Annotated in this window: 97 protein-coding genes and 5 pseudogenes; 57 read left to right on the forward strand and 45 right to left on the reverse strand. The window is 71.2% G+C overall.

Features of this window, described 5'->3' with window-relative positions:
* Nucleotides 1-178 precede the first annotated feature (178 nt).
* Together ACFYRX_RS19220 and ACFYRX_RS19225 are read left to right on the forward strand one after the other, a co-directional pair.
* A complete protein-coding gene (locus tag ACFYRX_RS19220) occupies nt 179-2839 on the forward strand; it encodes a helix-turn-helix transcriptional regulator (protein ID WP_389101047.1) in 2661 nt (886 codons plus the stop codon).
* Nucleotides 2840-2951: 112 nt separating this feature from the next.
* Nucleotides 2952-4367, forward strand: a complete 1416-nt coding sequence (locus ACFYRX_RS19225; protein ID WP_389101049.1) for an FAD-binding oxidoreductase — start codon at nt 2952-2954, stop codon at nt 4365-4367.
* 44 nt (nt 4368-4411) lie between these two features.
* Here ACFYRX_RS19225 and ACFYRX_RS19230 read toward each other — a convergent pair whose 3' ends face one another.
* On the reverse strand, nt 4412-4888 hold the full coding sequence (locus tag ACFYRX_RS19230; RefSeq protein WP_389101051.1) for an Lrp/AsnC family transcriptional regulator: 477 nt from the start codon (nt 4886-4888) through the stop codon (nt 4412-4414).
* A 208-nt stretch (nt 4889-5096) separates the two neighbouring features.
* On the opposite strand from ACFYRX_RS19230, the gene ACFYRX_RS19235 reads away from it, so the two are divergent.
* Together ACFYRX_RS19235 and ACFYRX_RS19240 are read left to right on the forward strand one after the other, a co-directional pair.
* The gene (locus tag ACFYRX_RS19235; RefSeq protein ID WP_389101053.1) at nt 5097-6584 is read left to right on the forward strand and encodes an FUSC family protein; all 1488 of its coding nucleotides are present in this window, start codon (nt 5097-5099) and stop codon (nt 6582-6584) included.
* Nucleotides 6585-6692: 108 nt separating this feature from the next.
* A complete protein-coding gene (locus ACFYRX_RS19240; RefSeq protein ID WP_389101054.1) occupies nt 6693-7724 on the forward strand; it encodes a lactonase family protein in 1032 nt (343 codons plus the stop codon).
* Between the two features lie 82 nt (nt 7725-7806).
* On the opposite strand, the gene ACFYRX_RS19245 is transcribed toward ACFYRX_RS19240, so the two are convergent.
* Nucleotides 7807-8730 (reverse strand): sirohydrochlorin chelatase, encoded by a 924-nt coding sequence (locus tag ACFYRX_RS19245; protein ID WP_389101055.1) that lies wholly within the window; start codon nt 8728-8730, stop codon nt 7807-7809.
* 95 nt (nt 8731-8825) lie between these two features.
* Complete coding sequence (locus ACFYRX_RS19250; protein WP_389101057.1) at nt 8826-9848, reverse strand: N-acetylglucosamine kinase; 1023 nt, start codon at nt 9846-9848, stop codon at nt 8826-8828.
* 128 nt (nt 9849-9976) lie between these two features.
* Between ACFYRX_RS19250 and ACFYRX_RS19255 the strand changes: the two genes are divergently transcribed.
* Entirely contained in the window at nt 9977-10654 is a 678-nt protein-coding gene (locus ACFYRX_RS19255) for a uracil-DNA glycosylase (protein WP_389101059.1), read from the forward strand.
* A 19-nt stretch (nt 10655-10673) separates the two neighbouring features.
* Here the strand turns inward: ACFYRX_RS19255 and ACFYRX_RS19260 are convergent, their stop codons facing one another.
* The 7 genes from ACFYRX_RS19260 to ACFYRX_RS19290 form a co-directional block, all read right to left on the reverse strand.
* A complete protein-coding gene (locus ACFYRX_RS19260; RefSeq protein WP_389101061.1) occupies nt 10674-11858 on the reverse strand; it encodes an ROK family protein in 1185 nt (394 codons plus the stop codon).
* Between the two features lie 69 nt (nt 11859-11927).
* Nucleotides 11928-14513: a beta-galactosidase gene (locus ACFYRX_RS19265; RefSeq protein WP_389101063.1), complete on the reverse strand. Its 2586-nt coding sequence runs from the start codon at nt 14511-14513 to the stop codon at nt 11928-11930.
* On the reverse strand, nt 14510-15442 hold the full coding sequence (locus ACFYRX_RS19270) for a carbohydrate ABC transporter permease (RefSeq protein ID WP_389101065.1): 933 nt from the start codon (nt 15440-15442) through the stop codon (nt 14510-14512). Before ACFYRX_RS19270 ends, ACFYRX_RS19265 begins: the two co-directional genes overlap by 4 nt.
* Nucleotides 15442-16347, reverse strand: a complete 906-nt coding sequence (locus tag ACFYRX_RS19275) for a carbohydrate ABC transporter permease (protein ID WP_389101067.1) — start codon at nt 16345-16347, stop codon at nt 15442-15444. Before ACFYRX_RS19275 ends, ACFYRX_RS19270 begins: the two co-directional genes overlap by 1 nt.
* Before the next feature lie 6 nt (nt 16348-16353).
* Nucleotides 16354-17640: an ABC transporter substrate-binding protein gene (locus ACFYRX_RS19280; protein WP_389101069.1), complete on the reverse strand. Its 1287-nt coding sequence runs from the start codon at nt 17638-17640 to the stop codon at nt 16354-16356.
* Nucleotides 17641-17967: 327 nt separating this feature from the next.
* On the reverse strand, nt 17968-20586 hold the full coding sequence (locus ACFYRX_RS19285) for a LamG-like jellyroll fold domain-containing protein (RefSeq protein ID WP_389101071.1): 2619 nt from the start codon (nt 20584-20586) through the stop codon (nt 17968-17970).
* Between the two features lie 107 nt (nt 20587-20693).
* Complete coding sequence (locus tag ACFYRX_RS19290; protein WP_389101073.1) at nt 20694-22190, reverse strand: arabinofuranosidase catalytic domain-containing protein; 1497 nt, start codon at nt 22188-22190, stop codon at nt 20694-20696.
* A gap of 558 nt (nt 22191-22748) precedes the next feature.
* Here ACFYRX_RS19290 and ACFYRX_RS19295 point away from each other — a divergent pair.
* The 4 genes from ACFYRX_RS19295 (at nt 22749) to ACFYRX_RS19310 (ending at nt 27895) form a co-directional block, all read left to right on the forward strand.
* The gene (locus ACFYRX_RS19295) at nt 22749-23849 is read left to right on the forward strand and encodes a substrate-binding domain-containing protein (protein ID WP_389101075.1); all 1101 of its coding nucleotides are present in this window, start codon (nt 22749-22751) and stop codon (nt 23847-23849) included.
* Between the two features lie 313 nt (nt 23850-24162).
* Nucleotides 24163-25311: a substrate-binding domain-containing protein gene (locus ACFYRX_RS19300; protein WP_389101077.1), complete on the forward strand. Its 1149-nt coding sequence runs from the start codon at nt 24163-24165 to the stop codon at nt 25309-25311.
* A 2-nt stretch (nt 25312-25313) separates the two neighbouring features.
* Entirely contained in the window at nt 25314-26879 is a 1566-nt protein-coding gene (locus ACFYRX_RS19305) for a sugar ABC transporter ATP-binding protein (RefSeq protein WP_389101079.1), read from the forward strand.
* A complete protein-coding gene (locus ACFYRX_RS19310) occupies nt 26876-27895 on the forward strand; it encodes an ABC transporter permease (protein WP_389101081.1) in 1020 nt (339 codons plus the stop codon). The genes ACFYRX_RS19305 and ACFYRX_RS19310 overlap by 4 nt, the downstream gene beginning before the upstream one ends.
* A gap of 149 nt (nt 27896-28044) precedes the next feature.
* On the opposite strand, the gene ACFYRX_RS19315 is transcribed toward ACFYRX_RS19310, so the two are convergent.
* Nucleotides 28045-29130: a WD40/YVTN/BNR-like repeat-containing protein gene (locus ACFYRX_RS19315; RefSeq protein ID WP_389101083.1), complete on the reverse strand. Its 1086-nt coding sequence runs from the start codon at nt 29128-29130 to the stop codon at nt 28045-28047.
* Nucleotides 29131-29414: 284 nt separating this feature from the next.
* On the opposite strand from ACFYRX_RS19315, the gene ACFYRX_RS19320 reads away from it, so the two are divergent.
* The gene (locus ACFYRX_RS19320) at nt 29415-30002 is read left to right on the forward strand and encodes a hypothetical protein (protein WP_389101085.1); all 588 of its coding nucleotides are present in this window, start codon (nt 29415-29417) and stop codon (nt 30000-30002) included.
* A gap of 87 nt (nt 30003-30089) precedes the next feature.
* Here ACFYRX_RS19320 and ACFYRX_RS19325 read toward each other — a convergent pair whose 3' ends face one another.
* Nucleotides 30090-32111, reverse strand: a complete 2022-nt coding sequence (locus ACFYRX_RS19325) for a HEAT repeat domain-containing protein (protein ID WP_389101087.1) — start codon at nt 32109-32111, stop codon at nt 30090-30092.
* A gap of 80 nt (nt 32112-32191) precedes the next feature.
* On the opposite strand from ACFYRX_RS19325, the gene ACFYRX_RS19330 reads away from it, so the two are divergent.
* Nucleotides 32192-32380, forward strand: coding sequence for a hypothetical protein (locus ACFYRX_RS19330; protein ID WP_389101088.1), 189 nt, complete (start codon nt 32192-32194; stop codon nt 32378-32380).
* Nucleotides 32381-32443: 63 nt separating this feature from the next.
* On the opposite strand, the gene ACFYRX_RS19335 is transcribed toward ACFYRX_RS19330, so the two are convergent.
* Nucleotides 32444-33247 (reverse strand): pectate lyase, encoded by an 804-nt coding sequence (locus ACFYRX_RS19335; RefSeq protein WP_389101090.1) that lies wholly within the window; start codon nt 33245-33247, stop codon nt 32444-32446.
* Nucleotides 33248-33294: 47 nt separating this feature from the next.
* Nucleotides 33295-34272: a polysaccharide lyase family 1 protein gene (locus ACFYRX_RS19340; RefSeq protein ID WP_389101092.1), complete on the reverse strand. Its 978-nt coding sequence runs from the start codon at nt 34270-34272 to the stop codon at nt 33295-33297.
* 708 nt (nt 34273-34980) lie between these two features.
* Between ACFYRX_RS19340 and ACFYRX_RS19345 the strand changes: the two genes are divergently transcribed.
* Complete coding sequence (locus tag ACFYRX_RS19345) at nt 34981-36285, forward strand: PHB depolymerase family esterase (protein WP_389101093.1); 1305 nt, start codon at nt 34981-34983, stop codon at nt 36283-36285.
* Nucleotides 36286-36354: 69 nt separating this feature from the next.
* Here ACFYRX_RS19345 and ACFYRX_RS19350 read toward each other — a convergent pair whose 3' ends face one another.
* Nucleotides 36355-37434: an NADH:flavin oxidoreductase/NADH oxidase gene (locus ACFYRX_RS19350; protein ID WP_389101095.1), complete on the reverse strand. Its 1080-nt coding sequence runs from the start codon at nt 37432-37434 to the stop codon at nt 36355-36357.
* A 119-nt stretch (nt 37435-37553) separates the two neighbouring features.
* Here ACFYRX_RS19350 and ACFYRX_RS19355 point away from each other — a divergent pair, with 119 nt between their 5' ends.
* Entirely contained in the window at nt 37554-37907 is a 354-nt protein-coding gene (locus ACFYRX_RS19355) for an ArsR/SmtB family transcription factor (RefSeq protein WP_389101097.1), read from the forward strand.
* Here the strand turns inward: ACFYRX_RS19355 and ACFYRX_RS19360 are convergent.
* Together ACFYRX_RS19360 and ACFYRX_RS19365 are read right to left on the reverse strand one after the other, a co-directional pair.
* Nucleotides 37827-39215: a nucleobase:cation symporter-2 family protein gene (locus ACFYRX_RS19360; protein ID WP_389101099.1), complete on the reverse strand. Its 1389-nt coding sequence runs from the start codon at nt 39213-39215 to the stop codon at nt 37827-37829. The two genes, ACFYRX_RS19355 and ACFYRX_RS19360, sit on opposite strands and share 81 nt — an antisense overlap.
* 105 nt (nt 39216-39320) lie before the next feature.
* Nucleotides 39321-40658 (reverse strand): FAD-dependent oxidoreductase, encoded by a 1338-nt coding sequence (locus tag ACFYRX_RS19365; RefSeq protein ID WP_389101101.1) that lies wholly within the window; start codon nt 40656-40658, stop codon nt 39321-39323.
* Nucleotides 40659-40847: 189 nt separating this feature from the next.
* Here ACFYRX_RS19365 and ACFYRX_RS19370 point away from each other — a divergent pair, with 189 nt between their 5' ends.
* Nucleotides 40848-41309, forward strand: coding sequence for a DUF6214 family protein (locus ACFYRX_RS19370; RefSeq protein ID WP_389101103.1), 462 nt, complete (start codon nt 40848-40850; stop codon nt 41307-41309).
* A gap of 79 nt (nt 41310-41388) precedes the next feature.
* On the opposite strand, the gene ACFYRX_RS19375 is transcribed toward ACFYRX_RS19370, so the two are convergent.
* Nucleotides 41389-42042, reverse strand: a complete 654-nt coding sequence (locus ACFYRX_RS19375; RefSeq protein ID WP_389101105.1) for a DUF305 domain-containing protein — start codon at nt 42040-42042, stop codon at nt 41389-41391.
* Between the two features lie 110 nt (nt 42043-42152).
* Here ACFYRX_RS19375 and ACFYRX_RS19380 point away from each other — a divergent pair, with 110 nt between their 5' ends.
* Nucleotides 42153-43655 carry an LVIVD repeat-containing protein gene (locus ACFYRX_RS19380; RefSeq protein ID WP_389101107.1) on the forward strand — a complete coding sequence of 501 codons (1503 nt, stop codon included), beginning with the start codon at nt 42153-42155 and terminating at the stop codon, nt 43653-43655.
* Here ACFYRX_RS19380 and ACFYRX_RS19385 read toward each other — a convergent pair.
* The 5 genes and pseudogenes from ACFYRX_RS19385 to ACFYRX_RS19405 all read right to left on the reverse strand — a co-directional run bounded on the left by ACFYRX_RS19385 (nt 43643) and on the right by ACFYRX_RS19405 (nt 46998).
* Entirely contained in the window at nt 43643-44317 is a 675-nt protein-coding gene (locus ACFYRX_RS19385) for a TetR/AcrR family transcriptional regulator (RefSeq protein WP_389101109.1), read from the reverse strand. The two genes, ACFYRX_RS19380 and ACFYRX_RS19385, sit on opposite strands and share 13 nt — an antisense overlap.
* A gap of 213 nt (nt 44318-44530) precedes the next feature.
* On the reverse strand, nt 44531-45223 hold the full coding sequence (locus ACFYRX_RS19390; RefSeq protein ID WP_389101111.1) for an HAD family hydrolase: 693 nt from the start codon (nt 45221-45223) through the stop codon (nt 44531-44533).
* A 9-nt stretch (nt 45224-45232) separates the two neighbouring features.
* Nucleotides 45233-45752, reverse strand: a pseudogene (locus ACFYRX_RS19395) (hypothetical protein).
* Nucleotides 45749-46420, reverse strand: a complete 672-nt coding sequence (locus ACFYRX_RS19400) for a phosphatase PAP2 family protein (RefSeq protein WP_389101113.1) — start codon at nt 46418-46420, stop codon at nt 45749-45751. Before ACFYRX_RS19400 ends, ACFYRX_RS19395 begins: the two are co-directional and overlap by 4 nt.
* A 47-nt stretch (nt 46421-46467) precedes the next feature.
* On the reverse strand, nt 46468-46998 hold the full coding sequence (locus tag ACFYRX_RS19405; protein WP_389101114.1) for a DUF5134 domain-containing protein: 531 nt from the start codon (nt 46996-46998) through the stop codon (nt 46468-46470).
* A gap of 158 nt (nt 46999-47156) precedes the next feature.
* Here ACFYRX_RS19405 and ACFYRX_RS19410 point away from each other — a divergent pair, with 158 nt between their 5' ends.
* The 4 genes and pseudogenes from ACFYRX_RS19410 to ACFYRX_RS19425 all read left to right on the forward strand — a co-directional run bounded on the left by ACFYRX_RS19410 (nt 47157) and on the right by ACFYRX_RS19425 (nt 52215).
* Nucleotides 47157-47366 (forward strand): hypothetical protein, encoded by a 210-nt coding sequence (locus ACFYRX_RS19410; protein ID WP_389101116.1) that lies wholly within the window; start codon nt 47157-47159, stop codon nt 47364-47366.
* Nucleotides 47363-47903: pseudogene (locus ACFYRX_RS19415) on the forward strand (MarR family winged helix-turn-helix transcriptional regulator). The gene ACFYRX_RS19410 and the pseudogene ACFYRX_RS19415 overlap by 4 nt, the downstream one beginning before the upstream one ends.
* Before the next feature lie 126 nt (nt 47904-48029).
* Nucleotides 48030-50621 carry a cellulosome protein gene (locus ACFYRX_RS19420; protein ID WP_389101118.1) on the forward strand — a complete coding sequence of 864 codons (2592 nt, stop codon included), beginning with the start codon at nt 48030-48032 and terminating at the stop codon, nt 50619-50621.
* Nucleotides 50622-50697: 76 nt separating this feature from the next.
* Nucleotides 50698-52215, forward strand: coding sequence for a glycoside hydrolase family 43 protein (locus ACFYRX_RS19425; RefSeq protein WP_389101119.1), 1518 nt, complete (start codon nt 50698-50700; stop codon nt 52213-52215).
* An 88-nt stretch (nt 52216-52303) separates the two neighbouring features.
* Here the strand turns inward: ACFYRX_RS19425 and ACFYRX_RS19430 are convergent, their stop codons facing one another.
* Entirely contained in the window at nt 52304-52696 is a 393-nt protein-coding gene (locus ACFYRX_RS19430) for a VOC family protein (RefSeq protein WP_389101121.1), read from the reverse strand.
* A 71-nt stretch (nt 52697-52767) separates the two neighbouring features.
* Between ACFYRX_RS19430 and ACFYRX_RS19435 the strand changes: the two genes are divergently transcribed.
* Nucleotides 52768-53304 (forward strand): GNAT family N-acetyltransferase, encoded by a 537-nt coding sequence (locus ACFYRX_RS19435; RefSeq protein WP_389101650.1) that lies wholly within the window; start codon nt 52768-52770, stop codon nt 53302-53304.
* 15 nt (nt 53305-53319) lie between these two features.
* Here the strand turns inward: ACFYRX_RS19435 and ACFYRX_RS19440 are convergent, their stop codons facing one another.
* A complete protein-coding gene (locus tag ACFYRX_RS19440) occupies nt 53320-54003 on the reverse strand; it encodes a glycerophosphodiester phosphodiesterase (protein WP_389101123.1) in 684 nt (227 codons plus the stop codon).
* Nucleotides 54004-54274: 271 nt separating this feature from the next.
* Here ACFYRX_RS19440 and ACFYRX_RS19445 point away from each other — a divergent pair, with 271 nt between their 5' ends.
* From ACFYRX_RS19445 to ACFYRX_RS19465, 5 genes are all read left to right on the forward strand, one after another.
* Entirely contained in the window at nt 54275-55672 is a 1398-nt protein-coding gene (locus tag ACFYRX_RS19445; RefSeq protein WP_389101124.1) for a DUF6421 family protein, read from the forward strand.
* A 53-nt stretch (nt 55673-55725) separates the two neighbouring features.
* Nucleotides 55726-56475, forward strand: coding sequence for an SDR family NAD(P)-dependent oxidoreductase (locus ACFYRX_RS19450; protein WP_389101126.1), 750 nt, complete (start codon nt 55726-55728; stop codon nt 56473-56475).
* Nucleotides 56472-57542 (forward strand): threonine aldolase family protein, encoded by a 1071-nt coding sequence (locus tag ACFYRX_RS19455; protein WP_389101127.1) that lies wholly within the window; start codon nt 56472-56474, stop codon nt 57540-57542. Before ACFYRX_RS19450 ends, ACFYRX_RS19455 begins: the two co-directional genes overlap by 4 nt.
* Nucleotides 57543-57577: 35 nt before the next feature.
* Nucleotides 57578-58090, forward strand: coding sequence for a GNAT family N-acetyltransferase (locus tag ACFYRX_RS19460; protein WP_389101129.1), 513 nt, complete (start codon nt 57578-57580; stop codon nt 58088-58090).
* A gap of 61 nt (nt 58091-58151) precedes the next feature.
* The gene (locus tag ACFYRX_RS19465; RefSeq protein ID WP_389101131.1) at nt 58152-58724 is read left to right on the forward strand and encodes a transglutaminase domain-containing protein; all 573 of its coding nucleotides are present in this window, start codon (nt 58152-58154) and stop codon (nt 58722-58724) included.
* Between the two features lie 71 nt (nt 58725-58795).
* Here ACFYRX_RS19465 and ACFYRX_RS19470 read toward each other — a convergent pair whose 3' ends face one another.
* Together ACFYRX_RS19470 and ACFYRX_RS19475 are read right to left on the reverse strand one after the other, a co-directional pair.
* Nucleotides 58796-59524 carry a lysophospholipid acyltransferase family protein gene (locus tag ACFYRX_RS19470; protein WP_389101133.1) on the reverse strand — a complete coding sequence of 243 codons (729 nt, stop codon included), beginning with the start codon at nt 59522-59524 and terminating at the stop codon, nt 58796-58798.
* A gap of 187 nt (nt 59525-59711) precedes the next feature.
* Nucleotides 59712-60128 carry a DUF4395 domain-containing protein gene (locus tag ACFYRX_RS19475; RefSeq protein ID WP_389101134.1) on the reverse strand — a complete coding sequence of 139 codons (417 nt, stop codon included), beginning with the start codon at nt 60126-60128 and terminating at the stop codon, nt 59712-59714.
* 75 nt (nt 60129-60203) lie between these two features.
* Between ACFYRX_RS19475 and ACFYRX_RS19480 the strand changes: the two genes are divergently transcribed.
* The 4 genes from ACFYRX_RS19480 to ACFYRX_RS19495 all read left to right on the forward strand — a co-directional run bounded on the left by ACFYRX_RS19480 (nt 60204) and on the right by ACFYRX_RS19495 (nt 63385).
* Entirely contained in the window at nt 60204-60617 is a 414-nt protein-coding gene (locus ACFYRX_RS19480) for a TlpA family protein disulfide reductase (RefSeq protein WP_389101652.1), read from the forward strand.
* A gap of 208 nt (nt 60618-60825) precedes the next feature.
* Nucleotides 60826-61335 (forward strand): flavin reductase family protein, encoded by a 510-nt coding sequence (locus ACFYRX_RS19485; RefSeq protein WP_389101136.1) that lies wholly within the window; start codon nt 60826-60828, stop codon nt 61333-61335.
* 226 nt (nt 61336-61561) lie between these two features.
* Nucleotides 61562-62350, forward strand: coding sequence for an electron transfer flavoprotein subunit beta/FixA family protein (locus ACFYRX_RS19490; RefSeq protein WP_389101138.1), 789 nt, complete (start codon nt 61562-61564; stop codon nt 62348-62350).
* Between the two features lie 72 nt (nt 62351-62422).
* The gene (locus ACFYRX_RS19495) at nt 62423-63385 is read left to right on the forward strand and encodes an electron transfer flavoprotein subunit alpha/FixB family protein (protein WP_389101139.1); all 963 of its coding nucleotides are present in this window, start codon (nt 62423-62425) and stop codon (nt 63383-63385) included.
* Nucleotides 63386-63443: 58 nt separating this feature from the next.
* On the opposite strand, the gene ACFYRX_RS19500 is transcribed toward ACFYRX_RS19495, so the two are convergent.
* Nucleotides 63444-64337: an endonuclease/exonuclease/phosphatase family protein gene (locus ACFYRX_RS19500; RefSeq protein ID WP_389101141.1), complete on the reverse strand. Its 894-nt coding sequence runs from the start codon at nt 64335-64337 to the stop codon at nt 63444-63446.
* A gap of 190 nt (nt 64338-64527) precedes the next feature.
* Here ACFYRX_RS19500 and ACFYRX_RS19505 point away from each other — a divergent pair, with 190 nt between their 5' ends.
* Nucleotides 64528-65844 (forward strand): DUF6986 family protein, encoded by a 1317-nt coding sequence (locus ACFYRX_RS19505; RefSeq protein ID WP_389101143.1) that lies wholly within the window; start codon nt 64528-64530, stop codon nt 65842-65844.
* 96 nt (nt 65845-65940) lie between these two features.
* The gene (locus ACFYRX_RS19510) at nt 65941-67854 is read left to right on the forward strand and encodes a protein kinase (protein ID WP_389101145.1); all 1914 of its coding nucleotides are present in this window, start codon (nt 65941-65943) and stop codon (nt 67852-67854) included.
* On the opposite strand, the gene ACFYRX_RS19515 is transcribed toward ACFYRX_RS19510, so the two are convergent.
* Nucleotides 67800-68594, reverse strand: coding sequence for a hypothetical protein (locus tag ACFYRX_RS19515; protein WP_389101147.1), 795 nt, complete (start codon nt 68592-68594; stop codon nt 67800-67802). The genes ACFYRX_RS19510 and ACFYRX_RS19515 overlap by 55 nt on opposite strands.
* Before the next feature lie 7 nt (nt 68595-68601).
* Entirely contained in the window at nt 68602-69651 is a 1050-nt protein-coding gene (locus ACFYRX_RS19520; protein ID WP_389101654.1) for a LacI family DNA-binding transcriptional regulator, read from the reverse strand.
* Nucleotides 69652-69845: 194 nt separating this feature from the next.
* Here ACFYRX_RS19520 and ACFYRX_RS19525 point away from each other — a divergent pair, with 194 nt between their 5' ends.
* The 4 genes and pseudogenes from ACFYRX_RS19525 to ACFYRX_RS19540 form a co-directional block, all read left to right on the forward strand.
* Entirely contained in the window at nt 69846-70796 is a 951-nt protein-coding gene (locus tag ACFYRX_RS19525) for an ROK family protein (protein WP_389101149.1), read from the forward strand.
* A 319-nt stretch (nt 70797-71115) separates the two neighbouring features.
* Nucleotides 71116-71316, forward strand: coding sequence for a hypothetical protein (locus tag ACFYRX_RS19530; RefSeq protein ID WP_389101151.1), 201 nt, complete (start codon nt 71116-71118; stop codon nt 71314-71316).
* Nucleotides 71317-71461: 145 nt separating this feature from the next.
* Entirely contained in the window at nt 71462-72502 is a 1041-nt protein-coding gene (locus ACFYRX_RS19535) for an NUDIX domain-containing protein (RefSeq protein WP_389101153.1), read from the forward strand.
* Between the two features lie 72 nt (nt 72503-72574).
* Nucleotides 72575-72786: pseudogene (locus ACFYRX_RS19540) on the forward strand (dipeptide/oligopeptide/nickel ABC transporter ATP-binding protein); the annotation flags it as partial.
* Here ACFYRX_RS19540 and ACFYRX_RS19545 read toward each other — a convergent pair.
* The 3 genes and pseudogenes from ACFYRX_RS19545 to ACFYRX_RS19555 all read right to left on the reverse strand — a co-directional run bounded on the left by ACFYRX_RS19545 (nt 72687) and on the right by ACFYRX_RS19555 (nt 75854).
* The gene (locus ACFYRX_RS19545) at nt 72687-73790 is read right to left on the reverse strand and encodes a protein kinase family protein (RefSeq protein WP_389101154.1); all 1104 of its coding nucleotides are present in this window, start codon (nt 73788-73790) and stop codon (nt 72687-72689) included. The pseudogene ACFYRX_RS19540 and the gene ACFYRX_RS19545 overlap by 100 nt on opposite strands.
* Nucleotides 73730-74433: pseudogene (locus ACFYRX_RS19550) on the reverse strand (MBL fold metallo-hydrolase). Before ACFYRX_RS19550 ends, ACFYRX_RS19545 begins: the two are co-directional and overlap by 61 nt.
* 65 nt (nt 74434-74498) lie before the next feature.
* Nucleotides 74499-75854: a dipeptidase gene (locus tag ACFYRX_RS19555; protein WP_389101156.1), complete on the reverse strand. Its 1356-nt coding sequence runs from the start codon at nt 75852-75854 to the stop codon at nt 74499-74501.
* A gap of 133 nt (nt 75855-75987) precedes the next feature.
* On the opposite strand from ACFYRX_RS19555, the gene ACFYRX_RS19560 reads away from it, so the two are divergent.
* Nucleotides 75988-77256, forward strand: coding sequence for a geranylgeranyl reductase family protein (locus ACFYRX_RS19560; RefSeq protein ID WP_389101158.1), 1269 nt, complete (start codon nt 75988-75990; stop codon nt 77254-77256).
* Here ACFYRX_RS19560 and ACFYRX_RS19565 read toward each other — a convergent pair.
* Nucleotides 77246-77695, reverse strand: coding sequence for a nitroreductase family deazaflavin-dependent oxidoreductase (locus tag ACFYRX_RS19565; RefSeq protein WP_389101160.1), 450 nt, complete (start codon nt 77693-77695; stop codon nt 77246-77248). The genes ACFYRX_RS19560 and ACFYRX_RS19565 overlap by 11 nt on opposite strands.
* A 145-nt stretch (nt 77696-77840) precedes the next feature.
* Between ACFYRX_RS19565 and ACFYRX_RS19570 the strand changes: the two genes are divergently transcribed.
* The 3 genes from ACFYRX_RS19570 (at nt 77841) to ACFYRX_RS19580 (ending at nt 80516) form a co-directional block, all read left to right on the forward strand.
* Nucleotides 77841-78536: a TetR/AcrR family transcriptional regulator gene (locus ACFYRX_RS19570; RefSeq protein WP_389101162.1), complete on the forward strand. Its 696-nt coding sequence runs from the start codon at nt 77841-77843 to the stop codon at nt 78534-78536.
* A gap of 82 nt (nt 78537-78618) precedes the next feature.
* Nucleotides 78619-79854 carry a sensor histidine kinase gene (locus tag ACFYRX_RS19575; protein WP_389101164.1) on the forward strand — a complete coding sequence of 412 codons (1236 nt, stop codon included), beginning with the start codon at nt 78619-78621 and terminating at the stop codon, nt 79852-79854.
* Nucleotides 79851-80516, forward strand: coding sequence for a response regulator (locus tag ACFYRX_RS19580; protein WP_389101166.1), 666 nt, complete (start codon nt 79851-79853; stop codon nt 80514-80516). The genes ACFYRX_RS19575 and ACFYRX_RS19580 overlap by 4 nt, the downstream gene beginning before the upstream one ends.
* Here ACFYRX_RS19580 and ACFYRX_RS19585 read toward each other — a convergent pair.
* Both ACFYRX_RS19585 and ACFYRX_RS19590 read right to left on the reverse strand, forming a co-directional pair.
* The gene (locus tag ACFYRX_RS19585; protein ID WP_389101168.1) at nt 80477-80764 is read right to left on the reverse strand and encodes a DUF6332 family protein; all 288 of its coding nucleotides are present in this window, start codon (nt 80762-80764) and stop codon (nt 80477-80479) included. The two genes, ACFYRX_RS19580 and ACFYRX_RS19585, sit on opposite strands and share 40 nt — an antisense overlap.
* A 238-nt stretch (nt 80765-81002) precedes the next feature.
* Nucleotides 81003-82490 carry an MFS transporter gene (locus ACFYRX_RS19590; protein WP_389101170.1) on the reverse strand — a complete coding sequence of 496 codons (1488 nt, stop codon included), beginning with the start codon at nt 82488-82490 and terminating at the stop codon, nt 81003-81005.
* 87 nt (nt 82491-82577) lie between these two features.
* Here ACFYRX_RS19590 and ACFYRX_RS19595 point away from each other — a divergent pair, with 87 nt between their 5' ends.
* The gene (locus ACFYRX_RS19595) at nt 82578-82958 is read left to right on the forward strand and encodes a MarR family winged helix-turn-helix transcriptional regulator (protein WP_389101172.1); all 381 of its coding nucleotides are present in this window, start codon (nt 82578-82580) and stop codon (nt 82956-82958) included.
* Between the two features lie 43 nt (nt 82959-83001).
* On the opposite strand, the gene ACFYRX_RS19600 is transcribed toward ACFYRX_RS19595, so the two are convergent.
* Nucleotides 83002-83736, reverse strand: coding sequence for a maleylpyruvate isomerase family mycothiol-dependent enzyme (locus tag ACFYRX_RS19600; protein WP_389101174.1), 735 nt, complete (start codon nt 83734-83736; stop codon nt 83002-83004).
* Nucleotides 83737-83954: 218 nt separating this feature from the next.
* On the opposite strand from ACFYRX_RS19600, the gene ACFYRX_RS19605 reads away from it, so the two are divergent.
* Together ACFYRX_RS19605 and ACFYRX_RS19610 are read left to right on the forward strand one after the other, a co-directional pair.
* Nucleotides 83955-84650: a type 1 glutamine amidotransferase domain-containing protein gene (locus ACFYRX_RS19605; RefSeq protein WP_389101176.1), complete on the forward strand. Its 696-nt coding sequence runs from the start codon at nt 83955-83957 to the stop codon at nt 84648-84650.
* 149 nt (nt 84651-84799) lie between these two features.
* Nucleotides 84800-85135 carry a hypothetical protein gene (locus tag ACFYRX_RS19610; protein ID WP_389101177.1) on the forward strand — a complete coding sequence of 112 codons (336 nt, stop codon included), beginning with the start codon at nt 84800-84802 and terminating at the stop codon, nt 85133-85135.
* A 52-nt stretch (nt 85136-85187) separates the two neighbouring features.
* Here the strand turns inward: ACFYRX_RS19610 and ACFYRX_RS19615 are convergent, their stop codons facing one another.
* The 4 genes from ACFYRX_RS19615 to ACFYRX_RS19630 form a co-directional block, all read right to left on the reverse strand.
* Nucleotides 85188-85448 (reverse strand): hypothetical protein, encoded by a 261-nt coding sequence (locus tag ACFYRX_RS19615; protein WP_389101179.1) that lies wholly within the window; start codon nt 85446-85448, stop codon nt 85188-85190.
* Entirely contained in the window at nt 85445-85669 is a 225-nt protein-coding gene (locus ACFYRX_RS19620) for a LexA family protein (RefSeq protein WP_389101181.1), read from the reverse strand. The genes ACFYRX_RS19615 and ACFYRX_RS19620 overlap by 4 nt, the downstream gene beginning before the upstream one ends.
* 93 nt (nt 85670-85762) lie before the next feature.
* Nucleotides 85763-86908 carry an MFS transporter gene (locus tag ACFYRX_RS19625; RefSeq protein WP_389101656.1) on the reverse strand — a complete coding sequence of 382 codons (1146 nt, stop codon included), beginning with the start codon at nt 86906-86908 and terminating at the stop codon, nt 85763-85765.
* A gap of 220 nt (nt 86909-87128) precedes the next feature.
* Nucleotides 87129-88760: an FAD-dependent oxidoreductase gene (locus ACFYRX_RS19630; protein ID WP_389101657.1), complete on the reverse strand. Its 1632-nt coding sequence runs from the start codon at nt 88758-88760 to the stop codon at nt 87129-87131.
* A 134-nt stretch (nt 88761-88894) separates the two neighbouring features.
* On the opposite strand from ACFYRX_RS19630, the gene ACFYRX_RS19635 reads away from it, so the two are divergent.
* From ACFYRX_RS19635 to ACFYRX_RS19680, 10 genes are all read left to right on the forward strand, one after another.
* A complete protein-coding gene (locus tag ACFYRX_RS19635; RefSeq protein ID WP_389101183.1) occupies nt 88895-89626 on the forward strand; it encodes a TetR/AcrR family transcriptional regulator in 732 nt (243 codons plus the stop codon).
* Nucleotides 89627-90046: 420 nt separating this feature from the next.
* A complete protein-coding gene (locus tag ACFYRX_RS19640; protein WP_389101185.1) occupies nt 90047-90685 on the forward strand; it encodes a hypothetical protein in 639 nt (212 codons plus the stop codon).
* Between the two features lie 126 nt (nt 90686-90811).
* Nucleotides 90812-94000 (forward strand): amidohydrolase family protein, encoded by a 3189-nt coding sequence (locus tag ACFYRX_RS19645; protein ID WP_389101187.1) that lies wholly within the window; start codon nt 90812-90814, stop codon nt 93998-94000.
* A 124-nt stretch (nt 94001-94124) separates the two neighbouring features.
* Nucleotides 94125-96602: a SpoIIE family protein phosphatase gene (locus ACFYRX_RS19650; RefSeq protein ID WP_389101189.1), complete on the forward strand. Its 2478-nt coding sequence runs from the start codon at nt 94125-94127 to the stop codon at nt 96600-96602.
* Nucleotides 96603-96604: 2 nt separating this feature from the next.
* On the forward strand, nt 96605-97549 hold the full coding sequence (locus ACFYRX_RS19655) for a LacI family DNA-binding transcriptional regulator (protein WP_389101191.1): 945 nt from the start codon (nt 96605-96607) through the stop codon (nt 97547-97549).
* Between the two features lie 46 nt (nt 97550-97595).
* Nucleotides 97596-98840, forward strand: coding sequence for an ABC transporter substrate-binding protein (locus ACFYRX_RS19660; RefSeq protein WP_389101193.1), 1245 nt, complete (start codon nt 97596-97598; stop codon nt 98838-98840).
* Entirely contained in the window at nt 98837-99739 is a 903-nt protein-coding gene (locus ACFYRX_RS19665; protein ID WP_389101195.1) for a carbohydrate ABC transporter permease, read from the forward strand. Before ACFYRX_RS19660 ends, ACFYRX_RS19665 begins: the two co-directional genes overlap by 4 nt.
* Nucleotides 99736-100563, forward strand: coding sequence for a carbohydrate ABC transporter permease (locus ACFYRX_RS19670; RefSeq protein WP_389101197.1), 828 nt, complete (start codon nt 99736-99738; stop codon nt 100561-100563). The genes ACFYRX_RS19665 and ACFYRX_RS19670 overlap by 4 nt, the downstream gene beginning before the upstream one ends.
* Before the next feature lie 5 nt (nt 100564-100568).
* Nucleotides 100569-102584 carry an alpha-xylosidase gene (locus tag ACFYRX_RS19675; RefSeq protein ID WP_389101199.1) on the forward strand — a complete coding sequence of 672 codons (2016 nt, stop codon included), beginning with the start codon at nt 100569-100571 and terminating at the stop codon, nt 102582-102584.
* 110 nt (nt 102585-102694) lie between these two features.
* Nucleotides 102695-104173, forward strand: coding sequence for a glutamate--cysteine ligase (locus tag ACFYRX_RS19680; RefSeq protein WP_389101201.1), 1479 nt, complete (start codon nt 102695-102697; stop codon nt 104171-104173).
* Here ACFYRX_RS19680 and ACFYRX_RS19685 read toward each other — a convergent pair whose 3' ends face one another.
* Together ACFYRX_RS19685 and ACFYRX_RS19690 are read right to left on the reverse strand one after the other, a co-directional pair.
* Complete coding sequence (locus ACFYRX_RS19685) at nt 104174-105271, reverse strand: Gfo/Idh/MocA family protein (protein ID WP_389101203.1); 1098 nt, start codon at nt 105269-105271, stop codon at nt 104174-104176.
* Nucleotides 105250-105951 (reverse strand): ThuA domain-containing protein, encoded by a 702-nt coding sequence (locus tag ACFYRX_RS19690; protein WP_389101205.1) that lies wholly within the window; start codon nt 105949-105951, stop codon nt 105250-105252. Before ACFYRX_RS19690 ends, ACFYRX_RS19685 begins: the two co-directional genes overlap by 22 nt.
* 208 nt (nt 105952-106159) lie before the next feature.
* On the opposite strand from ACFYRX_RS19690, the gene ACFYRX_RS19695 reads away from it, so the two are divergent.
* Nucleotides 106160-107302, forward strand: a complete 1143-nt coding sequence (locus ACFYRX_RS19695; protein WP_389101207.1) for a S1 family peptidase — start codon at nt 106160-106162, stop codon at nt 107300-107302.
* Nucleotides 107303-107413: 111 nt separating this feature from the next.
* Here ACFYRX_RS19695 and ACFYRX_RS19700 read toward each other — a convergent pair.
* Nucleotides 107414-107611 (reverse strand): annotated as a pseudogene (locus tag ACFYRX_RS19700) (hypothetical protein); the annotation flags it as partial.
* A gap of 106 nt (nt 107612-107717) precedes the next feature.
* Here ACFYRX_RS19700 and ACFYRX_RS19705 point away from each other — a divergent pair.
* The 4 genes from ACFYRX_RS19705 to ACFYRX_RS19720 all read left to right on the forward strand — a co-directional run bounded on the left by ACFYRX_RS19705 (nt 107718) and on the right by ACFYRX_RS19720 (nt 113510).
* Nucleotides 107718-110063, forward strand: a complete 2346-nt coding sequence (locus tag ACFYRX_RS19705; protein WP_389101209.1) for a tetratricopeptide repeat protein — start codon at nt 107718-107720, stop codon at nt 110061-110063.
* On the forward strand, nt 109967-111184 hold the full coding sequence (locus ACFYRX_RS19710; protein WP_389101211.1) for a hypothetical protein: 1218 nt from the start codon (nt 109967-109969) through the stop codon (nt 111182-111184). The genes ACFYRX_RS19705 and ACFYRX_RS19710 overlap by 97 nt, the downstream gene beginning before the upstream one ends.
* Nucleotides 111181-112458, forward strand: coding sequence for an alpha-glucoside ABC transporter substrate-binding protein (locus tag ACFYRX_RS19715; protein WP_389101213.1), 1278 nt, complete (start codon nt 111181-111183; stop codon nt 112456-112458). The genes ACFYRX_RS19710 and ACFYRX_RS19715 overlap by 4 nt, the downstream gene beginning before the upstream one ends.
* 404 nt (nt 112459-112862) lie before the next feature.
* On the forward strand, nt 112863-113510 hold the full coding sequence (locus ACFYRX_RS19720) for a DUF6629 family protein (RefSeq protein ID WP_389101215.1): 648 nt from the start codon (nt 112863-112865) through the stop codon (nt 113508-113510).
* Between the two features lie 102 nt (nt 113511-113612).
* Here the strand turns inward: ACFYRX_RS19720 and ACFYRX_RS19725 are convergent, their stop codons facing one another.
* Nucleotides 113613-114644 (reverse strand): LacI family DNA-binding transcriptional regulator, encoded by a 1032-nt coding sequence (locus ACFYRX_RS19725; RefSeq protein ID WP_389101217.1) that lies wholly within the window; start codon nt 114642-114644, stop codon nt 113613-113615.
* Between the last annotated feature and the right edge of the window lie 162 nt (nt 114645-114806).

The following is a 114806-nucleotide window of genomic DNA, read 5'->3' on the forward strand; positions in this document are numbered from 1 at the left end:
ACATCGCGGCTGGTCGAGGGCTCATGGTGGAGCCGTACACCGAGACGGCTTGCGCCCTTTCGGGGCTCTGCCGAAGAAGCGCGGTCGCCGTCGACGACCTGCCCGACGTCCCGCCGTGGGCATCCGACCGCCAGTAGTACAGGGCCGTTCCGGCGCCCCCGGTGGCACAATCGGGCCCGTGGATTGGGGGATCCTCGAGCGCGAGCCCGAGCTGGCGCGACTGGCCTCGGCCGCGCGGGAGGCGGCGGACGGGGCCGGATCCGTGGTGCTCGTCTCCGGCGAGGCCGGCATCGGCAAGTCGAGCCTGGTGAAGGCGCTCCCGGACCACCTGCCGGACGGCGTCCGCGTCCTCGTCGGCGAGTGCGACGACCTTGCCACGCGCAGGCCTCTCGGCCCTTTCCGCGATCTCATCGGCAGCGTGGGCGGAGCACTCGCTCACGCCGTCACGGAGGGCGGCGACCGCCACCGCGTCCACGAGGCACTGCTCGAAGAGCTGCGCGGAACGGTACTCGTCGTCGAGGACGTCCACTGGGCCGACGAGGCATCCCTGGACGCCCTGCGCTTCCTGGTCCGGCGGATGGAGCGGCTGCCCGCCCTGCTCGTCCTGACCTACCGCGACGACGAGTTGAGCCGTGAGCATCCTCTGCGGCATCTGCTGGGCCAGGTGTCCCGGTCGCCCCGGGTGCACCGGCTGCCCCTGGCCCGCCTCTCCCTGGCCGCCGTCCGCACCCTCAGTGCCGGCCGGGCCGACCCCGCCCAGGTGTACGCGGTCACGAACGGCAACCCCTTCTTCGTCGCCGAGATCGTCGCCGCCGGCGGCACCGGGAGCGTGCCCCCGACCGTCGTCGACGCCGTGCTCGCCCGGCTGCGGGGGCTGCCCGGGGCCACCGTGGACGCGCTGGAGCAACTGGCCGTCGTCCCCTCGGCCGTCGAACGCCCCCTGGTCGACGCGCTGCTCACAGGCGGGACGCCCGTCCCGGCGGCGCCCGAGCGACACGACCCGCTCGCGGCCGGAGTGTCCGTCCTGCCCGCTGACGGCGTGGCCGTCCTGGCCGCCGCCGAACAGCGTGGCCTGCTCACCGTCACTCCGGAACGGGTGGCGTTCCGGCACGAGTTGATCCGCCGGGCCGTCGTCGACTCCCTGCCCGCCGCCCGGCGCATCGGCCTCAACCGGGCCGTTCTCACGGCCCTCGTCGCCCGTCCGGGTTCCGACGCCGCCCGTATCGTCCACCACGCGGCACAGGCGGGCGACCAGGACGCCATAGCCCGCTACGGCCCCGACGCGGCGAAGGACGCCTCCTTGGCGGGCGCCCACCGCGAGGCCGCCGCCCACCTCCGGCTCGTGCTGCGCGGACGGCACCGCTACGCCCCCGACGAACTCGCCGACCTGCTCGAACGCTACGCCGTGGAGAGCTACACCATCGCCGACTCGGCCGCCGCCGTCGCCGCCCAGCGTGAGGCCGTCGCCCTGCGCCGCTCCCTCGGTGACACCCTCGCCCTCGGAGCCGATCTGCGCTGGCTGTCCCGTATCCACTGGTGGGCCGGCAACGCCGACCAGGCACAGGAGGCCGCCCGGGAGGCGGTGGCCGTCCTCGAACACGCGGGAGACGACAGGCTGTTGGCCCTCGCCGTCAGCAACACCGCCCAGCTGCGCATGCTGTCCGAGCGCTACGCCGAGGCCGTCGAACACGGTGAGCGCGCGATCGCTCTGGCCCGCAAGGCCGGGGACCTCGCGATCCTCGCGCACGCCCTCAACAACGTCGGAACCGCCCGCTGGCGCTCCGGAGACCCCGGCGGGCGGGGCCAGTTGGAGGAGAGCCTCGAGGTCGCGCTCACCGCCGGCGAGGTCGAACACGCCTGCCGCTCCTACGCCAACATCATCTGGACCCTGCTCGACAACCTCCAGTACGACGAGGCCGACACGTTCCTGCCCCCGGCGATGGAACTCGCCGACCGCGCCGAGCACTTGGGCTTCCTCAACTACCTCCACGTCGAACTCGCCATGCGTAGATTCGCCGCCGCCGACTGGGACGACGCCGAGAAGCACGCCGAGTACGGCATGCACGACTTCGTCCCCGCCCGCTGTCCCGCCCTGACCGTCCTCGCCCGGGTCCGCATCCGCCGCGGCCGTCCCGGCGCCGGTGAACTCCTTGCCGAGGCCTGGGAGATGGCCGTGGAGACGAAGGAGCTCCAGCGCACCGGTCCGGTGGCGGTGGCGCGCGCGGAGGCGGCCTGGCTGCGCGGGGACGCGAAGGCGGTCATCGAGGCGGCCGAACCGGTCCACGCCCAGGCGAGCCGGCTGCCCGGCGCCCCCTACCGCTCCGAGCTGGGCTACTGGCTCACCAAAGCGGGCCACCGCGTCGCGCCGGACGACTCGGACCATCCGTACGCCTTGCAGACGCGTGGCCGGTGGCGCCGGGCCGCCGTGCTCTGGCAGGCCGCCGGATGCCCCTACGAACACGCCGCCGCGCTCGCCGAGAGCCCGGACCCCGCCGACAAGCTGACGGCTCTCGTCGCCTTCGACGCCCTGGGAGCCGAACCGGCGGCCCGGCTGCTCCGCGTCGAGCTGCGAAGGCTCGGAGTGCGCCGCATCCCCCGCGGGCCCCTCGCCGTGACCCGTGAGAACCCCGCAGGTCTGACCGAACGCCAGCTCCAGGTCATGCGGTTGCTCGCCGAAGGGCTGACCAACGCGGAGATCGCCGCCCGGCTCGTCGTGTCGGTCAGGACGGTCGACAACCACGTGCGGGCGGTGCTCGACAAACTCGGCGCCCCGAGCCGACGGCAGGCCGCCGTGCGCGCGGCGGAGCTCGGGCTGCTCGCCGACGGTTCTCCGACGTAGGTATCCCGGGGCGCCGAGCTGGGTGACGGTCACGGATGCCCGCTTGCGCACGACGCGAGTAGAACGGGCGAATCAGCCCGATTCGGAAAAGATTCGGAAACCGGGGGACCATATGTCCAGCACACCCGCACAGGCCGCACGCCGTGAACTGACCGGATTCACCGGGGAGTTGATCGGACCCGACGACACCGGCTACGAGGAGGCCCGCACCGTCTACAACGCCATGATCGACAGGCGTCCCGCCCTCGTCGCCCGCTGCGGTGACGCGGACGCGGTGGCCCGCACCATCGGCTTCGCCCGCACCCACGGCCTCCGGCTCGCCGTGCGCGGCGGCGGCCACCACGGCGCCGGACTCGGCACCGTCGACGGGGGAGTGGTCGCCGACCTGTCCCCCCTCAAGGACATCCAGGTCGACCCCGAAGCCCGCACCGTGCGGGTCGGGGGCGGCTGCGTGTGGGGCGAGGTGGACCGCGCCACCAACGCGCACGGCCTGGCCACGCCCAGCGGCATCGTCTCCACGACCGGCGTCGGCGGCATCGCCACCGGCGGCGGGCTCGGCCACCTGACCCGCAAGTGCGGGCTGACCATCGACAACCTCCTGGAGGCCGACGTCGTCCTCGCCGACGGCCGCCGGGTACGGGCGAGCGCCGACGAGAACAGCGACCTGTTCTGGGCGATCCGGGGCGGCGGAGGCAACTTCGGCGTCGTCACATCGTTCCTCTTCCGGCTGCACGAGATCAGTACGGTCGTCGCCGGACCGACCTTCTGGCCCGTCGAGGACAGTGCCGAAGTCCTCGCCGCCTACCGGGACTTCATCCTGACCGCACCCCGCGAGCTGGGCGGCTTCTTCCTGCACGGCACGGTCCCGCCCGCCCCGCCGTTCCCCGAGGAGATCCAACTCCGCAAGACGGCCGGCGTGGTGTGGTGCTACGCGGGCGACGACCCCGAGGCCGCCGCCCGCGAGATGGCCCCGCTGCTCGACGCCCTGCCCCAGCCGCTGCTGCACGCGCCCATGGTCATGCCCCACCCCGACCTGCAGTCGATGTTCGACGGGCTGTACCCGCCCGGCCACCAGTGGTACTGGCGGGCCGACTTCGTCGAGAGCATCCCCGACGACGCGGTCGAACTGCACGCCAAGTTCGGCGCCGAGGTACCGACCATGCAGTCGACCATGCACCTCTACCCGATCGACGGTGCCGCCCACGACGTGGGCCGACAGGACACCCCCTGGACCTACCGCAACGCCAACTGGGCGTCGGTCTTCGCCGGCGTGGACCCCGACCCGGCCAACGCCGAACTGATCAAGCGGTGGACCGTCGACTACTTCGACGCGCTGCACCCGTATGCGGCCGGTGGCGCCTACGTCAACATGATGATGGACGAGGGTCAGGAGCGCGTCCGCGCCAGCTACGGCGACAACTACGACCGGCTGGCCCGCATCAAGGCCGACCGGGACCCGGACAACCTGTTCCGCCTCAACCAGAACATCCAGCCGGCACCGAAGCCGTCGCACGGGGCGCGGCCGTAGGGCTGGGCGAAGGGGTGGTGGGGCGCGCCGACGGATGTGGACGATCAGTTCCGGACGGCGCGCCCCACCGACTCCACCAGCGGCAGCAGCCGGTACGCGACCCGCTCCCGCAGCGCCACCTCGGTGCGTGTCCGCACCACGCCCGGCAGACTGATCACCTTCTGGATCACGTCCTCCAGATGTGCGTTGTCCCGCGCCACGACCCGCGTCAGCAGATCCCCGCCGCCCGCGATCGAGAACGCCTCGACGATCTCCGGTACGGCGGCCAGCGCGTCCCCCACGTCGTCGAGCCGCCCCTGGGTCACCTCGATGTGCACGAACGCCAGCACCGGATGACCGAGCGCCGCGGGCGACAGCGAGGGCCCCGTGCCGGTGATCACACGGTCCCGTTCCAGCCGGTCGAGCCGTGCCTGCAAGGTGCCGCGCGCGACCCCGAGAAGCCGGGCGTACTCACGCACGCTCGTGCGCGGCTGCTCCAGCAGCAACCGCAGGATCCGGGTGTCGAGCTCGTCCACGGCCATGGCGTACGGCCTCCTCGCGCATGGTCCGTTGGCCCGTCGCCGGACCTCCCGGAACCGCTTCTACTGTGCCAATGGCTCAGCATATTCGGCCTCGCTTGAGCCGATAGTGGCGAGGGTGCTGCAATGAGCCCGTCGATGGCGCTGCGGACCCCGCGGCGCCTTTTCCATGCCGGCGTCCGAGGCGGTCAGAGATTTCAGGGGGCGGTACGTGCTGAAGAGGGTGTTCACGGCGCCGGACCCCGGCCGGGTCCGGCTGCGCTTCGCCGCCCGGGCGGTGCTCGGCATCGGCCTCGCGGTCGTGCTGTGCGGCCTCGCGGGCCACTCGCTCGCCGGTGCCGTCACCGGCGGCCTCGCCGCGCTGCTCGCCCTATTCACCGTCACCGACGCCACCGTGCGGGGGCAGGCGGTCACCACCGCGCTGCTGCCCGCCGTGGGCCTGCCCGTCCTGACCGCAGCGGCCGCACTCCACGACCATCCCGTCGCCCGCGACCTCACCTTCCTCGCGGTGGTCGGCGCGGGCGTGTACGTGCGGCGCTGGGGCCCGCGCGGGCACAGCCTCGGTGTCTTCGCGTTCATGACCTTCTTCGTGGCGCAGTTCCTGCACGCGACCACGGGCCGACTGCCCGAGCTGTACGCCGCCGTCCTGCTGTCCCTGCTCGCCGCCGCCGCGGTCCGCTTCGGCCTGTGGTGCTACGAACGCCGGCTGCCCCCGGTCCCCGTGCCCGCACCGCCCGCCGGTACCGGACTCGCCCGCGCGACCACCCGCCAGGCGGTCCAGGCCACGGCCGGCGCGGGCTTCGCCCTCGTCGTCGGCCAGCTGATCTCCGGCCAGCGCTGGTACTGGGCCGTCGGCGCCACCTGGTGGATCTTCGTCAACACCACCTCCCGCGGCGAGACCCTGGTGCGCGGATTCCGCCGCATCCTCGGCACGGTGATCGGGATCGGTCTCGGCCTGATCGTCGCCGTGCCGCTGCGGGGAGCCCCGGCCCCCACGGCCGCCCTGGTCGCCGTCTGCGTCTTCGGCATCTTCTACACGGCGGCCGTCTCCTACACGTGGATGATGCTCTGGGTCACCCTGCTCGCCGGGCTCCTCTACGGCCTCCTCGGCGTCCTGGACCCCGGGCTGCTGACGCTGCGGCTCGCGGAGACGGGTGTCGGCGCGGCCGGGGCCGTGCTGGCGGTGCTGTTCGTCCTGCCGATCACCACCCACACCGTCACCGACGCCTGGATCCGGCGTGCCCTGCGCTGCGTCCACGCCTGCACCACGGAGGCCGCGGCCCGGCTCGCCGGAGTGCCGGGGGCCGACCCGGTCGGTCGGGTGAGCGAACTGGAGCAACTGCTGGGCAGGGTCCGCCTCGCGGTGGCCCCGCTGGTCCACCCGCTCAACCCCGTGCGGGGCCGCAGGCGACGCGCCCGCCGGGTGCTCGCCCTCCTCGACGACTGCGCACGGGAGATCCGCGGGCTGGTCGCCGTCGCCGCCGACCCCGAGGCCTCGCACGACGACCGCCTGACCGCCGCGTGCCGACGGGTGGAGGCCGCCGTGGAGGCCCTCACGCAGGGCAGGGGCCTTCCGTTCGCGGACCGTCCCCTCGCCGAGGGACCCGCGCTGGCCCATCTGCACGGACTGGAACGGGCGCTCGCGGAACTGGCGGCGCCGTTGAAGGCGCCCTCCGGGTCACCGCTGGTGGGGGCCTGACCGCCCGGCCGAGGCCGTGAGCCCGGTGATTTGGGCCAAGGTTGGTCTAGACCGGTGGTGATCGCTGCTACCGTCGCCCCGAACCGCACAGACCGAGAGGGGACGACTGTGGCAGACGGCGACGCACGGCGACGGGCCTACATCGGCTCGTTCACAGCGGCAGGAGGCCCCGGCATCGTGATGGCGGCCGTTGCCCCCGACACGGGCGCGCTGAAGGCGTTGGGCGCCCTGAACGGCGTACCCGACCCGTCGTACCTGGCCCTGTCGGCCGACGGGGACATGCTGTACGCGGTGAGCGAGAAGGCCGAGGGCGCGGTGGTCGCGTACCGGGTGACCGGTGACAGGCCCGAGCCGGCCGGCCCGCCGGTACCGGTGGACGGGAACGGGCCCACCCACCTCGCCGTGCACGCCGGGCACGTCCTGACCGCCAACTACGGTTCCGGCAGCGTCACCATCGTGCCCGTGCGCGCCGACGGCACCCTCGCGGGTGCCCCCTCCGGCGTGCTCCGGCACTCCGGCTCGGGCCCGCACCCGTCCCGCCAGCAGGGGCCGCACGCCCACCAGGTGCAGCCCGACCCCAGCGGGCGGTGGATCGTCAGCGTCGACCTCGGCACGGACTCGGTACGGGTGTGCGCACTGACGGACGGCGTTCTCGACGTGCACCGCGAGATCGCCCTGCGCCCCGGCTCCGGACCGCGCCACCTCGCCTTCCACCCCGACGGCAGCCGCGCCTACGTCCTCAACGAACTCACCCCCACCCTCACCGTCTGCCGCTGGGACGCCGAGGAGGGGTCCCTGAAGCCGCTGAGCGAGGCCCACGTACTGGCCGGCGCTCCCTCCGGCGACGCGTACCCGTCAGGTGTCGTCACGTCCCCCGACGGCCGTTTCGTGTGGACCGCCACCCGGGGCGAGGACGTCCTGTCCACGTTCGCCGTCGAGGACGACGGCCTGCGTCTGGTCGGCACGGTCCACTGCGGCGGCGACTGGCCGCGCGCCCTCGCCGAGTCCGGCGGGTTCCTTTACGTCGCGAACGAACGCTCCGGCGAGGTGACCTGGTTCGCGGTGGATCCGGAGACGGGTCTTCCGCGCTACGAGGGCGCGATCGAGGTACCGGCCGCGTCCTGCGTGGTCTTCGACTGAACCGGCACCCTCAGCATGCCGAAGGGCCCCCTCCGTGTCGTGGAGCGGGCCCTTTCGGCGTCACGGGTGCAGTGGTGTGCGGTCAGCGCACCGGTGCGCCCTGCGCCTGCTGCGGGGCGATGCCCAGCGCGGTCGTGTACTTGGCGAGAGCGAGCTTGCCGATCGCCGGGTAGGGGCCGAGCGGCTCGGCGGCGGAGCAGCCGGCCTCCTTGGCCGCCTCCTCGATCACGGCGGGGTCGATCTCCGGCCCTATCAGGTACGGCGCCAGCGCCAGCTGCTGCGAACCGGAGGACCGCAGCTGCTCGGCGATGGACGCGATCGAGCCGTCCTGGTTGAGTGCCGCCGCCATCACCGGCACGGCCAGGCGCGCGGCGAGCAGCATGCCGGTGATCCCGGCCGCCTGCACGGCTTCCTCGCCGCCGACGGCGGCCAGCACGATGCCGTCCGCGGCCGTCGCCACGGTGAACAGCCGGGCACGGTCCGCGCGGGCGAGACCGGCCTCCGAGAGCCGTACGTGCAGCGCCTCGGCGAGCAGCGGGTGCGGGCCCAGCACATCGGTGAGGTCGGCCGCGATCCGGCTGTCCATCACGGCCTGGCGGATCCGGCGCAGCAGCGCGTTGTCCGGGCCGGCGAGCAGCGGTACGACGACGGCGACGGGGCCCTCGGGCTCCTTGACGTCGGCGCCGGCGGCCCTGGCCTGCTCGTAACGGGAGGCGCGCTCCTGCGCGGCATGCACCAGGACGGCCTGGAGCGTGGGGAACTCCGTGTCGTCCCCGTCGAGATACCCGATCCGGGCGTCGAGGCCGGGAAGCTCGGAGCGGGCGATGCTCACGACCTCCTCGGCGAGACTGCGCGTGGCGGCCGCGGGCGTGCCCGGCACCGCGAGGACGAGCGCGGGCGCGCCCTCGGGAGCCGCCAGGGGCTCGGGTCGGCGGTGCCGCCCGGGCTGGCGAGGTCGCGGCATTCGTACTGGCAGGCCGGACGCGGGCCCAGTGGGGGAGCTCATGGCGAGGCATGTTACTGGCTTCCGGGGCTCCCCTGTTCGGGGAGGGTGCAGGTGAGCGGTATCCGTCCGGTTTTGTCTGATGAGTTACGTCCGCTTCAGCCCCTCTTTGGGGTCACCACGTACACCATCGACTCGTCACTCGGCAGGGTGAACGATCCCTGCGCCAGTTCTGTGGCGATCTGTACTGATCCCTCCAACGGCCCGCCCGCCGCGGCGACCTGCCGGGCATGCGGCAGCAGTCGCTTCAGCTCCTCCTCCACCGCTACGACGAGGGCGGCACCCGTCCGGAACAAGCCACCGGTGAGGCTCACGCACGGCTCACCCTGTGCCGGACAGACGGCGGCCGCCGACCCGGCCATCTCCTGTGCCGCCCGGCGCAGGATGCCGTCGGCGACCGGGTCACCCTCGGCACACGCCGCCACTTGAGGTGCGAAGGAGGCGAGCACGGCGGGACGGTCCGTACGCGGATAGAGCTTGCCGGGCAGCTCCCGTACCGGTCCGAACGACTCCTCGGCCAGGGCCAGCAGTGCCGTCGAGCCCCCGGGCCGGCCGTCGTGGGCCCGCAGCGCGGCCTCCAGTCCCGCCCGCCCGATCCACGCGCCGCTCCCGCAGTCGCCCAGCAGATGACCCCACCCGTCCGCGCGACGCCAGGACTTCAGGTCGGTGCCGACCGCGATCAGACCGGTGCCGGCGGCGACGACCGCACCCGGGCGCACTCCCAGAGCACCGGTGTAGGCGGTCACGGCGTCCGCGGCGAGCGCGACGGTCCGGACACCGAACTCCCGTTCCAGCGCACCGGGAAGCTCGGCCCGCAGGGCATCACCCAGGGTCGCGAGACCGGCCGCCCCGACCACGGCGGTACCGAGCCCGGTCAGTTCCGCCTCGGGCAGCAACGCCCGGACCATGGGAACCAGTTGCTCCATCAGGTGCCCCGGTTCGATGCCGCGCGGTCCCGTACGCACGGGAATCCGCGACTCCCGCGGGGCCGTGGCCGGCCGGCCGGGGGCGCCCAGGACGACCCGCAGACCGGAGCCGCCGGAGTCGACGGCCACAAAGCCCTCCCGGGCACCGGATCCCACCGGATCGGTCACGGCAGACACCGGCGCGGGCCCGGACAAGCGCGGCTCCTTCTCGAAGACTTCGTAGACCTCGGTGGGGAGGAAGAGTAGCGCCCGGGGGGCGGCCTCCGGGTGGAGGCTTCCCCGCGTATGCGGCGTGCCGATGCGTGCCAGTAGAGTGACGCGCCGTGGCACCACGACCCTTGCATGAACTTGTCGAAGCAGGCTGGGCGAAGGCTCTTGAACCTGTGGCCGAACGCATCGCCGTCATGGGGGACTTCCTCCGGGCCGAGATAGCGGCGGGCCGGACCTATCTGCCGGCCGGCGCGAATGTCCTGAGGGCCTTCCAGCAGCCCTTCGACGATGTCCGCGTCCTGATCGTCGGCCAGGACCCCTACCCCACGCCGGGAATGGCGATCGGGCTGAGTTTCGCGGTGGCGCCCGAAGTGCGTTCGCTGCCGGGGAGCCTGGAGAACATCTTCCGCGAGATGCACTCCGACCTCGGGCTGCCCAGGCCGTCGAACGGCGATCTGACCCCGTGGGCCGAGCAGGGCGTACTCCTGCTCAACCGAGCCCTGACGACGGCCCCGCGCAAACCCGGGGCGCACCGCGGGCAGGGCTGGGAGGACGTCACCGAGCAGGCGATCCGGGCGCTGGCGGCGCGCGGGAAGCCGCTGGTGTCGATCCTGTGGGGGCGTGACGCCCGCAACTGCCGTCCCCTCCTCGGGGACCTCCCGGCGATCGAGTCGGCTCATCCCTCGCCGATGTCGGCGGACCGCGGCTTCTTCGGTTCGCGCCCGTTCAGCCGGGCCAACGACCTGCTGGTCGGCCAGGGCGTGCAGCCGGTCGACTGGAAACTGCCGTAGAACGCCGCCGCCACCGGGGTCAGCCGATGTGCTCCGGGTCCCGCCGGGGCCGGGTCCCGGCCGGGCCAGCCAGGCCGAGCCGGTCGAGGAACCGCTGGAGCGTGAAGGCCGCCATGCCGAGGGCGACGGCGTTGCCCGAGACCTGCGAGGGCTCGACGGTCAGCGCGGACAGGGAGCCGGGCATCACATGACGGGGGAGCTCCTCGCACACGGCCGGCACGAGCCATTCGGCGAGGGCGTGGGACGCCCAGCCGGTGAGCGTCACATGGGGGATGTTGAGCAGGTTGACCAGGTCACCGATGGCCGCGGCGAGATAACGCGAGGTACGCAGGGCCAGCGCGGACAGCGCCGGATCGTCCGCGGCGAGGCCGTCGGCGACCGCCGCCACGAAGTCCCGCTGACCGGACCGCCGTAGCGCGGGATGCCGCGGATCGATCTCGGTGAGCGTGGCGCGCAGGCCGGGGGCGCCGACGTACGCCTCGACGCAGCCGCGCCGACCGCAGCGGCACTGTCTGCCGTCCAACTGCAGCAGTGTGTGGCCCCATTCACCGGCGTTGTTGGTGGTCCCGCGGATCAGCGACCCGTCGACGGCGACACCCGCGCCGACGCCGGTGCCGAGGTTGATGACGGCCATGCTGTCCACGACGCTGCCGACGCCGAACCACATCTCGGACAGGACGACCGCCTTGAGCGGATTGTCGACGTACACCGGGACCGGGAGGACTTTCTCCAGCATCTTCTCGACGGGAACGTCGTGCCAGTCCCAGTTGGGCGCGAAGACCGAGACACCGGCGTCCGGATGGACATGTCCCGGCATGCTGACCCCGACGCCGATGACGCGCTCACGGTCGAGGCCGCCGGCTCCGACAGCGGTCCCGACGGCGCGGACGATCCCGTCGATGACGTAGCCGGGGTCGTTCTCCTCCTCGTCCAGAGCGACCTCGCCGTGGCCGAGCACGCCGAGCGCGAGGTCGTACAGCGTGGCGTCGACGTATGTCTCGGCCACGTCGACGCCCACGATGCGGCCGCGGTCCGGGTCGATGGTGAGCCGCTCCTGCGGACGGCCCCCGGTGTTGCGCTCCACGCTCGCGATCCGCAGGACGGCCTCGGCCAGGAACTCGGTGACCAGGGTCGCCACGGTCGCCGGACTGAGTCCCGTGTGCCGGGCGAGTTCCTGGCGGGTGGACGGCCCGAGTTCGAACAAAGCTTGTAGAACCTTGAAGCGGTTCTCGCTGCGAAGATCTCGAGCCGTGTGCCGCGCCACCATGCTCCCTCAGTCGTCGGATGACTCCAGCCACAGCGTACGGAGCTCCGGCTCGCCCGGTCCGGCCGAGCCCTTCACCAGCAGGGTGAGTCCGGGCCATCCAGCCGGGATCCATAGTATGTTCGAATCCCCGCCGGAGAACTCCGGCCGGTCGCCGACCCAGACCCGGCCCACGCACTCCCCGGCGGCCCATCCGGTCACCCGGATCTGCGACCCCTCGGCCCGCACCAGACGGCCGTGCTCGGACGCCGGCAGGTCGACGTCGAGCCACACCTCTTCCCCCGGTTCCAGGGCCAGCGGCAACTGGACGGCCTGCGCCTGTGCGGTGTCGGCCGCGGCGGCGAACCCGGTCAGCAGATCGTCGTCCTGGGCGGCGCACGACCAGTCCGTCACCGGCTCCAGGTCGAGCAGTTCGGCACGCAGACCGCCGCCGCTCGGGTGGTGCGGCAGCGTGACCGAGACCCGATGGGTCCCGGCGGCCAGCAGCACATAGGGGTCCTCGGCATGGACGGTCCGCGGCTCACCGCCGTCCACGCTCACCCGCAGCGGCTCGACCACACCCCGCAGGTGCAGCGCCGACGCGGTCGCCGACCCGATCCGGCGCGTATAGGTGACGGGCACGCCGACACGGGTGCTGCTCCACCCGCCGAGCACCCGCAACGGCGCCGGCCGACCTGTCCAGTGGCCCTCCACCGACCACAGGGCGGACACGTCCGTCAGCCCCCGGACCGCCCACAGCGCGCCGAGTCCCCGCAGCGCGCCGAGACGCAGGGCCGGCAAGCGCGCGTCGTCGAAGTTGGCGTGCCCCCAGATCTCCACGACGGCCTCGACGTCGACCCGGCCCGTCGTCTCGCGGACGTCGATGCGCTCGGCGGCGCCAAACCCGGCGACCGTCGGATGCGTCCGCCCGCCGATGGACAGGTCGACGATGTCCGCCGCACCGACGAGCAGCAGCTCGTCGACACCGGTCAGATCGGCCGTCGACCGGTAGGCCCCACGCCCTCGGTACACACCCAACGCCTCCAGTGGCGGCGGCAGTTCGTGGGCCCCCGCCGACTTCTCGGGAGCCGGCGTCGACCGCCGCCGCGCCTCCCGTACGGCGACCGGTGGTGTCGTGCTCGGTGCGGACCGTGCGTCGGCCAGGTGCGCCGTGCCGTCACGGTCCGTCGCCCGCAGACGTACGGCGTCCTGCGGCGCCAGCGCGACGAGGATCAGCCCCTCGGCCGCCACCCGCTCGGGCACACCGGCCCCCGGTGCCGGGATCTCGACCCGCGTGTCCCCGAGGACGACGGTGACCGGCACCTCGGAGGAGAACGTCAGTACGCCGTCCTTCGCGGCGACGAGATCCGCCGACGCGAGGCCGAGCGTCCCGTCGTGACCCCACGGCTGGAGGGGCACGTCGACCAGCATCAGCGGACACGAGTCCGGGGCGACGGCGACGGGCACACCGTTCACAACGGCCGTGCCGGAAGCGCTGCCCAGATGGGGCACGGCGATCAACTGGCCGCCCCCGTCCAGGTCCAGGGCGGACGGCGACGAACTCGTCGGGAAGTCCGCCGACACCGGCACCCGGGGCAACGCCGAGGTGGCCAGGGCGAGTTGAGGACCCAGGGTGTCGATCACCCGCGCCAGCAACTGCGCTTGAGCGTACTCGGGACGTTCGGATCCGGTGGAGGAGACGTAGCCGCCGAAGTCGTATCCGTGACTCATGAAGTTGCCGGGGTCGCCCCAGTTCCCCGTGGACGGCGTGTACCCGAAGTTCCAGCCGGACGACTGGAGATAGGGCGCGATCAACGAGGCGCCGCTCGCCAGAAGGCGCCGCAGGGTGCGATGGCGCCGGTTGGTCTCGGTGATCAGCAGCGGCAGGCCGCGCTCCGCCAACACCTCGGCGTAGCGCCGGACTTCGGGTTCGATGTCCGGAGAGTCGTCGTCCGGGTAGAAGTTGCACGCCGGGACCACGCCGGGGACGTCGCCCGTCGCCCCCTCGATGTCGCCCTGACCGGAGCAGGCGATCAGCGGCACCGTGATGCCGTGGCGGACGGCCTGGTCGCGCAGGGCCGTGACATACCCGGTGCGGTCCTCGCAGTCGAAGAAGTCCAGTTCGTTCTCCAACTGCACCATCACGACAGGTCCGTCGGCCGGGTACTGGCGCTCGGCCAGCAGCGGCAGCACCTGGTCGAACCAGGCGGTGACCTGGGCGAGGTAGCGCGGCTCGTGCTGCCGTACGCGCAGGTCGGGGTCGAGGCGCAGCCAGGCCGGCAGCGCACCGCCGTCCCACTCCGAGCAGATGTAGGGACCGGGCCGAGCGATGACGTACAGCCCGGCCTCCTGCGCGAGGTCCAGGAAGGCGGCGACATCGCGCCGGCCCTCGAAGTCCCAGCGGCCGGGCGCCGTCTCGTGGAAGTTCCACGGCAGATAGACGTCCACGCAGGTGTACCCGGAGGCCCGGACCTGTTCGAGCCTGGCCCGCCACTGCTCCCGCGGCAGGCGGAAGTAGAACAGCGACGCGCACAGCACGACCCGCGGGCCGCCCTCGGTGTGGATGCCCCGGGCGTCGAGGGCGACGCCGGTGCCGACTGTCGTGGGGTGGCTCACTTGACTCCCGCGCTTCCGCCGCTGATGTCCATCTCGTACAGATACCGCTGGCCCAGGTAGTAGACGGCGATCATCGGCAGCGTCAGGAGGATCGAGCCGACCATCACCAGGTTCCACGGCGGCGGCTGGCCCGCCACCGCGGTCGTGGTGATGTACTGCACGCCCAGGGCCAGCGGCATCTTCGACTCGTCGTTGAGGTAGATCAACGGCCCCATGAAGTCACCCCAGTTGTACGTCAGGGTGAAGATGCCGATCGCGATCAGCACGGGCCACAGCATCGGGAGCATGATGCGCCGGTAGATGCCGAAGAACCCGAGCCCGTCCACCATGGCCGCCTCGTCGAGCTCGCTGGGCAGCCGGGAGACGAACTGCCGTACCAGGAAGACGTTGAAGGCGTTGGAGAAGAAGTTCGGCACGATCAGCGGCAGATAGGTGTTCACCCAGCCCAGGTCCTTGAACAGGATGAACTGCGGGATCATCGTGATCTGCGTCGGGATCATCATCGTGGCGATGACGACCAGGAACATCACATTCTTGCCGGGAGCCCTCAGACGTGCGAAGGCGTAGCCGACCAGGCCGCTGGAGACCATCTGGCCGATGACCGAACCCAGCGAGATCAGCAGCGAGTTGACCAGGAACCGGCCCATCGGCAGATCGCTGCTGAAGACCCTCGTGAAGTTCCGCCACTCGAACTCGTGCGGAAGGATCGAGAACGTGTTGGTGGTGACCGTGTGGTCGCTCGACAGCGCGATCGACACGGCGAACACCAGCGGGACCGAGAGGACCGCCGACACGATGATCAGGGTCGCGTAGGTGAACGGCGTCGCCCTGAAGACCTTCAGGACGCGGCGCGAACCGCCCGGCCGCTCCTCGTCCTTGGAGGCGTGGCCGCCCTGCTGCGGTGCGACGGGGGGTGCGAGGGTCGCCATCACTTCACCTCGGTCTCGTAGAACACCCAGCGGCGGGTGGTGCGGAAGGCCACCAGGGTGAACACCAGGATCACGGCGAACAGCAGCCAGGAGATCGCCGAGGCGTAGCCCATGTGGTAGTAGGAGAAGGCCTGGTCGAAGAGGAAGGGCACCGTGGTCTGGCTGGCGTTGTAGGTGCCGGGCTGGGAGGACTTCGGGGTGAGGATGTACACCTGCGAGAAGACCTGGAACGCCGCGATCAGTCCCATCACCAGGTTGAAGAAGATGACCGGGGTGAGCTGCGGGAACGTGATGCTCCAGAACTGCCGCACCGGTCCCGCGCCGTCGATCTCGGCCGCCTCGTACAGCTCCCGCGGAATGCCCTTCATGGCGGCCAGCAGCAGGACGGTCGCGCTGCCGGCGCCCCACAAGGACAGCAGGATCAGCGCGTACTTCACCCAGGACGGGTCGAGGAGCCACTGCGGCCCCTTGATCCCGACCCAGCCGAGGATGTCGTTGAGCGGACCCGAGGGGGCGAGCACCACCCGGAAGGCCAGCGACGCGGCGACCAGGGGGACCAGTGTCGGAAGGTAGATCAGGGTGCGGAACAGTTTGCGCGCCCGGACCTGCTTGTTGAGCAGGTTCGCCAGCCACAGGCCGGCCAGCAGTCCCAGCGGCACGGAGACCGCCGCGTAGAAGAGGGTGTTCCCGAGGGCCTTCCAGAAGACGGGATCCTCGGTGAGCAGCTTGGTGTAGTTGTCCAGGCCGACCCACTTGGGCGGGGTGAAGGAGTCCCAGTCCGTCATCGAGAAGTAGATCGACGAGATCATCGGCCCGAGCAGGAACGCGAGGAAGCCGATCACCCAGGGCGAGACGAACAGGTAGAACGAGAGCGCCTCACGGCGCCGCATCCGCGACATTGCCATGGCCGGTCATCCCGCGGACTTGACGATGGATTCCAGGCTCTTCTGGAGGGCGGTGAGCACCTTCTTGGCGCTCTTCTCCTTGCCGAGCCAGAAGTCGGCGGTCGTGGTGTCGATGGCCGCCTGCATCTCGTTCCACTCGGGGATGAACGGCGCCTTGAACAGGAACTCGCTGGACTCCGCGAACACACCCATGCTCAGCGGGGTCTTCATCCAGGCCGGCTTGAGGAACGCCTCGCTCTTCTGCACCTCGATGTTGGCCGGTACGTCCTCGGCGGTGGCGATGATCTGCTGCTGGGGCTCCGGCGAGGTGAGGAAGTCGATCGCCTTGAAGGCGTTCTCCGGGTTCTTCGCGGTACGGGAGATGGCGAGACCGCTGCCGAAGGAGGACACGGCCTGCTTCTTGCCGCGCCACATCGGGGCGATGTCCCACTCGAACGTCGACTTCGCCTGGCCGGCGATGGCCCAGAAGCCGGTGGTGTCCACCGCGACCTTGCCGGCCGCGAAGGCCTGGTCGCCGCCGACGTCCGTGCCCATGTCGGCGTACTCCGCCTTGGACGGTGTCACGCCGTGCTTGAAGAGCAGGTCGCCCGCCCACTGCAGGGCCTCGACGACCTCGTCGCTGTCAGCCGTCGGCTTCCCGTCGGCGTCGATGATCGCGCCGCCGTTCTGGTACGCGAAGCTCCACCACACCGGCCACCAGCCCGCGCCCGCGTACCCCCAGGTCTTGCCCTTCTCGGTCAGCTCCTTGAAGGCGTCGAGGGCGTCGTCCCAGGTCCATTCCGCGGTGGGGGCCTTGATGCCCTTCTTCTCGAACAGCGTCTTGTTGTAGTACATGATCATCGCGCCGGAGCGGTCCGGTACCGCGTAGACCTTGTCCTCGTACGAGTACAGCGAGCCGATCGTCCCGAACCGCTGTGTCAGGTCAAGACCCGCGCTCTTGGCCAGGTCGTCCAGCGGCCGGAGCTGGTTCTTGCTGGAGTAGACGTTGACGTTCTCCGCGACCTGCATGATGTCGGGGCCGCTGCCGCCCGCGATCATCGTCTGCACCTTCTGCGCGTACGAGTCCGACGGGATCAGCTGGAGCTTCACCTTCAGCTCGGGGTACTTCTTCACCAGCAGGTCGATGCGCTTCTGGTAGGCCGCCCGGTCGGTCTCGCCACCCCACACCGTCATCACCAGCGGGCCGTCACCCGAACCGCTGCCGGAGCCGCACGCCGTCAGCGTGATCACTCCCGCCGCGACTCCCAGACCCAGAAAACCCCGACGAGAGAACTGCGCTCGGTCAAGCGTCATGGCATTGCCCTTCCTTGAGACATGCACACGCCCTGGAGGTCGCCCGGGTGATCAGGCCGGACTTCGAATGGCGGTTAAACTAACCGTCGTTTTAACCGGGGTACAAGACCTTGTTTCCTGTGGGTTTCCGGGGGCCGGTGGGGCGGGTGAGGTCGCAAAAGCAGGCATCACGGCTGTACGTGCAGGTGGGGGCCGCGGCGAGCAGATACCGGCCGACCACATCGTGTCCGTCCCTTGACATGGACGTGACCTGCGAGAGTCCGACGGAGAAACGTCGGGCCCTCCCCGGAGTACGCGGGGAGGGCCCGGACGGTGAAGCTCCGCCTGTCAGGTCAGCCGGAGTTCCAGGACGGTGACGGACAGCGGCGGCAAGGTGCTGGTGAACGTCGGCGCCGCGCCGGTGACGGTGCGCGTCCTGGGCGCCAGTGCGGCGGGGTCGGTCAGCGTGTTCGTGGCGGTTCGCGAGGGGCCGGTCAGGACGGTGGCGGTGGCGTTCTTCCTGACTCCCCTGGCCAGGCCCTTCAACTCGACCGGCACATCCACCTTCTCCGTCCCGCAGTTGACGACCGCGAGGTAGAGACGGTTCCCGGCGCGGGTGGCGACCGTGGCGACGGCGGGCAGCGCACGCGCGGTGGCCGGCAGCACGGTGTCGCCCGACCTGCTCGTCAGCATCTGCTGCGCCCAATAACTGGGTGAGACATAACTGGTGAGGTTGTCGTAGGCGATCAGGTTGGTCGCCCAGACGTTGTTCTTGACGTGGGAGAAGAGCGGGGCGTAGCACTCCATGAGGACCTGGTCGGAGTTGCGGATCAGCCCGGCCAGCCAGGCGGCGTCGCCCAGCGCGGCGTTGAGGTCGGGTGTGGGACGGCCTTCCTGCGCGGCCCACTCACCGACGAAGACCTTGGTCGAACCACGGTCCCGGTTGTCGTACTTGTGGGTGGAGGCCTGGGCGGCGGACGGGGCGAGGTAGTAGTGCTCGTCGATCAGGTCCGGCGTACGGCTCGTCACGGACGTCGTGGCGATCAGTTTCAGCTGGGGGTGCTTCGCCTTGATCGCGTCGTAGAAGGCCGTGAACCGCTCGTCGTAGGACCCCGAGGAGTCGAACCAGTCCTCGTTGCCGATCTCCACGAACTCCAGCGGGAACGGCTTCGGGTGTCCGTCGGCGGCCCGCTTCGCACCCCAGGTGCTGGTCACGGGGCCGGTGACGTACTCGATCTCGTCGAGCGCGTCCTGGACGAACGGCTCGAGGGCGGCGCCGGTGACGTGCTCGCCCTTCAGCGTGTAACCGGCGAACACGGCGAGGACCGGCTGGGCGTGCAGGTCCTCCACCCACTGCAGGTACTCGAGGAGTCCGAGCCCGTCCGTGGACCAGTAACCCCAGGCGTCGTCCATGTGACCGGGCCGCTCCCAGACCGGACCGATGGTGTTCTTCCAGTTGAAACGTGTCGCGATGGTGTTGCCCTCAAGGAAGTTCCCGCCGGGGAAGCGCAGGAACTTCGGCTTCAGGGCGACCAGTTTCTCCATCAGGTCGACGCGCAGGCCGTTCGGGCGGTGGTTGTAGGTGGGCGGGAAGAGCGACACATGCTGGAGCCACAGGGTCTCGCCCCCGGCGGTGGGGTCGGTGGTGGTGACCGTCAGTCGCGCGTCGCCGGTCACGGGTGCGCCCGAACCGGTGCGCAGGGTCAGCTCGAAGGGGCGGTCGGCGAAGGCGGTGCCGATGTGAGGCACCCTCGCCGACGCGTACACGGTCGCGCCGTCCGCCGACTCGAGCGCCACCGTGAGCGGACCGATACGTCGCGACGCCTTCGCGAACAGGCGGGCGGTATAGGTGGTCCGGGGGCGCACGGGTATGCCCCAGAACCCGTCGTTGGCCACGCCTGCCCGGTGGCCGGCCCCGGTGCCGCTCGGCAGCACGACCTTGAGGGAGCGGGTGAGGACCTTGTTGAGGGGCGTGGCGGTGTCGAGCGCCAGGGCCGTCCCACCGACGGCGGACCAGTGGACGGGCGAGCTGTCGTCGGCCATCATCGAGCGGTTCTGCACCAGTTCGGCGTAGATGCCGCCCTCGCCGGAGTGGTTGATGTCCTCGAACATCAGGCCGGGGAGGATCGGAGACACCGCGTGTGCGGGGTGCGCGACGTCCACGCTCAGCAGTGGTGTCGTGGTCTCCACCGGCACCCCGGCCAGCGTCGCGACCTGGTCGGCGGTCAGGGCGGTCGGGAACATCCACACGTCGTCGATCAGGCCGTGCCACTGGTCGACGTGTCCGCCGCCGTAGAGTGCCCGGCCGATGGCGGTGTCACCGGTGCCGGCCCACCCCGCCGTGTAGTCGGCCTGGCCCTCCAGTACGCCGTTGACGTACAGGCGGGTGACACCGGCCGCGGGGTCGCTGACGCCGACCAGGTGCGTCCAGGTGCCGGTTGTGGGCGCGGAGGCGGCGGCCGCCACGGCGGCGTTCTGGGTGGCGTCCGAGTCGAGCCGGGCGAAGGCGAAGGTACCGGTGTCGTCGCGCAGTCCCAGGTAGAAGGCGCTGACGACCTTGCCGTCGATGCTGACCGCGGTCTGGTAGCCGCCCAGCTGACCGAGGTTGACCCAGGCGGCCACCGAGAACGCCTGGGAGGTGTCGACGGCGGGCCCGGAAGCGGTGGCGTCGCCGCCCGCCGTGAGGCTCAGACTGTGGGCCCCGACCTTGCCGGAGTCCCAGGCGGCCGCGCCCTCGAGCGTGGCGGTGCGGGCGTTGCCGGAGGAGTCGGCGGCGGAGGTTCCGGAGCCCTCGTCGAAACTCCAGTGCGCTGCTGCGGCGGGGAGGTCCGAGGCAGTGGCGTCAGCAGCCGTGCCGGAGCGCTCCGCGGCCAGGGCCGGGGCGGAAGCGGCGAAGGTCCCGGCGAGGGACGCGGCACCGAGGACTGTCAGAACGGTTCTGCGGGGTAGTCCGGCTTCTGAAGGCATGCGGGAGTTCCTTTGCGAGGCGGATGCGAGGCGGATCGGTCGGGACGACCGGGCAAGGGAGGAGGACGATCGTGTGAGCAGAGGCCGTGGGGGCGCCGGTCCTCTGGTCAGGGGGCGATGTCCCACTGCTGGCAGGTGTTGTCGAGCTGCTGCCACTGGCGGACCGCGGTGCCGTTGGCCGTTCCGCAGTTCGCCACGTCCAGCGTCATGCCCGTGTTGACGTTGGTGAGGGTGTAGTGGCTGCCGGCCCTGGTGACGTCCCATTGCTGACACGTGTTGCCGAGGGAGGCCCACAACTGGACGGCTGTGCCGTTGCTCTGCGCGCAGTTCTTGTCGTCCAGGACCGTGCCGCTGTTGACGTTGGTGACGGTGTAGTGGCCGTTGCCCGCGCTCGCGAACTTCCACTGCTGGCAGGTGTTGCCGAGCGAGGCCCACAGGTCGATCGAAGTCCCGTTGGCGGTACCGCAGTTCACCGCGTCCAACACCTTGCCGGAGTTGGTGTTGGTCAGGCGGTAGGCGGTGCCGGCGACGGGGAAGGACGCGGCCGGGGTGGTGTAGCCGACGGAGGTGATGTTGGCCTGCACGGCGTTGTCGGCGGCGTCGGTCGGGTAGCCGGAGGTCATGACGCCCTCGAAGAAGGAGCCGTCGGATCCGTTGCTGTTGTCACCGCCGGTGCCGAGGACGATGGCGCCCTCCAGGTGCATCGGGGTGTATCCGCCGAGGTTGGGGAGGGCCCCGTTGTACCAGGTCGTCAGCGAGCCCGACTGCGCGTTGCCGCCCTTGATCGCGTAGGTCGTCGTACCGTTGTTCTTCTCCAGGGCGGTGACGAACTCACTGGAGTTGCCCTTGTTGTTCGAGTTGGCTCCGTTCCCTCCGAAGAACAGCCCGTTCTCCAGGTCGGCCTCGACCCAGGGGCCCGATCCGGCGCCGGAGCAGGAGAACCAGCACTCCGTACCGAAGTTGATCGCGTCCATGTGGCCGTTGCCGGTGTCGTTGCCGGACGTCTCGGCGTTGCCGTAGTCGAAGCAGCAGCGGTTGTTCACGTGGTGGCCGCTGGTCACCATGTACGCGCCCTCGGGGGAGCTGCCGGTGGCGACGCCCGTGGTGCTGTTGTCGCGGTAGCCCACGCCGGCGGACACGAAGACGCCGTACGCCGCGTGGCCGCCGACCGTGACCGGGAGGGCGTTGGCGATCGCGCCGACGTCCTGTCCGCCGTTGCCGCCGGGCCCCTCGATGGTCAGGTCGTTGTGGTGGGAGCTCTGGTCGTAGATCTTGGTGATGACGCAGGTCGTGCCGGAGCAGAAGGAGTCCTGTGCCGCGGCGTTGGCGTAGCCGCCGGCACTGAGTACGCCGATGTCGGTGGTGGCGGAGTCCGAGGCGCGCTTGACCTGGTAAAGAGAGCCGTTGTAACTGCCGTAGAGCGCCCGCGTGGTGCTGTGCGCCGCCGCGCACGGGGTCCCCGCGGAGGCGTAGATGTCGCAGGGCAGGGTTGACGCGGCCTGGGCCGTGCCCGCGACGCCGACGATCCCGGCCAGGATGCCCGCGACGAGGGTGAGGACCGCCCCCAATGTCAGCAGGAGCCCTCGTGGACGCCGGTCTGTCACTCGACCTTTCACGGTGAACCTCTTCCGTCATTCATTGTGAGCGCTAACATCCCCGGCCCTCGGGTGCCGTCGCTCGCTCGGTCCGAGCTCATGGGGGAGGGCGGTGGGGGTGGGCCGGACCGAGTGCTGCTCAGGTCGAGCGGTGTTGCCGAGAGCTTCGCCGCAGTTGGGAGCGGCGACTCGGTCCGGACTGAGGACTTGTGCGCATGCCGTTCTCGCGTGGTGGGGGAGCGAACGGCTGGTCTCGCGACCCCGCTCTTTTTACGGCGGTATGAATGCCCGGTCAACACTGTCGAACAGTCAAGAGTGCGGAAACAAAAGCTGTGCAGTCTGTTTACCCGGGGTCGCGGCCGGGCCGCACGGGATCCTCCGATGAGCGATATGGCCAGGTCGGAGGGGACTTTGCGGTGTGCGGATTGTTGCCGGATTGCGAAATGGCGGGGCCCGAACAGCCTTGACCCCCGCGGAATGTGTGCGTTAACAATTCGTCACGGCGTGCCGCTCCCACCGGAAATGCGCGCTCCATCCACAGATTGACGGCACGTCAGGAGTTGGGGCATGGACGCGGATCGCGCACCGGTGATGGCGGACGTGGCCCGGCTCGCGGGCGTCTCGCACCAGACCGTTTCGCGGGTCCTCAACGACCACCCCAACGTGCGGACCGTCACCCGGGACCGGGTGCTCGCCGCGGTCCGTGAACTCGGCTACCGCCCCAACGCCGCCGCCCGCACCCTGGCGACCCGCCGCACCCGCACCCTGGGCGTGATCAGCTTCAACACCACGCTGTACGGACCGGCTTGCATGCTCTACGGCATCGAGCAGGCGGCCAGACAGCACGACTACTTCGTCACCGTGGCCGCTGTCGGCACGCTCGACCGGCGGTCGGTACTGGACGCCGTCGACCGGCTCCGGGACCAGGGCGTCGAGGGAATCATCGTGATCGCCCCGCAGACCGCCGCGATCGGGGCGATCGGGGCGCCGGCGAACGTACCGGCGGACGTGCCCCTGGTCGCGGTCGGCTGCGGCACCCACAGCGCACTGGCTTCGGTCGCCGTGGACAACGAGGCGGGCGCACAACTCGCCACCAACTACCTGCTCGACCTCGGCCATCGCACGGTGCACCACCTGGCCGGGCCGCGTTCCTGGCTCGACGCGCAGGAGCGCGAGACCGGATGGCGCAACACCCTGGAGAAACGGGGAGCCCTGGTGGCCGAACCGCTCGTCGGCGCGGACTGGACGGTCCGCACCGGATACGAGCTCGGCAGACGGATCGGCGCCGACCCCGCCGTCACGGCGGTCTTCAGCGCCAACGACCACATGGCCCTCGGCCTGCTGCGGGCCCTGCAACAGGCCGGACTCCGGGTCCCCGAGGACATCAGCGTCGTCGGCTTCGACGACATGCCGGAGACCGAGTACTTCGGACCGTCGCTGACCAGCGTCCGCCAGGACTTCGACGAACTCGGGCGGCGCGCCCTGCGCATGCTGATCGAGATCGTCGGCGACCCCGGTGCGCGGCTCCCGGCCGCCGACGAGACACCTCACATCGTCATCCCACCCACGCTCGTGGTGCGAACCTCGGCCACCCGCCCCGACCCTGAAAGAGGGAGTCCGGCATGGGCTGCCATCGGTCACTCCGAGCGCCGCCACCGTCGAATGTGATCACAGCAACGTCGTACACCCCCTTTCCGGGGGCCCGCCACCAGCCTCAACTCGGCTGACATGCGGAGCAGTTGACCTATGGTCCTGGCTCCCCGTCAGACAATCCCGCATCGCCGTCCGCGATCACCACGGCGACGACCCCCTCCTGAGCCGCACACCGCTCCGGAGCGGACCTCACGCATTCCCGGCCCCGGCCCCGGACGCACCGGTACGCCTCGGCCGGTCCCCGATCCCGTCATCCCCGATCCGCCCACACCTGCTTCCGGCCGTGGGCTCCGCCACTTCGACACGCCCAGAAGGACGCTGATCAGCAATGCTCCGTAGCAGAAGGTCCCGCACCATCGTCGCCGCGACCGCGGTGCTCATCTCGCTCACCGCCGCGGGCTGCTCAAAGAACGCCAACGGCAGTTCCTCCGCCGCCGATTCGAACTCGGCGGGCTCCAGCGCCGCCCCGGTCGCCCTGGCCGGTTCGGTCACCTTCAACCAGACGAACCTCGCCAAGCTCGACGCGGCGCTGAAGTCCGCCCTGTCCGGCAAGGACCTGTCCAAGGTCGATATCGCGATGGTGGTGAACGTCGCCGCCGACTACTGGAAGGCCGGTCAGGTCGGCTTCCTCAAGGGCTGCTCCGACCTCGGCGTCGCAAAGAGCAAGTGCACCTACTTCGCCCCGCCGGGCGGCAAGCTGACCGAGCAGAACTCGGAGCTGGAGACGCTACGTTCGCAGGGCGTCACCGGTTACTCGATCTCGGCGATCGACCCGACCTCGGCCGCGGGAACCATCCACACCGACGTCCACAAGGGCATCGGCGTTCTGGCGATCGACTCGCCGCTGCCCGGCACCGACGCCGCCTCGCTGTACCTGGGCACCCCGAACTACACCGCCGGCTTCCAGGCGGGCACCGCCATGAAGCAGGTGCTCGGCGGCAAGGGCAAGGTGGCCATCCTGGTCGGCTCGCTCACCGCCTCCAACGCCACCCAGCGCATCGCGGGCTTCGAGGCCGCACTCAAGGGCACCAAGATCACCGTCGCGCAGAAGGTCAACGACAACCTCCAGGCCAGTACGGCGACTTCGGACGCGGAGACCATCCTCGCCAACAACCCGGACGTCAACGGCCTCTACGGCGTCTACTCCTACGACGGTCCCGCGCTGGCCCAGGCCGTGACCTCGGCCGGCAAGACGGCTTCCGTGCACATCGTGTCCGACGACTCCGACGCCCAGACGCTGAAGTTCATCAAGTCCGGCGTGATCTCCGGCACCGTCGTGCAGATGCCGTACCAGCAGGGCTACACCGGGGCGTACATCCTGGCCGCGGAGAAGGTGCTGGGCAAGGACAGGACGATGGCGATCGTCAAGCCGTACCTGGAGAAGGACGGTTCGACCCTGAGCTCCGGCGTGGGCCTGGTCACCAAGTCCGACCTGAGCGCCTACCAGTCCCTCGAGTCACAGCTCGGGATCGGCTGAGGATGACGGCCACGAAGAACACCCCGAGCCGCGCGATCACCGCGCGGCTACGGGGAGTCCACAAGTCCTACGGTCCCGTACGCGTCCTGGACCTGCCCGAACTCGACCTGTACGCCGGGCAGGTGGTCGGCGTGGTCGGCGAGAACGGCGCCGGGAAGTCCACGCTGATGGGCACCCTGGCCGGATCGGTCCACCGGGACGGTGGCGAGATCCTGATCGGCGGCGAACCCCTTGCCGCGGGCTCGACCGAGGCGGCCGGGCAGCTCGGTGTCGCCATGGTCTCCCAGGAGTTCCCGCTGGTCGGACAGCTCTCGGTGGCCGAGAACCTGCTGCTGGGGCGCCGCCCGCGCGCGTCGAAGCGCCGGTTCCTGGTGGACCGGGCGGCGCAACGCACCGAGGCCGAGGCCATGCTGGCGGAGATCGGACTGTCCGCCACGACGATCCCGGTGAGCAGGGACGTACGCACCCTTCCGGTGCCGACCCGGCAGATGATCGAGATCGCCAAGGCCTGGGGCCGCGAGCCAAAACTGCTCATCCTGGACGAGCCGACCTCGTCCCTGGGTCCCGTCGAGGCCGCGATGGTGCTCGGCCTCGCCCGGCAACTCGCCGCACGCGGCGGCACGGTGCTGTTCATCGGGCACCGACTCGACGAGGTGCGGGACATCAGCGACCGCGTCCTGGTGCTGCGCAACGGGAGGCTGGTGGCCGACCTGGAACCGGCCGAGGCCACCGAGGACCGGCTGATCCGGGAGATGGTCGGCGGCGAGGTCGCGCAGGGCGAGCCGAAGGCGCCGCCGGCGACGAGCCCGGTCCTGCTCCAGGTCGAGGGCCTGACCGCGGACGGTCTCGGACCCGTCGACCTGGAGGTACGCGAGGGCGAGATCCTCGGCGTGGCCGGGCTGATGGGCTCGGGCCGCAGCCGCCTGGTCCACACCATCGCCGGCGCACAGCCCTCCACGGGCGGCCGGATGCGGCTGGGCGGCGAGTCCTACCGACCGCGAGGCGCCGGGGACGGCGTGGCGGCCGGGATCGCGCTGATCCCCGAGGACCGAAAGGAACAGTCCCTGGTGCTGTTCGCGTCGATCCGGGCGAACGTCCTCGTCTCGGTGCTCAGACGGATCAGCACACGGGGCCTGCTCGGGCCGGGCCGGGAACGCGCCGAAGCACGGAAGATCACCGAGAACGTCAACGTGCGGATGCAGTCGGTGGAGCAGCCGATCGGGTCGCTGTCCGGCGGCAACCAGCAGCGTGCCATCTTCGGTCGGGCGTTCGCCGCCGAACCGCGTCTGCTGCTGCTCGACGAGCCGACCCGCGGTGTGGACGTCGGCGCGAAGGCGGAGATCTACAAGCTGATCGACCGGGCGGCGGAGCAGGGCATGGCGCTGGTGGTCGCCTCCTCCGAGCTGGAGGAACTGCTGTGGATCTGCCACCGCATCGCGGTGATGAACCACGGGCGGGTGGCCACGGTCATCGACCGGGCCGACGCCACCAAGGAACGGATCATGACGGCCGCCGCCGGCACCGCTCCTCTTGAGACACACCCAGTGACGAACGGAGCCACAGCATGAGCGCGCAGAGCACGCTCGTCCCGAACGAGGTCGCGCCGCCGTCCCGTTCGGCGGTGAAGACCCTCGCCCGCAGACTCGCCGCCTCCCCGGAGGCCGGCGTGATCATCGCCTGCGTGGTGGTGTTCGTGTCGATCGCCGCCAACGCGGAGACCTACACGGCGGTGGGCAACCTCCAGGTGATGGGCCGCGACCTCTCCCAGGTCGGCATCCTCGCGATCGGCGAATCCCTGGTCATCCTGACGGGCGGCATCGACCTGTCCGTGGGCGCGCTGGCCGGTCTGGCCGGCATCCTGGCCGGCTGGATGAACGTCAACGAGGGTCTGCCCGCGCCCGTCGCGATCCTGCTCACACTGGTGATCACCGCCTGCGTCGGCCTGTGGCACGGCGTCATGGTCACCCGCCTGAACGTGCCCCCCTTCGTGATCACACTGGTCACCTACACCGTCGCCCAGGGCACGGCGCTCGCGATCACCAGTGGCTCACCCATCAACAACCTCGACCCCCTGTTCAGCAACCTGAGCCAGTACTACGTCGGTGAAGTGCCGGTCCCCGCACTGTTCTTCGTCGGCGCGGCCGCCGTCGCCTGGTTCGTGCTGGAGCGCACCTACGTGGGCCGGCAGATCTACGCGGTCGGCGGCAACAGGGAGGCCGCCCGGCTCGCCGGAATCCCGACCGCCCGCCGGATCACTTCTACCTACATCGCCAGCGCCGCGCTGGCCGGTGTGGTCGGCATCCTGGTGATCGGCCGTATGAACGTGGCCGACCCCTCGGTCGGCGCGGGCTGGGAACTGACCGCGATCGCCGCCGCGGTGGTCGGCGGCATGTCGCTCTCCGGCGGCGAGGGCCGTATCGCCGGTATCGCGGCCGGCGCGATCCTGCTGGAGTTCATCACCAACGGTCTGCTCGCGCTCAAGGTCAGCCCGTACGACCAGCAGGTGGTGCAGGGAGCGGTCCTCGGCGTCGCCATCCTGCTCGACCGGGCACGCGCCCGCTACTTCGGCAGGAGCAGGGCTTAGCCAGGGGCAGAAGTCCACCGGGAGCCGGGTGGTCACGTCGGCCGCCCCCCCCGACCGCGTCACCACACCGGTCGCCGAGTGCAGGCAGCCTCGACCCCGGTGCCACGGCGGGCGCCGCACCTGTCGGCCCGCCCATGGCCCGGTCCGGGTCACTCGACCAACGCCGCCCGCACACACAGCACATCCGGCAGATGGGAGGCCAACTGCCGCCAGCTGTCGCCGTCGTCGGCCGAGGCGTACACCTCGCCGTTGCGGTTGCCGAAGTAGACGCCGGCCGGGTCCGCGTCGTCCGTGCACATCGCGTCCCGCAGCACCGTGCCGTAGTGGTCCTCCTGCGGCAGCCCGGCGGTGAGCGGCTCCCAGCTCCTGCCCGCGTCCGCCGTGCGGAAGACCCGGCATCGGCGGTCGGCGGGGACCCGGTCCGCGTCGGCGTTGATGGGGAAGACGTACGCGGTGTCACCACGGTGGGGATGCGCGACCGCCGCGAATCCGAAGGTGGAGGGCAGCCCCTCACCGATGTCCGTCCAGCGCGTCCCCGCGTCGTCACTTCTGTACACACCCCAGTGGTTCTGGAGATACAGCCGGTCCGGATCAGCCGCGTCGCGGGCGACCTTGTGCACACACTGGCCGAACTCCGGGTCCGGGTCGGGCAGGAACACCGCTGAGACACCGGAGTTGGCCGGTTCCCAGCTCTCGCCGCCGTCCTTGGTGCGGAACACCCCGGCCGTGGACACGGCCACCGTCACCGCGCGCGGATCCCGCTTGTCCGTCAGGACGGTGTGCAGGCCCTCACCGCCGCCTCCCGGCACCCACTTCGAACGGGTCGGGTGCTCCCACAGGGGCCGCACGAGCTCGAAGCTCTCCCCGCGGTCCTCGGATCGGTACAGCGCGGCCGGTTCCGTGCCCGCGTACACCACGTCCGGCTCGGCGGCCGCCGGGTGCAGCTGCCAGACCCGCTCCAGCGAGGCCTCGGTGTCCTTCGGGAACTTCACCGCGGGCCGGGCGGGCTCGGTCCAGGTGCGGCCCTGGTCGTCGGAGTGGAACACGGACGGTCCCCAGTGCGCGCTGTCGCCGCCGGCCAGCAGCCGCGGACGCGCTCCCCGGGTGTCGATCGCGACCGAGTACACGGCCTGCGCGTTGAAGTACGGGCTCTCGTCGAACTCCCAGGTGCCGCCGCGCTCACGCCCGATGAACAGACCTTTGCGCGTCCCCACGGCAAGCAGCTTTCCGGTCATGCCGATCTCCTCCGTGACGTCTTTGTCCCAGCACCGGCCAGTCTGCACCCCGGCACTGACAGTCACCTCTGGAAAGGGCTTCACCGCAGGTCAGGGCGGCGAGGGTAACGGGCCGCGGCGATCTGGGGGCGGCTTTCGAAAAGATTGCCGCGGGGCCGGCCGGCCGGTGGGACCGTCGTGACGGAGAACTCGCCGTGAGCCGTGAGCATCGGGGTCGACTCTCCCGTATGGGAGGTCGGTCCAGCATGTTCATGCGCCCGTCGCTCATGAGGAGGATGCCCTCGATGGCGTTCCGTGGTCACAAGGTCTGGCTGTGGCGGTGGCGGCGCAACCCGCTCAGACGCCGCGCCGACACCGTCGAGGCGTGGGTCGTACTCGGTGCCTGGCTGCTCACCGTGCTGGCCGGGGTGGTGGCGGGTCTGGCGGTCAGCCGGTCCGTCGAGCACCAGCTGGCACTGGAGCGCGTGGAATGGCGGCCCGTCGTGGCCCGGCTGTCCGAGCAGGCACCCGGTACGGCCGACCCGGGCACGTCGAGCGGTGAGCGGGTGTGGGGCGAGGTGGCCTGGACCGGGGCCGACGGCTCGGCTCACACGGGCCAGGTCCGCGTCGACCCCGGCAGTACGCAGGGCACCCCGGTCACCGTCTGGACCGATGCCCAGGGCCGCCTGATGACCCAGCCCGCCACCGAGGGCCAGGCTCAGATCCGTGCCGCGATGATCGGCATCCTGGTCGGCGTCAGTACGGCGGCCATTCCCTTCGTGGGCGGCCGAGTCCTCCGTGGCCGTATGGAGCGCCGCCGCCTCGACCAGTGGAACGCGGACTGGGCGTACTTCGGGCCGCTGTGGGGCGGAAGGCGGGCCGACGGGAGATAGGACCGGCGGGCCGAAGGCGACTCACTGCCGGGGGTTCGACCGGTAGTGAGTCACCGCCGACGGGCCGCCTCCTGCCCGCGGCGCTCCCTACCGGCCGGCCAGCACCTCCCGGCAGGCCCGCACCAGCCGCTCGTCCTCCAGTACGTCATGGCTGCCGTGCCCACCGGACGGCGACGCCAGATGCCGTCGACGAGCGGCCAGTTCCGCACGCAGAAGATCGTGCAGCGGCGCTCCCGCGGGCCCCAGGGCGGCGAGGCAGGAGGTGACGGTCCGGCGTGCGGACGGATCCTCCGTCCAGGCCGCTCGCAGGACCGGCGCGGACAGGTCCCCGTCCCCGGAGATCCGCCAGACCGCGTCCGCGGCGGACACGCGTTCCCACAGGTCCTCGGCCCGGAGCAGCGGTCGCAGCCCCGGCAGCGCCGGACCCGCCGCCGACCCGAGCCGTGCCAGAGCCCCCGAGGCCGCCCGGCGCCGAGGCCGCCCCTGCGCCAACTCGCCGATCAGCACGGGCAGTACGACCGTCACGTCCCCCTCCACGGCGTACAGCGCGCTCGCGGCGACGGCCGCGTGTGCTGTCTCCAGCAGCCCACGCAGGACCGGTATGACCTCGGAGGCCGCCGCTCCCCCGATCCTGCCGAGCGCGTGCAGTGCCGCCTCCACCACCGCGTCCCGCTGCCGCAGACCCGCCGGCAGCCCACGCAGGAGTCTCAGCACCTCTGGTACGGCACCCTCGTCACCCAGCGCGGTGAGCGCCGCCAGCAGGGGCACAGCCCGTTCGAAGATCCTGGAGGAGTCCCGCGGAACCTCGCCCAGCCTGCGGCGCAGCACGGGCGCGAGCGGTGCCGCGGCCGGGCCGAGATGGCCGATCACTTGCCCCAGGTCGTCGGGGACGACAGGCCCGGCCAGCACTTCCGCGAGGACGGGCGTGGCACGGGAATCCCCGCTCCTGGCAAGGGCTTTGAGTGCGCCGCCCAGTGTCGGCGCCCCGCGCTCCCACCGCCGTACCCACAGATCGGGCCGGGAGGTCACCAGGGCTGCCAGATCGTCGGCGGCGGGAGCGGCCAGGCCGAAGAGATCCTCCAGAACGGACACCGCGGCATCACGCAACCTGCCCTCGTCGGCGCCCAGTTGGGCGCCGATCAGCGACACCGGCTCGGTCCAGTCGGCGCGCCATTCGCGCAGGAGCCCCGCCGCCATCCACACGGCGTTGCAGCGGTCGACAGAGTCCGGACTGGTCAACTGGCCCTTGAGGAGGGCCTTGCGCGCGTCGAGCCGGTCACCGAGCCCGCGGTGCAGGGTCCGCAGCAACTGCGAGCCCTCCTCGTCCGAGGGCCGCAGTCGTCGCAGCCGGCTCACGAGGGTGCCGGAGTGGGGGCAGTCGACGCCGTCACGCCGGTGGACCGGCCGCGCGGACCGCTCCCTGAGCAGCCCGACGGCGACCGGCACCAGGTCGGGCGGAAGCCGGTCGGGAGCACAGACGGCGAGCTGGCCGAGGGCGGCGAGCCGCAGCCCCGGGTCGAAGGGCGCGGAACTTCGCGCAGTCAGCAACTCCAGTGCCTCGGCCGCGTGTTCGGGACGCCGTCGTACGAAAAGGCCCAGGCTCTCGGTGAGAGCGAGCAGGACCCGTTCGTCCCGCTCCAGTGCCAAGCGCTCTCGCAACAGGCCCAGCACGCGGTCCGGTTCGTCCAGGAACCGTACGAGTGCCCCGGGCGCGGCCCGGCGGACGGAGGCGTCGGCGTCCCCCGTCAGCCGGACGAACACCTCGGCGCCGGCGCGCACGCCGACCCGGGCCCGCGCGTAGAGGCCGCTCTCGACGGCGCTGCCCCGGCCCTCGCACTCCGCTCCGATACTGACGACGAGTTCGACGATGCCGGCCCGGTCCGCCACCTGCCCGCTCGCCACGAGCGCGAGCAGAAAGGGCACGCAGGCCAGCGTCGAGTCGTACACATCTCCCTGGTGGTGCACGGCGCCGTACATACCGTCGAGGGCCCTCTCCCGCTCGACCGGGTCCACGGAGGCGAGCCCCCGCAGCAGCCCGGGCACATCCTCCGCGCTGCCGTACGCATGCCGCAGCGAGGCCCAGTCGACCTCGTCGATCCCCGTGAACACGTTGTCCTCCCCAGGCGAAGTGCCAACTCATCGGAGTCTGCACCACGGGACTGACAACGAACCGGAATCAGGAGGTGACTGTGAGCGATCCGGACAGGGGAGCGGTTCCGTTCTCGCCGAGCGGCGGCGGACGGGGCGTGCCGGACGAGGAGAGAGGCCTGGAGCGTCAGGTCCTTGAGCCGGGCGACGGCCGCGTCCGGACGACCGTCCGCGCCCTGCGTCAGGGCGAGTTGTCGCACTTCGTGCCCCAGGCCCCGCTCCGCACATGACACGGCGGCCGTGCGAAGCGCCGTGCGGGGACGCTTCGTACGGCCGCCTTCACCTGCGAAGGGTTACTTGTAGGTGATGTCGGACGTCGCGTACTTGCAGTAAGTACTGTCGGGGCCGGAGCCGTTCGTGGTCGGCTCCTTGCCGGAGTTGTTCCCGATGTACTTCTGGCACGGGATGATCTTCTTGCCGGAGTCGCCGACGATCGTGATCTTCTTCAGGGTCGCGCTGTCACCGTAGTTGGTGTTGATGCCGACGAGCTTGTTCCCCGAGTAGGTCGCCTCGATGGTGTTGAGGTTGATCGTCCGCTTGTACTGCGTCGAGCAGTTGCCGCAGGAGCGCACGAAGGTGCCGAAGCCCTGCACCGCGAAGTTGGAGATGTTGAGCGTCCCGGCGCCGTTGAACTGGAACACCTTGTCGCTCGCCGACTTCGCGCCACCGCCGGAGACGGTGTACACGTTGGACGAGGAGGAGCCGCGGAACGTCGCCGCGTCCTCGCCGACGTCCTCCCACCACACGTTCTGCAGGGTGCAGCTGCCCGCGCAGTGGATGCCGTCGGCGGCGGGGGAGCCGATGATGACGTTCTTCAGGACCGTGCCCGCGGCCAGGTTCAGGATCGGCCCCTGGTCCTCGTCCTGGTTGTCCGTGCCCAGGTCGCCCGTGCCGTACAGGCGCTTCATCCCGTAGTCCTTGGTGCCGGACAGTTCGATGGTCGAGGAGACCGCCTGGCTGCCGTTGGCGGTGGGCCAGGTGGCGGCGGTGGCCGTCGGCGCATTGAGGGTCATGATCATGCCAACCGAGAGGCCGAGTGCGGCCGCGGCGCCTGTCAGTGCGCGCGTACGCGCGCGTGGACGTACCGAAGAAGTCATGTCCCGAATCCTTCTTCCATGTCGGGGGGTGGACGGGTGGGGGGTGGTCAGAGCTTTCCGGCGCCCGCGCCGCCGGTCACCGAGGCGACGACGGAGGAGGCGGGCTCGGCGGTGTAGCCGTACGGAGCGGTGGTGAAGGTGCCGACCTGCGAGACCTCGGTGGCGGCTCCGCCGAGGTCGTTGCCGCGCAGGTTGGCGTACCCGTCGACGTCACTGTTCCGGTTCGTGGTGACAGCGACTCCGGTGCTCCGGAAGACGTTGTTCTCCACGAGCATCTGGGCGCCCATGCGCGAGTGGACGGCGGTCTCGGCCCCGACGACGTAGTTGTCGTAGAAGTGCCCGGTGCCGAAGCGCAGACTGGGGATGCGCGAGTTGACGTTGTTGAACCAGTTGTGGTGGTAGGTCACCTTCAGATGTCCGGTGTCCTCGCTCGCGTTGTTGTCGCTGTGACCGACGAGCGAGCCCTTGAAGTGGTCCTTGAAGGTGTTCCAGGACACCGTGACGTTGTCCGAGGCGTGGTTGATGTCCAGCAGACCGTCGTAGTAGTCCTTGTCGTGATCACGGTCCGCCGAGAAGGAGTTGTGGTCGATCCACACCTTCGTCGAGGCCTGCACCTCGATGCCGTCGGCGGGCGCGAGCGGCTTGCTGATGTTCAGGTTGCGGACGACGACGTTGGTGACCTTCTTCAGCCGCAGCCCGCCGCCGGTGAACCCGGACGAGGAGCCGACGCCCAGCACCGTGGTGTTGGAGCCGATGTCGACCGAGCCGCTCAGGGTGATCAGGCCGCTGACCTTGACGACCTTCGCCGTACTGCCGGTGACGGCGGTCTTGAAGGCACTCAGGGTGGAGACGGTGACCGCGGAGGCGCTGCCGCCGCCGGTGGTTCCGGCGCCGAAACCGATGGGGGAGGTCTCGGCGGCCCCGGCCGGCTGCGGGACGGCCAGGGCGGCCGCCGTCGCGAGCGCGGCCGCACCGGCGGCCAGGGCAGATCTTTGCGCGTGTGTACGTGGGGGGCGAGTACGCATGCGGGTGCGTCCCTTCGTGGTGCCTGCGTGGTACTTGGTCGGACATGTACGTGAAGAATGTTCGCCATGTTGAACGACATGCGCAGTGCAGGACAGTGATGTCCAGTCCGTTCGCCACGGACTGGTCACATCACTGAACGGAACGTAGGGGGCAAGCGCTTTCTAGTCAACGCTTTGCGCAGAAGACATTCCGCGACCCGGGTGAGCGACAGGGGCCCCGTGCGAGCGAATTCTTTCGACGCATGGGAGCGCTTCCATGGCGGCCATGTGCATGCCACGATGCTCGCCGGACGCTTCCCTTCCGAGAGATTTCCGCGGACTTCCGAGAGGGGCGAGTCGGTGGCGATCCCACACATGCGTACGTTCATCACCGGGCTGGTGCTCACTCTGCCTGAACCAAGAGTCACTGCCTCGGCCCACAGACCGGCCGCCCCGGTCGAGCGGGCGGACCCGCTGCCCGGTTCCTTCACCTGGCCCTCGACCGGCCGGCTGATCGGTTCCGAGCCCGGCGCCGACCACCCGATCGTCTCCGTGAAGGACCCACGGACTTCCGGCACTAGAGACCACGCACAAGAGGCCGTGCCCAAGAACCGCGCACAAGAACCGGGTCCAAGAATCGCGCACAAGAACCGCCGCACCTCTGTCCGCGGCGTCTCTCGCCGTTTTGACCCTGACCAACTCCTCCTGCTGAACGAAAGGGGCAAGGCCGTGTCCACCACCCCCCGCAACACGACGAGCAGACCGCTGAGTTCGGTGCTGCTGGCCCTGCTGTCGTTACTGGCGGCAGCCTTCCTCACCGCACCCTCCGCCTCGGCCCGCACCGGGGCGGTCCCCACCGCGACCCTCACCGAGGTGACCGGCTTCGGCACGAACCCCAGCAACCTGCAGATGTACCTGTACGTGCCGGACAACGTCACCGCGCATCCCGCGGTCGTGGTGGCCGTGCACTACTGCACCGGTTCCGGACCGGCCATGTACAACGGCACGGAATGGGCCCAACTGGCCAACATCTACGGCTTCGTGGTGATCTACCCCTCGGTCACCCGGTCCAGCAAGTGCTTCGACGTCTCCTCGCCCCAGGCGCTGAAGCGGGGCGGCGGCAGCGACCCCGTCGGCATCAAGTCGATGATCGACTGGACGGTCAGCGCGTACTCCGCCGACACCAGCAGGATCTACGCCACCGGCATTTCCTCCGGCGCGATGATGACCAACGTCCTGCTCGGCGACTACCCGGACGTGTTCGCGGCGGGCGCGGCCTTCTCGGGCGTCCCCTTCGGCTGCTTCGCGACGACGGACGGCTCGGAGTGGAACAGCGCGTGCTCGGGCGGCACCATCACCCACACCCCACAGGAGTGGGGCGACCTGGTGCGCGCCGCCTACCCCGGCTACACCGGCACCCGGCCCCGCATGCAGGTGTGGCACGGCACCGAGGACGACGTGCTGCGCTACCCCAACTTCGGGGAGGAGATCAAGCAGTGGACCAACGTCCTCGGAGTCGGCCAGACGCCGGCCGCCACCGACTCGCCCGTCTCCGGCTGGACCCGCACCCGCTACGGCGCCACCGGTGACCGGGCCCCCGTCGAGGCGATCAGCCTCCAGGGCGTCGGCCACAACCTCTACGCCAACGGCATGGCGGCCCGCGCACTCACCTTCTTCGGCCTCGACAGCTCGGGCCCGGCACCCCAACCCCCGCCGGGCGCCTGCAAGGTGACGGCCACGACGAACGCCTGGAACACGGGCCTCACGGCCTCCGTGACGCTCACCAATACGGGGACGACCACCATCGGCAGCTGGCAACTCGGCTTCACACTGCCCGCCGGCCAGGTCATCACGAACGGCTGGGGTGCCACGTACGCCCCGACGTCCGGAGCGGTGACGGCGACGAACGCGTCGTACAACGGCACCATCGCGCCGAACGCGAGCGTCTCCATCGGCTATCAGGCGAACCACACCGGGAACAGTGCGGCGCCGGGCGGCTTCACGCTCAACGGGAAGGTCTGCACGTCGAGTTGAGCGCTCACCCGTCATCACGGTCCTGCCGCGCAGTGTGCAGGCGCCCCGCCGGACGGCGGGGCGCCCGGCTCAGACCGACCGGTGGTACTGGTCCGGCACCCGCACGTCCCCGCCCAGCTCCCGCGCCGCATGCCGAGCCCAGGACGGGTTCCGCAGCAGCTCACGGCCGAGGAGAACGGCGTCCGCCTCGCCGTTGGAGAGGATCTTCTCGGCCTGCTCGGCGTCCGTGACGAGGCCGACCGCGGCGACCGGCAGGGTGGTCTCCGCCTTGACGCGGGCGGCGAAGGGGACCTGGTAGCCGGGGCCGACCGGGATACGGACCCCCGAGGCGTTGCCGCCGCTGGAGACGTCCAGAAGGTCGACGCCGTGAGCCTGGAGGTCGTGGGCGAAGCGGACGGTGTCGTCCGGCGTCCAGCCGCCCTCCTCCAGCCAGTCGGTCGCCGAGACGCGGAAGAAGAGGGGCTTGTCCTCGGGCCACACCGCGCGCACGGCGTCGACGACCTCCAGCGCGAAACGGGTGCGGTTCGCGTACGAGCCGCCGTACTCGTCGGTCCGCCGATTCGAGTGCGGGGAGAGGAAGTTGCCGATCAGATAGCCGTGGGCGCCGTGGATCTCGGCGATCTCGAACCCGGCGGCGAGGGCGCGATGGGCCGCGTCCGCGAACTGACCGACGATCTCCCTGATCTGATCGGTCGTCAGCTCGGTCGGGACCGGGTGGTCCTCGTTGTAGGCGAGCGCGCTCGGGCCCAGCGGCTGCCATCCGCCCGCGTCCGGGGCGAGCGGCGCGCCGCCCTTCCATGGCCGGTCGGTCGAGGCCTTGCGGCCCGCATGGGCGAACTGGATTCCCGGAATCGTGCCCTGGGAGACCAGGAAGCGTGTGATGCGGCGGAACGCCTCGACCTGGGTGTCGTTCCAGATGCCGAGGTCCTGGGGGGAGATGCGGCCCTCGGGGCTGACCCCGGTGGCCTCCACGACCACCAGGCCCGTGCCGCCGGCCGCGCGGGCCGCGTAGTGCGCGAAGTGCCAGTCGTTCGGTGCCCCCGTGTCGGGCCCCTCCGACGCGGCCGAGTACTGGCACATCGGCGCCATCCACACCCGGTTCGGGATCGTCACGTCGCGCAGGGTGAAGGGCTCGAAGAGTGCGCTCACGGCGGGCTCCATTCGTCACGGGACCGGTGGGTCGACTCGTACGATAGGCATCGTAGTACGTCATGTGTCAAACTACGATACCTCTCGTACAATGGAGGTCCCCGAGCAGTGGAGTCGCCGTGACCACCCCCGCCGTCAGCAGCCGTGACCTGCCGCATCCGGTGCGCGAGGAGATCCGGCTGGAATCAGTGCTGCACGCGTTGTCCGACCCGTTGCGCCTGCAGATCGTGCGAGAGCTCGCCGCGGCCAGCGGCGAGCTCTCCTGTTCGCACTTCGATCTGCCCGTCACCAAGTCGACGAGCACCCACCACTTCCGGGTGCTGCGCGAGAGCGGAGTGCTCCGGCAGGACTACAGGGGCACCGCCAAGATGAACGGCCTGCGCAGGGACGACCTAGACGATCTCTTCCCGGGGCTTCTCGACACCCTCCTCGACGCCGCCGCCCGGCAGGCCGCCCGCCTCCGGAGCAACTGAACCGGCCTTCGAGGGCAGGTGGTTGAAGAGCAGGTTCAGCACGATCGCCGTCAGGCAGCCCGCGCTGATCCCGCTGTTCATCACCGTCTGGAACCAGTCGGGGAACTTCGCGTAGATCGTCGGGACGCCGACCGGCAGCACGCCCATGGCCACCGAGACGGCCACCACCGTCAGGTTGTTGTTGCCCTTGAAGTCCACCTGGGTGAGGGTCCTGAGGCCGCTTGCCGCCACCGTCCCGAACATCACCAGACCCGCCCCGCCGAGCACCGGCGCCGGTACGGCCGCGACCACGGCGCCCAACTTGGGCAACAGTCCCAGCACGACCAGGATGCCGCCGGCGGTGGCGACGACCCACCGGCTGCGCACCCGGGTCATCCCGACGAGGCCGACGTTCTGCGCGTACGCCGTGTACGGGAAGGTGTTGAACACCCCGCCGAGCACGGTGGAGAGGCCGTCGGCGCGCAGGCCGTCCGCGAGGGAGCGCGGCTCGATCCCGCGATCCGTCATCTCGCCGACCGCGATCAGGTCACCGGTGGTCTCCGTCATCGTCACCAGCGCCACGACCAGCATCGACACGATCGCCGAGAACTCGAAGGTGGGTGCCCCGAAGTGGAACGGTGTGCTGATCCCGACCCAGTCGGCGTCGCCGACCCCGCCGAAGTCCGTGAACCCGAAGGGGATCGCCACCGCCAGCCCCACCACGATGCCGATCAGTACGGCGATCCGGCTCAGGAAGGCGGGTGCGAACCGCTGCACACCCAGCACCACCGCCAGTACGAACAGGGCCAGTGCGACGTTCTTCGGCGCGCCGAAGTCCGCGGAGCCGACGCCGCCCGCGACCCAGTTCCCCGCGACCGGCAGCAGGGAGAGACCGATGATCAGGATCACCGTGCCCGTGACCAGCGGCGGGAAGAAGCGCAGCAGCTTCCCGAAGACCGGAGCGAGCAGCATGATCGCCAGTCCCGCGACGATCACCGAGCCGTAGATCGCGGGCAGTCCGCCGCCGGTCGTCCCGATCAGCACCATCGGTGACACGGCCGCGAAGGTGCAGCCCTGCATGATCGGCAGCCGTACACCGAAACGCCAGAATCCGACGCACTGGATGAGCGTGGCGATGCCGCACACCAGGAGGTCGGCGGTGATCAGGTACGCCAGGTCCGCGGGCGACAGTTTCATCGCGCCGCCGACGATCAAGGGGACGGCCACGGCGCCGGCGTACATCGCGAGGACGTGCTGGAGGCCGAAGGCGGCGAGCTGGCGGACGGGGGGTACTTCGTCCACGGGGTGCACAGGGGTGGTTTGGGCCATGTCCGAGACCGTAGAGGTGTTGAACAGAATGTTGATTTCCGAGGTGTTGCGGGTTCGTTGCCGGGTGCGGGTTGTCGGTGGTTGCTCGCGCAGTTCCCCGCGCCCCTAAGTGCCGTGGGCGGCGTTCATCAGTGACTGCCAGTCGGGGAGCTTCACCACGCCTCGGCCCAGGGATGCGCCGAGCTCTGCCTCTGCCTGCTCGATGGCGCACCACCCTGCCCATTCCACCGGCTCGATCCCCGCTGCCCGCAGCGCGGCCAGCGGATCGCCCGGCAGATCTTTGTGTACGAGCGCGGAGGCGTCCTGCACCAGAGATGTCACCGTCTCCTTCGCGCACGGCCGGTTGGTGCCGATGACGCCCGTCGGGCCCCGTTTGATCCAGCCGGCCACGTACTCGCCCGGTGCGACCACGCCCTCGCGCAGTACCCGCCCGGCGAGATGGGGCACGGTCCCGGTGGCGGGGTCGAACGGCAGATCCTCCAGCGGGACTCCGAGATAGCCCACCGACCGCAGCACCAACTGGGCCTCGATCTCCTCGAATTGGCCGGTGCCGGTCACGCCGCCGAGTCCGTCCGGTGCCGTCCGCTCGAAGCGGACCGCGCCCACCCGCCCGCCGTCGGCGAGCAGTTCGACGGGACGCAGGAAGAAGCGCAGCGAGATCCGGTGGGGCGAAGGCCGTGGGCCGGCTCCCGCCCAGCCGTGCAGCACCTCCACGTTCCGACGCTGCGGCGCGGGCAGGGCGGCGGGGTCGAGGTAGGCCGGGTCCAGCGCCAACTCCTCGGCGTCCACGGCGATTTCGGTGTCCGGCAGCGAACCCAGCTCGCGCAGCTCCTTGGTGGTGAAACGGGCCTGGGAGGGGCCGCGCCGGCCCACCATGTGGACGTCCGCCACCCGGCCGGCCGCCAGCGCGGTCAGTGCCGGCTGGGGAATGTCGGTGGGGCTGAGCTCGGTCACCCCGCGCGCCAGCATCCGCGTCACGTCGACCGCGACGTTCCCCACTCCGATGACCACCGCGGACCGGACGCCGGCCACGAAACCGTCGGCCGTCGCGTCGGGGTGCGCGCTGTACCAGGACACGAACTCGGTCGCCGACCAGCTGCCCGGCAGATCCTCGCCCGCAATGCCCAGATGCCGGTCGGTCGCGGCGCCCACGCAGTACACGACGGCGTGGTACAGCTCGCGCAGCCGCCCGGCCGGCACCCCGCCCGGACCGATCTCGACCCCGCCGAGGAAGCGCACCCGCTCGTGCTCCAGGACTCCCCGCAGGTTGTTCTGGAGCGACTTGATCTTCTCGTGGTCCGGTGCCACGCCGTAGCGCACCAGTCCGTAGGGGCACGGCAGCCGGTCCAGGACGTCGACGAGCACATCGGGATCCTGCTGGACGAGGCTCTGGGCGGTGTAGCACCCGCTCGGCCCGGAGCCGACAACGGCGACACGCAACACGGCGGAACTCCTTGACCTAGGAGTCGCTGACACTTCCAGGATCGCACCGCCGGTGCTGCTCTGACAGGGTGCCGGGGTCATCCCGGCGTGCGTGTCCGTTCGTATGGAATGTGATCATGCGGTTACTTTGCGTGTGTGCTGGAAACATCCTTTTTTAATCTTTCTGATCGTTGTCCGACGGACGGCAGCGTGTCCGTGTGGCCCGCGTGGGAAGTGCGGGAGGACGCGGACTCCATGACGTGGTTCAACGTCCGGCTGGTCTTCTCCGACGGCGCGCGGGTCGACGCGCTCGCCGTGGTCGCCGAGGACGGCGTCTGCCTGGAGGACGTACGGGCGATGCCCGCACTGTCGCTCGACGACCTGGGCGCGCTCGCGGACTGGATCGAGGAGCCGCTCTTCGAGGCCTGCGGGCTGGAGCCCGGGGCGGAGGCCGAGGCGGGAGCCGGACCGCGTCGTGCTCGCCCGGCCTGGCCGCGTGGCATGGAGGGGCGCCGGCTGATCGCCCTGGAGTACCGGGCGGCTCAGGACGACGGCGTCGATCCGGTCCTGGCGGTGATGTGCGCGACCGGACACAGCCGCCGCAAGTCGCTCAGGCTCATCTCCCAGGCGCGCGACGCGGGCTTTCTGACACCACGTCACGCACGGCGCTGAACAAGGCGGTTCGCCGGGACCTGTCGGTTCGCAGGATCAACCGGCTGTCGGAGCAGCCCGGTTCGCGGAACGGCCCCGCTCACAACATGCCCCGCATCCGGTTGATCTCGCTCGTCTGCTGGGCGACCACGTCGTCGGCCATCTCCTCGATCCTGATGTTGTTGCCCTGGCCCTTGACGTCCGTGGCCATGGTGATCGCTCCCTCGTGGTGAGTGATCATCAGGGTGAGGAAGAGCTGGTCGAACGCCGTTCCCTTCGCCGCACGCAACTTCCTCACCTGAGCCTCGGTCGCCATGCCGGGCATCGACGCGTGCTCGTGGGCGCCGCTCTTCCCGGACTGGCCGTGCTCCTTCAGCCAGGCCCGCATCGCGTCGATCTCCGGCCCCTGGGCGGCCGAGATCCGTTCGGCGAGGGCCTTCAGCTTCGCCGACTCGGCCCGCTCCGGAGCCAGTTCGGTCAACTCCAGTGCCTGGGTGTGGTGCTCGATCATCATCCGCGCGTACGAGACGTCCGCCGAGTTGGGCGTGTCGTCGTCGGCCCGCTGCTCCTGCGCGTCCTGGGCCGACAGGGTCTGATTCGCCTCGCCAGGCTTTCCCGGCACCAGGACCGAAGGCCCGGTCGCCGGGGCCGCCCCGGAATCCGCGCCGGAGTCGCAGCCCCCGAGGGCCAGGGCTGCCAGAGCGACCAGGGTGACCGTCGCGTGGGGCGCGCGGCGGAAGAGCACAGGTGTCATCCATGGTCCCTTCATTACAGTCTCGTTGCCCTCTGTTGATCTGTGCATGGTGAAGACGATACTGCGGGGGTGCGTGAAGCGTTCCACAAGAATCGCACAGGGAGGAAACAGTGATCCTGTCGAGAAACCCCCGAACCCGGCACAGACGCCTGGGAGTTGCCGCGGCCGCCGCGGGTCTCCTGGCCGCGCTGCTGACCGCAGGACCGGCCGCCGCCACCCCCGACCCCGGGGACGGCCCGACCGCGAGCGAGGGAGTGTCCAAGAGCACCGCGGCCGAGGTGCGCGCCGCGATCGCCGACGGCGAGATACCCGGCCAGGACGAGATCGTCCACTCCGGCAACATCGAACACCTGGTCAACATCCCCAAGGACGCGCTGCCCGGCACCAATTCGGACCTGGCCTTCCAGGGCCGATACGCCTTCTCCGGCAACTACGACGGCTTCCGCGTCTTCGACATCAGCAACCCGAAGGCGCCGAAGACGATCGCCCAGGTCCTGTGCCCCGGCTCGCAGAACGACATCTCCGTCTCCGGGAACCTGCTGTTCCTGTCCACCGACTCCTCGCGCAGCGACAGCAGTTGCAGCAGCACCACGCAGCCCGCGACCGAGAAGTCGTCGTGGGAGGGCATGAAGGTCTTCGACATCAGCGACAAGAAGAACCCGAAGTACGTCGCCGCCGTGGAGACCGCCTGCGGCTCGCACACCCACACGCTCGTCCCCGAGCGCAGGAACGTCTACCTCTACGTCTCCTCGTACTCGCCCAGCGCCACGTACCCGGACTGCCAGCCGCCGCACGACGGCATCTCCGTCATCAAGGTGCCCCGCGACGCCCCCGAGAAGGCGGCGGTCGTGAACTTCCCGGTGCTCTTCCCCGGCGAGGGGCCCGACGGCGGCGGCAACCCCGGTTCGCCCACCAACCCGGGCGTCAGCAAGACCACCGGCTGCCACGACATCACGGTGCTCCCGGACAAGGACCTGGCGGCGGGCGCCTGCATGGGTGACGGCATCCTGTTCTCCATCAAGGACCCGGAGCACCCGAAGGTCATCGACCGCGTGCAGGACAACGTGAACTTCGCGTTCTGGCACTCGGCGACCTTCAACCAGAAGGCGAACAAGGTCGTCTTCACCGACGAGTTGGGCGGCGGCGGCGCGGCCACCTGCAACGCGGCGATCGGACCGAACCGCGGCGCCGACGGCATCTACGACATCGTCGGCAAGGGCGACAAACGCAAGCTCGTCTTCCGCAGCTACTTCAAGATCCCCCGCCACCAGGCCGACACCGAGAACTGTGTTGCGCACAACGGCTCGCTGATCCCGGTCAAGGGCAAGGACATCATGGTCCAGGCCTGGTACCAGGGCGGTGTCTCCGTCTGGGACTTCACCGACTCCGCGAAGCCCAGGGAGATCGGCTACTTCGAGCGCGGCCCGCTTAACACCACCACCATGCAGACCGGCGGAGCGTGGTCGGCGTACTACTACAACGGCTACATCTACTCGAACGACATCGCCAAGGGCTTCGACGTCCTCAAGCTCAGTGACCGGCGTACGGATCCGGCCAGGAAGGTGCGGCTGAAGGAGCTCAACGTCCAGACGCAGCCGGACTACTTCGACTGACCCCGGGGCTCCCGGCCCGTCTCGAAGAATCGCGACAGATCGTTGTCGTACGTCCCGTCGGGTACGCCGGTGCCCGGCGGGACGCCCTGCTCCCAGTCGAGCCGGTAGCGCGTGAACAACTCGGCGCGCAGGGTCGCCAGCGGTATCGGGACGTTCGGCAGGACCATCGCGTACACCGCGCCCATGAGCTGTGAGCGCAGCATCGGGTAGTCGGCGTCGACCTCCTGCGAACCGTGCCGTTGCATCGTGTCCCGCAGCAGCTCGGCGAGGCGCTGCTGCTCCGGGCACTCCACGAAGCCGTCGGTGTCCAGCAGCCCCGCCATGTGCTGGCGCATCAGTACCGTCCGTTCCCGGGTCAGACCCAGAACCGCGTCGATGGCCCGCGCCATCCGCTCGCGGCCGTCCTCGGTGCGCGGCTCGCGCTCCAGGGCCTCCTCGAGCGTGCGGTGCATGAGCCGGTGCACGGCGGACTGCACCAGCTGACGCTTTCCGGGGAAGTAGTACGACACCAGACCGCGTGCCGAACCGGCCCGGTCCGCGATGTCGCCGAGGGTCGTGGCCTCGTAGCCGCGCTCGGAGACGACCTCGAGGGCCGCCTGCAGGAGCCGCTCCCGGGAACGACGGCGCAACTCTTCATTGACCGAGGCGCTGCGCGGGGACATGCTGTAACTCCTGCGTTGACTGGCTATCAGCCAACTATACTCAGGGTGTCCGGACCGGCCCGCGAAAGGCCTGGTCGGGGCTGCCGCCTGCTCTGGGCGACGCGGGGGATCGTCCAGGGTGGGCGAGCATTCGCCCCAATGGTGTCCTCAGGCGACCTTCACGGCGGGGTGACCACCCGGTTTTCGGACATCTTTCTGATGCCGATCCGGATGTCAGCCCACGAGGTCGAGGACCGGCCGCAGCCCGTCGGGCCGCCGCGCCACCGGCAGATGATCCACGAAGTGCACACCGCACCCCAGGGCCGCCGCGCCGCCGTCCGCCCGCCGGTCGTCACCCACCATCAGAACGTCCCCGGGCTCGACGCCGAGCGCCGTGCAGGCGGTCTTGAACAGCCTGGGGTCCGGCTTCTGGATGCCGTGCTCGTAGGACAGCACATACACGTCCACGTACGGGTCGAGCCCGTGCGCGCGGAAGACCGGCCGCAGATCCCAGCCGATGTTGCTGACCACGCCCACCGCGATGCCGCGCTCGCGCAGCGCACGCAGCACCTCGGCGGCGTCGGGGTACGGCTGCCAGGCCGCGGGGGACATGTGACGGTCGTACAACGTGTCGTGCAGGCCGGGGTCAGGCAGTGCGACCTGCCGTGAGAGCCCGGTGTAGGCGGCCCGGTGCAGTGCGGCGCTCTCGTCCCGGACTCCCCATACGGCGGCGACCTCGTCCGGCATCGCCACTGCGGACGCCGCCCCGCCCGGCAACGCTCCCACGCGCTCCAGCTCCTGCGCGGCCCGCACCAACTCGGCTTCGGGAAGGGAGAGTTCCGCCTCGTCGAGGCCGGCCCGCAACCAGGACTCGGTGGACTCGATCCGGAACAGGGTTCCCGAGAAGTCGAACAGCACGGCGGTCATACGGTGATCCTACGGGCCCGCGTTCCAGCCGATCGGCAGCTCACCTCCGCAGAAGACGCAGACGTAGTCCTCCTCCCGCACGATTCCCCGCTCCCCGCACGTCTCACAGCGCCGGAACACCACCTCGTGTGTGAACCGGCCGGGGTGTTCGACGCCGGCCCGGTCGAGCGCGCACCCGACCGCCTGCCACGAGTCGAGGTCCGGGCAGTACCCCGTGGAGTGCCTGGTGACCTCGTGGACCGCCCAGCGGCCCGCGGCCCGGGCGAATCCCATCTCACCGGCGGCCAGTACGTCCATGCCCGCCCGCGCAGGCCACGTGTTCACTGCGGCGGGGCGCGAGCCGCAGCAGGCCGTCGAGGGCGACGACGAAGGTGAAGGGCTCCGAAACGTCGGCCGCCCCTGGCCCGGACAGCCAGGCGGCGAGGTCGGCGGCGGAACGGATGGCCCGGCCCTCCCTGTCCCGCCGCACCGTGGAGCGCAGCTCGGGTGGGCCCACATACCCGTAGGTCCGGGCCGGGCCGTCGTTCACGGCCGGTACCGCTGGTGGACCGTCACCGCCAGCGTCACCAGCATCGCGCCCAGGAGCCAGCCGCCGAGGACGTCGGAGGGCCAGTGGACGCCCAGCCAGACGCGGGTCAGCCCCACACCCACGACGGAGATCACGGCGATCGCCAGGGCCGTGCGCCGCAGGGCGCGACCGACGCCGTAGCGCCGGAGGAGCCACAGGAGCAGGCCGCAGACGACCGTGGCCGTCAGGGCGTGACCCGACGGGTAGGCCGCGAAGTGCGCGGTGTCGACGGGGTCCGGCCAGACAGGGCGCTCACGGCCGACCGCGGCCTTGAGGACCTGCTGGACCAGTGTGCCCAGCGCACATGTTGCCGCCAACCACACGGCCGTCCAGCGGGCGTTGTGCCGCCACACCAGCCAGACCACCGCGACCGCACACAGAATGCGCATCGTCCAGGGGTCCCAGACCCAGTCCGTGAGGATGCGGAAGACATGGGTGAGCCCGGGTTCGTCGACCGCCCAGTCATGGGTGGTGTCGGCGATGTCGCCGTCGACGCTGAGCAGTGGATGCCACTTGGCGGCGATCAGCACGAGCAGCAGCACCGAGCACAGGGCGAGGACACCGGTGACACGGGCCGCGGTCCGGTGCTCCGGCGGACGGGGCAGGGAGTCGACGGACGGGGTGTGCATGGTGCGATTTTCGCCGACGGGGGCGGTTCGAGGCGAATCCCGGTCGTTCAGAGGGTCAACAGCATGGCCACCATCGCGATGCCCATCGAGAGCCGGCACGCGCGCGCGAGTTCGGGCCGGTCGCCCCAGCCGACGGCTCCGCCGCCCGCGGTCACCGGTATCAGACGGACACCGGACAGCAGAACGAATCCCGCGAAGTAGAGGAGCAGTGCCCCCGTCACGACGGGGACTCCCGAACCACCGTGGTGCCCGGGGGACGACGCCATCGACACTGCCATGTAGACCATGGCCGAGGCGCCCACCAGATGGTGCAGATGATGGCTGCTCGTGCGAGCCGCCCACAACGCGCGCAGCGCGGCCCCGCCGAACACGGCCGTGTAGAGGGGCCAGGCCCATGACGGCGGGCTGAACACGGCCGCCGGCACGGCCATCGCGGCCATCCCGAAGCCCATCAGTGCCTCGCCGCCCGCGGCCCGGCGCTGTTCCTCGACGCTGCTGCGCATCCGCAGCAGGCAGTACGCCCCGGTCGCCGCGCAGAGCGCCACCAGCAGCCAGCCGGAAGAAGCCGGTCCGTGCACGCCCACCTCCCCGCTCGACGGTCGGTCAAGGAATGCCCGGGCCATGCGGCGCGCAATCGAGCGCAAGGGTGTACGCGGGGAGCGTGCGACGGAGCACGGCAGGTCAGAGGCTTCGGTCGTCGCGGTCGCCCCGCCCGACCCGACCCGGCCGGCCTCGGATGCCAGCAGCCGCGCGGCTGACCACCGAGCAGATCGTGGACACCCCGGCCGCCGCCCTGGCCCTCCTGCGCGCCACCGTCGAGGCCGCGCCCGGCGAACGGCGGCAGCCGGCCCTGCCCCAGGAGAGGGCCGTGCGCGCCGAGCAGGCCGGACACCGTACGCTCGCCGCGATGATCCGGCACCACAGAGCGGAGGGCGCACGCCCATGACGGCACCGAACGGACGGCAGGCGGGCATGACGGGGAACGACACCGTCGCCTCGGTCGTCCGGCAGTGGCAGACCGTCCACCCGGGCCTCGACACCGGCCCCATGGAGATCATCGGCCGCGTCAACCGCTGCGCCGCCCTCCTCCAGCAGGCCGAGGACGCCCCCCCTGCGCCGGGCCGGACTCAGCCGCCCCGAGTTCGACCTGCTCGGCGCCCTGCGCCGCACCGGGCACGAGCTGACCCCCGGCGACCTGGCCCGTGAGACCTTCTCCTCCGGCGCCGCCGTCACCAAACGCCTCAAGCAGCTGACCGAGCGGGGCCTGGTCGAGCGCCGGGGCGACGCCCGCGACCGCCGCGTCGCCCACGTCCGGCTCACCGACGCCGGCCGCGACCTGGTCGACGGGATCCTGCCCGAACAACTGGCGTACGAGTCGGCCGTGCTGTCCATCCTGCCTCCCGAGGCCCAGGACGAACTCGCCACCCGGCTCGGAGACCTGCTCGGCAGGCTGGAGGGCAGCCTGGGAGTACTGCGGGCCTGACCGCCCCGACCTGCGGTTTCGGAAGTTTCGGAACCCCGGTGCCTGTTGACGCGGCCCACCTGCGCTTCCTACGTTCGTCCAGGTCGGTGCGGATCATCGACTGTCGTACGGAATGTCGAACGAAGGATGGATGCCGTGGCAGCCGAAGGCCCCGCCCCCGAGAAGCTCGTCATCGACCTCGGCACCGAGACCGGCCCCTTTCACGGGGGAGCGAGCGGCACTCTCTACGGTCTCTACGGCGACGGAGTGCCCAGCCGCATGGTGGTCGAGGGCATGTATCCGCGCACGGTGACCACCAAGGCCCAGGACGGTGTCCAGCACCCCGGCGGCGACGCCCTGGAGATCCTGCCGCCCTTCGTCGCGGCCGGCGGCCGGGACGTCTACGTCTACCTGCCCGACTTCTACCGCGGCTTTCCCTACGAGTGGCCCGGCGCCACCGGCGAGGAACGGCTCGCCGGACACCTGGACGTGATCCAGCGTCAGGTCGAACACGTTTTGACGCTGGGGGAGTTGAAGTCGCACATCGTGTACGTGCCGTTCAACGAGCCCGAGGGCAACATGTTCGGCGAGGGGGAATGGAGCTACGACCGGGTGTCCTGGCGGACCGAACCGGACCACTACTTCGCCGCCTGGGAAGCCGCGTACCACCTGATCAAGGACCTCGACCCGGACGCCCGCGTGGCCGGACCCAACACCTGCATCCTCTACCCCGAGGTCAGGGACTTCCTGGAGTTCGCCAAGGCCCACGAGGTGCTGCCCGACATCGTCACCTGGCACGAGCTGTCCTCGCCCGCCGAGGTCCGCACCAATGTCGCCAAGTACCGTGACTTGGAGCGCGAGTTGGGTATCGGTCCGCTCCCCGTCAACATCAACGAGTACGCGCACAACTACCACGTCTCCGTGCCGGGCCAGATGATCCAGTGGATCGCCGCGATCGAGGAGTCGAAGGTCGACGCCGACCTCGCCTACTGGAACATCGCCGGCAACCTCAACGACTCGGCGGTGGAGGCGAACAAGGCCAACGGGCAGTGGTGGCTGTACAACGCCTACGGACAGCTGACCGGGAACACCGTCCGGGTCGTCGCCCCGCATCCCAACGTGCAGTACACCCTCCAGGGCGTCGCCGCCCTCGACCGGGAGAAGCGGCAGGCGCGGGCCCTGTTCGGCGGTGCGGGCGGCGCGGCGGACGTCGTCTTCGAGGGCGTGGACGCCGAGGTGTTCGGTGCCGTGGCCCACGTACGGCTCGTGGAGATCCCCTGGACGGGTCAAGTGGGCGCGAGCGCCCAGCCGTTGCGGCTGCGGGACGAGGAACTCCCGGTGTCCGACGGGAAGGTGACGATCCCTCTGACCGGACTCGACGAGATGTCCGCCTACCAGGTGATCCTGTCGCCGGGCGGCAACGGGGCCGTGGCCCTGCCGCCTTCGGTGCGCTGGAGGCGGACCCACGAGGCCGAGGACGCCACCTACACGGGCAGCGGCTACTCCAAGAACGGGCCCGAGGGCTCCCCGTCCGCCGTCGACCGGTTCGCCACCTCAGGCGGCTACCACGTGGGCGGTCTGCGCACCGGCTCCGACGGCGTGCTCGCCTTCGACGTCGAGGTCCCGCAGGACGGGACGTACGACCTCGTCGTCTTCGCGGGCTCCCACAACCTCGCCGACCTGGTGCGCGAGCAGGGCCCCACCAACGTCTTCCTGCGCGTCGACGGCGAGGACCCGCGCGAACTGCGGCTGCCGCTCGGCTACAAGCCGGCGGTGTGGGGGCACACCTACACCCGCGTCCCCCTGACCGCCGGCCTGCACGGGATCACCCTCGCGGCCCAGGACCCCGACCTCGGCACCACCAAGGGCGACGTGTGCGTCGACAAGCTGGACCTCGTGCTGCGCGCCGAGGACGAAACCGCGCTGTACGACGCCGAGTTCGCGGACCTCGGCGGCGGGGCCCGGGTCAGCCACGCCCACCGGGGCGCCTCGGGACCCGGAGTGGCCGTGCTCCCGCGAGGCGGCACCGTCACCTTCTGGGTGTACGCGGCCGACGACGGGGAGGCCTCCGTGACCGTCGATCTGCTCGGGCCCGGCGAGGGCGTGTTCAGCGTCAACGGCGAGGAGATCGGACGCGTCGAACGCGGTGCCGTACCGCTCTTCCTGGCCGGAGGCGTCAACCGCATCACGGTCACCGGCACCTCGGACCGTCTGATCGTGGACCGGCTGCGCATCGGTGCCTCGCACGGTCTGCTGCCCGCCACCGTGTACCCCGCCGAGGCCGGCGTCCTGACCGGCACGGCGAAGGTCACCGGATACCCGTACGCCACCGGCGGCAAGGCGGTCGACGGGGTCGGTGCCGGGCCCGCGAACGCGCTCACCCTGACGGTCACCGCCGAGAGCGCCGGACGCCATGCGCTGACGATCCGCTACTCCAACGGCGAACAGCCGCCCTCCACCCACTACAACCCGGACCCGGTCTGCCGTCACGCCGACATCTGCGTCAACGGCGGCCCCGCGCACCGCGTCCTGTTCCCCACCACCTTCCACTTCAACAACTTCTGGAACCTGTCCGTGCCCGTCACCCTGCGCCCGGGCCTGAACACCCTCACCTTCACCGCCGACGAACTGCCCGACTTCGACGGCGTCACCAGGAACGACCACGGCCGGCGCTCCGCACACGCCCCCGTCATCGACCGGATCACGGTGACGCCGCTCGCCCCGGGGGACGACCGTTGAGCCCCAGCCCCACCCCCAGCCCCACCCCCAGCCCCCGCCCCCGGCCCGCGTGGCCGCACTCATGAAAGGACTCGATGTGTCGAGCGCGCCCGCGAGGGACAACGCCTTCAACAACCCCGTGATCCCGGGGTTCCACCCCGATCCGAGCGTCTGCCGGGTAGGCGAGGACTACTACCTCGTGTGCTCCAGCTTCGAGTACTTCCCGGGCGTGCCCGTCTTCCACAGCCGGGACCTGGTGCACTGGACCCAGATCGGCAACGCCCTGGACCGGCCGGGCCAGTTGCGGCTGCCGCCCGAGACGCCGGCGTCCGGCGGACTGTACGCACCCACCCTGCGCCATCACGACGGCCGCTTCTGGCTGATCGTCACGAACGTCAGCAGCGACGGCAACGTGCTGTTCACGGCCACCGACCCGGCCGGTCCCTGGTCCGATCCGATCCGGCTGCCCGGCGTGCACGGCATCGACCCGGACCTCGCCTGGGACGACGACGGCACCTGCTGGTGCACCCTCGCGGGAGTCAGCCAGGTCCGTATCGACCCGCACACCGGGGAGACGATCGGCGAGTCCCGGCGCGTCTGGTCCGGCACTCCCGGCGCCAAGGCCCCGGAGGCACCGCATCTGTACCGGATCGGCGCTTACTGGTACCTGCTCATCGCCGAGGGCGGTACCGAGCGGTGCCACGGCGTCTCGATCGCCCGCAGCCGCACCCTCGACGGGCCGTTCGAGCCCTGCCCGGACAACCCGGTCCTGACCCATCGCGGCACCGAGGACCCCATCCAGAACACCGGCCACGGGGATCTCGTACAGGGGCCGGACGGCTCGTGGTGGATGGTGTTTCTCGGCGTCCGGCCGCAGGGCGGCACCCCCGGCTGGCACGTGCTGGGCCGGGAGACGTTCCTCGCCCCGGTGACCTGGGTCGACGACTGGCCGGTCGTCGGTGAGGTGGCACCCGTCATGGCCGCCCCTCCGTGGCCGCTGCAGGAGCCCGCCGTCGTGCCCGTCCGGGACGACTTCGACCTCGGTGAACTCGCCCACGGCTGGCTTTCGCCGCGCTCCCGGCCGGCCGAGAACTACACCACGGGGGAACGGCCCGGCTGGCTGAGCCTGCGCGCCCGCGGGACGTCGCTGGACGATCCCGAGGTCACCTTCCTCGGCCGCCGCCAGCAGCACCTCTCGTGCCGTACGCGTGTCCTGGCCGACGCGTCCGAAGGAGGCGGGGGCCTGGCGGTCCGTCTGGACGAGCAGCACCACTACGAGATCGAGGCGACGCCCGGCCAGGTGCAGGTGATCGCCCGCGTCGGCACGCTGCGAACCGTGGTCGCCTCCCACCCGACGGACGCCGGCCCGGTGGTGCTCAGGATCGAGGTGTCCGTCGCCCGGAAGGTCACCGACCCCCGCCAGGGACCGGACACCGTCACCCTCGGAGTGGAGGACGGGGAGGGCGCCTTCGTCGAACTCGCCACCCTCGACGGCCGCTACCTCTCCACCGAGGTCGCGGGCGGCTTCACCGGCCGGGTCATCGGCGTGTACGCCTCGGTCGGCACCGTCCACTTCGACTGGTTCGACTACGAGCCGGTCGAGGTCGAGGACTGACATGTGACCTTGCGGAGCGCTCGCCGACAGGCCTCGCGTCCCGGATCGGGCTGCTCGACGCTTCCGTCGGCGAGCAGCCCGAGCGGGCTCAGATCCCGGGCCGGTAGCGGATCGGGTGGTCCGCCGGCACCTCCACCAGCACGATCGGCGTGCCGTCCGGATCCGCCACCCACATCTCGACCAGGCCCCACGGCTCCTTCACCGGCGGCCGTACGATCTCGACGCCCTTGGCCAGCAGCTCCTCGTGCGCCGCGGTCACGTCCGCGACCTGGAGCCACAGCCGTACGTCCGCGGCCGCGGGGTCCTGCGAGCGTCCGGACAGTTCCAGGAACCCGCCGCCGAGGAAGTAGACGGTGCCCCGCTCCGGCCCGGTGCCGAACTCGCGGTATACGGCGAGGCCCAGCTGATCGCCGTAGAAGAGCCTGGAGCGTTCCGGATCGGTGGGGCGCAGCAGGACGCGGCCGCTCAGTACGTGCACCATGCGGGCGAGCCTATCCGGGGCGTTACTCTCGGCCGTGCCCGAGTCGTGCCCGAGAAGTGGAGATGCGCACCATGGAGACCACCGCCGGACTCACCTTCCGTGACGCCACCGACGCCGACGTGGACGCGCTCGTCGCGCTGGTCGAGTCGGCGTACCGCGGGGACGACAGCCGGGCCGGGTGGACCACCGAGGCGGACATCCTCCAGGGGCAGCGGACGGACCCGGAGGGCGTGCTCGCGGTCATCAAGTCGCCCGACAGCCGACTGCTGACGGTGGAGCGGGACGGGCGCATCGTCGCCTGCTGCCAGCTCGAACACCGGGGCAGCCACGCGTACTTCGGGATGTTCGCGGTCAGCCCCGCGCTCCAGGGCGGCGGCCTCGGCAAGGTGATCATCGCCGAGGCGGAGCGCATCGCCCGCGACACCTGGGGCGTCACCGAGATGCACATGACCGTGATCTCCGTGCGCGACGACCTCATCGCCTGGTACGAGCGGCGCGGCTACCGCCGTACGGGAGAGATGACGCCCTTCCCGTACGGCGACGAGCGCTTCGGTATCCCGCAGCGCGACGACCTGCGGTTCGAGCTGCTGGTCAAGCCGCTGGTGTGACGTTTCCGCCGTGGTTCAGGCGGTGAAGCGGCCGGTGCGTTTGATCTCCGGGTAGTCGGTCGTGGCGCCGTCCAGCTCCAGGGCCCGCACCAGCCGCAGATGGTCCTGGGTGTTGACCACCCAGCCGATGATCTTCAGGTCGGCCTTGCGGGCGGCCTCCACGACCTCCAGGGTCAGCCGGCGGATGTTCAGGCAGACGGTTCCCGCTCCGGCCTCGACGGCGCGCTCCACGATGTCGGGGCCGAACCGGCTGCCGATCAGCGCGGTGCGTACGCCGGGCACCAGCCGGCCGATCTCGGCGACCGCCTCGTCGTGGAACGAGGACACCTCGACCCGGGAGACGAGGTCCCGCCGGAGCATGACCTCGGCCAGCGCCCGGGCGGCCGCGATGTCCTTGATCTCGGCCTGGAGCGGCGAGTGCACGGCGTCCAGGACCTCCTCGAACACCGGGACGCGCTCCCCGCGGCCCGCGTCCAGGGCGCGCAGTTCGGTGAGGGTCTTCTCGGCGATCGGGCCGGTGCCGTCGGTCGTGCGGTCCACGTCGGTGTCGTGCATGACGACGAGCGCGCCGTCCTTGCTGAGGTGCAGATCGAGTTCGATGACGTCGAGGCCGGCCTGCTGGGCGGCGGTGAAGGAACGGAGAGTGTTCTCGGGTTCGGTACCCATGACTCCGCGATGACCGATGGTAAGGAAGTTCAAGGTTCAACTCGCTTCCGTCGACGGCGGCTCGGTGCAGAGCCGCAGCCTAACGGCTACACCGTGTGATGGACCCGTGTGTACACGGGGGATCGCGGTGACGTGAGGGGCGGGTGTCTCGGATACCCGGAATCGCGGTGTTCATGGCACGCGACAGGAAAAAGTTCGGTGACCTTTGGGGTGCGCAGGATAACTTCCCGAGTCCGCTCTTGCTGGACGGAAGCTCGTATGTATACGGTCTCCATACGAGAGGTTCTCCCGTGGAGGATGGGACATGACGGAAATTCTTGCGCAGGCGGCTTCGGGGGACCATGTTCCCCCCATGACCAGGGTGGTGGAGCACCCGGCATGGCCCGTGCTCAAGGATGCCGTGGAGCGGATCCGGCCATGGCAGTCCAAGGACGGGTCGGTCGACTTCGGGGCCGAGGGGGCACCCACGCGTGCGGACGCCGAAGCCGCCGTACGGCGTGTCGTAGACGGCGTCGAGGAACTGTCCCCGCTGCTCCCGCACGACGCCGACTACCACGAGGCTCTCGTGAAGGACCTCCGGCGCTGGGCCGAGGGCGGTTTCGAGGTGCCCGACTTCCTCGACTCCCTGCTGGCCTTTCAGCCCGCCGTGAGCCGTGCGGACGGCCTCCAGCACCTGGTCGTCTTCCCGATGTACACGCAGAACGGCAACCCCGACCGCAATCTCGAAGCGGTCGTCCTGCGCATGGTCTGGCCCGACTGGCTGGCCGAACTGGAGCGCACGCGCTACGACAACCCGCTGTTCTGCGGCATCAAGTTCGAGGACTTCACGGCCGGTTACGACACCAACTCCGCCGTCCTCTTCCCGGAGACCATCGCCGTACGCGAGGCGCCGGAACGCTTCTCCTGGGGCGGCATCTTCTGCGACCGCGAGGCCGCGCGCTTCCGCCGGGTCACCGAGGCCGCCGTCGGCATCCTGGGCGTCGAGCTGCCCGAGGACGTCGCCGCGATGGTCCACGACCAGACGCGCTGCGAGGAGGCCTTCGTCCTGTGGGACATGGTCCACGACCGCACCCACAGCCACGGCGATCTGCCTTTCGACCCGTTCATGATCAAGCAGCGCCAGCCGTTCTGGATGTACGGCCTGGAGGAACTGCGCTGTGACCTCACCGCCTTCAAGGAGGCCGTGAAGCTGGAGGCCGACGGCGTCCCGCAGGCCCGTGACGTGCAGTACGCGGTCCTCTTCGACCGCATGTTCCGCTTCCCGGTCACCGGCGAGCGGGTGCGCAACTACGACGGCCTCGGCGGCCAGCTCCTCTTCGCCTACCTGCACAAGCACGACGTCGTGCGCTGGACCGACAACAAGCTGTTCATCGACTGGCAGCGCGCCCCGCAGGTCACCAACCAGCTGTGCGCCGACATCGAGCAGCTCTACCGCGACGGCATCGACCGCCCGAAGCTCGTCCACTGGTTCGCCGGGTACGAGCTGGTCTCCACCTATCTTTCCCCGCACCCGGGCTCCAGGTGGGCCAAGGGCCCCGACGCCCTCGACCTGTCCCTGCCGCCCCGGAAACTCGTCGATGACGTGCTTCCGGACGAGTTTCCGCTGAGCATGTTCTATGAGGCCCTCTCCAAGAAGCTGAAGAACGTGATCGCCTCCACTCGGGGCATCACCGCGGAGAGTGCCGCGCGGGCCGCCGCGTGAGCGGCACGAACTCGCGCGCGACCGGGAACACGGCTCGGCAGGAGGCGAAGAACATGGTGGGGAACGGAGCTCTCAGCGGTGCGGTGATCGCGGTGGCCGGAGCGGGCGGGCCCGCGGGGCGCGCGGCACTCGTCCGGCTCGCCGAGGCGGGCGCGACCGTCGTCGGCGCGGACAACGATCCAGAGCGGCTCGCGGAGGCGGTGGGCGCGGCCCGGGACGCGGGCGGCGGCGCCACCGTCACCGGGGAACCCGTCGATCTGCTCGACCTGAAGTCCACGCGGGACTGGGCCGCCGGCATCGAGAAGGACTTCGGGCGGGTCGACGGCGTGGTCCACCTCGTGGGCGGCTGGCGCGGCAGTGAGACCTTCGTCAAGACCAGCCTCGACGACTGGGACTTCCTGGAGCTGCTGCTCGTCCGCACCGTGCAGCACACCTCCCTGGCGTTCTCCGAGGTGCTCCAGCGCAGTGACCGGGGCCGCTATGTGCTGATCAGCGCGGCGGGCGCGACCAGGCCCACCGCGGGCAACGCCGCCTACGCCGCCGCCAAGGCGGCCGCCGAGGCCTGGACGCTCGCCATGGCCGACTTCTTCCGCAAGGCGGGGGCCGGTGCGGAGCTCACCTCGGCGGCCACCATCCTGGTCGTGAAGGCGTTGGTGCACGAGGCGATGCGCGCAGAGCGCCCCAACGCGAAGTACGCGGGCTTCACCGACGTCAAGGACCTCGCGGCGGCCATCGCCGACGTCTGGGAGAAGCCCGCCGCAGAAGTGAACGGAAACCGTCTGTGGCTCACCGAGAAGCCGTGAACCCTGCGAAGACCGACGCCCGGCGTCACCACGACCCGGACAGCCGGGGCTTCGCCAGCGACAACTACGCCGGTGCCCACCCGGAGGTCCTCGCCGCCCTGGCCCTCGCCAACGGCGGCCACCAGGTCGCGTACGGCGAGGACGACTACACCGAGAACCTCCAGGGCATCATCCGCAGCCACTTCGGGGCCACGGCGCAGGCCTTCCCGGTCTTCAACGGCACCGGCGCCAACGTCGTCGCGCTCCAGGCGGTCACCGACCGCTGGGGCGCGGTGATCTGCGCCGAGAGCGCGCACATCAACGTCGACGAGGGCGGCGCCCCCGAACGGATGGGCGGCCTGAAGCTGCTCACCGTCGCGACGCCCGACGGCAAGCTGACCCCGGAGCTGATCGACAGACAGGCATACGGCTGGGACGACGAGCACCGCGCGATGCCCCAGGTCGTCTCGATCACCCAGAGCACGGAACTCGGCACCCTCTACACGCCGGACGAGATCCGCGCGATCTGCGACCATGCCCACGCGCACGGCATGAAGGTCCACCTGGACGGCTCGCGGATAGCCAACGCGGCGGCCTCCCTCGACGTCCCGATGCGGACGTTCACCAACGCCGTCGGCGTCGACATCCTGTCCCTCGGCGGGACGAAGAACGGCGCGTTGTTCGGCGAGGCCGTCGTGGTCATCAACCAGGACGCGGTCTCCCACATGAAGCATCTGCGCAAGCTGTCCATGCAGCTCGCCTCCAAGATGCGCTTCGTGTCGGTGCAGTTGGAGGCCCTGCTCGCCAAGGACCTGTGGCTGCGCAACGCCCGCCACGCCAACGAGATGGCCCAGCGCCTGGCCGAGGGCGTCCGCGCCGTCCACGGTGTGGAGATCCTCTACCCGGTCGAGGCCAACGGCGTCTTCGCCCAGCTGCCGCACGACGTGAGCGAGCGGCTCCAGAAGCGCTTCCGCTTCTACTTCTGGGACGAGACCGCGGGTGTCGTCCGCTGGATGTGCGCCTACGACACGACCGAGGACGACGTGGACGCGTTCTTGGCGGCGCTCAAGGAGGAGATGGCGCGCTAGCGCGGGCCGCACGGCACCTGTGCTTGCATGCGGGGGTGGACAAGACGCAGCGCCGGGTCCGGCCGAGGACCGATGACGACATCGAGGCATGTGTACAGGTGCTCGCGGAGGTTCACCGGCGCGACGGGTACCCGGTGAACTGGCCCGCGCGTCCCGGTGATTGGCTGGCACAGGCTTCGGCTCTGGGCAGCTGGGTCGCCGAGTCGGACGGCCGGGTGGCGGGCCACATCAGCCTCTCCCGCAGCGAGGAGGGCGACCTGGCCCCTGTCCTGTGGAGCGAGCGGAACGGCACGAGCAGCGAAGAGGCCGCGGTGGTGGGCCGGCTGTTCGTCGCTCCGCAGGCGAGAGGGCACGGGATCGGCGCGCTGCTGATCGGCCGAGCGGTGGAGGAAGCGCGGCGTCACCGCCTGCACCCGGTGCTCGACGTGGTCGCCTCCGACACCGCGGCCGCGGCCCTGTACGAACGACTGGGCTGGACGAGGCTGGCCACGGTCGAACAGCGGTGGAGCGCGTCCCAGCTCGTGGCCGTGCACTGCTACTCCGCATAAATATACTGAGCTCTGTAAAATAATTGACGCGGGGGTGATCGTCTTCCTATGCTCTGCAGGCATGGAGCTGATCCAGGAAACCCCCGACCTTTCCGCGTACTTGGCCGCCGACGAGGTCATCGATCATGGCCATCCGGTCGTCCGGGAGGTGGCCGCGCGCCTCGCCAGGGAGGCGGAGGACTCGTATGCCTATGCGCGTCTGGCATTCGAGTTCGTGCGCGACACCATTCCGCACTCCCAGGACTCCGGCGACCTGCGCGTCACCTGGCGGGCGTCCGACGTCCTGGAGCAGGGCACCGGTATCTGCTACGCCAAGGCGCACGCGCTGGCCGCGCTGCTGCGCGCCGAGGACATCCCGACCGCGTTCTGCTATCAGAAGCTCGACGTGGTGCACGGCCTGGTCGCGGTGCGGTTCAACGGCGCCTGGCACCGTCAGGACCCTCGCGGCAACAAGCCCGGTGTGGACGCCCAGTTCTCCCTCGACGGTGAGCGGCTGGCCTTCACGCCGGACCCGGAGGCCGGCGAGACGGACTGCCCCACGCTCTACGCCGCACCGCACTCGGCCGTCCTGAGCGCGCTCAAGACGGCCCCCGACCGCCCGTCCCTCTGGCTGAAGCTCCCCACCGCACTCTGAGTGCTGCGGATCGGTCCTGCAGGGGCGCGGGGAACTGCGCGACCGGCCACGACGTCTCCGCAGCCGAGCAGCTACCGGGCCTCGGTCTCCCGCACCTGTTCCGGGGTGGGCGCCGTGCCCCCGAGGTGGGCCGGCATCCACCAGGTGTCGTCCGGCCCCTTGGGGCGCACCGGATAGGCCCGCTGAGCGGCTTCCAGCAACTCGTTGACCCGCTCCCGCAGTTGCCGCGTGATCGCCCCCGCGTACTTGTCCCGCGAGGCCTCGACCGCCTCACCGACCCGCATCGTGATCGGGATGTGGCTGCGCTTGAAGTTGCGCGGGTGGCCCTTGGTCCAGATCCTCTGGGTGCCCCAGAGGGCCATCGGGATCAGCGGTACGCCCGCCTCCTGGGCCAGTCGTGCCGCACCCGACTTGAAGCTCTTGAGCGTGAAGGACTGCGAGATGGTCGCCTCGGGGAAGACCCCGATGATCTCGCCCGACCGCAGTGACTCCAGGGCGTGGGCGTAGGCCGTCTCGCCCTGTGTGCGGTCGACCGGGATGTGCTTCATCCCGCGCATCAGCGGACCCGAGATCCTGTGGCGGAAGACGGACTCCTTCGCCATGAAACGCACGAGACGTTTCTGCGGGAGCGCTGCCATGCCGTTGAAGACGAAGTCCAGGTAACTGATGTGGTTGCTCACCAGAACGGCGCCGCCCGAGCGCGGGATGTTCTCCGAACCCTTGCAGTCGATCTTGAGGTCCCAGGCCTTGAACAGGGCCTGGGCGAATCCGACGACGGGGCGGTAGACAAGCTCTGCCATGGGCGGGGTGAGCCCTTCCTGCTCTGCCGGGGAAGGGGAGTCCCGGCATTAAGTTACGCAGCCGTAGGTTTACGGCATCTCGCAGATCGTGCCCCAAGAACGGGCGGGGAGCCAGTCCTGGTGCCCGCCCGGTGCGAGATTCTCGTCACGTCCACCCGGTGATCCACCTTGGGCTTTTACGGCGTCTTTACTCCGCGCGTACCGTGACCCGCCGCACGAGCAGGTACATCTCGCAACCCAGGCAGTACCCGAACGTGGCGTTCAGGAAGGCCGCCGCGAGTGCCGCCCCGGTGGCGGCGAGTCCGAGCCACTCCGGCCCGATGCCGTATCCCACCAGCCCGAGGACCGCGAAGGCGAGGCCCACCCCCTGCGCGAACCGCGGCGGCTCCGGCGACTCGAACTCGGTCGGCGGCCCGATCCGCGGCCGTACGAGCCTGCGGAACAGCCATCCGTACGGCGAGCGGCCCACCCCGCCCGCCGCGCCCAGCGCGAACGCCAGCGTCTGCCAGGCCAGCAGCCAGAAGCTGCCCGTGATCAGAACGGCCGCCAGGACGACGGCCGTCACGGCCGCGCCGAAGCGCGGCCCCCTTGCATCAATGTCCATGAATCAAGCATTCCGCAACGGAAAGACTGGGGGGAGTCGGGAATCTTTGCAGTCTCGTGAATGCTTGTGCAGGTGATGACCGGACTTGTGGTGTGCGTGGTGGTGCTCGCGGCGGCGAGCGGCTTCGGAGTGCTGCAACGGCGGCGGAGCGGGAGGGTGCGGGTGCGCGGGCGCGACGACGACAAGAGGCTCGGTGCGGCCGAGTTGGGCGGGGAACTGGGTGAGCGCGCCACTCTCGTCCAGTTCTCCAGTGCGTTCTGCGCGCCTTGCCGGGCGACCCGACGGGTGCTGGGCGAGGTCGCCGGACTGGTCCCGGGTGTGGCTCATGTCGAGATCGACGCCGAGAAGAACCTCGACCTGGTGCGCGAACTCGACATCCTCAAGACGCCGACCGTGCTGGTCCTCGACGCCGGCGGCAGAGTCGTACGGCGCGCCACCGGCCAGCCCCGCAAGGCGGACGTCATAGCGGCGATCGGGGAGGCGGTTTGACCCCGAGTGCGCCCACGGTGAGGCATCTCCCAGATGCCGGAACGTACTTGACTGTGCGCCGCACCTATCGTCAGCCTGACCGTATGCCTACGGAACTCCTTCTGTTCGGGCGAGTGCACGTCGACCTCGCCCGCACCGCGAGCGCGCGCTGTCCGGCTTGTTGAGCAGCCACGGTCCAGCTCGACACTCCTCGCAGAAGGACGACCGCATGACGGCCACGCCCGACCTCGGCACCCCCCAGCTCGCCTCTCCCGACCTCCTGCGCTCCGTCTTCCGGCGGCATGCGGCAGGCGTCGCCGTGATCACCGCGCGTGGTGAGACGGGCCCGGTCGGCTTCACCGCCACCTCCCTCAGCTCGGTCTCCGCCGAACCCCCGATGCTCTCCTTCGGGATCGGTACGGGCGCCTCCAGCTGGCCCGCGATCTCCCGGGCCGATCACGTGGGCGTGCACATACTCGGCGAGCACCAGGAAGAGCTGGCCGCCACCTTCGCCCGCAGCGGCGCCGACCGCTTCGGCACACCCACCGCCTGGCGCGAGGGGCCCGAGGGCGTCCCCGTCCTGGACGACGTCCTCGCCTGGCTGGTCTGCCGGGTCGTCGGACGCGTGCCCGCCGGGGACCACCGCATCGTGCTGGCCGAGGTACGGCTCGGCGACCCCGCGGGCACCGGTCGGCCGCTGCTCTATCACCAGGGACGGTTCAGCGGCCTGCGTGACTGAACGGATCAGCGCCTCTTGCGCCGGTGTGCGAGGCCGTCGAGCTCCGATTACGCTGCGTTGCGAAGGTCACAGTTCAAAGCGCTTGCTTAGCGGGCAGGAGCTGGGTGTACTGGTGAGTAATATTGCGGTCGGAGCGCAGCCCGCCCTGACCGGGATCGGCCGCTTGGGGCGCCTATGCTGCCTGCAAGAGGCAGCCGAAAAATGACGATGCAGTAGGAGAGCCGGCGTGAGCTTGAGGATCGTTGTCACTGTGAAGTACGTGCCCGACGCCACCGGCGACCGGCACTTCGCCGATGACCTGACCGTCGACCGGGACGATGTGGACGGTCTGCTCTCCGAGCTGGACGAGTACGCGGTCGAGCAGGCGCTGCAGATCTCGGAGAACTCCGACCACGACGTCGAGGTCACCGTTTTGACGGTGGGCCCCGAGGACGCCAAGGACGCGCTGCGCAAGGCGCTGTCGATGGGCGCCGACAAGGCGATCCACGTCGAGGACGACGATCTGCACGGCACGGATGCGATCGGTACCTCGCTGGTGCTGGCCAAGGCGATCGAGAAGGCCGGCTATGACCTGGTGATCTCGGGTCTGGCCTCCACCGACGGCACCATGGGCGTGGTCCCGGCGCTGCTGGCCGAGCGCCTGGGTGTGCCGCAGGTGACCCTGCTGTCCGAGGTGTCCGTCGAGGACGGGGTGGTGAAGGGCCGCCGCGACGGTGACGCGGCCTCGGAGCAGCTGGAGGCCTCGCTGCCGGCCGTCGTCTCCGTCACCGACCAGTCGGGCGAGGCGCGTTACCCCTCCTTCAAGGGCATCATGGCCGCCAAGAAGAAGCCGGTCGCGGCCTGGGACCTGTCGGACCTGGACCTGGAGGCCGGTCAGGTGGGCCTGGAGGGCGCGTACACCACGGTCGACTCCGCCACCCAGCGGCCCGCGCGCACCGCGGGCACGATCGTCAAGGACGAGGGCGAGGGCGGCAAGCAGCTCGCCGAGTACCTCGCGAGCCAGAAGTTCATCTAAGGGCTCCCGGCCCGCTGAGGCTCAACCCCCTTACCGCCCCTCAGACTTCGCAATCCGCAGGAGAGCATTCCCATGGCTGAAGTTCTCGTCTATGTCGACCACGTGGACGGTGCCGTCCGCAAGCCCACCCTGGAGCTGCTGACCCTGGCCCGCCGGATCGGCGAGCCGGTCGCCGTCGCGCTGGGCAACGGCGCCGCCGACACCGCCGCCACCCTGGCCGAGCACGGTGCCGTCAAGGTCCTGACCCACGACGCCGCCGAGTACGCCGACTACCTCGTCGTGCCCAAGGTCGACGCCCTGCAGGCCGCCGTCACCGAGATCTCCCCGGCCGCCGTGCTGGTGCCCTCCTCCGCCGAGGGCAAGGAGATCGCCGCCCGCCTCGCCCTGCGCATCGGCTCCGGCATCATCACCGACGCCACCGACCTGGAAGCCGGCGACGAAGGCCCCATCGCCACCCAGTCGGTGTTCGCCGCCTCCTTCACCACCAAGTCCCGCATCTCCAAGGGCACCCCCGTCATCACCGTCAAGCCCAACTCCGCCGCCGTGGAGGCCGCCCCTGCCGCCGGCACCGTCTCCGAACTGAGCGTGACGTTCGGCCCGCTGGCCACCGGCACCAAGGTCACCGGCCGCACCCCGCGCGAGTCCACCGGGCGCCCCGAGCTGACCGAGGCCGCGATCGTGGTCTCCGGCGGCCGCGGCGTCAACGGCTCCGAGAACTTCGCGATCATCGAGGCCCTGGCCGACTCCCTCGGCGCCGCCGTGGGCGCCTCCCGTGCCGCGGTCGACGCGGGCTGGTACCCGCACACCAACCAGGTCGGCCAGACCGGCAAGAGCGTGTCCCCGCAGCTGTACATCGCCAACGGCATCTCCGGCGCCATCCAGCACCGCGCCGGCATGCAGACCTCCAAGACCATCGTCGCCGTCAACAAGGACGCCGAAGCCCCCATCTTCGACCTCGTCGACTACGGCGTCGTCGGCGACCTCTTCGACGTCGTCCCCGCCCTCACCCAGGAGATCAACACCCGCAAGGGCTGATCCCGTTCCGGGCGTACGAGGCCCCCGCGACCATCGGTACGGTCGCGGGGGCCTCGGCTCATCCCAGGGTCACGGTGGCCTGCACCGGCAGATGGTCGCTGGGGAACTGCCCGTTCATCTCGAAGGTGTTGATGGCGGCCCGGTGGACGGTGGTGCCCGGCGTGGCCAGGATCCAGTCGATGCGTTCGCCGTCGGGGGTCAGGGGTTTGTAGCCGTGGAAGGTCGCGTACAGCCGGCTGCGTTCGGCCGCCGCGTCCCAGGTGTCGACGAGTCCGGTGGCGAGCAGGATGTCGTACGCCTGGTTCTCGTGGGCCGCGGCGTTGAAGTCGCCGGTCACGACGACCGGCAGTGAGTGGTCGAACGAGGCGATCTGCCGGCCGAGGAACTGCGCGGAACGCTCGCGCGCGTACTGGCCCACGTGGTCGAAGTGTGTGTTGAAGACGTAGAAGTCCCGTCCGCCGACGGCCCGGTCGCGGAAGCGCACCCACGTGACGATCCGGGGGAACGCGGCGCCCCAGGTGTTGGAGCCGACGACCCTGGGCGTGTCGGAGAGCCAGAGCGTGTCGTGCTCGACGGGGGCCAGGCGCCGGGTGTCGTAGAAGATCGCCGTGGACTCGTCGTGGCTACCGCCCTCGCGGCCGGTGCCGATCCAGTCGTAGTGCGGTCCGAGGTCGGAGTCGATGTCGCGCAGCTGCTGGTAGAGGCCCTCCTGGGTGCCGAGGACGGTGGGGGCCTCCTGGCGCAGCAGTTGGCGCATCACCGGGCGGCGGGTGGTCCAGCTGTTGGGTTCTGAGGTGCTGGCGAAGCGTAGGTTGAACGTCATGACATCGAGTCGGCGGTTGGCCGACCTGGCGGCGGAGGCCGGCAGCGTGCCCATGAGCGGCACGGTGACGGCGGCGGCCACAGCGGTTCTGAGCCCCATACGACGCGTCATTCTGTTGATGTCCGGCATGGTGTCCCTCCCGACGGACCAGGATGAATGTTCGAGCCGGTGTGTGGAAGACGGCGTAGGGGTTCTCGGCATCCTGGATGAACGGGACGGCTCACGCTGTGGACGAGGTGTTGACCGTCGGGAAGCTTCACGGATAACTTTCGTTCAACGGATTGTTGATTCCGTAGAGTGGAAAACTGGAGGATGCGGGATGGGCCAGGGCCAGCAGGAGCAGGTGGCGACGAGCCTCGCGGGTGCCGTGAGCGAGGAGATCAGCGCCTCTCTCGCGCCGGTCGACGCCGAACTGGAGCGCCGCTACCCCGGAGACCCCGGCACCCGCCAGCCCGTCCACACCGTCTACGTCCCCGGTGACGTCTTCGCCGCCGACACCGTCCGCTCCTGGGGCGACCGGGCTCTCGCCGCCCTCGACGAACACGCCCCGGACGCCGCGTCCTTCGCCGCCGTGCTCGGACTGTCCGACGAACTCGCCGAACCCGTTCACGCGCGCGTGCGGGCCAAGCTGGAGCGGGAGCCCATCGAGGACCTGCGCGTGGACTTCGAGGACGGTTACGGTCCGCGCCCGGACGCCGAGGAGGACGAGGCGGCGGCCCGCGCGGCCCGGCTGATCGCCGAGGCGTACAAGAACGGCACCGCGGCGCCGTACATGGGCATCCGTATGAAGTGCATGGAGGCGGCCGTCCGTGACCGCGGTATCCGGACCCTCGACATCTTCCTCACCGGCCTCATGGCGGCGGGCGGCCTGCCCGAGGGGCTGGTGCTGACCCTGCCGAAGGTGACGTACGCCGAGCAGGTCACCGCGTTCGTTCGGCTCCTGGAAGCTTTCGAGAAGGCGCACGGGCTGGACCCCGGCCGCCTCGGTTTCGAGATCCAGATCGAGACCAGCCAGTCCGTGCTCGCCACCGACGGCACCGCCACCGTCGCCCGTATGATCCAGGCCGCCGAGGGCCGCGCCACCGGACTGCACTACGGCACCTTCGACTACAGCGCCTGCCTCGGCGTCTCCGCCGCCTACCAGGCCAGCGACCACCCCGCCGCCGACCACGCCAAGGCGATCATGCAGGTCGCGGCCGCGGGCACCGGCGTACGGGTGTCGGACGGCTCCACGAACGTCCTGCCGGTCGGGCCGACGGCGAAGGTCCACGACGCCTGGCGGCTGCACTACGGTCTGACGCGCCGGGCACTCGCCCGCGCCTACTACCAGGGCTGGGACATGCACCCCGCCCACATCCCCACCCGGTACGCGGCCGTGTTCGCCTTCTACCGCGAGGGCTTCGAGCAGGCCGCCGGCCGCCTCGCCCGCTACGCCAACCGCACCGGCGGGGACGTCATGGACGAACCCGCCACCGCCAAGGCGCTCAGCGGCTATCTGCTGCGCGGCCTCGACTGCGGTGCCCTCGACATCGCCGAGGTGGCCCGGCAGGCCGGTCTGACCCGGGCCGACCTGGAGAGTTATGCGGCACCCAGGCGCGGTGACCTGACCGTCTCCACGAAAAAGCCGGAGAAGTAGCGGACCTGTCACAGTCGCAACCGCCGACTGGAGTTGTCACTCCTGCCCCGTAGTCTGTACCGCACGAATTGACGTGTTCACAGGAACGGGGCAGCTGTGTCTTCGGGGGAGACGAACGCAAGGGGCCAGGACGAGACCGGTCGCCTGCTGGCCGGGCGGTATCGGGTCGTGGCCCAGCTCGGGCGCGGTGGCATGGGTGTGGTCTGGCGGGCCGTCGACGAGGTCCTCGGCCGCGAGGTCGCCGTCAAGGAACTGCGCACCTACACCGATGCCGACGGTCCCGAGCTCGCCGATTTGCGGCTGCGGATGCAGCGCGAGGCCCGTGCCGCGGCCCGGGTACGCCATCCCGGTGTCGTCGCCGTGCACGACGTGGGAGAGGTCGACGGACGTCCGCTGATCGTCATGGAGCTGGTCGACGGCCCGTCCCTGGACGCCGTGCTGCGCGAGCGCGGCCCGCTCGACCCGCGCGAGGTGGCCGGGATCGGCGCCAAGGTCATGGACGCGCTGGCCGCGGCCCACGAGGCCGGCGTGCTGCACCGGGACGTCAAGCCCGGCAACATCCTGCTCGACCGTTCGGGCCGCGTCCTGCTGACCGACTTCGGCATCGCCACCATGGAGGACCCGGGCGACGGCGCGGCCACCCAGCTCACCCGCACCGGCCACCTCGTCGGCTCCCTGGACTACATGGCCCCCGAGCGGGCCCAGGGCGCCGATCCGGGACCGGCGTCCGACGTGTGGGCCCTGGGCGCCACGCTGTACGCGGCCGTCGAAGGCGCCTCGCCGTTCCGCCGTACGTCGACGTTCTCCACGCTCACCGCGATCGTCGGCGAACCACTCCCCGTGTCCCACCGCGCCGGAGCCCTCGGCCCCGTCCTGGAGCGTCTGCTCGACAAGCGTCCAGAGGCCCGCCCGGGGGCCGAGGAGGCCCGCGAGCTGCTTCAGACGGTGGCGGACACGGCGGTGGCGGCCCCGGCGGGGACGGACAGCGCCACGACGACTCTGCGCGGTGCGGCGGCTCCGGCCGGACGGGCGGAACCGGAGTCGGAGCCCGACACTCCGCCGCTGCCGCCGGGTTTCCGGATGGCGGGGCCGGGGGCAGCGCAACCGGCCAGGCCGGCGGAGCCCGTGGCCGCGACCGGGTTCGACACCCCCGGGCAGGGCGTGCCGGGGGCTCAGGGCTTCGGGCCTCCTGCCGCTCAGAGCGGTGCTCCGGGGCAGACCGGGCTCCCCTCACACGGTTTCGGACCTCCCGTGTCCCAGGACCAGCCCCAGACAGGCCTCATGGGCGAGTCCCGCCCACCCCGCCGCAAGGGGCGCGCGCTGCTCGTCGCCGCGGCCGTCACCGTGGTTCTCGCGGTGGCCGGAACCGCCGTCGCGCTGCTCAACGACACCGGCAACGCCGAGGCGGACGCCCGCCCGCCCGCGTCCGGTACGAGCACGACGGCCTCCGCGTCCGCCCGCACCGACGCGGACCGGTCCAGCAGCCCCGAGCCGACGGACAAGGGCGCCAAGAAGACGCCGAGCGCGAAGAACACGTCCGGCGGGAGCGGCGGCTCCGGACCCTCCAGCTCCGCCTCCGCGACCTCCACGGCGAACTCCACAGGCGGCGGTACGTCGGGCGGCGGCTCGGGCGGCACCTCAGGAGACGGCGGCTCCGGGGGCACCGGGGACGGCGGGGACGGCGGGGACGGCGGGGACGGCGGCGCTTCCAGTACCCCGGCGCCGACTCCGGCCTGCACCGCCATCGGCGGCGGCAAGTACAACTGCAGCGTCTGGAAGACCGCCACGTCCTACACCGCCTCCGGCGCCGAGGCAGGCGTCCTCAACGCGGGCACCAACTACTTCTACTGCCAGTCGAACCTGGGCCGCCGCGAGACGTCCGGCGAGTGGACCAACGTCTGGTGGGCGAAGACGGACGACGACAGCGGCAACACCGGTGTCTGGGTCAGCGACGTCTACATCAGGGGCGGGGGCAACGACGAGCCGGTGCCGGGGCTTCCGGCCTGCTGAACCGTCACGTACCGCTCCAGGCCGGACGCCGCCACCCGCTTCTCGTCGGCGAACAGCCGGGTGCCCGCCTCGCACAGCCGGTGGTCGGCGCGGGCCCGTGCCACGAACTCCTCGGGCGTGACACCGAACAGCTCCCTCAACCGGGCCGATCCCACGAGGAGTTCGGTCAACAGCTCCCGCTGGCCGGGGTGGGTGCGGGGAGCGCCGGTGCCGTCGTGCAGGACGCCGTGGCGGTTGACGTACGCGTGCACGGCCGGGAGCGTCACGCCGTCGGGCAGCTCGACCCGCACCTCGGGCGCGGGCAGCAGGGCGCGGCCGTAGTTGCCGTTCGGCAGCGGCACTCCCTCGCTCGCGTCGACGACCGCGAGCTGCTCGGTGTCCAGCCAGATGACGAACAACTCCCGTACGGCGTCCGGGGCGTGGAAGGGTGAAGCGGACACGTATCCCATGCGGCTCACGTGCGCGGATACGCCGATGTCGACGCCGCTCACCCGTGCCCTCACCATCGGGATCGGTGAGGTGATCCCGAACTCGGCCATCTTGTGCCGCAGTTGCCCCGGACTGGCGTTGGAGCCGACCGCGAGCACGGGGACGCGGTCCTCGTGGACCAGGCGATCCAGGGGCAGCAGCCGGTCGCCGTCGAGGAGCGCGGAGTCCGGCGGCCAGGCGCCGGGGTAGCGCAACGGGTGATCGCGTGGTGCCTCGGCCAGGCCGAGGGACTCCAGAGTGCCGTCCCGCACGTGCCGCTCAGTCCGTGGGGGACAGTTCGCCGGAGCCGCGCGTGATCAGCCGCGTCGGCAGTTCGATCCGCTCCGGCGTCAGCAGTGTGCCGTCCAGCTGACGGAACAGCCGCTCGGCGGCCGTGCGGCCGAGCGTCGCCGCGTCCTGGGCCACGACCGTGACGCCGGGCTGCAGCAGGTCGGCGAGTTCGATGTCGTCGAAGCCCACGAAGGCGACCCGGCGGGTGTGTTCGGCGAGGACGCGGACCACGGTGACCGTAACCCGGTTGTTGCCCGCGAAGATCGCGGTCACGGGGGAGGGCCCGGTCAGCATCTCCTCCGCCGCCCGGCGTACCCGCTCCGGGTCGGTGATCCCGAGCGAGGTCCAGGCGTCCGCCACCTCTATGCCGGCGTCTTCCATGGCGGCCCGGTACCCGCGCAGCCGTTCGGCGGCCGTGTGGATGCGGGGCATGTCGCCGATGAAGCCGATCCGCCGGTGCCCGTGGGCGATCAGGTGGGCCACTCCGTCGCGGGCGCCGCCGAAGTTGTCGGACAGGACCACGTCGGCGTCGATCCGGCCCGCCGGACGGTCCACGAACACCGTGGCGACACCCGCCTTCAACTCGGGCTCCAGATAACGGTGGTCGTCACCGGCCGGAATGACCACGAGCCCGTCCACGCGCCGTGCGCACAGCGCCAGCACCAGTTCCTGCTCCCGCTCCGGGTCCTCCGCGCTGGAACCGTTGATGAGCAGGGACCCGTTGGCCCGGGCGACCTCCTCCACCGCGCGGCTGAGGGGGCCGTAGAACGGGTCGGCGAGGTCTTCCAGGACCAGGCCGATACTGGCCGTACGGCCCTTGCGCAGCACGCGCGCGCTGTCGTTGCGGCGGAAGCCGAGCGCGTCGATGGCCTCCCGGACCCGGTGTTCGGTCTCCGGGGTCACACCCGCCTCGCCGTTGACGACACGCGAGACCGTCTTGAGCCCCACACCGGCCCGAGCGGCCACGTCCTTCATGGTCGGGCGGTTGCCGTATCGCGTCGCGGTGAGGCGGTCTGCTCGGCTGTGGGTGTCGGGCACTATACGGCGTCCTGTCCTGTCGTCGACGGGGATGCGGCGGTCCATGATTTTGTATGAGGATGTGGCGTCGAGCATAGAGCCTGGACAACGTTGTCAGATGCGGGAGACACTGTCCATCGAAATCTGCAGGCCAGCGCCCCCACCGCGAGACCGGCCTGTCCATTCCTCAAGGTTGACGGGGAGAACTGACACTGATGCACACCGACCTCGTGGCTGCGCTCGACATCGGCGGCACCAAGATCGCCGGAGCGCTGGTGGACGGCCACGGCCGGATCCTGCTGCGCGCGCAGCGCGCCACTCCCGCGCAGGAGGACGGCGACAGCGTGATGCGCGCCGTCGAGGGAACGCTCGGCGAGCTCACCGACTCACCGTTGTGGGGACGCGCCACCGCCATCGGCATCGGCAGCGCGGGCCCGGTGGACGCCTCCACCGGCACCGTGAGCCCGGTGAACGTGCCGGGTTGGCGTGACTATCCGCTGGTCCACCGCGTCCAGGAGGCGGTCGGCGGGCTCCCCGTCGAGCTGATCGGCGACGGCGTGGCCATCACGGCGGCGGAGCACTGGCAGGGTGCCGCGCGCGGGCACGACAACGCGCTGTGCATGGTCGTCTCGACGGGCGTCGGGGGCGGCCTGGTCCTCAACGGCCAGCTGCACGCCGGGCCGACCGGCAACGCCGGCCACATCGGGCACATCAGCGTCGACCTGGACGGCGACCCGTGCCCGTGCGGTGGGCGCGGGTGTGTGGAGCGCATAGCCAGCGGGCCGAACATCGCCCGGCGCGCGCTGGAGAACGGCTGGCGGCCCGGCCCGGACGGCGACACCTCCGCCGCCGCGGTGGCCGACGCGGCCCGGGCGGGCGATCCGGTCGCCGTGGCCTCCTTCGCGCGGGCCGCCCGGGCGCTGGCCGCCGGGATCGCCGCCACCGCCACCCTCGTCGAGATCGACATCGCCGTCATCGGCGGCGGGGTGGGCAAGGCGGGCGACGTCCTCTTCGAGCCGCTGCGCAAGGCGTTGGGCGACTACGCGACCCTCTCCTTCGTCCGGCGTCTGACGATCGTACCCGCGCAGATGGGCACGGACGCCGGACTGGTCGGCGCGGCCGCGGCGGCGCTCGCGAGGCAGGCGGACACGGCCGCGGCGTTCTGAGCCGGGGCGGTACGAGGTGTCGGCGCTGTCGGCAGAAACGTTCACTTGGCGACCGGGTCCGGAGACGGACCGCGGACCCGGTCGCCGGGCGCTGTCAGCACTGAGCAGCGCGTCCGCCCTGTCCGTGTGGTCCGACCGATGCCGTCCCCGCCGTCGGTGACGACGAGTGTCGTCACGTTGCCCGTGCCGACGGACGGCGGGACGACCGCGTCCGCGTCCTCTTGTGGGCGTTGCGGCAGGACGTGTCGGACCGTGGTGGAAGACAGCCGTGCGAGGGGCGGCAGCGTGACTCATTCCGCCCGGTGACGTTGATCAGCGCATGAAGAAGCGCAGCATGCTCGCCATCGCCTCCCTTGCCACCGGCTTCGTCGTCGCCGCGGTCACGCCGTCGCACTCCCTGGACCTGGGCAAGGAGCTGAACCACATCAACGTCGACGACACCCTGAGCACCCTCGGTCACACCGTCTCCAGCGACAGCCTGGACGGCGTCGACGAGACCGCCCTCGGCCAGAACCGCTGACGGTTCCCGCCGTACGGACCACGACGCCGGAGCCCCCTCACATGGGGGCTCCGGCGTCGCGCTCATGTGCCCTCAACTGCGGCTGGTTTCCGTGGCAGGGTGGAACGGGCAAGCCTCAGGGGGCCAAACAGAAGAGGGGGAGTCCGTGATCGTCTGGATCAACGGCGCGTCCGGTGCGGGGAAGACCACCACCGCACGGGAACTGATCGAACTGATCCCGAACAGCGCGCTCTTCGACCCCGAGGACATCGGCGCGGCGGTCGTACGTCTGCTGCCGCCCAAGCACCTCGCCGAGGTCGGCGACCTGCAGGACCTGCCGATCTGGCGACGTCTGGTGATCGACACGGCGGCCGCGATGCTCGCCGAGCTCGGCGGCACCCTCGTGGTCCCCATGACCCTGCTGCGCCAGGAGTACCGCGACGAGATCTTCGGCGGCCTCGCCGCCCGCCGGATCAGTGTCCGGCATCTCCTCCTCGCTCCGGCGGAAACGATCCTGCGTGAACGAATAACCGGGCGGGAGACCCCGCCGATCCCGCCGCACGGCGGGACGGGACAGGAGCAGTGGGCGTACGGCCACATCGAGCCCTACCGGGCCGCCCTCGCCTCCTGGCTCACCGCCGACGCCCACCTGATCGACAACAGCGCGCTCACCCCGTACGAGACGGCCGCCCGCATCGCCCAGGCCCTCGGCGCCGGGACCGCGTCCGTGTGCGACATCGTGCAGACCCCCGAGCCGACGGCCGAGACCGTGGCTGCCGGGGTCCTCCTCTTCGACGAGCACGACCGCGTGCTGCTGGTCGATCCCACCTACAAGGCCGGCTGGGAGTTCCCCGGCGGTGTCGTCGAACCCGGCGAGGCGCCTGCCCGGGCGGGCGTGCGCGAGGTCGCCGAGGAGACCGGTGTCCGGCTGGACGACGTCCCCCGTCTCCTCGTCGTCGACTGGGAGCCGCCCGCGCCTCCCGGATACGGCGGACTGCGTCTCCTCTTCGACGGCGGCAGGCTCGACGCCGCTCGGGCGCAGTCGGTGCTGCTGCCCGGTCCCGAGCTGCGCGGCTGGTGTTTCGCCAGCGAGGAGGAGGCCGCGGAGCTGCTGCCGCCCGTGCGCTACGAGCGGCTTCGGTGGGCGCTGCGGGCCAGAGAGCGCGGGGCCGCGCTGTACCTGGAAGCCGGGGTTCCGACCGGCTGACGGCCCGGGTGAGGTCCCGTCGGCATGCGGTGCCGACGGGACCTTGTCGTGTTCGGGGCCATGTTCGGTCCGCCCTCCCCGGTCGGTCTGGCTTCCGGCTGCCGCTTCCGGACTCGCTGCTGGAGGGCCCAGGACAGGTGCGCGCCAGCGTGGCGGGTGACGCGGAGGGCCACTTGACGGCCTGTCACTTCTCGGAGGGGTCGAGCGCCGAGGCCCGCGGCGCGGGCATCGTGCTGGATCCGGCGCTGACTGTCCTGGGGGACAGCGCGTCGACGTCGTCGTGAGGGTACGGGGTGAGCCTGCTCTCCTGTTCCAGGCGCCGGTTGAAGTCCCCGACCACGACGGCGAGTCGGGCGTGCCGGGAGATGAGCGCGGCCGCGGCCCCGGGGATTCCCTCGGGGCGCATGCCGTCGGCGCACGCACGGATGAAGTCCTCACGTGCGTCCCGGCCGAGGCCGTACTGGTCGACGACCAGCCAGTGCACCAGGTAGGAGAGGGCGTAGGCGCGGTCGTAGCGACGGTGGTGGTCGTGGAAGTCGCGCTCCTGCGGCGTGAGGTGGAAGCGGTTCGAAGAGGTCAGTCCGAAATCGGTCAGGTAGAGGCGTCGTCCGTCTGTGAGGATGTTGCGGAAGTGGGCGTCGAAGTGGACGAGTTGCCGCTCCTGGAGGAAGCCGGTGACGGCTTCGAGGCCCTGCTCCACGAGGGCGCAGGCGGAGTCGGCTTCCTTTGTGCTCAGCTCGTCGGAGAACCAGTCGTGCAGGGTGTGCGGGAGGTACTCCAGGAACAGCGTCAGGCTCGCCGAGGCCGTGCTCAGGGCCTCGATGCGCTCGCGCCCGCCGCCCCAGTAGGCCACGGCCCGCTCCACATCGGTCAGTTGCTCGGGAAGCGGTCGCGGGGCGTGGGGCAGTACCCGCCAGTGGTGGAGCAGCGGGAAGCCCGGGAAGCGGCCGGAGCGTGCCCAGTTGGTCGTCATCTCGTGCGCGGCCAGCTCCCGCCAGGCGCCGAAGCCTGGGCTGCCGATCGCGCCGATGCCGTAGTGGCAGCGGGCCGGCAGGTCGAAGAGGTTCGCGGTGGAGCGGACGTTGTCGGGGTGGAGTTCGGTGTCGGTGAGCGGCACCTGCTTCACGAAGACCCGTACGCCGTCCACTTCCAGGAGGGTGGCCTGCCCGCCGATCCCGGTCCCGGCGGGGGTGCCGGACGCCACGAGGTCCGCGAGGCCGCGGTCGCTCAGGAGGGCCAGGGAGGTGGCGGTGTCGGCGTGGGTGGTGAGGCGCGCGGAGGAGACCATGGGCCCATGGTCGGCTCCCCGTGGCCGAAGCACGCGATGTTCGCGCCGATCGCCGCCAACCTGGCGAAAGAGCGAAGGGTTTGGGCCCGGTCGGCGTTGAACACCCCGGGTATCGCCTCCCGTCCAGCGGGGAGGCGGCCGCCGCGTCCCCGGTGAACAGCAGCCCGTGCTCGGGGAGATGGAGGCGATGATCCCCGGTGTGTGTCCGGGGACGTGGACGCCCCGCGCTCCGACGCCGAAGTCGAGCAGTTCGCCCTCGGACACCTCGGTGACCTGCGTCGGCCTTGCGAACCCGCCCCGCGGCAGATGGCGTAGGGCTTCCGCGTGCAGGGGCGCTCCCGGTCCGCGAACGCCGATGGCGGGCCCGGCACTTCGCCTCGAATCGCGGGCGTGTCCAGTCGGTGGGCCGGCACCTCGGCGCCGGTCCGCGCGGCCGACTCGCCCGCCCCGCCCACATGGTCCTCGTGGAAGTGGGTGAGCACGATTCGTCGCAGGCGTCCTGGCGAACGGGCGGCGACCGCCGCGGCGGAGCCCGCCGGACCTGCGTCGATCAGCGTCCACTCCTCGCCGTCGCGCCACAGGTGGGCCTGGCCGACCGGGAAGCGCAGGAGGTGGAGCTGCGGGAGAGTTCGATGACGTCCATGGGACGACCGTGGAAAGGCCCCCGTCCGTGGACGAGGGCCTTCTGTCGACGGCAGAGGCGTCGGCTCAGCCCGCCGCGTAGTTGCGCAGGAACAGGGCTTCCGTCACCGACAAACGCTCCAACTCCTGTGGGGAGACGCTCTCGTCCACGGCGTGGATGCGGGCCTCCGGCTCGCTCAGCCCGATGAGGAGGATCTCGGCGTGCGGGTAGAGGGCGGCGAGGGTGTTGCAGAGGGGGATCGAGCCGCCCTGGCCGGCGTACTGCATCTCCTGGCCCGGGTAGGCCACGGCCATCGCGTCGGCCATCGCCGCGTACGCCGGGCTGGTGGTGTCCGCGCTGAACGGCTGGCCCTGGCCGATCTGCTCGGTGCTGACCCGCGCACCCCACGGCGTGTGCGTCTCCAGGTGGGCCCGGAGCAGCCTGGTCGCCTCTTCCGCGTCGATGCCCGGCGGCACCCGCAGGCTGACCAGTGCGCGTGCGCTCGCCTGCACGGACGGGGTGGCGCCGACGACCGGCGGGCAGTCGATGCCGAGGACCGTGACGGCGGGGGTGGCCCAGATGCGGTCGGCGACCGTGCCGGAGCCGATCAGCTCGACGCCGTCCAACACCCTGGCGTCCGCCCGGAACTGCTCCTCGTCGTACTGGAGGCCGTCCCAGGCCGCTCCCGGGGTCAGCCCGTCGATCGTGGTCGAGCCGTCCTTCGCACGCAGCGAGTCCAGCAGGCGGATCAGCGCGGCCAGCGCGTCCGGGGCGGCGCCGCCGAACTGGCCGGAGTGGAGGTTGCCCTCCAGGGTGTCGACCTGGACGCGCATCATCGTCATGCCGCGCAGGGTCGCGGTGACCGTCGGCAGGCCGGTGCGGAAGTTGCCCGCGTCGCCGATGACGACGGTGTCCGCCTCCAGGAGCGCGGGATGCTGCTCGGCGTACCGTTCCAGACCGCCCGTGCCCTGCTCCTCCGAGCCCTCCGCGATGAACTTCACATGGACCGGAACCCCGCCGTTGGCCTTGAGGGCGCGCAGCGCGAGCAGGTGCATGATCACACCGCCCTTGCAGTCGGCGGCCCCGCGCCCGTACCAGCGCCCGTCGCGCTCGGTGAGTTCGAACGGCGGGGTCGTCCAGCCGGCCTCGTCCAGCGGCGGCTGCACGTCGTAGTGGGCGTAGAGCAGGACGGTCTTCGCGCCCTCCGGGCCGGGCAGGTAGCCGTACACCGACTGGGTGCCGTCCGGGGTGTCGAGCAGGTCCACGTCCTGGAATCCCTCGGCGGTGAGCGCGTCCGCGACCCAGCGGGCGGCGGCCTCGCTCTCGCTCCTCGGGAACTGGTCGAAGTCCGCCACCGACCTGAACGCCACCAGTTCGGTGAGCTCCGCCCGCGCTCTCGGCATCAGCGAGGCGACGGTCTCGGCGACCGGATTCGACGACATGGGCACGCTCCTTGTGGGTGCGACGTTGTACCTGTGAGTGCCGTAGATCCTCCCACAGTGGTCTGTGGGCGAGCCCGCCGTAGGATGCGGGAGACAGGTGCGGCAACGGCTTGATCGGGAGCAGCAGACCATCGTGAGCAGCGAGAACTCTTCGGCGGACGACGCCTCGGCGGACGACGTGCAGGACGACGCACAGCGGGTGTGGGACGTCGTCGTGGTGGGTGCGGGACCCGCGGGGGCTTCGGCCGCCTACGCGGCGGCGGTCGCGGGCCGGCGCGTGCTGTTGCTGGAGAAGGCGGAACTGCCGCGCTACAAGACATGCGGCGGCGGCATCATCGGCCCCTCGCGGGACTCGTTGCCGCCCGGCTTCGAACTGCCCTTCAGGGACCGTGTGCACGCGGTCACCTTCTCCAACAACGGCCGCTTCACCCGCACGCGGCGTTCCCGGCAGATGCTGTTCGGGCTGATCAACCGGCCCGAGTTCGACCAGCAGCTCGTCGAGCACGCGCAGAAGGCGGGCGCCGAGCTGCGCACCGGCGTCACCGTCCAGCGCGTCGAGCAGCACGGCTCGACGGTCCCGGACCGGCGCACGGTCGCGGTGGTCCTGCAGGGCGGCGAGACGCTGCTCGCGCGGGCCGTCGTGGGGGCCGACGGCAGCGCCAGCCGGATAGGCGCGCATGTCGGGGTGAAGCTCGACCAGGTCGACCTCGGCCTGGAGGCGGAGATCCCGGTGCCGGAGACCGTCGCCGAGGACTGGAAGGGGCGGGTCCTCATCGACTGGGGCCCGATGCCCGGCAGTTACGGCTGGGTCTTCCCCAAGGGGGACACCCTGACCGTGGGGGTGATCTCGGCGCGCGGTGAAGGTGCCGCCACCAAGCGGTACTTGGAGGACTTCATCGGGCGTCTCGGGCTGGCCGGTTTCGAACCGAGCATCTCCTCGGGCCACTTGACCCGCTGCCGCGCCGACGACTCCCCGCTCTCGCGCGGGCGGGTGCTGGTGTGCGGTGACGCGGCGGGGCTCCTTGAGCCGTGGACCCGCGAGGGCATCTCCTTCGCACTGCGCTCCGGGCGGCTCGCGGGGGAGTGGGCGGTACGGATCGCGGAGGCCCACGACGCGGTGGACACCCGGCGCCAGGCGCTGAACTACGCGTTCGCCATCAAAGCGGGCCTCGGTGTCGAGATGAGCGTCGGCAAGCGGATGCTGGCCGCTTTCGAGCGCCGTCCCGGTCTGTTCCACGCGGCGCTGACGGGCTTCAGGCCCGCGTGGAACGCGTTCAGGGAGATCACCCAGGGCTCGACCTCGCTCGGTGAGCTCGTCCGCGGCCGGCCGATGGTCCAGCGGGCCCTGGCCGCGCTGGACACCCGTCCCGAGCAGTCCGCGGGCGGCGAGCTCACTTCGTGAGCGTGATGCGGAAGACCGGGTGGTCGGGGGCGATGCGCAGCAGTTCGGCGTCGGGGGAGTCGGGACCGACGCCCTTGAAGAAGACGCCGACCTCGGCCTTCCAGCGCTTGAGGTAGGCGCGCAGGAGCGGGACCTTCTCCTCGCCGGTCACCTCGGTGGCGGTGAAGGACTCGGCCTTCTTGCCCAGGTGCAGCTCGCCGCCGCCGGCCGCGCGCATGTTGTGGGTCCACTGGACGTGGCCGCGCGGGGCGACCAGGTACTGCTCGCCGTCCACGGTCAGCAGGTTCACCGGGGTGGTGCGCCACTCACCGCTCTTGCGGCCGCGGACGGCCAGGATCCGTGAGCCCCAGACGCTGAGGCCACGACGGGTCATCCAGGCCACGCTGCGGTTGAGGATGTTGACCGTGAACCAGCCGGGCTTCTGGACGTGCGTGGACATGAGACCCCCAGGATGTGTGAGAGCGTGCTCTCTTTTGTGAGCACTGCTCTCTCCGTGTCCTCAGTCTGCACGAGTGGACGCCTCAGAACAAGTGCAGTGCTCTCGTTTGTGTGCACCGATCTGTCTTCGTGTGACACTGGTGGGTATGAGCAGCACACAAGGCGCCCGCGCCAGAGCCCGGATCGAGGTCACCGCAGCCATCAAGGACGAGGCGGGCAGACAGCTCGTGGCGGAGGGCGCCGCGAAGCTCTCCCTCAGGGCCGTGGCGCGTGAGCTGGGGATGGTCTCCTCGGCGCTGTACCGCTACTTCCCCAGCCGCGACGACCTCCTCACCGCGCTGATCATCGACGCGTACGACTCGCTGGGCGAGAGCGCCGAACACGCCCACGGGAGCGTCGCCGGGGAGGACCCGCTGGACCGCTGGGTCGTCACATGCGAGGCCGTACGCCGCTGGGCGCTCGAGCATCCGCACGAGTACGCCCTGATCTACGGCTCTCCCGTCCCCGGCTACACCGCCCCGCAGACCACCGTCCCGCCCGCCGCCCGTGTCGGCCTCGTCCTGATCGGCATCGTGCGCGACGCCCACCTGGGCCCGGGTCTCGCGGAACTGCCCGCGGTCCCCGAGGACCTCCGGGCGGAGTCCGCCCGCATGGCCGCCGACCTCGCCCCCGACCTGCCGCCCGAGGTGGCCGCGCCCCTTGTGGGGGCCTGGGCCCAGCTCTTCGGCCTGGTCGGCTTCGAGCTCTTCGGGCAGTTCAACCGGGTCGTGGAGGAGCGGGAGCCGTTCTTCCGGCACGCGGTGCGGCAACTGGGGCGGAGCGTGGGGCTGCGCCGGCGGTGACCGGCGTACTTCGCGGGGAGTACGCGTGATCGCCACGCCGGGGGGACGCCCTGGCCCGGCCGGGGCGTCTAGCGTGGCTGTCATGGACGGTGAGCAGCGCGTACGCGGGGCCGCACGCCCGCAGTGGTGGCGGCAGGGCCCGCCGTGGTGGACGCGCCCGGGCAACCAGGAGCGGGCGGCCCGGTGGCCGTGGGCGTCCACGCTGCTGCTCACGCTCTTCGTGCTGGGGGGCTCGAACTACGCGGCCCAGCAGCAGGCCGAGCGGGCCGCGCTCGATCCGTTCGCGCGGGCGCTGCTGGTGATCGGATCGGGACTGCTGCTGTGGCGGCACCGGCGGCCGGTGCTCGTCACCTTCGGTACGGCGGCTGCCGCGATGCTGTATCTCGGGGCCGGGTATCCCTATGGGCCCGTCTTCCTGACCGTCGCCCTCGCCTGTTTCAGCGCCGTTGTGGCCGGGCACCGCAAGGCCGCGTGGACCGCGCTCGGAATGCTCTGGGCCGGGCATGTCCTGGTGGCCCACTGGCTCTACCAGTGGCTGCCGCCATCCAGGGACCCGGCCGCTCCCTGGGGGCAGGAAGGCGTGATCGCCGCCTGGGTCGTCGCCATCGTCGCCTTGTCGGAGCTGGCCCGGACCCGGCGCGAGCAGTGGGCCCGGGAGCGCGCCGAACGGGCCCGGGCCGCACAGCGCCGCGCCGACGAGGAGCGGCTGCGGATCGCCCGCGAACTGCACGACGTGCTCGCCCACAGCATCTCCGTCATCAACGTCCAGGCCGGCGTCGGCCTAGCCCTCCTCGACACCGACCCCGAACAGGCCCGCACCGCGCTCACCACCATCAAGGCCGCCAGCAAGGAGGCGCTCGGCGAGGTGCGCCAGGTGCTCGACACCCTGCGCACCCCAGGTGACGCGCCGCGCGCCCCCGCGCCAGGTCTCGACCGGCTGCCCGAGCTGGTCGCCCAGGCGGCGGGCGCGGGCCTCACGGTCGAGGTGGAGGGAACGGCGCCGAAACTGCCGCCCGGCGCGGACCTCGCCGCCTTCCGGATCGTCCAGGAGGCGCTCACCAATGTCGTACGGCACTCCGGATCGCGGCACGCGCGCGTACGGCTCGAACACGGGGTCGGCGCGCTACGGCTCCGTATCGACGACGACGGACCGGGGACCGGCGCCGACGCGGGCGGCAGCGGCAACGGTCTGGCCGGAATGCGGGAGCGGGCCGCGGCACTCGGTGGCACGATCGAGGCGGGGCCGCGTCCTGACGGAGGGTTCCGGGTGCTCGCCGTACTGCCGCTCGATGTGAAGGCCCAGGAGGAGAACCGGTGATCCGCGTACTGCTCGCCGACGACCAGTCGCTCGTGCGCGCGGGCTTCCGCGCGCTGCTCGACGCGCAGCCGGACATCGAGGTGTCCGGGGAGGCCTCCGACGGTGAGGAAGCACTCGCCAAGGTGCGCGAACTGCGCCCGGACATCGTGCTGATGGACATCAGGATGCCCCTGCTCGACGGCCTCGCCGCGACCCGCCGCATCACCGAGGACGCCTCGCTGTGCGACGTGAGGGTGGTCATGCTCACCACCTTCGAACTCGACGAGTACGTCTTCGAGGCGATCCGTTCGGGCGCCTCCGGCTTTCTGGTCAAGGACACCGAACCGGAGGAACTCCTGCGCGCCGTAAGGGCGGTGGTCGACGGCGACGCGCTGCTCTCGCCGGGTGTGACCCGACGTCTCATCGCCGAGTTCGCGGCCCGCTCCAAGGAGCCCGCGGCCGATGGCGCCCTCGCCGAACTCACCGAGCGGGAACGGGAGGTGATGGCCCTGGTCGGCATCGGCCTGTCCAACGAGGAGATCGCCCGCCGCCTGGTCGTCAGCCCCCTCACCGCGAAGACCCACGTCAGTCGCACCATGGTGAAGCTGGGCGCCCGGGATCGCGCCCAACTCGTCGTACTGGCCTATGAGTCGGGGTTGGTGCGGCCGGGCTGGCTGGGCTGATCGCCGTCCTGCCGGAACCGCACCAGCACGCTGATCACCCGGGCGAGGAAGACCACGGGTGCGAGCGCGGTCCCGACGCGCAGCAGCAACGTCTCGACGGTGCCCGGCAGTTCGAACAGCAGCGCCGGCCCTGCCACGGCTCCGAAGATCACCGCTGCCGCGAACAACGCACTGCACAGCGCATACCCGATCTCGACGGTGACGGCATCCCGCTCGGCCTGGTCACGCCGTCCCCCGTGAGTCTCCATCCCCGAAGTCTCACAGCCGGGCGCCCGGCGGAGCAAGCATGCTCGGCCGGGCACCCGGTGCCGGAGGCGCCCCTCAGGGGCCTGCCCGGCGGATCATGCCGACATCGTCACGGGCTCCCCCCAGAGCGGGTGACCCCAGGGGTGTTGTCGCCGGTTGCCGACTCCTCCACGCTCGAGCGATCTCGCGCGGGAGGGGCCCCATCGCGTCGCCGCTCCGGCCTCATCCGCCGGGCAGGCCCTAGTCGCGTACGGTGACGCGCTCCGCCTCCTGCACGGTGGACTTGGCGACCACGACGGTCTGCTGCGGGCCACGCGGGGTGCGCAGTCCCGTGAGGGTGATCAGCAAGCCGGCCGCGGCGACGGCCGTGACCACGGCCAGGCCGGGGCGGTAGCTGTCGAGGACGGCCTGCGGGGTGGCGTTCTCGGGAGCGCCCGCGGTCACCACCGCGGTCACGATCGCCAGGAAGATCGCACCGCCGACCTGTACCGAGGTGTTGAGCAGACCGGAGACCATGCCCTGCTCGTGGTCCTCGACGCCGTTGGTGGCCTGGATGTTGAGCGACGGGAACACCAGCGCGCAGGCGGCGCCGATGAGCAGCATCGACGGCAGGATCGCGGCGGCGTACACGGGGTCGAGGTCGACACCCAGGAACAGTGCGTACCCGACGACCATCAGTGCGAAGCCCGCCGGGATCAGCCGCTGGGTGCCGAACCGGTCGACGATCGAGCCGACCTTCGTCGAGGACACCGCCACCAGCGCGCCCGCGGGCAGGAAGGCGAGCGCGGTGTGCAGCGCAGACCAGCCGAGCAGCGTCTGCATGTAAAGGGTCACGAGGAACTGGAAGCCCACATAGGAGCCGAAGAAGGCCATGGCGCCCAGCTGGGCGCGGATCTGGGTGCCCGAGCGCAGCACGCCGAGCCGGATCAGCGGGCCCGGGGAACGTCGTTCGACCAGGACGAACACCGTCAGCAGCACGGCCACGGCGAGGAAGGACAGCAGTGTGCGGGCGGAGGCCCAGCCGGACTGCGGAGCCTGTACGACGGTGAAGACCAGCAGCAGCATCGAGGCGGTGCCGAGGACGGCGCCGGGGATGTCGTACCCGTTGTGGTCCTTCTCGCGGGGACTGCGCGGCAGCAGCTTCAGGCCCGCGATCAGGGCGATGAGGGCGATGGGCGCGGGCAGCAGCATGGTCAGGCGCCAACTGGCCTCGGTGAGCAGGCCGGAGAGCACCAGGCCCATGGAGAATCCGGTGGCGGCGCAGGTGGTGTAGATGGAGAGCGCGCGGTTGCGCAACGGGCCCTGTGGGAACGTCGTGGTGATGATGGACAGGCCCGCCGGTGCGGTGAAGGCGGCGCTCAGACCCTTGATGAAGCGGCTGGCGATCAGCAGCGGGCCCGAGTCGACGAGGCCGCCCAGCAGCGAGGCCACCGCGAAGACGCCCAGGGCCACCAGGAAGACCTGGCGTCGGCCCAGCAGGTCGGCGGCTCGGCCGCCCAGGAGCAGGAGGCCGCCGTAGCCGAGGATGTAACCGCTGACGATCCATTGCAGCGTGGAGGTGGAAAGGCCCAGGTCGGCGCCGATGGACGGCAGGGCGACGCCGACCATCGACACGTCCAGCGCGTCCAGGAACATCGCGGCGCACAGCACCAGGAGGGTGCCCCAGAGTCGAGGTGTCCAGCGGACCGCCGAGGACGCGGCCGCCGGGGTGGTGAGCGGAGAGGTCATGACCCAGAACACTACATGCGCATGCATCGAATGCAAGCGCATTTAATTCCGATGCAATAATCCACCTTCTCTGCTACGGTGCCGCGCATGGTGGCGAAGAAGCCCGAGCAGGCACTCGCGGAGCAGTGGCGGGACATCCTGGCGCTGCACGCGCGCACGCAATGCGAACTGGACCGCGCCCTGAACCAACACGGCCTGTGCGCAAGCGACTTCGAGGTCCTGGACGTCCTCGCCCACGACGGCTGCGACTACCGCGTCCAGGAGATCTCCGAGCGGGTCCATCTGAGCCAGAGCGCGCTGTCCCGGCTGATCGCCCGCCTGGAGAAGGACGGACTCGTCGCGCGCGGGATGTGCGCGGAGGACCGGCGGGGCGTCCGGGTGTCACTCACGTCCAAAGGACGCGCGCTGCACGGCGACGCCCTGCCGGTGCAACGCGCGGTCCTGACAAGGATGTTGGAACCGTCCTAGGCCTGTCGGCCCCGCGAACCCAGATCACGACCCCACACAGGCCCTAGCCCACGGCGGACTTCTCCCGCCACAGCTCGGCGACCGACACGTCCCCGGTCACCTGCGGGAACGGCAGCCGGTTCCACAGCGCCGCGTACAGCCGCGCGGCAGGCCCGGACACCTCGCAGTCGACGTTCCCCGCATCGCCGTACTCGGCCGCGGGCGGCTCCTCGGTCAGCCGTACGGTCCACACGGCGCCGGCCGTGTCGGTCGCCCGCACCCGCAGGACCCGGGGCTCGGTGCTGCGGACCCGGCTCTTCGCGCGGGCGTGGAAGCCGCGCAGCAACTCGTCGATGCCGTCGGCCGCGAAGTCCCGTCCGGTCTCCGTCGGGGTGCCGCCGCGCGCCGCCTCCGCGTCGAAGCGGTGCACGGAAGTCTCGTGCGCCTGCCGCCTGGCCCAGAACGCGAGCGGCGACGGTGCGGGCAGGAAGCTCCAGCACCGCACGTCGGGCGCGGCGGAGCCGAGCGTGTCGACCAGGCGGCGGTGGCCGGTGCGGAACCAGGACAGCAACTCATCGCCGTCGAGGGCGGGTTCGTCTCCGAACGGGCGGAAGGCGGCGTGTTCCTCGGCGACGAACGTCGTCGCCCAGCGATGTACCGCCCCCGTGTGCCGCAGCAGGTCCCGCACCTGCCAGGCCGGACAGGTCGGCACCTTGGCGTCGGTACCGGCCTGCTCGGCGGCGGACGCGAGCAACAGGCCTTCCTGCTCCAGGATCTCGATGAACTCGGCTGTCTCCATGGGGCGAGTGTGCCCGACGCCGGCTTCTCGGCGCACGGACGGCGGGGGAGCGCAGTGCGTCCGGTGCCGTCTGCGATCGCAGCCTTCATCGCGTTCGGGTCGGGCGTGGTGACCGTCGGCTGCCGCATCAGGCGCCCCTCGGAGCCATTGGTGCTCCTGTCCCTCGGACGCATGCGCCCTATTGGATTTATATGACAGGGCGGGACTACGGTTTCACCATGTCGAAGATCCTCTTTGTGATGACCGGTGCCGACCACTGGACCCTGGCCGACGGTACCCAGCACCCCACCGGATTCTGGGCCGAGGAGGCCGTCGCCCCCTATGAGGCCTTCAAGGCCGCCGGACACGAGATCGTCGTGGCCACCCCGGGCGGTGTCGTGCCGACCGTGGACAAGGGCAGCCTCGCTGCCGAACTCAACGGCGGGCAGGAGAACGCCGACCGGATCGCCGGGGTGCTCGCGGCGGCCTCCGAACTCCAGCAGCCGGTACGGCTGGAGGACGTGCCCCTCGACGACTACGCGGCCGTGTTCTACCCCGGCGGTCACGGCCCGATGGAGGACCTCGCGGTCAACGCCGACTCCGGGCAGTTGCTCACCCGTGCCCTGGAGAGCGGCAAGCCCCTCGGCGTCGTCTGCCACGCCCCGGCCGCTCTGCTCGCCGCCACCAAGGCCGACGGGTCCAACGTGTTCGCCGGGCGCCGCGTGGCCGCCTTCACCAACACCGAGGAGACCCAGGCGGGCTTCGCCGACAAGGCCAAGTGGCTGCTGCAGGACCGGCTCACCGAGGCCGGCGTGCAGGTCGACGAGGCCGAGCCGTGGGCCCCGCACGTGATCGTCGACGGAAACCTGGTGACCGGGCAGAACCCGGCGTCCTCCGCGCCGCTCGCCGTCGAACTGCTCAAGAAGCTGGGCTGAGCCGGGGGAGAGGCGGGCCGCCCTGCTGCGGCCGGCCTCTCCACGGGCGGCCGACATCGACCGGCCCCTGGCCGAGAGGCGGGCGCCAAGCCTCTGAGGCTGCTCAAGTCCGTTGGCAGGCACGGCACATGACCGTCACGATGACCCGTATGTCGAGACTCACGGGACTGAACAAGAAGCACAACTTCGTGCTGCTCGTCCGGGACGCGGACGTGGTCGGAGCCGCCCTGCGGCAGGCGCTGACCGAGGCCCCGCCCGCGGAGCGTCCGGGGCTGGAACGTGCCGTCGCGCTCGTCGAGTCCACCGCCGCCGCCACCGAGACCCGGCTGCGCGCCCGCTGGGTCCGCTCCCGGCTGGCCGGCGTCGGGTTCACGGGCGACATCACCTCGGTCGCGGCGGTACGGGCACTGCGCCGGGCGGAGCCGAAACTGAGCCTGCTGGCGGCCGTGCAGTTGCAGAAGGAAGCGGTGGCCCACCCCGAGTGATCGGGCGGGACCTCATGCTGCTCGGGGTGGGCGGAGACCGGGCCGGGCGCGATCACGGGGTGGCCGTGATGCCCTGGGCGCTCTTGGCGGCCACGGCCGCTCCCTCGGGCCAGTTCTCCAGCAGGCGCTCGTCGGCACCGGCGCGCTCGGTCAGTGCGACATGGGCGCCCGGCATCCTGCCGTAGGCGCCGATCCAGTCACGGAACTTGTCCCGGGCCGTCGCCTCCCGGGACCACCAGCCCTGCATGACAGGCCGGCCGGTGGCAGACACCGTCAGGTGGAAGCGCTGCGGATCAGGCGCGGTGTCGGTCATGTGAGCCTGATCCCGCGCGCTCTGTGGGGCTCGCGGGCGATGTGCCCGAGTGCCTCGATCCGCCCCAGGTGGTAGTGCACGGACGAACGACTGCGCATGCCTACCTGTGCGCCGATCTCCCGCACGGTGGGGGCCTCGCCGCGTTCGGCGATCGACTCGCGGATGCAGCGCAGGATCTGCTCCTGGGTGCTGGTGAGGTAGTCGACCCGGTGGTTCGCCATATCCGGATTAGATCGCGTGTTCGATTTACGGGGCAAGTCGACATGCGCCACATCCGCCCCACCCGTGTGACGGCCCGGTGGCGGCTCCCGGAGTCAGTCCGCTGTCGAGCGCCGGGTCAGCAGTGCGATGGCCGCGGCGGTGGCCGCCAGTGCCGCGACACTGGTGAGGGCGGCGGAGAGCGAGAACCAGTCGGCCATGAAGCCGATCGCCGGCGGGCCGAGCAGCATGCCGCCGTAGCCGAGGGTGGAGGCGACGGCGACCCCGTCGGGTCCGGCCAGCCTGCCCGCGCGCTCGACGGCGATGGGGAAGAGGTTGGCGAGACCGAGTCCGGTGATCATGAAGCCGATGAGCGTCGCCCATACGGAGGGGGCGAGAGCGCCGAGCAGCATGCCGAGCGCGGCAGTGGTGCCGCCGCCCACGAGCGTGCGGGTCTGGCCGAGTCGTTCGAGCAGCCTGGTGCCGGTCAGCCGGCCGATCGTCATGGCGAGCGCGAAGCAGGAGTAGCCGGCCGCCGCGACACCGGGCGTGGCGTCGAGGTCGTGCTCCAGATGCAGGGCGCTCCAGTCGGCCAGGGCGCCCTCGCCGTAGGCCGTGCACAGGGCGATCAGGCCGAAGGTGATGACCAGACCCCGGGTGCGGGTGCCCGGGCGGCGGGGTGCGGATTTCTGCTGGGGTGGGTGGTCCGAGGCGGGTGGGGGCTGCGTATGAGGCGTGTGTTCCGAGGGGGTTGGGGGGCGGATGTGCAGCAGGGTTCGGCCCGCGAGAGCGGTGACGAGCAGGCCGATCGCGGTGAGGCCGAGCAGGTGCCGGGTGGGGGAGAGGTTTTCGGCGACGAGTCCACCGAGCCCGGCGCCGATCATGCCGCCGAGGCTGAACGCGGCGTGGAAGCTGGGCATGATGGGCCGCCGTAGGACGCCCACGAGATCGACCGCGGCACTGTTGAACGCGACGTTGAGGCTGCCGTAGGCCGCACCGAAGACCAGCAGTACGGCGCCGAGTGCCGCCGCGGAATGGGTGAGCGGCGGCAGCGCGACGCTGAGGGAGAGCAGTGCGGCGCAGACGACGGTGACCCGGTGGGTGCCGTAGCGGCGGCACAGGCGTCCCGTGAGCATCATGGTGATCACGGCGCCGGCCGAGACACCGAGAAGGGCCAGGCCGAGGGCGCTGGCGGAAGCGCCGGTCTGTTCCTTGATCGCGGGGATGCGGACGACCCAGCCGGCGAAGATGAATCCGTCCATGGCGAAGAAGACGGTGAGTGCGACACGGAGCCGGGTCAGGTCGCTGCGTTTTCCCGGCGCGGCATGGCGCGTTCGCGCTTTGTTTATCTGCGGCACAAAGTCAGCGTAGGTGGGTGCTCGGTTGTCGGCAAGGGTGTTCGGTTGAGCGACGATCGGCGTTCGGCGGTCGGGTGCCGACTCTCGTGCCGTGACGGATGCGTCGCGGTGAGGAGCCCGTTCGTCACGTCCGGCGGCCCTGTCGTGTCCCGCTGTGCTCGGGCGTGGGCGGCGTGCCGGCCCAGCGGTGCAGGGCGGCTTCGAGGCCGGTGACGGCGGCGGGGCCCGCGGTGTCGGCGGCCCAGGCCACCACTCCGTCGGGGCGTACCAGCACCCCCGTGGGCGTCGCACGGTCGTGGTTCGCGTCCTGCAGGCCATGGACGACACATACGTCACGCACGCCGGTCACGCGCCCGGCCCAGGCCGCGGCGACGTGGGTGAGCGTGCCGTCCGGAGAGCGGTCGAGCAGCAGGAAGCCGCCGTCGTGGCCGTGGTCGACCAGGCGGGAACCATCGCTGAGCCACAGATCGGGGGCGAACCGGCCGACCAGCGGATGGTCGCCGGGCAGGTCGACGCGCTGGGTGACTCCGGAGATCTTCTTGACCGCGTACGTCGTGCCGTCCCGGGTGCTCAGCAGATCGGCGACGATCTGTCGCAGCGCGGCCGACTTGGCGTCCCCGCGCAGCACCCCGATCTGGGCCCGCGTCCAGTCCAGCACCCAGGCGCCGACAGGGCGGCGCTCGGCGTCGTAGGTGTCGAGAAGCGCTTCGGGAGCCCACCCGGCGAGCACGGCGCCGAGCTTCCAGCCGAGGTTCGTCGCGTCGCCGACCCCGAGATTGAGTCCCTGGCCGCCGAACGGCGGGTGCACATGCGCGGCGTCGCCGGCCAGCAGCACCCGTCCCGACCGGTAGGTCGCGGCCTGGCGGGTGTTGTCGGTCCAGCGGGTCGCGGTGGCGCGCAGTGCGGTCAGTGTGACCTCGGTTCCCGACACCCGGCGCAGACTGTTCTGCACGTCTTCGAGGGTGACCGGTGCCGAGCGGTCGGTGGGCGGGCTGTGGAACTCCAGGGTCGCCACGCGTCCGGGCTGCGGTCCGTGGCGGTACACGCCCTGGGGCGACCACGTCCAACCGTCGGCGAGCATCGAAGGGTCGGCGATGTCGACGACCGCCTGACAGCCGGTGAGTTCGGGGTCCGTGCCGGGAAAGGCGATGCCCGCCAGGCGGCGCACGGCGCTGTGCCCGCCGTCGCACCCGACCAGCCACCGGGTGCGCACCGTACCGGTGGTGGTGCCGACGAGCACGTCCTCTCCGGTGTCGTCGAGTGCGGTGACCTCCACTCCGCGATGTACCTGGACACCGAGTCGCGTGACATGGTCGGTCAGCAAGGCCTCCAGCCGGGGCTGGGGGACCATGCGTGCTCCGTCGGCGGCGGTGTGCGCGGCGAGGTCGGGGTCGGACCAGTCCACGAGATCGGGGTCGAGGACCATACCCGCGAAGTGCCCGGTGAACCGGGACTCGGGCGGTCGCCGGTCGGCACCGGGAGGTCCGTCGTCGGCGCCGGGTGCCCAGTTCGCGGCCAGGCCGGCGAACGACCCCGTTCGCTCCATCGTCTCTCGATGCACCTTTTCGGCGGCGGGCAGCAAGCCCCGGCGGTCCAGCGCCTCGGCTGTCGGCACGTTGATCGACTGCGCCTTCATCGACCCGTCCGGCTCGGCGCGTCGCTCGAGTATCCGCACCGACGCCCCGGCGAGCGCCAGCTCCGCGGCGAGCGTGAGGCCCACCGGTCCGGCGCCGACCACGGTCACGTCCACGGCCATTTCCACGTCCAGGCTCTGGTTCCGGCTCTGGTTCGGGCTCGAGGTCTGGTTCCGGCGCGTCGGATGGTTCCTGTTCACTGTCACGAACGATGTTCTACAAACGAACAGTGTTCGTGTCAAGTTATGATGGCCCGGTGAACCCGAGAGAGCGACGCGCGGCGCGTCACCAGCCGCAGAATCCCGGGGCGGAAGCAGCCTCCAGGCCCCGCCGCCGCACGGTCCCGATCACCGTGGAACAGGTCGTCGAGACCGCGCTGGGCATCATCGCCACCGAGGGGTACGAGGCACTGACCATGCGGCGACTGGCCGGCGCGCTCGACACCGGACCCGCCTCGCTCTACGCCCATGTGGTCAACAAGGCCGACCTCGACGAGCTGCTCATCGGGCGGCTGTGCGCCGAGCTCGTCCTGCCGGAGCCCGACCCCGCCGCTTGGCGGGAGCAGGTGCGCGGCGTGTGTGCCCAGATGCGCGACCAGTACCTGAAATACCCCGGAATCTCCCGCGCCGCGCTCGCCATGACCCCCACCGACCTCGAGATCGTCCGCGTCGGCGAGGGGATGCTCGCGATCCTGCTCGCAGGTGGCGCGGCCCCGCAGGCCGCCGCGTGGACCATCGACGCCCTCCTGCTGTACGTCGCCGCCTACTGCCTCGAGGTGTCGGTCGCGCGTCAGCGATCCGTGCACGATGACGCCGCGTGGGTGGTCGACCGCGACGAACTGCTGCGCCGGTTCGCGGCCCTGCCTTCGGAGGCCTTTCCTCACACCACCCGCCATGCCGCGGAACTCACCGCCGGCGAGGGCCACGACCGGTTCGACTTCACCCTCACCTTGATGATCGAAGGCCTTGCCCACCGTCAACCGGGATGACCCGCAGGTTCGTTCGTCCTCGCCCGGAGGGGGTGGAGTAATGGGGGGGGGAGGGCCGGTGAGCTCGCAGTCGTGAAGGTCGGCCGTCGACCTGGAAAGCCGGATCTCCTCGGAGCCGTCCCCGCCTCGCCCGCCGGATCCGGACGACCGCGACATCGCGACCTCCCGGCCCGAACACTTGGGGATGGCGGCCATGGCGCATGTCCACACCTGGTCGGGTCGGGCGTGCGTCGTCGACGGTTGCCGGACTCCGGAGCAGGCGAAGTCCCGGCCCGTCGGCGGGCGTCGAAGTCGTTGACATGGTCAAGACACGTCATTAGCATCCGGGAAACCCTGAAAGCGCTTTCCAGTTCATGCCTCGGACTTCCCCCCACGGGATCCACCCCCCCACAGGATCCACCCCCCACAGAGGACCCCCACATGAACCCACGACGGGCCCCACGGCCCACCGGGCGCACCACCACCCGGCGCAACACCGCTGTCGTCGCCGCCCTGAGCGCCGTGCTCCTGGTCGGCCCCGGCGTCGCCCAGGCCGCCCCACCGGCCGCGCCCGCGCCGCAGGAACAGGTCGCCGCGGCGACCATCACCTGGACGCTGGAACGGGCGAGCAACCCCACCGCGGACCAGCAGTCGGCGTACACCCTCATCACCTCGGCCATGAACGCCGCGGTGGCCCGCTACAACAACCTCAGCGACCTGGGGAAGTCCATCACCGTCCGCTACGACCCGAGCGTGCCCACCGCGGACGGCAACATCAACGGGACCATCCGCTTCGGCAGCAACCGCAGTTACATGACCGAGCGGACCGCGCTGCACGAGACCGCCCACACCATCGGCGTGGGCACGAGTGCGGGCTGGTCCTCCCTCGGCGGCAGCGGCACCTGGACCGGTGCGCAGGCCACCGCCCTCGTCCGGCAGTACGACGGCTCCTCGGCCAAACTGTCCACCGGCGGCGGGCACTTCTGGCCCTACGGCCTGAACTACGAGAGCGAGTTCTCCGGCACGGCGGCCGATCGCCATGTGCTGATCGTGGCCGCGATGGTGCGTGACGGTTTGTGATCCGAGGGGTTGGTGTCCGGGGGCGGCGGTAACCGCTCCCGGACCCGGCGTTCGAACGCAGGACCGGCCCGAGGGGGGCACGGCTCTTGTCGTCCGGCACGTCAACCGCGCGCACTGGAGGCTCCCTTGGACGTCCACGGCACCCCCGACCCTTCCCGGCCCGGCCCGTTCTCCCGTCGCAGATTCCTCCAGGCCGCAGGCGTCACCGCCACGGACACCGCCGTCGGGACCGTCCCCCCACCGGCCTCGGCGGCCCCGTCCCGTACGGTCACCCTCGTCCTGACCGCCGCCACCGGCGGGTCCGCGACACTCTCCCCGGCCGGTGACCGGCTCGTCGCCGAGGTCCAGAACGTGCTCTGGTCGGTTCCCCGCACCGGCGGCGCCGCAGTCGCGCTCACCGCGCCCGGCCTCGAACCCACCCGCCCGCAGTTCTCGCCCGACGGCAGCCGGCTCGTCGTGTGTGCCTACCGCGGCGGCGGCTTCCACCTCTGGACGCTGCGCCCCGACGGCAGTGACGTACGGCAACTCACCGACGGGCCCTGGGACGACCGCGGCCCCGCGTGGTCGCCGGACGGCACCCGGATCGCGTTCGCCTCCGAGCGCGGCGGCGACACCGTGACCGGCAGCCCGTACCGCGTCTGGGTCGTCGACGTGCGCAGCGGCACGACGACCCGGCTCACCGGACGCCCGGGGCAGCAGGGCCCGGCCCAGGGCGGTGCCTGGGAGGACTTCGACCCCACCTGGTCGGCCGACGGCGAACGTGTGCTGTTCGTGCGCGCGGCCGTCACCGCGACGGGCACCCTGCGCGCGGACACCATCGCCTCGGTGGCCGCGGACGGCACGGGACCGGTCGCCGTCGAGCACACCGACGACTCCGGCGCCCAGCTCATGACCCCGGCCGTGTCCCCCGGCGGCCGCCTCGCCCACCTGCGCACCACGCCCGCACCCACCGCCTCGTGCACCCTCGTCGTGGACGGCGGGCCGATCGCCGTCGACGGCGACGTCCTGCCCGCCCCGCCCCGCTGGACCGAGGACGAACGGCTCCTGCTCGCGGTCGACGGGCGGTTCCGTCTGATCGACCCCGAGTCGCCGGCGGCGGGGGAGGAGATCCCCTTCACGGCGGCGATGCCGGTGGAACGCCCCCGCTACCGCGGCAAGACGTACGACTTCGAAGGTGCCGGCGCCCGGCCGGTGCGCGCGCTCCATCTGCCCGCCCTCTCGCCCGACGGCCGCAGCGTCGCCTTCGCCGCCCTCAACGCCCTGTGGACCGCCGGGACTTCGGGCGGGCGCCCACCCCGGAAGGTCCTCCAGGTCCCGCCCACCCGCTATGTGCTGGGCCCGACGTGGACCCCTGACGGCACGGGCCTGCTGTACGCCGACGACCGTGACGGACTGTTCGCCGTACGGCGCCGGGACCTCGGCTCCGGCGAGGAGACCGTGCTCGCGGCCGGCGGCCGGGTCTTCCCCGCCCTCTCGCCCGACGGGGCCCGGCTGGCCTGTCTCGACATGTCCGGCAACCTGCTCGTGCGCGACCTCGACGACGGCAGCGAACGAACCCTCGCCGCACCGCTCGGCGCGGGTGGGCTGCCCGGCCGGCCCAGCTGGTCTCCCGACGGCAGGTACCTCGCCCTGTGCGATCGCAACCGGCTCAACCAGCGCTTCCGCGAGGGATACAACCTCATCAGGATCGTCGACACCGCCACCGGCACCGCCGCCCTGCACGCCCTCGCCCCGCACACCTCCCTCTCCGACCGCTACGACTCCGGCCCGGTCTGGTCGCCGGACGGCCGCTGGACGGCCGTCATCGCCGAGTCCGCCCTGTGGCTGCTGCCGGTCCGCGCCGACGGCACCCCCGACGGGGAACCGCGCCGCCTCACCACCGAGCCCGCCGACCATCCCTCGTGGTCCGCCGACGCCCGCACCCTGCTCTACCTCTCGGCCGGGACCCTGCGCCTGATCGACGTCGGCGTCGGCAAGCCCCGTACCGTACGGGTGCCGTTGGACTACCGGCGACCGCGCCCCGCCGACACCGTCGTGCGCGCGGGCCGGTTCTGGGACGGCACCGGACCGGACGTCCGGGAGGACATCGACCTCCTGGTCCGCGACGGCCGTATCGCGGAGGTCTCCGCACACCGGGGCGGCCGGCCGGCCGCACGACGGGTCGACGCGAGCGACCGCACCGTCCTGCCCGGACTGTGGGACGCGCACACCCACCCCTGGCAGAGCACCTACGGCGGGCGCCAGACCGCGCTGCAACTCGCCTACGGCGTCACGACCGCTGTGTCCCTGGGCGGCTTCGCCTACGAACAGGCCCGCATCCGGGAGGCGGTCGCCGCGGGCGCGCTCGCCGGACCGCGGCTGCTGGCCACCGGCGAACTGCTCGACGGGGCCCGCGTCGCCTACAGCATGGGCCGCGCCCACCGCACGCCCGAGGGGCTGCGCCGCTCCCTGGCGCGCGGGGCGGCGCTGGACTGGGACTTCGTGAAGACGTACGTGCGCGCCCCGGGCTGGGTGATGAAGGAGGCGGCGGACTTCGCGCACGAGCGGCTCGGTGTGCGCAGCGGAAGCCACCTCTGCACGCCGGGTGTTCAGCTCGGTCAGGATCTGACGACCCATCTGCAGGCCACGCAGCGGCTGGAGTTCGGACACGCGACCACCGCGACGGGCCGTGTGTACCAGGATGTCCAGGAGATCTACTCCAAGGCGGGCTTCCACCTGGTCGCCACCCCGTTCACGGCACTCGCCCTGCTGGGGGCGGACCCCGCGCTCGCGGCGGATCCCCGCGTCACCACCCTGATGCCGCCGTGGGACACCGCGTTGGTCCGACAGCTGTCCGGACAGCCGCCCACGGCCGCCCAACTGGCCACACTGAAAACCGAGTTGGACGTCTATCGACGGATCCTTGCCGCCGGCGGTCTCGTCGCGCTCGGCACGGACCAGCCGCTCGTGCCGGTCGGTCTGCATCTGCACCTCGCCCTGCGGGCGCTGCACCGCGGCGGCCTCTCGCCGGCCGAGGCGTTGCGCACGGCCACCGTGCTGCCCGCCCGGGTGTTCGGCGCGGACGCCGACCTGGGCACGCTGGAGGAGGGCAAGCTCGCCGATCTCACGGTCGTCGACGGTGATCCCTTCACCGACTTCGACACCCTGATCCGTACCGTCGCGGTGCTGCGCGGGGGCGTGCTCTTCGAACAGGCGGACCTCGTGGACGCCTTCGAGTCAGGGCGGCGCTCGAGCGCGGCCTCCGACGAGGAATGGCTCGCAGTGAGCCAGCATCTGAGGCGTGAGGGGTGCTGCGATCCGGGCACCGTGCTGTAGGGGACGCACAGCGATGCAGGTCTGACGACTGGGAGCCTATGGGTCCTTGGATCTGACTTGTCCGATTCCTGTGCGGCGCGCACCCTGGGTCTGTGAGGCCCCTCAGCGCGCGAATAGAGCAAGAATGGCCACTTTGGATCAAGGGAACGGTCACAGCGGGTGGTCATCCGATGTCGCGACGGTCACCCTCGGCCTGGACGGCACCGTCACGGGATGGAGCGAGGGCGCCCGGCGGCTGCTGGGCCACCACGCCCCGGAGGCCGTAGGGCGCCCCGCCGCCGATCTGCTCCTGGATGCGGGAGCCCCCGAGGCGAGCGGGCTCTCCCTGGCCGGCTCCGGGGAATGGACGGGCACGGCGACGCTGCGACATCGGGATGGCCACCGCGTCGAGGTGACCCTGCACGCCCAGCCGTCCCTGGGCGGCGACGGCACCGCCCAGGCCTTCGTCGTGGCCGTCACCCCGGCCCCCGCCGGGGCGGAACGCGACCACAGCATGGGGGAGTGGGCGTTCGACCAGGCCTCGATCGCGCTCTCCACCCACACCGCGCGGTCCGGCGTGTGGCGGCGGAACGCGGTCGCCCAGGGCGGGCAGCCGACCGGCACCGCCGCACCCGGCCTCGCGCCGGGCGACACCGCACGTGAGCGATACGCCCCCGCCCCCGCCGACGCGGGCTTCCTCCAGTGCGTCCGTCGGGTCGCCGAGGAGGGAACCGCCATTCGCTACGAGTGCCTGGCACCGGAACCGTCCTGCGCCCCCGGCGCCACGGCAGCCCCCACCGCACCTTTCTCCTCCGCCGGCCATCGCGCCTGGGTCATCGAGCTCTGGCCCGTGCGGGACCCCGGCACCGGTGAGGTCGTCGGCGTGGGCACCGCCGCCTTCGACAGCAGCGACCAGCACGCGGCCCGGCAGCGGCTCGCCCTGTTGCAGGAGGCGGGCGCCCGCGTCGGCACCACCCTGAACGTGACCCGTACCGCCCAGGAGCTCGCCGACCTGGCCGTGCCGCAGCTCGCCGACTTCGTCAGCGTGGATCTGCTGGACTCCGTGCTGCGCGGCGAGGAACCGGTGCCGGGACCGGTCGACGCGGACGTGGTGCTGCGCAGGGTCGCCCACCAGTCCGCGGCGGAGGGCGTGCCGGAGGCGGCCATCGACCTCGGCACGATGGACACCTACCCCCCGTTCTCGCCGCCCGCCCGCTGTCTGGCCGACGGGAAACCGGTGCTCAGCGGCGCCGCCGACCCGGACTTCGCCCGCTGGCTCGCCGGGCACGAGACCCGCACCGCGCGCAACGAGGCCTACGGATTCCACTCCCTCATGGCCACCCCGCTGCGCGCCCGGGGCATCACCCTCGGCGTCGCGGTGTTCGCCCGCATCAACGGCTCCCCGCCCTTCGAGCCGGACGACCTGCTCCTGGCCGAGGAACTCGCGGGCCGGGCCGCCGTCGGCGTCGACAACGCCCGCCGCTACACCCGCGAACGTACTAACGCCCTTACCCTCCAGCGCAGCCTCCTGCCCCGGGACCTGCCCAGACAGGCGGCCGTCGAGGTGGCGTACCGCTATCTGCCCGCCGGTACGGGAGCGGGGGTCGGCGGCGACTGGTTCGACGTCGTGCCCCTGTCGGGCACCCGCGTCGCCCTGGTCGTCGGGGACGTGGTCGGACACGGCATCCACGCCTCCGCCACCATGGGCCGGCTGCGCACCGCCGTCCGCACCCTCGCCGACGTCGACCTGCCCCCGGACGAACTCCTCACCCACCTCGACGACCTGGTCACCCACCTCTCCACGGACAAGCAGGACATCGCCCCCGACGAGCCGTACGTCGTCAGCGGCGAGATCGGCGCGACCTGTCTGTACGCCGTCTACGACCCCGTCTCCCGTGTGTGCACCTTCGCCAGCGCCGGTCACGTCCCGCCCGTCGTCCTGCTCCCCGACGGCACGGCCCACATCGTCGAGCTGACTCCGGGGCCGTTGCTCGGCATCGGAGGACTGCCCTTCGAGTGCACCGAACTGGAGCTGCCTGAGGGCAGCCTGCTCGCCTTCTGCACCGACGGCCTGGTCGAGGCGCGCGACCGTGACGTCGGCGCCGGGCTCGACCGGCTCCGTGAGGCCCTGACCGGCCCCGTCTCCTCCCTGGAAGCCACCTGCGACACCATCCTCAAGGCCCTGCTCCCCGCGAGCCCGGCCGACGACGTGGCCCTGCTCCTGGCCCGCACCCGCGCCCTGCACGCCGACCAGGTCGCCGCCTGGTCCCTGCCCTCCGACCCGGCGATCGTGGCCGACGCCCGCGCCCAGGCCACCCGCCAGCTGACCGCGTGGGGGCTGGAGGAGGCCGCGTTCGTCACGGAACTCGTGGTGAGCGAACTGGTCACCAACGCCATCCGCTACGGCGCCGTGCCGATCGGCCTGCGGCTCATCCGCGACCGGACCCTGATCTGCGAGGTCTCCGACGCCAGCAACACCGCCCCGCACCTGCGCCGCGCCCGCACCTACGACGAGGGCGGCCGCGGGCTGCACATGGTCGCCCAACTCACCCAGGGCTGGGGCACCCGCCAGACCGCCCTGGGCAAGACCATCTGGGCCGAACAGTCCCTCCCGGCCGGCTGACCATGGCACCGCACACCAGCAGCGACGACTCCGGCGCCGGCACGCACACGCTGGGGCTCCTCTACCCGCCCGCCGGCCGCCGGGGCGACTACACCACCATGCAGCTCGCCTTCGTCGGCGGAGTGGCCGAGACCGCGGCCGAGCACGGCTACGACCTGCTGCTGGCACCCGCCGGCACCCACGACGACCCCTCGTTCCCGCGGATGATCGACGACCGGCGGGTCGACGGCGTGATCGTCATGGAGATCCGCCGCGAGGACGACCGGATCGAGCGGCTGGCCGAGTCGGGCTTCCCCTTCGTGGCCATCGGCCGCAACCACCGCGCCGACGCGGCCGCCTGGGTCGACCTGGACTTCGCCGGACTGGCCGGCGCCTGCGTCCAGCACCTCGCCGACCTCGGCCACCGCAGGATCGCCTTCGTCAACCGGTCGGAACGGCTGTTCGACAGCGGCTACGGCTTCGCCCGCCTCGGGGACGAGGGATACACCGAGATGATGAAGAAACTGCTCCTCACCCCGCACGCCTACCTCTGCGGCGACGACCTCGCCTCGGGCGAGGAGGCCGTGGAGCGGATCCTGGACGACGACCCGGCGACGACCTCGCTGGTCACCCTGAACGAAGCCGCCCTGGAGGGCGTCTACCGCGGACTCACCCGGCACGGCCGCAGCGTGCCGCGCGACTTCTCCGTCGTCGGCGTCGCGGCCGGCCCCTGGGCCGAACAGGTGAACCCGCCGCTCACCGCGGCCGAGATACCCGCCAAGGAGATGAGCCGGGTCGCCGTCGAACTGATGGTGCGGCGGCTGCGCTCACCCGACGCGCCTCCCCGGCACGTCCTGCTGAAACCCCTGATCACCCTGCGCGCGAGCACGGGGCGCTGCCGACCGGTGCCGGGCTCGGAACCCGAGTCCGAACTCCCCGATTTCCCCGATTTCGACCTGGATTTCTGATACGTCGGTTTCTGTGCCCCGATCATCGAAACCCTGGGAGCAGAACATGTCGTACCCCCTCGACCGCCGTGACTTTCTGCGCACCTCGGGCGCGACAGCGGCCGCCGCCGCCCTCGGTGTCGGTGCCGCCCTCACCTCGTGCAGCTCGACCGAGTCGGGCCCGGTGACGCTCAGCTGGTGGGACTACTTCACCCTGGACAACTTCCAGCCCGGAATGAACCGCCTGATCAAGGACATCGAGTCCGGCGTCCCGAACGTCAGGATCGAGCGGCGGACCTTCCCGTTCGCGGAACTGGAACGGCAGATCACCCTGGGCGCGATCTCCGGCGATCTGCCCGACCTCGCGATCGTCGACAACGTCGCCATGAACACCCTCGGCGGCAGCGGTCTGCTGGCCGACCTCACCGCCAGAGTCGACGAATGGGGCCAGGCGGACCAGTACTACAAGGGCCCGTGGTCCGGCTGCCAGGTCGACGGAAAGACCCTCGGCATCCCCAACAACAGCAACTGCCTCGCCCTCTACTGCAACACCCGACTGCTCAAGTCCGCCGGTGTCGAACCCCCCACCACCTGGGAGGACCTGGCCTCCGCCGCCCAGAAGCTGAGCCGAGGGGACCGCCACGGGCTGGCGCTGAGCGCGATCAAGACCGAGGAGGGCGTCTTCCAGTTCCTGCCGTTCCTCTGGCAGGCGGGCGGCGACCTGGACACCTTCGCCACCCACGGCACCACCGCCCTGTCCTTCCTCGACGAACTGATTGCCAAGGGCTCCCTCTCCGAACAGTGCGTGGGCTGGACCCAGCAGGACGTCAACACCCGCTTCCTCAACCAGCGCGCCGCGATGCAGATCAACGGCCCCTGGCAGATCCCCGCCCTGAAGAAGGCGGACTTCGACTGGAACGTCGTCGCCCTTCCCCGCGACAAGGCGGCGGCCACCTGCCTGGGCGGCGAGAACTGGGTCGTGATGGCGAGCAGCAAGCACGTCGGAAAGGCGTGGGAGGTCCTGCAGTACACCCAGCGCCCCTCGGTCCTGGTGCCGTACCTGGTGGCCTTCGGCGAACTGCCCGCCCGCAAGGACCTCGCCGACCGGGGCAGCTGGGCCTCCGACCCGGCCCTGCGGCTCTTCCTCAGCCAACTGCCCCTCGCCCGCCCGCGCCAGTACGGCGCCCACTACGCCGAGATCTCCCAGACCGTCGCCGAGGCGGAGCAGGCCGTGCTCGCCGGGTCCGCGTCCCCGTCCGCCGCGGCGAAGACTGCGGCCGCGAAGATCGACAAGGCTCTGGGACAGCGATGAAGCAACCCTCCGGACACCGCCGCCGTACCGGCTACCTGTTCTGCCTGCCGGGCATGGCCTTCCTAGCCCTCTTCCTGGCCTACCCGCTCTGCTACACCGTGTGGACCTCCGTCCACGACGTCGACCTGGGCCAACTCCTGGGCGGAGCCGAGCGGTTCAACGGACTCGACAACTACCGGGCGGTGACCGGCGACCCGGCCTTCTGGCACTCGGTACGCCTCTCCCTGGTCCTCACCCTGGGCTCGCTGCTGCTCCAGTTCACGATCGGCTTCGCGCTGGCCCTGCTCTTCGCCCGCCCCTTCCCACTCAACGGCCTGCTGCGCTCCCTGCTGCTGGTCGCATGGCTGCTGCCCCCGGTGGTCAGCGGCACCCTCTTCCGCTGGATGCTGGACGCGGAATCCGGCGCCTACAACGCCCTGTTGCAGCCGGTCGGACTCTCCCACGACTGGCTCACCGACCCGTCCACCTCGATGGCCGGGGTGATCTTCGCCAACGTCTGGGTCGGCGTGCCCTTCAACATGCTGCTGCTCCTGGTCGGCCTGCACACCATCGACCCGCAGCTGCACGAGGCCGCCGCCCTCGACGGCGCGAACGCCTGGCAGCGCTTCCGCCATCTGACCCTCCCGCTGATGCGGCCGGTCTCGGTGACCGTCCTGCTCCTCGGGCTCGTCTACACCTTCAAGGTCTTCGACCTCGTCTTCGTGATGACCGGCGGCGGCCCCGTCGACGCCACCCGGGTGCTCTCCCTCTACGTATACGAGGTGTTCTTCACGTTCTTCCGGTTCGGACAGGGCGCGGCGGCGGGCCTGCTCCTGCTCGTCGTGCCGCTGCTCGCGGGCGTCGGGTACGTACGCCGGCTGCGGCGCGAGGACCGGGCGCCGGCGGGAGGCGCCGTATGAGGACAGCACCTCGCCCCTGGCTGCTGACCGTGACCGCCACGCTGATCACAGCCGTCTTCCTGTTGCCGGTGTACTGGATGGTGAAGACCAGCCTCACCCGGCCGGACCGCGTTCAGGCGCCCACCCCGCAGTGGATCCCCAGCCCCGTCACCGGCGAGAACTACTCGACTGCGCTGGGCTACGAGGGGCTGACCCGGGCCCTCCTCAACAGCCTCGTCATCGCCGGCGGGGTGGTCGCGCTCACCCTGCTGCTCGGCGTCCCGCTCGCCTACGCCCTCGCCCGGGTTCGGATGCGCGGCTCGGGCGCGATGGTGCTCGCGCTCCTCGTCGCCCAGCTCCCGCCCGCCATCGTGCTGGCCGCCCCGCTCTTCATCCTCGAACGCCGGGCCGGTCTCACCGACACCTACCTGGGGCTGATCGCGGCCGACACGACCCTGACGCTGCCCTTCGCGGTGATCGTGCTGCGTCCCGTGATGCGCGGTGTGGCCCCGGAGCTGGAGGAGGCGGCGCTGGTCGACGGATGCGGACTGCCAGGGGTGCTGCTGCGGGTCGTCCTGCCGCTCACGGTGCCCGGTGTGGTGGCGGTGGCCGGGCTGTCCTTCCTGCTCGGCTGGGGCGAGTTCCTGTTCGGCCTCACGCTCGCCCAGGGGCCGGACGTCCAGCCCGTCACCGTCCTGCTCAACGCCTTCGTCGGGCAGCACGGGACGTCGTGGGGCGCCCTGATGGCCACCGCCACCCTCATCAGCATCCCGGTGGTCTGTGTCTTCGCCCTCTTCCAGCGGTTCGTCGTCGGCGGGCTCACCGCGGGCAGTGTGAGGGGCTGAACACCATGCATCCCCGTGACAGCACACCCTGGGTGGCACCACCTCCGTCCCCGCATCCGGCCGCGCCGGATCCCCTGGCCGGTGTTTCCGTCGCCCACGCGGGCAACGACGGCGTGACTCTCGACGTACGCACGGCGGCCGGACGTACCGGCACCCTTCGCCTGCGTCCCGCGACGGACAACTGCCTGCGGATCACCCTGCGGTTGGCCGAGGCGACGAAGGCGCCCAGGGTCCGCGTCGTCACCGCACCGACGCACGCCACCTGCGCGGTCGAGCGGTCACCTGACACCCTCACCCTCCACCTCGGCTCACTGGCCCTTCACGTCCATCTGTCGCCCCTGGTACTGGAGTTGACAACCTGTCACACACGGCAGGCCACCGACGTGAGCGACCCCGGCGGCCGTACGACCGTCCTGCCCCTCGGCGTCAGCGAACTCGCGGACGGCCAACTTGCCTACCACGACAGCTGGATCACCGGACCCGACGAGCACTTCTACGGCCTCGGTGAACGCTTCACCGGCCCCGACCTGCGCGGCCAACGCGTCGACTGCTGGGTCCAGGACGCCCAGGGCTCGACCGGCACCCGCTCCTACAAGGCGGTCCCCTTCCTGCTCTCCAGCCAGGGCTACGCCGTCCTCGTGGACACCACCGCCGCCGCCTCCTTCGACCTGGCCCACAGCAACACCGGCGCCTGGTCGCTGACCGTCCCCGACGAGGTGCTCGACTACTACCTGATCACCGGCACCCCCGCCGAGTGCCTGCGGACCTACCGCGACCTGACCGGCCCCGCCCTGCTGCCCCCGGACTGGGCGTTCGGCCCCTGGATCTCCGGCGGCTTCCGCCGGGACAGCGCCGCCGAGGTGCGTGAGCGTGCCCACCGCGTCCGTGAACTCGGCTTCCCCTGCTCGGTGTTGCACATCGACACGTACTGGCAGCGGCACGGCTGCTGGTCGGACATGGAGTGGGACGCCGAGGCGTTCCCGGATCCGCGCGGGCTGATGACCGACCTCGCCGGACAGGGCTTCCACGTCTCGCTCTGGATGAACCCCTATCTCAGCGTCGACAGCCCGTACTTCACCGAGGCGGACCGCAACGGCTGGTTCCTGCGCACCGGTTCGGACACCACCTGGATCGGCCAGGTCTGGGGCGGCGCGCACCCGGACTCGGCCGTCCTGGACCTCACCCATCCCGGTGCCGACGACTGGTTCCGGGGCCGTGTCCGTCAGGTACTGGCCACCGGGGTGTCGGTGCTGAAGACCGACTTCGGCGAGGCGGTCCCCGTGGCGGCGGTCGCTCACAACGGCATGACCGGCGACCGGCTGCACAACCTCTACCCCCTCCTCTTCAACGACCTGGTCGCCGAGGTCACCCGCGAGGTGGCCGGCCACGGCCTGACCTGGAGCCGCTCGACCTGGACCGGCGGCCAGCGGCACGGCGCCAAATGGACCGGCGACTCCAACGCGAGCTGGCAGGACCTGGCCTCCACCCTGCGCGCGGGCCTCTCGCTCTCCTTCTCCGGGCAGCCCTTCTGGAGCCACGACATCGGCGGCTTCCACGGCACACCGGATCCCGAACTCTTCGTCCGCTGGGCCCAGTTCGGCCTCCTGTCGCCACTCAGCCGGTTCCACGGCATGACGTCCCGGCTGCCCTGGGACTTCGGCGAGGAGGCGTACACCGCCGTCCTGCACGCGGCCCGCCTGCGCACGAGCCTGCTGCCGTACGTCCGCTCGGCCGCCGCCGACGCGGTCCGCACCGGCGAGCCGCTCGCCCGCCCCATGGCCCTGGACCACCCGGGCCGCCCGGACGCCCACGCCGCCGACCTCCAGTACCTGCTGGGCCCCGACCTGCTGGTCGCCCCGCTGTACGCGCCGGGAGGACGGCGGCAGGTCTGGTTCCCGCCGGGGCGGTGGCGGCCGTACGACGGCGGCCGGGATCCGGTCACGGGCCCGCGATGGCAGCACGTCGAGCTCCCCCTCGCCACCGCGCCCCTCTGGGTGCGGGCCGGAGCGCACGTTGTGTGAGCGGGGTGTCGCACAGGGCCCCCGGTGTCGTGTGCCGACTGTCCGGGGCGCTCCCGAAGTGGGACTCTGGGACCAGAGAGGCATCCGCCGAGGGGACTCGGGAGGGCCTGATGGGACGTGACGTGCCGGCCCTGGTGTTCACGCGCGAGGACCGCCGCAGATACCGGGACAAGATGCACACCTGCCTCGACGTCCTAGCGCAGATGCTGCGCGAGTCGGGCTTCGAGAGTGAGCGCCCGCAGGTCGGGCTGGAGATCGAGCTCAACCTGGTGGGCGACGACGGCCTCCCCGCCATGCGGAACACCGAGGTGCTCCAGGCGATCGCCGACCCCGCCTGGGCGAGCGAGCTGGGCCGCTTCAACCTGGAGATCAACGTCCCGCCCCGCGGGCTGACAGCGGGCGGCCCCGGTTCCTGGGAGCAGGAGATCCGGGACGCGCTCAACCACGCCGAGGAACGTGCCTCGGCGGTCGGCGCGCACCTGATCATGGTGGGCATCCTGCCGACGCTGGGGGAGTCGGACGTGGGTGAGACAGCCCTGTCCGGCGATCCGCGCTACCGGCTGCTCAACGAGCAGATCTTCGCGGCACGCGGCGAGGACCTGCGCATCACCGTGGACGGAGTGGACCGGCTGGCGATGTACGCCGACGCCATCACTCCCGAGGCCGCCTGCACCAGCACCCAGTTCCATCTCCAGGTCGCCCCCAAGGAGTTCCCGGACTACTGGAACGCGGCGCAGGCCGTCGCGGGCGTACAGATCGCGCTCGCCGCCAACTCGCCCTTCCTCTTCGGCAGAGAGCTGTGGCGTGAGACCCGTATCCCCCTGTTCGAGCAGGCCACCGACACCCGTCCTCAGGAGATCAAGGCACAGGGCGTACGGCCCCGGGTGTGGTTCGGGGAGCGGTGGATCACCAGCGTCTTCGACCTGTTCGAGGAGAACGTGCGCTATTTCCCGGCCCTCCTGCCGATCTGCGACGACGAGGACCCCCAGCGGGTGCTCGACGCCGGCGGCGTCCCGGAACTCGGCGAACTGACCCTGCACAACGGCACGATCTACCGCTGGAACCGCCCCGTCTACGCCGTCACCGACAGCGGTCCGCACCTGCGCATCGAGAACCGCGTCCTGCCCGCGGGCCCCACGGTGGCCGACATCATCGCCAACGGGGCCTTCTACTACGGCCTGACGCGCGCCCTCGTCGACGAGGACCGGCCGGTGTGGACGCGGATGTCGTTCTCGGTCGCCGAGGAGAACCTGCACACCGCGGCCCGTGACGGCATCGACGCCCGCCTGTACTGGCCCGGGGTGGGCGAAGTGCCGGTCACGGAACTGGTGTTGCGGCGCCTGCTGCCCCTGGCCCACCGGGGCCTGGAGCTGGCCGGCATGGACGCGTCGTGGCGCGAACCGCTGCTCGGTGTCATCGAGCAGCGGTGTGTCACCGCCCGCAACGGGGCCGTGTGGCAGGCGGAGACGGTCCACCACCTGGAGAAGGCGGGCGTCCCCGACCGCCAGGAGGCGCTACGGAGGATGACGACGACGTACATGGACTACATGCATCTCAACGCGCCCGCCCACACCTGGCCCGTGGACTGATCACCGCCACTTCTCCGAAGGCGTCAGCGGCACCGCGGCGGGCCGCTCGACCGTCGTCGACAGCTCGATCCGCCGTCCCTCGGCGGACGAGCGGAGCAGGGCGGTCATCGTCTCCAGCACATGCAGGGCGAGTTCGCCGCTCGCCCGGGGCGCCCGCTGTCCGTCGGCCGTGACGAAGTCGAGCAGTCCGACGCCGCGTGTGCCGCCCGCGTAGCCCGCGGAGGGCGGAAGCGGCCGCCACTCGGGCTCGCCCAGTCCGAGGAGCCGTACCTCGCCCTCGAAGTTGTTCGGATCCGGGACCGTGAGGGTTCCCGTCTCACCGTGGATCTCGATCGGGGCCGCGGTGGTGGCCACGCCGTCGAAACTCGTCGTGATCGTCGTCAGGGTGCCGCCCTCGTGTTCGAGCACGCCGGTGACATGGCTGGCCACCTCGACCGGGATGCGTTCGCCCGCACGGGGGCCGGACCCGATGACCCGCTCGGACCGCAGCCGGCTCGACGCCCCGATCATGGCACGCACCGGTCCCAGCAAGTGCACCAGGGAGGACAGGTAGTACGGCCCCATGTCGAGGAGGGGGCCGCCACCAGGGGTGTAGTAGAAGTCGGGGTGCGGATGCCAGCGCTCGTGGCCCGGGCTGACCATGACGGCCGAGGCGAACAGGGGGCGGCCGACGGAACCGGCCTCCACGGCGGCCCGCGCGGTCTGGACGCCGGTTCCCAGGACGGTGTCCGGCGCACAGCCCACCCGCACGTCCGCCTTCGCCGCGGCCTCCAGGACCGCGTGGGCCTCGGCGAGGTCGGCGGCCAGCGGCTTCTCGCCGTAGACGTTCTTGCCGTGGCCGATGGCGCCGAGGGCGATCTCGGCGTGAGCCGCGGGAACGGTCAGGTTCAGCACCGTGTCGACGTCGGGGCTGTTCAGCAACTCCTCGACGGACAGTGCCTGTACGCCGGGCAGTTCGGCGGCGACCGCGGCCGACCGCGAGGCGTCGAGGTCGGCCACCGCGGTGACGCGTACCGCCGAGTGGCCGACGAGCGTGTCCAGGTAGGCGCGGGAGATGACGCCGAGACCTACGACGCCTATGCGGTGCGCGTCGCCCACAGCATGCCCCTCTCGATGACGGTACGGACGCTCGGGTTCTCGAGCACGTCGAGGCTGTGCCCGGGTGTCGTCACCACGACACGTCCGGCACCCCACTGGCGGGTCCACACCGCCGGTGAGGTGACCGGCCGTTGCCAGGGCTGCCACGGCCTGGCGGGATGGGTGGTGGTGGCCAGGACGTCGATCAGGTCGTCGTGGAGCACCCAGTACTGCTCGGTGTCCAGCTCGAAGTCCTCGACGCCCGCGGTGACCGGGTGTTCGCGGCCGAGTTCGGTGATGTCGACGGTGTGCGGGAGGTAGTTGTCCTCCGCGCCCCCGTGCCGCTCGCACGGTTCCTTGCCGGGGTGGGTCACGAACTGGCCGCCCACCAGGTGGAGATAGTCGGAGGAGGCACGGAACGAGTCGGCGATCCCGCCGTGCCAGCCGGTGAACCCGGTACCGGCCACGACCGCGGCGCTCAGTCCCGCCACCTGCTCCGCGGTGATCTCCGACATCGTCACACACTGCACCACGAGGTCGGTGGCGGCCATCTCGGCGGTGTAGGCGTAGATGTCGGGCGACTCCTCGATCCGGACGTCGTAGCCGTTGCCTTCGAGGAAGGGCAGGAACAACTCCGTTGCCTTGACCGGCTGGTGTCCCTCCCAACCGCCTCGGACCACCAGGGCTTTCTTCCGCGTCATCGTGCTCCTTCGTGGGGCAGAACAGGGTTCCTGAGGTGCTTTCCCCGAACGGGCCGACATTAGGGCTCCGGTTCACGACAACTTCGAGGTTGGTATGGACCTGTCAACGATGTGCGGCTAGTCTCTGCCGGGCCACACCACTGAGAGCGCTCTCAGAGAACTCTGCTGTTCCACCCCCACCCCGTTGGAACGACGAAGGGCAATCTCCATGAGACGCACCGGAATCATGCGCGCGGGCCTGGCCGTGCTGCTCCTGCTCGGCGCCGGAGCGACCGCGAGCACGGTCCCCGCCGCCGCAGGCGAGAAGCAGCCCGCCTCCGCCGGTCTCCTCACGGCCATGCAGCGGGACTTCCACCTCACCAAGGCCGAGGCCACGGCGAGGCTCGCCGCAGAACAGCGGGCCACCGCCCTGGAGCCCAAGGTCCGCCGGGCTGCCGGAACCGCCTTCGGCGGCTCCTGGTTCGACGCCGACACCAACAAACTGACCGTCGCTGTTGCCCGGGGCGCGTCCGCCACGACTCTCAGGGACGTCCGGGCCACGGGCGCGACCGTCCGGACCGTCCCCCACAGTGCGCGCGAACTCTCCGCCACCCAGGCGAAGTTGGACAAGCTCCCGGCACCGGAGGCGGTCAGCGGCTGGCATGTCGACGCCAAGGCGAGCACGGTCGTCGTGAACGTCGTCGAGGGCAAGCGAACTGACAACGATGTCCGCGCCTTCCTCGCGCGTGCCCGCGCGGCGGGCCCGATCACCGTCGAGCAGGTCTCCGCCGCACCCACCACCTTCGCCGCCGGAACCGTCGGCGGTGACCCCTTCTACACCGGCAACGTCCGCTGTTCCATCGGCTTCTCGGTCTACGGCGGCTTCGTGACCGCCGGGCACTGCGACCAGCACACCGGCAGTGTCTACGGCTGGGACCGCAGCTACGTCGGCAACTTCCAGGGCTCGTCCTTCCCCGGCGACGACTACGCCTGGGTCAACGTCGGCAGCGGCTGGTGGACCGTCCCCGTGGTGCTCGGCTGGGGCACCGTCTCCGACCAACTGGTGCGCGGCTCCAACGTGGCGCCCGTCGGTTCCTCGATCTGCCGCTCGGGCTCGACCACCCACTGGCACTGCGGCACGGTCCTCGCGATGAACGAGACCGTCAACTACAGCCAGGGCGCGGTCCACCAGATGACCAAGACCAGCGTCTGCGCCGAACCCGGCGACTCCGGCGGCTCGTTCATCAGTGGCGACCAGGCCCAGGGCGTCACCTCCGGCGGCTGGGGCAACTGCTCCAGCGGCGGCGAGACCTGGTTCCAGCCCGTCAACGAGATCCTCAACCGCTACGGCCTGACCCTGCACACCGCCTGACCGTCCGGGTGAGTTCGGCCCCCAGCCGGGCTCACCTCCGGGGCACTCCGGCGGGATCGGTGGCCCACCCGATGTGCCAGTGGCCCACGCGGTGTCCGGCCGCCCGGCTCAGTCGACGTCGGCCACCGAGAAGATCCCCGGCCCGCTGACCCGGCGGGCGGCGGCGATCTCCTGCCGGCACCTGGCCCGGAACTCGGACTTGTCGGCGTACCGCGCGTGGACGACCTTGACCGCGACGGCCCGCCCCGCCCCGAGGCCGATCTGCCGATTGACAGGGACCCCTCGCTCCAGTTCGGCCCAGGGCCGCAGGGGACGCCGGTCCCGGCCCTGCCGGCGGGCCGTGTCCGGAAACCTCATGGTTCGCAGCAGGAACGCAAGGGGTCAATCCCGGCACCTGGCCCTATCCTGAGGAGGCATGAAGGGGGTTCGGGGCGGGAGTGCGTTCGGTGAAGTACCGGAATCGGAGGGGTCGTTCGGCCCGCTCGTCGTCTCCGGACGGCCGATGTTCCTGAGGGCCGCACACGTCGAACTGCCCCCGGAGAACCCCGACCCCACCGTGCTGCCCTCGATCACGCTGCTGGGACGTGGCTGGGAATCCGGCGGCGATCCCGGAGAACTGCCGTTGCCGCCAGGGCAGTTGCTCGCGGGCCAGTACCGCCTGATCCGGCCGCTCGGCTACGGCGGCATGGGCGAGGTCTACCTCGCGCTGGACACCAAGGTCGACAACCGCGAGGTCGCCATCAAGATCCTGCACCCCGAGCAGGCGGCGGCCGCGGCCGGCGCGCTGGCCCGGGAGCGGCGGGCCCTGGTCGACCTCGGCCACGACGACATCATCCGCGTCTTCAACTACGGGCATCACCCCGAAGTGGGCGACTTTCTCGTCCTGCAGTACGTGGACGGACTCACGCTGCAGGAGGTGCGGGCACGGGCCGAAATGAACCCGCGGGAGTTCGGCGACCACCGCTTCCACGAGTTCGTCCTCGCCTACGGAGTGCGCGTCCTGACCGCACTCGCGTATCTGCACGCCGACCGGCCCGGCAAGGTGTACGGCGATCTGAAGCCGGACAACGTCATGCACGACGGCACCACGACGAAGATCATCGACGTGGGGAGCGTACGCCCGGCCGGGGCGCCGGGGACGACCACGGACGGCTTCAGCGCGCCGACCGTGGGACCGAACGGCGAGTCCGGAGCGCAGGACGACCTGTTCAGCCTGGGGGAGACACTGAGGCGGCTGAGCGGACTCGGCACGGCGGCGGGGGACCTGGCGCGGCTGGGTGACCTCGCGACGCTGGATGCGGGGAACGCGGCAGCCGCCGGAGGGACATCGGCCGCCGGGGGAGAGCAGGGCAGCCAGACGTGGACGGCGAAGGACGCCACCGCCCCCGTCCCCCGCGGCCTGGGCCTCCTCTCCCTCGCCCGTGTCCTGCACCGCGCGACCCTCGCCGAGCCCGCCGGCCGGTTCGCCGACGCACGCGAGATGGACCAGCAGTTACGGGGCGTGTTCCGCGAGTTGAGATCCCTGCGCACCGGCACCGAGACCTTCGAACCCTCCCCGCTCTTCCACCAGTCGCCCTACGCCCTCGACGGCGCCCTCGGCTCGGCACCACCCCTCGCCCACTGGGCCGCCCCCGACGCCCCGTCACCGTTCGCCCCGCCCTCACCCGCCGACGTCGCCCGGCGGCTGCCCGTCCCGCGCCCCGACCTCCGCGACGAGCACCACGCCGAACTGAGCAGACTGGCCGACGCCGCCCCGGAGGCCCTGCTCCAGCACATAGGCGACTGGCGCGACTCCACGGAGGTCCATCTGCTGCGCTGCCGGCTGCGGTTGCGGAACCCGGCGGACGGACCCGACGCCGCCGAGGCGGAACTGCGGGCCGCCGAGGAGCGGATCGGCCCCGCCCTCGCCCCGTACGACTGGCGGCTGGACTGGCACCACGCACTGCTGGCACTCGCCCGTGACCAGGCAGACGTGGCCTGGCGGCACTTCGACCGGGTGTACGCGGCGATCCCCGGCGAGTACGCGCCCAAACTGGCCCTCGGCCACTGCGCGGAACGCCTCGGACGCCGGCACGAGGCCCTGACCTTCTACGAGGCCGTCCGGCTGCGTAACCCGTCGCTGGGCAGCGCCGCCTTCGGCGCCGCGCGCGCCCGCCTCGCCCGGGACGGCGAAAGGGCGCGCAGGGAGGCCGTACGCGAACTCGACGCCGTACCGCAGCACTCGCGGCACCGGACCGCGGCCCGTACCGCGGCCGTGCGGATCGGCATCGAGTACGTGCGGACCGCCGAACGCGACGACGAGGTACCGCGGCGGCTGCGCGAGGTCCTGGACCGTCTCGGTCTGCTCTTCCACGCGCACGGACTGACCGACGAGGAGGCCAGGGTCCGGATGACCGTCGAGGTGTGGGAGGCCGTACAGGGAGCCCTCGCACGCGGCGCCCTCGACGCCCCGGCACTCACCGCCCTGTCGGCCGGCGCCGACCCCCGGCTCGGCCTTCCACGCGACGAACAGAGTCTGCGCGAGGACCTCTCCCGCCGCTACCTGACACTCGCCCACCAGGCCGCCCGCTCCACCGCCCCCGAGGACGCGGCCGTCGCCGAGACCCTTCTGGACCGTGCCTACGAGATCCGCCCGCTCGCCTTCCGACACCACAGGGACAGCCCATGGCTCGGCAAGAGAGTCGCCGACTGGCTCCGGACGGTCGCTCACGCGCCCTCGCACAGGACACCCTCCGCCTCGCGCGGGCGGGTGCCGCCGTAGCCGCCGAACTCGCCCGCCGGATCCGCCGCTACGCCTGGCCGCCCACCACCGGCCACCGCAACCGCGGGTATCTGCGGGACCGGCTCGTCGCGCTGCCGCTGCTCGCCCTGGTGGCCTTCGGGGCGCTCGGCTGGGCCTACACGGGCGCCCGCGACGACTCCGCGTACCTGCGGGAACAGGCGGCGCCCGCGCTGGTGGACCTCGCGGACGCCCGGGCCTCGCTGCTGATCGCGCAGAGCGAGGCCGAGCGGAACCTCGCCGACGGACGGGCCGCCGAACTCAGCGGGCTCAGCGAGCGGTACCGGACCCGCGTCGCACGCGCGACGCAGAGCCTGAACCAGGTCACCCGCAGCGGAGCGCTCACCGTCGCCGAGGAACAGAAGCTGCGGGTCGTGTCCGCGCTGGTCGTCGACTACACCGGCTGGATCGGCCGGGCCCAGGGCCACGCCACGGACCCGGTCCTGCGGGAGGCCGGACTCGCCACCGCGCGCAGCATGCTGTGCACGCGGACGAGCGCCGCGAGCAGGGAGAACCCCTACCCCGCGTGCCCGGCCGAGACCGGCGTCGGGGCGACCTCTATCGTCGACCGGGTCACCGGCCTGGAGGCAGGTCTGCGGGGGCGGTTCGCCGACCGGGCCGCCTGGGGGGCGGGCGCCATCACCGCGACGGTCGTCGCCGCGCTCGCCTTCGTTCTCCTCGCCGTCGGCCTGTGGCGCACGCTGTCCTTCCTGCGGCGCCGCTTCCGGATCCGGCTCAGCATCCCCCTCGCGGCCGCCGCCCTGACCCTGCTCGCCGTCCCCTTCCTGGCCGCCGACGCCCTGCTCGCCCTGCACGCCCAGCGCGAGACCGTCCCCGTGGCGGACGCCCTGGCCGAGCAGACCTCCCCGAAGACGGAGACCGCGGCCGAGGAACGCCCCTTCGCAGGGCCGGATCCACGGGCCATCGAGACGCTTCAGGCGCGGATCGACGACGGCCTGTCCGACGGCCGGCTCACGTTCCTGGACGGGGTCGCCCCGTTCGTCCTCCCCGCGGGCCTCGCCACGGCGGCCCTGATCGCCGGCACCCTGCACGCGTACCGCCGCGAGTACCTCGTCGTCACCCGCCCGGGAGCCCTGTCATGAACCGCCTCCTGCGCCTCCTCCTCACGGCCTGCCTGCTCGCCCTCGTCCCAGGTTGCGGTTCCGGCACCCGGGAACCGCTCGTCGTCCTCGGCCCGTGGACCGGCGAGGAGGGCAAGGCCTTCGAAGCGGCCCTCGACACACTGGACGACGGGACCGGGCGGACATACACCTACGAGGGCACCCGCTCGCTGCGCGAGACGCTCGTCTCACAACTGGAGGCCGACGACCCGCCGGACGTGGCCGTCCTCAACAGCATCGGCGAACTCACCGAGTACGCCCGCCGCGACAAGCTGAAGCCCCTCGCCGAGGAGAGCGCCGAGCGCGCCTATCCGCCCTGGGCCCCGACGCTGCTCGTGGACAGCAAGAGGCGTACCTACTGGGTGCCGCTGAAGACCGACCTCAAAAGCCTCGTGTGGAGCAAGAAGGGCGCGCCGGACGACAAGCCCACCTGGTGTGTGGGCCTCGCCTCGCAGGCCACGTCCGGCTGGCCGGGCACCGACTGGATCGAGGACCTCGTGCTCCACCAGGCGGGCCCCACGCTCTACACCGAGTGGGCCACGGGCCGCCTCGACTGGCGCACCCCGGCCGTCGAGCACGCCTGGACGACCTGGGCGCACCTGCTCGGCCCACGCTCCCCGCAGTCGGTCAAACGGTCCCTGACCACGTCGTTCGAGGGCTCGTCCGACGCGCACGGACAGCCGCTCGGCCTCCTCGGCTCACCGGGCTTCGACTGCACCCACGAGCACCAGAGCGCCTTCATCCGGTACGTCTACGCGGGCGACGCCGTGAAGGTGGAGCCGTCGGCCCGCTATCTGGACGGACCGTCCGAGTACCGGGACGCCTTCGAGGTCTCGGGCGACATGGCCGCCGTCTTCAGCGACGACCCGGACGCCCAGGAACTCGTGGAGCGGCTGTCGAGCCCGGCCGGCCGCGAACGCTGGCAGGCCAAGGCGGATCCCGCGGTACGGCCACTGTTCCCGGACGCCGCCGGGCTCTCGCCACCCGCCTCCGCATCCCCCGTCGAGCGGGAGATCGACTCCCTGCTCACCACCCGCGCCCACACCCTCTGCTTCGACGCGTCCGACGTGATGCCCCCCGAACTCCGCGACGCCTTCCACCGTGCGGTCCTGGAGTTCTTCCGCGACCCGACCGACTCGCAACTCGACTCACTGCTCCAGCAGTTGGAGACCATACGAACCCACGCGAACACGGAGTCCGGCACCGACCGCACGTTCCGCCCTCCGGAGGATGTCTGCGCGAGGCCCGGGGGGTGACCGCTGTGCGGGGCCGAGCGGCGGAGCTTCTGCGCGGGGGCGGGTGGCCGCCGCGCCAAGTCCGGCCGACGACCATGGCCGGGTGCCGGGTGCCGGGTGCCGGGTGCCGGGTGCCGGGCGGTGTGAGCCCTGGCGGACGGCCGGTGTGCGACGGCTGGTACATGGTGCCGGGCGAGCGGTGGGTGCCCGCTGTGTGGGGCCGAGCCGCGGGGCTTCTGTGCGGGGGTGGGTGCCCGCTGCGCCGGGTCCGGCCGACGGCCAGGTGTGGTGGCGGGCGGTGTGAGCCGTGGCGGACGGCCGGTGCATGGTCGCTGCGCGAGACCTGGCGGTCGACCCTCCGCCTCGGTCCGGTCCCCGCCGTGGCGGAGCCCTCGCACGCCGGCACGGGCTGACATGGTGGTGTCATGTGCTGGAGTGCGACAGCGGATCTCGTGGCGGGCGCGGCCGTCACGTCCGTGGGGGTGGCCTGTGTGGCCCGGACCCGCCGTGCCGGGGACCTGCCCCTCGCCGCGCTGCCCCTGCTGCTCGGCGCCCACCAACTCGTCGAGGCCCACGTCTGGCACACCGGCGGCGGCACCGGCGCGGCTGTCGTCGCCTGGGCCGTCATCGCTCTTCCCGTGCTGGCGGTATGGGTGCCGGTCGGCGTGTGGTGCGCGGCCCCGCGCCGGGCCCGACGCCGGGTGACAGCGGTGGTCCCGGTGGGCGCGGTGACCGCCGCCCTCCTCGGGTACGGCCTCGCCACCCGCCCCGTCCGGGCCGAGATCCGCGGCCACACCATGGCCTACGTCATCGGACTGCCCCATGCGGAACTGCTCGTCGCCGGTTACCTGATCGCCACGGTCGGCGCGCTGCTGCTCTCCGGCGACCGTCGGCTCACCGGACTCGGGGTCCTCGCCGGGGCGGGCGCGACGGTGTGCTGGCTGCTGTGGCGGCTGGAGTTCGTGTCGACGTGGTGTGCGCTGGCTGCCGTCTGCTCGGTGGTCCTGTACGGGTGGGTGCACCGACGGCCCGCCCCGAGGCCGGCCCTCCCGGCATGGAACGCCCGGCACTGATCGGTGCGCGAACCGGCCCGTGAGCCCTCACGTCGGCGGAGGGCCTCCTCGGCCGGCCGGGGACATCGATCTGTCGTCAGCCGGCCGTGCCCCATGTGGTGTTCAGGCCGGCGAGCGCCCCGAACTCTCGCGGACCACCAGCTCCGGTACGCAGACACGGTGCGGGGTGACCTGCGCGGACTCCTCCAGCACTCCGTGCAGCAGGGCGAACGCCGCGCGGCCGAGCCCCGTGAAGTCCAGGCGCACGGTCGTCAGGGACGGCGTCAGATAGGCGGAGTGCGGGGCATCGTCGAACCCGGCCACGCTGACCTCGCCGGGCACCGTGCGGCCGGTCTCGTGCAGGGCGCGCAGCACACCGAGCGCGAGGTCGTCGTTGCCGCACAGGATCGCGGTGACGGACGGATCCGCGGCGAGCTTCAGGCCTGCCGCGTGGCCGCCGGCGGGGCCCCAACCGCTCTGCACGGGGCGGGTTTCCGGAGCACCGGCCTCCTTCAGGGCCCGGCGCCAGCCGCTGGTACGGGCGCTGGTGCGGCGGGTGCTGGACGGAATGGCCACGTAGTGCACGGTCTCGTGGCCCAGTGACAGCAGATGCCGGGTCGCCTCGTAGGCGGCCTCGCGGTCGTCGGTCCACACCCACGGCCGGTTGTCGGTGGGAGGGCTCGCCGGGGTCTCGACCACGCCGACGACCGCCAGCCCGGCCGGGACCGCCTCCAGGGCCCGGACGCCGGCGGGGTCGTAGGCGATCACGATGAGCCCGCCGCCCGCGTCGGCGGCACGCTGCACCTCGGCGGTGACGGCGGCCTCGTCGGCCGATTCGAGGACGCTCACCCCGACCGAGTAGGCTGCCGCTCGGGCCGCTTCCTCGACGCCCTGGAGGATCGAGGCGTAGCCGTAGTGCGTGGTGTTGGCGGTGAGCACGGTCACGGCCCTGCTGCGACCCCTTGCCAGGGCGAGCGCGGTGGCGTTGCGCCGGAAGCCCAGCTCGTCGATGGCGGCGAGCACCCGCTCCCGGGTCGACTGCTTGACGCTGGGGTGGGAGTTGATCACCCTGGAGACGGTCTGGTAGGAGACCCCGGCGGCCGCGGCGACATCCCTGATGCTTGCGGGACTGCGGGTGTGACCGGTCACATTCATACCGGGATTGTGACCCTTTGCTGACGGAACGTCAAGAAGAAGACGATGGGCGCGCGACCGGACGTATGCGCCCGGAGCCGTTGGCCGCCGCCCCGGTGCTCCGGAAGCCGGCCGGCCCGGCGTACGGCAGCCCGTCATGCGGGGCGCGACCGTGCCGCGCGC

Source organism: Streptomyces sp. NPDC005374 (assembly GCF_042872225.1).
Lineage (GTDB): Bacteria > Actinomycetota > Actinomycetes > Streptomycetales > Streptomycetaceae > Streptomyces.

Coding starts and splice junctions, on each gene's coding strand:
- ACFYRX_RS19640 (WP_389101185.1), top strand. CDS start 90,047: ATGAACCCACGACGGGCCCCACGGCCCACCGGGCGCACCACCACCCGG.
- ACFYRX_RS19390 (WP_389101111.1), bottom strand. CDS start 45,223: ATGACCGCCGTGCTGTTCGACTTCTCGGGAACCCTGTTCCGGATCGAG.
- ACFYRX_RS19430 (WP_389101121.1), bottom strand. CDS start 52,696: ATGGTGCACGTACTGAGCGGCCGCGTCCTGCTGCGCCCCACCGATCCG.
- ACFYRX_RS19435 (WP_389101650.1), top strand. CDS start 52,768: ATGGAGACCACCGCCGGACTCACCTTCCGTGACGCCACCGACGCCGAC.
- ACFYRX_RS19660 (WP_389101193.1), top strand. CDS start 97,596: ATGTCGTACCCCCTCGACCGCCGTGACTTTCTGCGCACCTCGGGCGCG.
- ACFYRX_RS19315 (WP_389101083.1), bottom strand. CDS start 29,130: ATGACCGGAAAGCTGCTTGCCGTGGGGACGCGCAAAGGTCTGTTCATC.
- ACFYRX_RS19275 (WP_389101067.1), bottom strand. CDS start 16,347: ATGGCAATGTCGCGGATGCGGCGCCGTGAGGCGCTCTCGTTCTACCTG.
- ACFYRX_RS19545 (WP_389101154.1), bottom strand. CDS start 73,790: ATGGTCTCCTCCGCGCGCCTCACCACCCACGCCGACACCGCCACCTCC.
- ACFYRX_RS19575 (WP_389101164.1), top strand. CDS start 78,619: ATGGACGGTGAGCAGCGCGTACGCGGGGCCGCACGCCCGCAGTGGTGG.
- ACFYRX_RS19625 (WP_389101656.1), bottom strand. CDS start 86,908: ATGGACGGATTCATCTTCGCCGGCTGGGTCGTCCGCATCCCCGCGATC.
- ACFYRX_RS19480 (WP_389101652.1), top strand. CDS start 60,204: ATGACCGGACTTGTGGTGTGCGTGGTGGTGCTCGCGGCGGCGAGCGGC.
- ACFYRX_RS19695 (WP_389101207.1), top strand. CDS start 106,160: ATGAGACGCACCGGAATCATGCGCGCGGGCCTGGCCGTGCTGCTCCTG.
- ACFYRX_RS19340 (WP_389101092.1), bottom strand. CDS start 34,272: ATGCGTACTCGCCCCCCACGTACACACGCGCAAAGATCTGCCCTGGCC.
- ACFYRX_RS19295 (WP_389101075.1), top strand. CDS start 22,749: ATGGACGCGGATCGCGCACCGGTGATGGCGGACGTGGCCCGGCTCGCG.
- ACFYRX_RS19285 (WP_389101071.1), bottom strand. CDS start 20,586: ATGCCTTCAGAAGCCGGACTACCCCGCAGAACCGTTCTGACAGTCCTC.
- ACFYRX_RS19475 (WP_389101134.1), bottom strand. CDS start 60,128: ATGGACATTGATGCAAGGGGGCCGCGCTTCGGCGCGGCCGTGACGGCC.
- ACFYRX_RS19585 (WP_389101168.1), bottom strand. CDS start 80,764: ATGGAGACTCACGGGGGACGGCGTGACCAGGCCGAGCGGGATGCCGTC.
- ACFYRX_RS19225 (WP_389101049.1), top strand. CDS start 2,952: ATGTCCAGCACACCCGCACAGGCCGCACGCCGTGAACTGACCGGATTC.
- ACFYRX_RS19715 (WP_389101213.1), top strand. CDS start 111,181: ATGAACCGCCTCCTGCGCCTCCTCCTCACGGCCTGCCTGCTCGCCCTC.
- ACFYRX_RS19565 (WP_389101160.1), bottom strand. CDS start 77,695: ATGTCCACGCACGTCCAGAAGCCCGGCTGGTTCACGGTCAACATCCTC.
- ACFYRX_RS19680 (WP_389101201.1), top strand. CDS start 102,695: ATGGGACGTGACGTGCCGGCCCTGGTGTTCACGCGCGAGGACCGCCGC.
- ACFYRX_RS19245 (WP_389101055.1), bottom strand. CDS start 8,730: ATGAGCTCCCCCACTGGGCCCGCGTCCGGCCTGCCAGTACGAATGCCG.
- ACFYRX_RS19595 (WP_389101172.1), top strand. CDS start 82,578: ATGGTGGCGAAGAAGCCCGAGCAGGCACTCGCGGAGCAGTGGCGGGAC.
- ACFYRX_RS19360 (WP_389101099.1), bottom strand. CDS start 39,215: ATGGCCCAAACCACCCCTGTGCACCCCGTGGACGAAGTACCCCCCGTC.
- ACFYRX_RS19675 (WP_389101199.1), top strand. CDS start 100,569: ATGCATCCCCGTGACAGCACACCCTGGGTGGCACCACCTCCGTCCCCG.
- ACFYRX_RS19410 (WP_389101116.1), top strand. CDS start 47,157: ATGCCAGCAGCCGCGCGGCTGACCACCGAGCAGATCGTGGACACCCCG.
- ACFYRX_RS19710 (WP_389101211.1), top strand. CDS start 109,967: ATGGCTCGGCAAGAGAGTCGCCGACTGGCTCCGGACGGTCGCTCACGC.
- ACFYRX_RS19655 (WP_389101191.1), top strand. CDS start 96,605: ATGGCACCGCACACCAGCAGCGACGACTCCGGCGCCGGCACGCACACG.
- ACFYRX_RS19280 (WP_389101069.1), bottom strand. CDS start 17,640: ATGACGCTTGACCGAGCGCAGTTCTCTCGTCGGGGTTTTCTGGGTCTG.
- ACFYRX_RS19305 (WP_389101079.1), top strand. CDS start 25,314: ATGACGGCCACGAAGAACACCCCGAGCCGCGCGATCACCGCGCGGCTA.
- ACFYRX_RS19600 (WP_389101174.1), bottom strand. CDS start 83,736: ATGGAGACAGCCGAGTTCATCGAGATCCTGGAGCAGGAAGGCCTGTTG.
- ACFYRX_RS19610 (WP_389101177.1), top strand. CDS start 84,800: ATGTCGAGACTCACGGGACTGAACAAGAAGCACAACTTCGTGCTGCTC.
- ACFYRX_RS19335 (WP_389101090.1), bottom strand. CDS start 33,247: ATGACTTCTTCGGTACGTCCACGCGCGCGTACGCGCGCACTGACAGGC.
- ACFYRX_RS19720 (WP_389101215.1), top strand. CDS start 112,863: ATGTGCTGGAGTGCGACAGCGGATCTCGTGGCGGGCGCGGCCGTCACG.
- ACFYRX_RS19400 (WP_389101113.1), bottom strand. CDS start 46,420: ATGCACACCCCGTCCGTCGACTCCCTGCCCCGTCCGCCGGAGCACCGG.
- ACFYRX_RS19650 (WP_389101189.1), top strand. CDS start 94,125: ATGGCCACTTTGGATCAAGGGAACGGTCACAGCGGGTGGTCATCCGAT.
- ACFYRX_RS19485 (WP_389101136.1), top strand. CDS start 60,826: ATGACGGCCACGCCCGACCTCGGCACCCCCCAGCTCGCCTCTCCCGAC.
- ACFYRX_RS19420 (WP_389101118.1), top strand. CDS start 48,030: ATGGATGCCGTGGCAGCCGAAGGCCCCGCCCCCGAGAAGCTCGTCATC.
- ACFYRX_RS19470 (WP_389101133.1), bottom strand. CDS start 59,524: ATGGCAGAGCTTGTCTACCGCCCCGTCGTCGGATTCGCCCAGGCCCTG.
- ACFYRX_RS19230 (WP_389101051.1), bottom strand. CDS start 4,888: ATGGCCGTGGACGAGCTCGACACCCGGATCCTGCGGTTGCTGCTGGAG.
- ACFYRX_RS19495 (WP_389101139.1), top strand. CDS start 62,423: ATGGCTGAAGTTCTCGTCTATGTCGACCACGTGGACGGTGCCGTCCGC.
- ACFYRX_RS19665 (WP_389101195.1), top strand. CDS start 98,837: ATGAAGCAACCCTCCGGACACCGCCGCCGTACCGGCTACCTGTTCTGC.
- ACFYRX_RS19385 (WP_389101109.1), bottom strand. CDS start 44,317: ATGTCCCCGCGCAGCGCCTCGGTCAATGAAGAGTTGCGCCGTCGTTCC.
- ACFYRX_RS19615 (WP_389101179.1), bottom strand. CDS start 85,448: ATGACCGACACCGCGCCTGATCCGCAGCGCTTCCACCTGACGGTGTCT.
- ACFYRX_RS19445 (WP_389101124.1), top strand. CDS start 54,275: ATGACGGAAATTCTTGCGCAGGCGGCTTCGGGGGACCATGTTCCCCCC.
- ACFYRX_RS19300 (WP_389101077.1), top strand. CDS start 24,163: ATGCTCCGTAGCAGAAGGTCCCGCACCATCGTCGCCGCGACCGCGGTG.
- ACFYRX_RS19570 (WP_389101162.1), top strand. CDS start 77,841: ATGAGCAGCACACAAGGCGCCCGCGCCAGAGCCCGGATCGAGGTCACC.
- ACFYRX_RS19690 (WP_389101205.1), bottom strand. CDS start 105,951: ATGACGCGGAAGAAAGCCCTGGTGGTCCGAGGCGGTTGGGAGGGACAC.
- ACFYRX_RS19320 (WP_389101085.1), top strand. CDS start 29,415: ATGGCGTTCCGTGGTCACAAGGTCTGGCTGTGGCGGTGGCGGCGCAAC.
- ACFYRX_RS19630 (WP_389101657.1), bottom strand. CDS start 88,760: ATGGCCGTGGACGTGACCGTGGTCGGCGCCGGACCGGTGGGCCTCACG.
- ACFYRX_RS19375 (WP_389101105.1), bottom strand. CDS start 42,042: ATGACACCTGTGCTCTTCCGCCGCGCGCCCCACGCGACGGTCACCCTG.
- ACFYRX_RS19525 (WP_389101149.1), top strand. CDS start 69,846: ATGCACACCGACCTCGTGGCTGCGCTCGACATCGGCGGCACCAAGATC.
- ACFYRX_RS19705 (WP_389101209.1), top strand. CDS start 107,718: ATGAAGGGGGTTCGGGGCGGGAGTGCGTTCGGTGAAGTACCGGAATCG.
- ACFYRX_RS19605 (WP_389101176.1), top strand. CDS start 83,955: ATGTCGAAGATCCTCTTTGTGATGACCGGTGCCGACCACTGGACCCTG.
- ACFYRX_RS19465 (WP_389101131.1), top strand. CDS start 58,152: ATGGAGCTGATCCAGGAAACCCCCGACCTTTCCGCGTACTTGGCCGCC.
- ACFYRX_RS19590 (WP_389101170.1), bottom strand. CDS start 82,490: ATGACCTCTCCGCTCACCACCCCGGCGGCCGCGTCCTCGGCGGTCCGC.
- ACFYRX_RS19555 (WP_389101156.1), bottom strand. CDS start 75,854: ATGTCGTCGAATCCGGTCGCCGAGACCGTCGCCTCGCTGATGCCGAGA.
- ACFYRX_RS19620 (WP_389101181.1), bottom strand. CDS start 85,669: ATGGCGAACCACCGGGTCGACTACCTCACCAGCACCCAGGAGCAGATC.
- ACFYRX_RS19725 (WP_389101217.1), bottom strand. CDS start 114,644: ATGAATGTGACCGGTCACACCCGCAGTCCCGCAAGCATCAGGGATGTC.
- ACFYRX_RS19530 (WP_389101151.1), top strand. CDS start 71,116: ATGAAGAAGCGCAGCATGCTCGCCATCGCCTCCCTTGCCACCGGCTTC.
- ACFYRX_RS19450 (WP_389101126.1), top strand. CDS start 55,726: ATGGTGGGGAACGGAGCTCTCAGCGGTGCGGTGATCGCGGTGGCCGGA.
- ACFYRX_RS19270 (WP_389101065.1), bottom strand. CDS start 15,442: ATGGCGACCCTCGCACCCCCCGTCGCACCGCAGCAGGGCGGCCACGCC.
- ACFYRX_RS19670 (WP_389101197.1), top strand. CDS start 99,736: ATGAGGACAGCACCTCGCCCCTGGCTGCTGACCGTGACCGCCACGCTG.
- ACFYRX_RS19505 (WP_389101143.1), top strand. CDS start 64,528: ATGGGCCAGGGCCAGCAGGAGCAGGTGGCGACGAGCCTCGCGGGTGCC.
- ACFYRX_RS19500 (WP_389101141.1), bottom strand. CDS start 64,337: ATGCCGGACATCAACAGAATGACGCGTCGTATGGGGCTCAGAACCGCT.
- ACFYRX_RS19310 (WP_389101081.1), top strand. CDS start 26,876: ATGAGCGCGCAGAGCACGCTCGTCCCGAACGAGGTCGCGCCGCCGTCC.